The organism is Streptomyces sp. NPDC004065 (genome assembly GCF_044903565.1).
Lineage (GTDB): Bacteria > Actinomycetota > Actinomycetes > Streptomycetales > Streptomycetaceae > Streptomyces.
Genome location: NZ_JBJDQT010000024.1, coordinates 1 through 87,126 on the forward strand (window position 1 = coordinate 1; position 87,126 = coordinate 87,126).

An 87,126-nucleotide genomic window follows, 5' to 3' on the forward strand; every position below is an offset into this window, starting at 1 on the left:
TCTTCCTGCCCTGAGGCTTCGTCCGGTCCTTACGGATCTCGAAGTCCATCGCATCCCCTGAACTGGGGTGTTGCAACGACTCCTAGAACCCAAGGCCGCGGTTCAGGCCCTGGCGCGGCGGATGTCGATGTTGCCGTAGCGGGTGCGGGCGCGGACCTCGACGGTGTCCTCGCTCTGCTCGGGGGCGTCCTCGGCGGTGAGCGTGTTGCGGACCTGGCCGTGGCCGGAGCTGACGTCGAGCCAGGCGGCGGTGCCCTCGCGGACGCCGATCTCGATGGCGCCGTAGGAGGTCTCCAACTGGACGGCGCCGACCTGATGCAACGGGGGCGCCACCCTCGCCGGGCGGCGTGCGTCGGTGCGCTGGCGACCGATGAGTTTTCCCGCGCCGCGCAGTCGGACATGGTGGTCGGTGCGGCGGCCGCCGGTACGGCGGTCCGTGACCGTGCACCGGCCGGCAAGTAGGTAGGCAGGCAGCCGAACGGCACGAGGAACCGAAGGACTTCACATGCGCACTCTGATCAGCACCGCTTTCGTCTCCCTCGACGGCGTGGTGGAGGCGCCGGGCGGCGAGCCCGGTTACCGGAACTCCGGGTGGACCTTCAAGGAGGTCGAATTCCTCCCCGAGGCGTACGAGATCAAGGGCCGGGAGCAGAAGGAAGCCACGGCGATGCTGCTGGGCCGGGTCAGCTACGAGGCGTTCAGCCCGGTGTGGCCCGGCATGGAGGAGTTCGCCGACTACAAGGTGATGCCCAAGTACGTCGTGTCCACCACGCTCACCGAGGACGACCTGGTGCCGGACTGGGGCGAGACGACCATCCTGCGTTCACTGGAGGAGGTCGCCGCGCTGAAGGAGACCGAGGGCGGACCGGTCATCGTCCACGGCAGCGCCTCGCTGAACCGGTCCCTGTCGGACGCCGGCCTGATCGATCGCTACCACCTGCTCGTCTTCCCGCTCCTCCTCGGGGCGGGCAAGCGGCTGTTCAGCACCACGGACAAGGACGCCCAGAAGCTGCGGCTCGTCGAGCACGAGGTGTACGCCAACGGATTGCAGAAGCAGGTCTTCGACGTCGTCCGCTGACCCCGCCCCCGTCCTTCCCGGTCCTTCCCGGTTCTTGCGCGCCCGCCGGCCGTCCCGCGTCACGGGCCGCCCGGCGTGGGCGCGCAAGGACCGGAAGGGCCGGAAGGGCCGGAAGGGCCGGAAGGATCACCGTCGCGCCGGGCGGTGACGCGACGCGGTCACGACGGCGGCTCGGTTCCGGCCTGCTCGCTCACCATGTACCGCGCGTACCAGTCCGGCCAGTCGGGGTCCTCCGCGCCGATGCGCGCCTCGTGCTCGCCGTGCGCCGCCGAGGCCCGCCGCATGGCGCTCGCCAGGTCCTCCGCCGAGGCGAACGTGGTCGCCGACGGATCGACCCGCCCCGGCAGCCGCCTGGTGACCTCCTGGAGGTACCAGCCGTTCCCGTCCGGGTCGCGGAACGACAGGTAGGAGCCGTAGCTGCCGCGCCCCTCGTCCGGGCCGGGCACCCGCCCCTCGGCGCCGGCGTGGTGGAAGACACCGTTGACGTCGTGGAACACCTCGCTCGGGTCGGCGCCGTGCTGCTTCAGGTCCTCGTGGGCCGCCTCGATGTCGTCGACGACGAGATGCAGGCCCTGCGCCGCGCCCGGCGCCTCGTCGGTGATCGAACTGCCGAAGATGACCGAGGCCGGCGAGCCGGGCGGGGTCACCTGCACCACCCGCAGGTCCCCGTCGGAGGCGAAGTCCCCGTCGAGCCTCCAGCCCAGCCCCGTGTAGAAGTCCTTGGCCCGGTCGACGTCGGCCACCGGCACCACGACGACCTCGAGTTTCATGTCCATGGCTTTGCGCCTCCCGTCTCGGGGGGGATGGCGGCGCACGCATCGGCGGCGGGCCCGGCCCGGAGGGGCGGCACCCCGGGCGCCGGTCCGGCGCGCGTCGGGGTCCGTGTCGTCGCGCGCCCGGGGCGGCGGCGGTGGTGACGCCGGTGGGAACGAGCTGTGCCCGTCCAGCCTAGGCACGCCCGCCAGGGGCCGCACGCGGACGCCCCGGCGACGGGCCGGGCGGTGGTATCGACCAGTTCCGGACAGCCGGCCCGAGAACCCCACCTGGCGCACGGCCCGGGAGGCAGTGCGCCGCCACGCGCCGAGGTGGGCGTTCGACCCCGCACCTCTCCGCCGTCCCCTGGCTTGATTGAGGATGGTGCCACGCCGCTGATCAAGGCCAGACTTCGCACACCTTTCCACTCGCTTGGGGGAATCTTGACGAAGATCTGTTCGAGACGGCTTTCCTGCGCCGCGGGCGTCGTCGGCAGCGCCGCCGTGCTCGTCGTGGCAGCGGGCACCAGCGCCTTCGCGGCGTCGGGCTCGGCATCGGGCACGGGCGTGTCCGCCGGCGCCTCATGGTCCTGGAGCGGCTGCTGCACCATCAACAACATCAGCCAGAGCGTCAGCGACACCAAGGGGGACAGCCACGCCGTCTACACCTTCGTCCGCGTCTATACGGGTCTGAACCCCAACGGGGACGATGTCGCCACTCTGCGGGACGACCAGGGACACGGCAGTACCGTGACGCGCAGCGGGCGGTACTGGGAAGCCTCCAGCAACATCAACGGCGTCCGGGTGATCGCCTGCGTGGACGACGCGGGCAAAGACACCTGCTACAAGGGCTCGTACATCGACAACCCGAACACCTGAGCAAGGGCTGAACGCGGTTGCCCGGGCCCGGCCGGCGGGGTGAAAGCGACCTCGTCGACGAGCCCGGGCGGCCGCTCACCGCCTGCGCCCCCGCCGGCGCCCCCGCCGCGCCCCCCTCAACCGGCCGGTGGGGGCTCCTCGCCGAAGACCCAGGGGGCCAGTACGACCAGCCAGCCGTCCGGGTCCGCGAAGCAGACGGCCCCGCGGTCCGGCCAGTAGGGGTTCGCGGCGGGGACGGGGCTGTGCCCGTGAGCGGCGAGCCGCTGGGCGGCCACGGCGACGGCTTCGGGGCCGCGGAGGTAGAGCACCAGTTGGTTCTCCGGGTGCGGCTCGGGGATGCGGGGCGGGTCGCCGTGCTGGAGCAGTTCCATGTGCACCCCGGTCCCCGGCAGGCCCAGGACGATGCCGTCGTAGCCCTGGTGGCCGCGCCACCGGGCGAGGACCGGCAGGCCGAGGACGTCCCGGTAGAACTCCAGCACGTCGTCGTAGCGCGCGGTCGGCCGGGCGAAGCGGACCGCCCCCACGTCGAGATGGCTGGGCCAGGAGTGAGACATGGGTCCGATGGTGGCACGGGCCCGCCGGCCGCCGCATCGGACTCGGGATGTACGGCCGGGGACGTCCGACGTACGTCCTGGGACGTCTCCGTCGCGGCGGTGGGCAGGGACGCCTCGTCGGAGCCGGGGCCGGGCCGGCCGCGCGGCGCGCGGAAACGTCCGCGCCCGCGGGCGGGCGGGGTGCGGCGCGGCGGGACCGGTGGACGGGCGACGGACCGCGTATGGCGTTGGCGTATGGCGTATGGCGTACGCGGAATCGGCCGGGTGGCCGGGGCGCACCGGCCGGTCGGCGGGGTGGTGCCGGACGGTCGACGGATGTCACGGCCTGCGGCTTTGGCCGAACCTGGACGGATGAGTCACAAGGTGGCGTGTGCCGGAGACGGCCCCGGGGCCGCTCCGCTGCCCGTTCCGCCCGGCCGGCCGGGCGTCCGGCGCGGTCGCACGCCATCCGCGGTCGGCCCCGGGCGGGCCGAGAAGGAGGACGGTCTCATGACGATCCGCCTGACGTTCCTGTGTGCGCCCGGGGGTGCCGCCGCGTCGGCCCCCCTCGTCTGCGAGGCTCCGGGCAGGGAGCACGGCCTCCCGCTGGCGAGCATGACCCGGGCCGCGCTGCCCTCCCACGGGCCGGCGGTCCGGGCGCCCTCGATCCGCTGCGCGCAGACCGCTTCCGCGTTCGGTCTGGTGACGACGTCCGATCCCGCGCTGCGTGATCTCGACCTCGGCGCGTGGAGCTGCCGCACCATCGACGAGGTCGCCGCCTTCGACCCCGACGGGTTCACGGCGTGGCTCACGGACCCCGACGCCGCGCCGCACGGAGGCGAGTCCGTACGCGGGCTGTGCCGCCGTACGGCGGACTGGCTGCGCGGCCTGGCGCCCGGGCCGGACCACACCGTGGCCGTCACCGAGGCGGCCGTCGTACGGGCCGCGCTGATCCACGCCCTGGCCGTACCGGCGCGGGCCTTCTGGCACCTCGCCGTGCCGCCCCTGTCCACGGTGTCCCTCACCCGGCACAACGGCTGCTGGGACATCCGGGTCGGCTGCCTCACCCCGCGGCAGCGGCAGCGGTGGGTCCAGTCGCGCTCCGCGGCGCTCGCGCACCCGCGGCGGCCCGCACCGGCGACGGGCGCCGCCTCCCCGGTGCCGGCGGCCGGGGCGTACCCCTCGCAGTACCCGTGACCGCGCAGTACCCGTGACCGCGCGGTGACCGAGGCCGCCGGCGGCCCTCCGAACGGGGACCGTCCCCGGTGGGCACGGTCCCCCGGGGACCGTGCCGGGGCGCGGGCTCCCCGGACGTCAAAGGTCACTCGCGTACCTCGAAGCCGCCCCGGCCGTCGAACCGCACCTCGAGCACCCGGTCGAACCCGTCCGCCGGCGTTGGCCGGCGCAGCCGCCCGAGCGTCGCCAGGACACCGACGTCGGGGACCCGGTCCCGGCCCGGGCGGGCGGCGTTGCGCCGCAGCGAGGCCGGCACGTCCGGCGGGAACCAGTAGGCCGTCACCGCAGCGCCGTGGGCGCGGGCCGTCTCCAGCAGCGGCGCCCACTCCCGCGGGGACGGGTTGGTGTTGTCCACCGCCACCGGCCGCCCGGCCGCCAGGTGCTGCGCCACCAGCCGCATCTGCCGTCGCTGCTTGTTCCTGGCGCCTCTCGGGAACAGGTCCTTGCTCACCAGTGCGTACCGGTCCGACAGGCACCGTTCGTAGAAGGCCGTCTTGCCGGAGGCCTGCAGGCCGACGAGCACGGCCAGATCCGGTCCGGTCGCCATGGCTGCCACGATGCCACGCGGCCCGCGGCCGGGGCACCCCGGTGGTGCTCCTCGGGGAGCGGCGGGCGGGCGTACTCCTCAGCCGAGCCGGCGCCGCAGTTGCAGCGTGTACAGCAGGAACAGCGAGGGCGCGATGAGCGCCGCCGCGACACAGGAGACCACGACCAGCACCCAGAGGGTGGCCGTGGGGGCCGCCGCCTGCTGGATGGTCACATGGGTTCCGAGGATGTACGGGTACTGCGCGACGCCCCACCCGGCGAGGACGGCGGCGATGGCGGCGGCGGCCAGGGTGCGCACGACGGTGGTGCCGCCCCGGCGCAGCAGCGCGAGCGCGAGCAGGCCGCACACGCCGGACACGGCCAGCAGGGGCGCGCCCACGGTGCTCAGCCGTTCGAACAGCCGTGGCGAGTCCGCGCGCAGGACGAACACGCCCGCCAGCGCCACCACTCCGGCGACGACGGCGGCGCCGACGGCCCGGTCGCGGAAGGCCTTCTCCAGCGATTGCTCGCCGCGCAGCCGGGCCTGGCCGGCGAGGAACACGGCGGCGAGGTAGGAGCAGACCGTGACGGCGAGGACGCCGCCGAGGACGGAGGTCGGGTTCAGCCAGCTCGACAGGGGGTCGCCGTGCCCGTCCGCGGGGACGCGGCCGGAGGCGATGCCGCCCGCGACGGTGCCGAAGAAGAAGGGGGTGAGCACGGAGGAGCCGGCGAAGACCACACCGCTGAGCTGTTCCTGGCGGCCCCGCGTCAGCCCGTGGCGGAAGGCGAATCCGGCTCCCCTGGTGACGATGCCCAGGGCCGCCAGGCCCAGCGGGATGTAGAGCGTCGTGGTGAGGGCCGCGAACGCCTGGGGGAAACCGCTCCACAGGGTGACCAGACAGAAGATCAGCCAGGTGTGGTTGGCCTCCCACACCGGGCTGAGCGAGACGCTGATCAGCTCACGGAGGCGTTCCCCGCGTTCACGACCGCCGGCGGTCAGGTCCCAGAAGCCGGCGCCGTAGTCCGCGCCGCCGAAGAGGGCGTAGGCGATGACGCCGATGAAGAGGATCGCGGCGACCAGCGTGCTCATGCGTCACCGGCCTCCCCGGCGCCCTGGTGTCCCGCCGGCGCCGTGCGCGGACCGTAGGGCACTCCGACGACGTCGGCCGGGGCCTTGGACCAGCGGCGGCGCATGGCGCGCAGCACGAGGAGCGCGCCGGCGCCGACGCAGCCGTAGATGAGGAGGACGACGGCGAACAGCGGCCACAGGTTGCCCTGGGTCGCGACGGCGTCCCTGGTGAGCAGGACGCCCACGACGGTCCAGGGCTGGCGGCCGACCTCCGTCACCACCCAGCCGCTCTCCAGTGAGGCCAGCGCGACCAGTCCGGCCACCGAGGCGCCGCGCAGGAACCAGGGGTTGGTGGGCACCTCGCGCCGGCGCCACCACAGCCAGGCGAACCACAGGGCCAGCAGGAGCAGCAGCGTGGCGGTCCCCACCATCACGTCGAACGCGAGGTGCACGATGCTCACCACCGTGTCGTCGGGCCGTACGCCGGCGGGAATCTCGTTCAGGCCCTTGATGGTGGTGGAGGGGGTGAAACCGGCGAGGACGGAGGCGACGTCGGGGATGCCGATCCCGTAGCGCACCTGGCCGTCGACGAGGATGCCGCCGAGCGTCTCGGGGACATGGCTTCCGGTGTCCGGTACGAGTTCGATGGCGGCGAACTTCGCCGGTTCCCGGTCGAAGACCTGGCGGGCGATCGTGTCGCCGACCAGGAACTGCAGCGGCATGGCGATCGCCGCGACCGTGAAGGGGACGAGGAAGCCCAGCCGGTGGTAGCGGTCCCGCCGGCCCTTGAGCAGTCCCCAGGCGTACACGCCGGCGACCATGAAGCCGGCGACGATGTACGCCGCGAGGAGCATGTGGACCATCTCCCACCAGAAGGCGCCGTTGAAGAAGACCCGCGAGGGGATCACCTCGGCCACCCGTCCGTCGCGTACCGTGAAGCCGGCGGGCTGGTTCATCCAGCTGTTCGCGGCGATGACGGCCGCCGTCCCGCCGACGCCCGCCAGGGTGACCACGACCCCGGCGAAGAAGTGCGGCCACGGGGGGAGCCCCCGCCAGCCGTAGATGTAGATGGCCATGAAGATGGCCTCGAGGAAGAAGAACAGCCCCTCCACGGCGAAGGGGAAGCCGAAGGCGGCCCCGTACGGGCCCATGAGGCCGGGCCAGAGCAGGCCCAGCTCGAAGGTGAGCACGGTGCCGGAGACGGCCCCGACCGCGAACAGCACGGCGGCCACCTGCGACCACCGGCGCGCCAGCAGCAGGGCCTCGCCGTCGCCGCGCCGCAGGGCGCGGTAGTGGCAGATCAGCATCATGAAGGTGAAGGCGACGCCGAACGGCACCAGGATGATGTGGAAGCCCAGGGTGAAGGCCATCTGCTCCCGCGCCGGAAGGAGCTGCGGCGGGTCGGCGGCCGTCAGCAGGGCGGACATCGTCATACGGACGCTCGTTTCCGGCTCGGAAGGGAGCGGGCGGCTGACGCCGGCCTCACGTCACGCAGCACGGTAGTCAGCACGCGCGGAGGTGCCCGCGGTCCGGCGCCCGGCGGTCCCGTGGATCACTCCGCCGAGCCGTCCGCGAGCGCCATGTGGCCGAGCGCGGCCGAAGCGCCACCGGCGGAACGGAGCCGGCCGCGCACCACCGGGTCCCGCACCCTTCGAGCCGCTCCAGCCGTTCCAGCCGTTCCAGCCGCTGCTGTGCGACACGCGGTACGCCGTGTGCCCGGCCCCCATCGGCCTGCCGCCCCGGCCTGCCGCCGGCCGGGGCGGCGAGGCGATGGCCCGGCCCCGGGGGCGCGGCGCGTTTCAGTCCAGGGCGGCGAGCGCGGCGCGCAGCTCGTCGAACGCGTGGCGGGTCAGTGCGGTGAGCGAGTGGTGCCGCCCGGCCGGATCGGCCCACTGGCCGAAGGCCCGGTCGAAGGCGCGGACGCCGAGTTCGGCGGCGAGGCCCGCCGCCGGTTCCGCCACGCCGCGCTCGCGCAGCGCGTCCGTGAGGGCTTCGGCGAGTTTGAGGCGCTTCAGGGCCGAGCGCTCCCGCAGTTCGCTGTTGCCGGCGATGACCGGGAGGAGCCTGGCGGCGAAGGCGCGCCGGTCGTCGGTGAAGGTGTCCGTCACCGCGTCCAGGGCCGCGCGGACCGCCTCCAGCGGCGTGGCCGTCGGGGACGCGGCGGCGACGGCCTCGGCGAGGAGCCGGGTGTGCGTCTCCTGGCCCGCGAAGAGCACCTCCCGCTTGTCGGGGAAGTGCCGGAAGTACGTGGTCTTGGTCAGACCGGCCCGGTCGGCGATCTCGTGGACGGTGGTGGCGTCGTAGCCCTGTTCGGTGAACAGGTCGAGTGCGGCGCTCACCAGGCGTTCCCGCGCGTTCGGTTCCCATCGGGCCATGGCCCACAGCATAGGTGATGTGACTTGGTACCGTCACATCGGCTACGGTGACGGTACCAAGTCACATCACTGGGGGGCCGCCCTGCGGAGCGCCCCCGTTTTCGAGGAGAGACACCATGCGTGTGTTCGTCACCGGCGCGAGCGGCCACATCGGGTCGGCCGTGGTGCCCGAACTGATCGAGGCGGGCCACGAGGTCGTCGGCCTGGCACGGTCCGACGCCTCGGCCGCCGCCGTCGAGGCCATGGGCGCCGAGGTGCGCCGCGGCGGCCTGCACGACCTGGACGGCCTGTGCCGCGCCGCGTCCGGCGCGGACGCGGTCGTCCACCTCGCCTTCGACCACGACGCCATGGCCGCCGGGAGGTTCGCCGACGCGGTCGCGGCGGACCTCACCGTGGTGCGGGCCCTCGGCGACACACTGGCCGGTACCGGCAAGACCCTCATGGGCATCGGCCTGACACGCACCGGCGATCCGGCGCGGGACGCGGCGATCGACGCCAACCCCCGCTCGGCCGTGGCCCGCGAGATCGCCGGACTGGCCGAACGCGGCGTGCGCACCGTGCTCGTCGCGGTCCCGCCGGTGACCCACAGCGGCCGGGACAGGATCGGGTTCGTCCCGACCCTGATCAGGATCGCCCGTGAGACGGGCGTGTCGGCGTACGTCGGCGACGGCGCCAACCGCTGGCCCGCCGTCCACACCCTCGACCTCGGCCGCCTCTACCGGCTGGCGCTGGAGAAGGCCCCGGCCGGCTCGCTGGTGCACGGCGCGGCGGAGGAGGGCATCACGGTGCGCGAGCTGGCGCGGACCATCGGCCGGCGCCTGGACGTGCCCGCCCGGAGCATCACGGCCGAGCAGGCCGCCACGCACTTCTCGGCCTTCCCGTTCATCACGCTGGATCTGGCGATGCCCACCGCGGACGACGCCCGGCGGCTGCTGGGCTGGGAGCCCGTCCAGCCCGGCCTGCTCGCCGACCTGGAGGAGGGCCACTACTTCGCCGCCGCCTGACACGCCGGCCGCGGGGAGCGAGGGGGCCGGCTCCGTGTGGGTCCCAGGACTCGTCATGCAAGTCGCTACTTGCCTATGGTGGTCCGGTGGCGGAAGATGTCTTCAAGGCGCTGGCCGACCCCACCCGGCGGCGCATCCTCGACGAGCTGGTGGAACGGGACGGCCAGTCCCTGTTCGAGATCTGCGCCCGGCTCGCGGCCAAGCACGGTCTGGGACTGTCACGGCAGGCCGTCAGCCAGCACCTCGCCGTGCTGGAGGCCGCGGGCCTGGTCCGCACCCGGCGCGAGGGCCGCTACAAGTTCCACGACCTCCACACCGAACCGCTCGAGCGCGTCATGACCCGCTGGCTCAGGTCCGACGCGCCGGAGGGAGACTCATGAGGATCAATCTGGCCGCCGTCTTCGTCGACGATCAGGACAAAGCCCTGCGCTTCTACACCGAGGTCCTGGGTTTCGCGAAGAAGACCGAGGTCCCGCTCGGTGAGCACCGCTGGCTGACCGTGGTCTCCCCCGAGGACCCGGACGGCACCGAGCTGGTGCTGGAGCCCGACGACCATCCCGCCGTCAAGCCGTTCAGGTCCGCACTGGCCGCGGACGGCATTCCGGCCACCTCCTTCGCCGTGGACGACGTGCGCGCCGAGTACGGGCGGCTGCGCGAGCTGGGGGTGCGGTTCACGCAGGAGCCGGTGGACCTCGGCCCCGTCGTCACCGCGGTGCTGGACGACACCTGCGGCAACCTGATCCAGATCGCCCAGTACAAATAGGCGGCGCGTCCGGTGGGCGAGGCATCCGGCGCGCGCGTGCGGACCCGAGCGGCTCCGCGCGCCCCGGTCCGCACGCGCCGCTCCGCGCGGCACGGCCGGTACGCCGGCGAGCACGCCGGGCCGCGCCGGCCCACCCGCTGTGCGCGGCACGGGGCGGACGCGAGGGGACCGGACGGGTCGTCAGCGGGGTCTGCCCTCCGCGGGTCTGCCCATGCAGGGCGCGAGCAGGCGCCGGTAGCCGGTGGAGGGGGACAGGCCGGGTTCGCGGCGCGGTCGGAGCCGGTAGGCGTCGACGTGCCGCAGCGCCTCCTCGTCGTCCGCGCGTGACCGGCCTGACGGCCTCGCCCCCTGACGGGCGGGGAAGCGCCGGGGTTGCCCCGGCTCCCGCGGAGGTACTCGTAGCCGGTCGCAGACGTCGTCGTCGCAGACGTCGTCGAGGAGGCCGTGATGGATCACTCCCGGGTCCCGGTGCTGGAGGCGTTGCAGGAATTCCGGCGGCGCGGGGACGCCGTCTACGGGCCGCCCCGCCACAGACAGGGGCTGGGGGCCGATCCGCGGGTCGCCGTGCGTGGCGGCCTGGATGCTCGTCCCCGACGCCGCCGACCCGACCCTGGAGACCTTGCGGGTGACGGCTCGCTGAGGCGCGTGCCGCCGGCCCTCAGGCCGGTGGCGTGAGGGTTCCGGTGTCCCAGTCCAGGCGCAGCACGGCGAGGTCGTCGGTGTGCCGGTCGGCGTTGAGGGTGCGGGTGCGGGCGATCAGCTGGTCGAGATGGCCGCCGGGGTCGCGTTCGCCGATGTCCTCGATGATGCGCAGCAGTCCGTCCACGCCCAGCCGGGAGGCGCTGCTGCCGGCGAAGCCCTCGATCAGCCCGTCGGTGTAGGCGACGAGCGCGCCGCGGGCGGGCAGGGCGAGGGTGGTGGCGGGCCATTTGCCCAGCCCGGGGACGATGCCCAGGGCGATGCCGTGGGCCGCGGCGACCTCCCGGGCGCCGTCGGGGGTGACGAGGAGGGGCGGGTGGTGGCCCGCCAGGTGCAGGGTCACGGTGCCGGCCCGAGGGTCCAGGGTGATGAGCGTGCAGGTGGTGAACAGGTCGCTGCCGGTGCGTTCGGCGATGTGTATCCGCTCCAGCAGGTGCAGCAGGCGCTGGTCGCGGTGGCCGCCCAGGGTCAGGGCGCGCCAGGCGATGCGCAGGCAGACGCCGAGCGCGGCGGCGTCCGGGCCGTGGCCGCTGACGTCGCCGATGACGGCGTGGACCTGACCGTCGTCGGTCTGCACCACGTCGAGGAAGTCGCCGCCCAGCAGCGCCTGGGCCCGGCCGGGGTAGTAGCGGCTGGAGGCGCTGACGGCGGCGGAGGACAGCAGGGGCTCGGGCAGCAGCCCGCGTTCCAGGCGGGCGTTCTCCTGGGCGCGCAGACGGCCGATCTGCAGCGCGGCGTTGGCCCGCTCGGCCTGCTTGCGCTGGACGGCGTAGCGTACGGCGCGCTGCATCAGGTCGGGTTCGACCTTGCCCTTGATGAGGTAGTCCTGGGCGCCGGCCGCCAGGGCGTCCACGCCCGCGCGGGGTTCGTCGAGTCCGGTCAGGACGATGATGGCGGCCTCGGTGCCGGTCTGGATCGCGTGGACGGTGTCCACGCCGGACGCGTCCGGCAGATGCAGGTCCAGCAGTACGCAGTCGACGGGGTCGGCCGCCAGTGCCCGGCGTGCCTCGGCGGCCGTGCGGCAGCGCTCCAGGGTGTGCGGCAGGCCGGTGTCGTAGAGGAGTTCCTCGACGAGGAGGGCGTCCCCGTCGTCGTCCTCCACCAGAAGGAGGGTGAACCGCTCCGAGCGGGCCACGGCCTGGTCGGTCACGGCTGCGTCCTTCCCTCCGCCGCCGCGTCGGGTGTGGCGCTCGCCCGCGGGAGGGTGAAGACGACGCGGGTGCCCGGCTCGTGTCCGGGGTCGATGCCGATCGTGCCGCCGTGGAACTCCACGACCTTCTTGCACATCGCGAGGCCGATGCCCGTGCCGGGATAGGCGTCCTTGGTGTGCAGCCGCTGGAAGAGGATGAAGACCTTCTCCTGGAACTCGGGTGCGATGCCGATGCCGTTGTCGCTGACCGCGAACTCCCAGGCGTCGCCCTGGTCGGTGACGTCGACGCGGATGCGCGGCGGGCGGTCGGGACTGCGGAACTTGATGGCGTTCGACAGCAGGTTCTGCCAGAGCATGCCCAGTTGGGTGGTGTCGCCGACCACGGTGGGCAGGGTGTCGTGGGTGATCTCGGCGCCGCTCTCCTCGACGGCCACGCTGAGGTTGTCGAGGGTGCTCTCCAGCACCGTCTCCAGGTCGACGGTGCGGTGGTCGTTGTGCACGCGGCCGACCCGGGAGAAGGCGAGCAGGTCGTTGATGAGGACCTGCATGCGGTTGGCGCCGTCGACGGCGAAGGCGATGTACTGGTCCGCCCTGTCGTCCAGCCGGCCCCCGTAGCGCCGTTGCAGGAGCTGGGTGAAGCTGGAGACCTTGCGCAGGGGTTCCTGCAGGTCGTGCGAGGCGACGTAGGCGAACTGCTCCAGTTCGGTGTTGGACCGCCGCAGGTCCTCCGCCTGCTCGTCGAGCAGCCGGCGCGAGGTCTCGCTGAACTCCAGCTCCCGGACCAGCCGTTGGCGCATGGAGTCCACGTCCGAGGACAGCCGGCGCAGGTCCGCGGGTCCGGCGCCGACGAGGGAGCGGTCGAAGCGGCCCTGGGCGACGTCGCGGGCGGCGGAGCCGAGGGTGCTGAGCGGGCCGGTGATGCCGCGGCGCAGGCCCTCGAAGACGAGTGCCGCCACCAGGAGGATCACCAGGGCGATGACGGCGAACATCCAGTTGCGCAGGGTGGTGGCCTGCCGCAGGTCCCGCGTGGCCGCCGCCCGCCGGTCCTGCAGATGGGACTGCTGGCGGGTCAGGGCGCGCCGCAGCGCGTCGAACGTGGCCTTCCCCTCGGCCGCGCGCTGTGTGGCGAGCCGTCTGGCCTCCTCGACGGAGGCGCCCGAGATGGGCCCGGCTATGCGCTGCCGCCAGGCGCCGGCCAGTTCCTCCACGTCGGCGAGGTCGGCGCGGGCCCGTTCGTCGCCCGCGACCAGGGGGCGCAGGCGCCGGACGGCGGCCCGCTCGTCGGCCGCGCCCTGGGCGTAGGGCTGGAGGAACTCCGCGTTGCCGGACAGCCCGTAACCACGGATGCCGGTCTCCTCGTTGACGAGGGCCTCCTCCACGCGGATGGCGTCGATGAGGGCGGGCGAGCGCCGGTGGACCAGTTCGTCCGTGATCTGAGACGTACGCCACATCGCCCAGCCTCCGAGTGAGCCCAGCACGGCCAGGACCACCAGGGTGGAGGCGACGCCCGCGCGCAGCCAGCGCCGGGTGGTCCACCCGGCGAACACGCCCCCGGTGCCGGACGGCTTGGTCTTCATCTCGGTCTGCATCTTTCCCTCGGCGGTCGCGGCCACGGTGGCGGTGCGGCCACCACACTGTACCCAGCGGCCGACAACGCATGTTGTCCCCGTTCCGATCAACGCCGTAGGGTGGTGGCATGCCTGGTCCGCCCCCCACTCCTCGTCCGTCCGGCGAGACGACCGAGCTCGTGACCCTGATGGTGGACGAGCTCGCCCGGCGGCTGGCCCCGGAGGCCGTCCGGGCGGCCGCGGAAGTGCCCGACCCGCCCGGCGACGCCCGCCGCCGGGCCCTGGCACGGCTGCAGGTCCTCGTCGGGATCAAGCAGGCCGTGCGGCACCTGGAGGACCAGGCGGCCCGCGCGGCGGCCGCCGACGGCGCGGGTTATCCCGAGATCGGCCGGGCCGCGAGCATGAGCCGCCAGGGAGCCCGGCGCCGCTGGCCCGGGCTCATCACCAACAGCACACCACGCCCCCCTTACCGACCCACACCCCGGAGCTCGTGAATCATGGCTGCCGCCGCAACCCGCCCCTACGACGTGCTGCTGGTCGAAGACGACATGGCCGACGCGATGCTCATCCAGGACGCCCTCGCCGAGCGAGGAGCGCGCAACCTGACCCAGGTCCCCGACGGCATAGCGGCCCTGGACTATCTGCGCGACCCGGCCAACGAGCGCCCCGACCTGATCGTGCTCGACCTCAACATGCCGCGGATGAACGGGCGGGAGTTCCTCGCCGTGGTCAAGGAGGACGCCGACCTGCGCACCATCCCGGTCGTCGTGCTGACCACGTCCGCCGCCCCCGACGACGTCTCGGGCGCCTACCGCCACCACGCCAACGCCTATGTCACCAAGCCGGTGAACCTGGAGGAGTTCGAGGCGGCGGTGCGCAGCATCGACTCGTTCTACCTGGACATCGCGGTCAAGCCGCCGAAGTCGTAAGGCGCAGGAGTGGCCGGGCCGGCCCGCCGTTTCCCCGCCGCAGGCGGAGAGGGGGAGGCGGCGGGCTCACCGTCCGTCCATCGGGATGCGGGCGGTCACCCGCTTGCCGGCACCCTCCCGGCGCACCACGAGTTCGTCCGCCACGGCCCGCACGATCTCGAGGCCGTGCTGGCCGACGCGCTGCGGGTCGGCGGCTCTCGGGGCCGGCAGGACGGGGCTGCTGTCCCACACCCCGATCCTCACCGCGCCGCCCACGATGCCCAGTTCCATCAGGATGGGGCCGGGAGCGTACTTGCGGGCGTTGGTGACCAGTTCGCTCACGACGAGCTGGGTGAGGCCGACGACACGTTCGGGGGCCGGGAGCCCCTCCTCGGTCCGGATCCGGGTGAGGAAGTTCGCGGCGAGGCGACGGGCCTCGGCTATGCAGCCGCCCTCGCCGTCCAGCGTCACGGCCATGCCGGACTGGTCGGCCACGCGACCGGTTCCAGACTCACCAAGCGGCTCCGGGTTCATCAGTCGGCCTCTCCCACCCCTTCCTCGACCACCCTCTTGGCCAGCCAGGGCTCGCTGGCACGGGACACGCACCGGCACAGGGCCGTCCGTGCGCCCCTTCACCAGCCATAGCATACGGCGCGGCCCTCACCGGCCCGTGGGCGGCCGTGGGCGGCCGGTGCGGCGCGAGGAGTTCCGGAACGGTCAGCTCGTCGCCGATCAGTCCGAGCATGGCCAGGTGGAGCAGCACGACCCGGGTGCGGTCGCCGGACAGTCCGTGGCCGAGGTGGAAGCCGGCGTCGGCGTCGAGCTGGGCGGCGAGGAAGCGGCTGAGCTCGGTGTGGAGTTCGGGCCGGCGGGTGGCCTCCAGACGCACCTACGCGAGGAGATTACGGGCACGCGCGGCACCGTCGCCGCCGCGGCGACCCCAGCGACGGGGCCGGGGGTGGCCCGGGACGTCCTCCGCGCGGTGGCTTCCACCGGCGCATTGGCTCCCTTCTGACGTCAGGTTCCGTTCGCGGGATCCCCCTCCCGGGGGTCCGCCTCGGCGGCCTCAGGGGCGGAGCGGGACCGGGTGGCGTCCTCGCTCTCCAGACCCTCCAGCGGATCACCGGCCGAAGTGCCTCGCTCGGGCTGGTAGCCCTCCTTGGCGCTCGCCGTGCCCGGCACCGTGCGGTCCCGCGGCAGGCTCTCGCCCCCGGAGTGCGCTCCGGGCTCCTCCTCGCTGCGCGCCCGCTCACAGCCCTTCGCCGCGCGCTCGTCGTGATCGGTCATGCCCGTGCCTTCCCTCGCAGGTGTGTGACGCCGCCCGGGTTCCCCGGGCAGGCGGCGGAAACAGCAACAGCCTGGGGAAACACCCAGGGACCGGCGCCGCCGCGCCGTGACCACCTCCGGCTCGCCGTCACCGCCGCCGACCCGCCGTCACCGCCGCCGGCCGGCGGTCAGGAGGTCCGGCCCTTGTGTCCCGGGATGTCGACGGCGTCCCGCCTGCCGACGTTCTCCTCCAGTTCCGCCTTGGACAGTGCGGGGTGGTGCAGGTCGAAGGCGGGGGACTCGCTGCGGATCACGGGCATCGTCTCGAAGTTGTGCCGCGGCGGCGGACAGGACGTCGCCCACTCCAGGGAGCGGCCCCAGCCCCACGGGTCGTCGACCTCGACCTTCTTGCCCTGCTGCGCGGTCTTCCACACGTTGTACAGGAACGGCAGGGTGGACAGGCCCAGCAGGAAGGCGCCGATGGTGGAGACGGTGTTCAGGGCGGTGAAGCCGTCGGCGGCCAGGTAGTCCGCGTAGCGGCGGGGCATGCCCTCGGCGCCGAGCCAGTGCTGGATGAGGAAGGTGGTGTGGAAGCCGACGAACAGCGTCCAGAAGTGGATCTTCTCCAGGCGCGGGTCCAGCATGGTGCCGGTCATCTTCGGCCACCAGAAGCTGAACCCGCCGAACATCGCGAAGACGATGGTGCCGAACAGCACGTAGTGGAAGTGCGCGACGACGAAGTAGCTGTCGGTGACGTGCCAGTCCAGCGGCGGCGAGGCGAGGATGACGCCGGTCAGGCCGCCGAAGAGGAAGGTCACCAGGAAGCCGACCGCCCACAGCATCGGCGGCTCGAAACTGAGTGAGCCCCTCCACATGGTGCCGATCCAGTTGAAGAACTTCACGCCCGTGGGCACGGCGATCAGATAGGTCATGAAGGCGAAGAACGGCAGCAGGACGGCACCTGTGGCGAACATGTGGTGCGCCCACACCGTCGCCGACAGGCCCGCGATGGCGATGGTGGCGCCCACCAGGCCCATGTAGCCGAAGATCGGCTTGCGGGAGAACACCGGGATGATCTCGGTGACCACGCCGAAGAACGGCAGGGCGAGGATGTAGACCTCGGGGTGGCCGAAGAACCAGAAGAGGTGCTGCCACAGGATCGGCCCGCCGTTGGCCGCGTCGAAGATGTGGGCGCCGAACTTGCGGTCGACCTCCAGCGCGAGCAGCGCGGCCGCCAGCACGGGGAAGGCCAGCAGGACGAGCACCGAGGTCAGCAGCACGTTCCAGGTGAAGATCGGCATGCGGAACATGGTCATGCCGGGCGCGCGCATGCAGATGATCGTGGTGATGAAGTTGACCGCGCCGAGGATGGTGCCGAACCCGGACAGCGCCAGGCCCATGATCCAGTAGTCGGCGCCCACATAGCCGCTGCGGGCCTCGCCGCTGAGCGGCGTGTAGGCGGTCCAGCCGAAGTCCGCGGCGCCCTGGGGGGTGAGGAAGCTGGCGAGGACGATCAGCCCGCCCAGCAGGAACAGCCAGTAGGACAGCATGTTGAGCCGGGGGAAGGCCACGTCCGGGGAGCCGATCTGCAACGGCATGATCGCGTTGGCGAAACCGGCGAACGTCGGGGTGGCGAACAGCAGCAGCATGATCGTGCCGTGCATCGTGAACGCCTGGTTGTACTGCTCCGTGGACATGAACTGCAGTCCCGGCCGGGCCAGCTCCGCCCGGATCGCCATGGCCAGCAGCCCGCCGAGCAGGAAGTACACGAAGGACGTGATCAGGTACAGGTGCCCGATCTTCTTGTGGTCCGTGGTCGTCAGCCACGCCACGATCACCCGGCCCTTGCTCCGGCGCCCCTCCACCGGCACCAGTGGGGCCGGCTCCGTCTCCACCGTCATCACAGTCCTCGAATCCCGGGAAATGATCGAATACGTCAGATGGTGTTCAGCCTGTGTGGCCGGAGCGGCCGACGCGCGCGCATCCGGCCGAACGGTCCTCGTGTCGAGGGGGTGCGTAACCAGAAAGGGCTACTTCAGTCCCTCGTGCGACGCCTCGTCACCGAACGTCACCGGGGGACGGTTCGCCGGCGGCGGGGCGCACCGGGAGCGAGGTGGTCCCTCGCCGGACCGTGCTGACCCGCGTCGCCGTGTGGGATGCTCGACAGGTGACGCCACAGGAGCAGCCGTTCCCGCGGGGGACGGCGCCCGCCCTGTCTCCGCTGGCCAAGGTGGTCGCGCGCCAGCGGGCGGAGATCGTGGACCTCCAGCGGGTCGCGGCCCTGCTGCCCGTGCTGGAGCGGGCCAAGGGTGCGGTCATGGTCCAGGAGGGGTGTTCGGCGCAGGAGGCGTACGAACTGCTCCGGGCCCGCTGCGCCGCCGCCGAGCGCACGCTCGTCGAGGAGTGCTGGCTGACGTTGGGCGCCATCCGCCCGCTGCGCGGTCGCCGCGGCGCCGTGCGCGGCACCGCCGGCCCCGCCCGGCGCGGCCCCGTGGGCGCTGCCGCCGTCCCCGAGGACCTCGAAGTCGTCGACGAGGGCTCGGTGTTCGACTCCGCCCGTTATCTGGCCCCCGCCGGACCGGGCACGGGGTCCGGCTCCTCCGCGTCCGCGGACGACGCCGCCCCGCTGCTGGGGCGGCTGGGCCTGAGCCTGGCGACCGTCGGCGGCACGCGGGACCTGGCCCACTGCCTGCTGGACGAGCTGTCGGGCGGAGCCGGGGCCGACGCCGTGCTGATCTACGGCGCGACCGGCGACGGCCCGCGGCTGACCGGATACGCGGGCATCGACGAGGTGGAGGCCGAGCGGTGGCACCGCGGGGCCGCCGGCGCCCGGGGCACGGACGGCGATCCGCTGCGGCTGCGCGCACCGCTGTGGGTGCGACGGCGCGCGGCGGAAGAGCCGCGTGTCCTGCCCGACGGCGCCGGGCGCCGATGGCCCGTACGGGCCTGGCTGCCGGTGGACACCGGTGGGCAGGTCGAGGAGGTCGTCACCGTGCTGCGTGGTGAGGACCGGGCGTTCGCACCCGCCGAGCGGCTCCTGCTCGGCGCGGCGGTGCAGTTGTGCGCGGGGCGCATGACGACCCTCGACGCCGTCCCCACGCCGCGCGAGCGGCCCTCGGTGGACTCCGTGCAGCAGATCTTCGACGCGCTGCCGGGCTCGGTGGTCCTGCTGTCCCCCGTGCGCGCGCCCGACGGAACCCTCGAGGACCTCACCATCCAGGCCGCGGCGCCCGACTCCGAGGACATCGCCCACCGCAAGGGGCGCCGGCTCGTCGGCCAGCGGGTGCTGGAGTGCTATCCGACGATCGCCGGCACGGAGCTGTGGAGGGCCTACCAGGAGGTCCTGGCCACCGGCCGGCCGTTCGCGAGCGAGCCGTTCACGTACGAGGAAGTGGTGGCCGGCATCCCCCGCCACTCCACCTTCTCGCTGCGGGTGGCCCGGCTCGGGGAGCACCTTGTGGTCTCCTGGATACGGCACGACGTGGCGGCCCGGCAGGAACAGCGCCTCACCGCGCTGCAGCGCCTGGGCAACCTGGGCTGGGCCGACTGGAACCTGGTGACGGACTCCATCGCCTGGTCCCCCTACGCGTACGCCATCTTCGAGCGCGACCTCGGCTCGGGCCCCATGCGCCTGGAGGAACTGCCCGAGCACGTACTGCCCGAGGACCTGCCCGCCCTGACCCGGGCGGCACAGCGGCTGCTGAGCGACGGCGCCCCCATCGACCAGCCCTTCCGGATCACGGTCCGGGACGGAGTGCGCCATCTGCGGGTCGTCGCCGAGGCCGTCACGGACGCGGACGGCACCCCGCTGGAGGTGCACGGGTTCTTCCAGGACCTCTCCGGTCAGCGCGACGCGGAACTCGCCCTGCTCAGCAGCGAACGGGCCGTCTCGGCCCAGCGCGGCATGCTCCAGGCCGAGCGCAGGATCGCCGCCCGTCTGCAGCAGGCCCTGCTTCCGCTGCCGAGCGGCCCCGTCATGGTCGCCGGGCTGTGGACCAACGCCCTCTACCATCCGGCCGAACGCGGCATCAGCGTCGGCGGCGACTGGTACAGCGCCATAGAACTGCCGGACGGGGACGCGCTGTTCGTGATCGGCGACGTGATGGGGCACGGCATCAACGCGGTCGCGACCATGGCCCAGCTGCGCTTCACCGCCAAGGGCATGGTCATCACCGGGTCGGGTCTGACGGATGCCCTCGCCAGGCTGAACGCGCTGCTGATGCATCTGGACGCGCCGGCCGGCGGACACACCACGGCGACCATGATCGTGGCCCGCTACCGTCCCGCCGACCGCACACTGACCTGGGCGCAGGCCGGCCACCTGCCGCCGCTGCTGGTCCGCGACGGCAGGGCCCGCACCGTCGAGCGGCCCACGGGCATCCTCCTCGGCGCCACCGACGCCCCGGTCTTCCGGGAGGCCACCCTGCGGCTGCGGGAGGGGGACCAGCTCCTGCTGTTCACGGACGGCCTGATCGAACGCCGCGGGCAGGACCTGCGCACAGGGCTGGACACCCTGGCCGGCGCGGCGGCGGACGTCCTGGAGCACGGGCGGTCCGAGAGCCTCGCGGCCCTGCACGCCTCCCTCGCCCACGCCGAGCGTCCCGACGACGTGTGCGCCCTGCACATCAGTCTCCCGACGGCGCGCGCGGCAGCGGACCGGCCCGAGGCTCCCGCCGCACCGGCCCACGGCTGACGGCTGCCGGCGGGGGCTCAAAGGCTGGGGCCGGCTCAGGGCCTGGGGTCGGTGCGCTGCCAGCGCGGCCGGGCGTCACTGCCGCGGCGCCCGGCGACGGAGGCGCAGCGCGGACACACCCGGCGCACCCGGTCCGCCGCGCCTCCGCTCTCGGGGAACGTGTCGGTCCAGGCGACGTGGGAGAAGCGGACCAGCTGCGAGCGGCTCAGCGACAGACCGCAGACGGTCTGGTTCGTCCCGGGCTCCCAGGCGTGCACCTCCCCCGCGGGCAGCCTGCGGCGGCCGTCCTCCTCGTCGGTCCACTGTCCGGAGGCGGCTACGGCGTACTGTTTCCTGCGGGCCATCGTCACTGCACCGTCCTGCACGGGTATGCGTACAGCCTCCCGCGTGCCCGGATCCCGCTCGCCCAAGCCCCGGCAGCGCCCGGCGGACGGCCTCCGGCAGCCGCCCGTCGGCCGGTCACCGCACCGGACAGCGCGCCGCCTCCCGCAGCTGGACGGCGGGCTCCGCACGAGCACCGCACCCTCCAGGGCGGCTGAGCCGTGGCCGTCGCGGCGCGCCCGCGACCAGAGGGCCGGCCCGTGCTCCGCGCCGCCGCGCACGCGACGCCGTGCCCGTCCCCGGGCGGTTGGCCTTTGGCGCGCCTGGCTGTGAATATGGCCCAATGGATGCGGCCGTTCCAGCCGAAGTGCACGTCACACACGACGACCGGATGTCCCGGATCATCGTGCGCGGCGAGGTGGACCACGAGGACTCCGAGGACCTCCAGGACGCCTTGGCGGCCGCCGACCGCGCCGGTCTGCCGACGACGGCCGTGGACCTCTCCCAGGTCCGCTTCGCCGACAGCATGCTGCTGAACGCCCTCCTGGAGGCGCGGCGCCGGCACGACGCCGACGGCCGCAACCTCGTCCTGCTCGGCCCCCTGCCGCCCCCGGTCAGCAGGCTGCTGACCCTGAGCGGCACCGCCGACCACTTCACGGTCACCGACGCGGACCCGGGCGGGGAAACGTCACACCATGAGGGCGACGGCAGCGGGTAGGCGACGACGGATCGGCACCGACGATCACCAACCGGAAAGTGCACTCCCCTTCGTCAGAAGAGACTTCCATGGTCATCCCGCTTATGAAGCAGGCCGCGGATGAGCACCACCGGACCGTGCCCGTGCGCTACGTCGCGGTGTGGGACACCGCGGGCACGTCCATCGCCGACACCCGGCACGCGGTACGTACCCTGCTGGCCCGGGCCGGGCACCGGCCCACCGACACCGCCGGCCAGGACGCCCAGCTCGTCACCAGCGAACTCGTCACCAACGCGCTGCGCCACGCCCCCGGCCCGGGCGGGCTCGTGCTGGAGCTGTCCCCGGACGGCGCGTTCCTGCGGATCACCGTGCGGGACAGTTCCCCGCGCCCTCCCCGGCCACTGCCGCAGGACGCGCGCCGCGTCGGGGGGCACGGACTGCACCTCGTCAGCCGGCTCTGCGACCGCTTCCGCACGGTCCCCCTCCCCGACGGCAAGCAGGTCGTCGCCGAACTCAGCCTGCGCAAGAGCCCGTTGACGCCGTCACGCTGACACCGCACGCCCTCGGACGCGGTCACCCGGGTGGCCGCCGGGCGATTGGGCCGGATGCCGGACGCCCGGCCGGGTACCCGACGGCCCGGCACGGTCCGTCCGTGCCGGAGCGTCGTCGCGGTGACAGTGAGGGAGACCCAGATGAGCGGCCACCTGCCGGACTCCTCGTCAGCAACCGGATCCTCCGGGGTGGTCGGGGGCCGCTACCGGCTGGGGCCCCTGCTCGGCCGGGGAGGCGCGGCCGAGGTCCGCGAGGCCATGGACACGCGCCTCGGCCGGCGGGTGGCGGTCAAGCTGTTCGTACCGCACCTCGGGCATGGCTCCGAACAGCGGTTCGCCCAGGAGGCGCTGCTCCTGGCGCGGCTGGACCACCCCGGCCTGGTCACCGTGTACGACGTGGGCGTCCACGAGGGGCGCGCCTATCTGGTCATGCGGCTGATCGAGGGTCCGACACTGCGCCGACTGCTGTCGGCCGGCCCGCTGCCCGCGCGGCGCGTGGCCCGCATCGGGGCCGGCCTGGCCCGGGCGCTGGCCCATGTGCACGCGTCCGGCATCGTGCACCGCGACGTCAAACCCTCCAACGTCCTGCTGAGCGGCTCGGGCACGCCGTATCTGACGGACTTCGGGATAGCGCGCCCGGTGGACGCCACCCATCACACGGCGTCCGACGTGCTGCTGGGGACCGCGGCCTACGTCGCCCCGGAGCAGGCCCTCGGCAAGGAGGTCGGGGCCGCCGCCGACGTGTACGCCCTGGGTCTCGTCCTGCTGGAGTGCCTGACCGGGCGGCTGGAGTACGAGGGGACGGCCCTCGAGGCGGCGCTGGCCCGTCTCCACCGGCAGCCGGAGATCCCCGGCTGGGTCCCCGGCCCGCTGGCCCGCCTGCTCGGCGGCATGACGGCGCTTCAGGAGGCGGCGCGACCCGATGCGGCGGAATGCGCCCGCGTCCTCGCGGACATCGCGTCCGATCCTGCGGTGCACCCGGCCGGGCCGCCGGCCACGGCACCGCTCACTGCACCGCTCACGGCGCCGGCCGCCGGCGCGGGGCAGGGAGCGGAGTACGCGGCGGAGTCGGGAGCGGTCCGGTGGTCCGCCGGGACGCGGGTGTCGCGCCGCCTGGCGGTGGGCACCGCGCTGGCGGCGCTGTCGGCGGCGCTGGGGGCCGCCGTCGCCGTGGCTCCGCACGCCGGCGGCGACAGCGGAACGCGGGCCGCCGCGGGCGCGCACACCCCCGCCACCACCCCGGCACCGGCCAGGAGCGGCTCGCCCGCGGCGCGCCGCCCGCCCGCCGCTTCCTCCGCCACCACCGCGACCGGCACGCCGTCCACGTCCTCCGCGCACCCCGCCGGACCGGCCGGCGGGCGGGCCGGCGGGCGGGCCGGAAGGACCGCCCGCGTCAGGGAGGCGGCCGGCGACGTGACGCGGAGCGCGGCGGAAAGGGGCGACGGCGACCGCCGGCAGCCGCGCGCCCACGGCGGGAAGGGAGCGCGCCCGAACCCCCACGCGGCCGCCCGCGCCACTGCGCACGGCCGCGGGAAGGCGGGCGGGCCCGGGAAGGGGCCCCGGTGACAAGCGGTCCGGGACGACGCGGGGTCACCGCGCCGGGGCCGGCCCACCGGCCCGCCCGGTCGACGGGCCATCGGGCTCATCCTGGCCCGTCGCACCCGCTGCCCGGAGCGAACAGCGGCAGGGTGCCGGTGAGCCGGAGTACACGGTGCACCACGGGGCTCGCGGTCCGTACGGTCACGGTCTTGCCGTCGCGCAGCGCCCTGCGGCGCACGTCCAGCAGCACGTTCAGGGACGAGCACTCCCAGAAGGTGACCTCCTCCATGTCGAGGTCGATCCCCCGGTCGCAGGTGTCCAGGGCGTGGGTCAGCGTCCGGTCGACGGTGTCCCGGCAGTCGTAGTCGAACTCGCCCCGCAGCCGTACGCGCACGCGTCCGGCCTCGGCGGCGGCCCCGACCGTCAGGCGGCCCGCGGCGCCCGCGGTGTCCGCGACGGCCCGGACGGGCTCCTCCGCTCGCGTCACCGGCCTTCTCGTCCAGGCACGCTCGGCCACGACGGCCTCATCCCAGGGCACCCGTCCGTCCTTTCTCGCGGATCCCTCACCGGAACGTCCATACACGCGACCCCGTACACGAAATATATGTCATGTATTAGGCGTCGGCCAAGCCCTGACCTTAGGATCCCCTCATGGTTGGAGTACCTGACCCGCACAAAGGATGGACGTTCGTCACCAACCACGCCCGTGTGCTGGCGGTCGTCGCCGACGACCCCCACGTCCGCGTCCGCGACATCGCCGCCCGTTGCCGGCTCACCGAGCGGGCCGTCCAGCGGATCCTCGCCGACCTCGAACGGGACGGCTATCTGTCCCGCAGGCGCGAGGGGCGTACGAATTCCTACCGGATCGAGCCGGGAAAGGTGCTGCGGCACCCGGCCGAGGCCGGCCTCACCGTGGCCTCGCTGCTGTCGCTCCTGGTCCGGGCCGACGCGCGGCGCGGCGCACCCGAGCCCTCCGGCTCCTGAGAACCGATACCGGCCCCTCGCCCGCGCCGGCGGGCCCCTGCGCAGTCCCCGCGCCGGCCCGGCCGCCCGCGACCGTGCCGCGCGGTGCGCGTGCGCGGGCGTGCGGGTCTCTCGCACGTCCGTGTGCCCTCGCCGGACCGTCCGGGGCGGCGCCAGCATGGAGGGCGGCCGCCGCCGGGGCAGGTGACCGGTGCGCGGTGCCGCGGATGCTGTCGGGGCCCCGAGCGTGAGGGGCCGCGGGACGAGGGAGGGGACGACGCGATGGCTGTGGTGCTGTCGATGCGGTGGGCCGGGGTGACTCCGGAGCAGTACGACGCGGTGCGTGACCTGGTGGGCTGGGAGGAGAACTGGGCGGACGGCGGGGTGCTCCACGTGGCGTGGTTCGAGGAGGGCGCGCTGCGCGTGGTCGACGTGTGGGAGAGCCAGGAGGACTTCGAGCGCTTCTCGCGCGAGCGGCTGGAGGCGGGCGTGACGAAGGCGGGCCTGACCGGAACGCCGGAGGTCGCCTTCCACCCGCTGCACCGGCGCATGGTGCACCCCGGGGCGACCGGCGGGGCGTCCTGAGCGAAGGGCGGTGCCGGTCAGGCCGGGCCGGGCGGGCCGGCCGGGACCCGTCGGTCAGGCCGGGCCCGTGGCCGGAGCGCCGGTGCCCGCCGGCGCTCCGGCGGGCGGACGGCTCGTGCGGCGTCCGCCTCGCGCCGGGTCGCTCATGCGGGCGCGCCGGGGGCGGGAGCGCCCCGGGCGGGGCGGTCGCGCAGCACGGCGGCGCCCTCGCGGAGCAGCTTCACCGCGCGGGGGAAGTCGTGCAGCAGGCCCGCCAGGATCTCCAGGCCGGTCACCATGGAGTGGGCCGGGACGTGCCGGACCTCGAGGATGTCGGCGGTCCAGGTGAGGAAGGCGGTGAAGACGTCGGCGTCGTCGGCGTAGAGGGCGGTGGCCAGGAAGTCGACGATGTGGGCGACGTCCTCCGCGGTGCGCTCCCGCTGGGCGTCGTCGTAGCCGCGCATCGCGGGGAAGCGGTCCTCCAGCTCGGCCAGGGTCTCCTTGACGAGCCGGGCGCGGGACTGGACGACCATCGTGTACTCCTGGTCGGCCAGGTGCGGCAGGTCCTCGGACGCCTGGCGGATCGCCGCCGGACGCGGCCGGGGAAGCCCCTGTGCCAGCGTGGCCGCCGCGCCGCGTGCGTCGGCCGCCCACCGGTCGGCGCCCAGCGCCAGGGCGAGGCGGCCGTCGGGGCCGAAGGCGCGGCCGCCTGCCAGGACGGGCACGCCGACGGCCTGGCAGGCGGTGATGGCGGTGTGGGCGGCCGGCAGATGGGTGGGGAGCGACCCGGACAGCAGTACCGCGTCCGGACTGGTGTGGTGCAGGTGTGCGACCAGGTGCGGGGTGGGCGTCTGCGCGCCGAGGTAGTCCACCTGCCAGCCGCGCAGCCTCAGCACCTCGGCGACGAGCCGGGCGGGGAAGGCGTGCCACTCGCCGTCGATGCAGCTCACCGTCACCCTCCCCCGCTGCCCGGCGGGGCGTTCGCCGGGCGGCCGGCGGTGGGCGAGGAAGGCGACGACCCGCTCGTTGATGGCGGTGGCGGCGTGCTCCTGGGCCACGGTGATGCGGTTGGCCGCCCACTCGGCGCCGACCTTCTCCTGGACGGGGGCGATCACGTCGAGCAGCAGGGCCTCCTCGTCCAGTCCGGCGGCCAGCGCCTCGTGCACGACGTCGACGGCGGCGTACTCGTCGCCGGCGGCCACCGCCTGCCAGAGCCGGTCCCGCGGACCGGTCGTCGCGGTCCGGGCGTTCACACGTTCCTCCTGGTGCTCGTCCTGCCGCCCTGCCCGTCGATCACCGTCAGCGCGGTGGTCCTGGGTGCCCCGATGGCCACGGCGGCCATGTCGTCGTGCCGGCCGGAGCCGATCCACTCGGACGCCAGCATGTGGACCCGTTCCACGACCGCCTCCGCCGGCATGCCCGCGCACTCGCCCAGGGCGCGCCGCAGTCGGTGCTCGCCGAAGAGTTCCTCGCCCAGTGGGCCGCCGCGTGCCTCGGTGATGCCGTCGGTGTAGAGCAGGCAGGTCTCCCCGGGCGCCAGTTCGGTCGTCACCGAGTGGGCCCTGACCCGCGGGAGCGCGCCGACCAGGGTGCCGGTCGTGGGCACCTCCTCCACCGTGCCGTCGCTCCGGACGATCAGCGGGGGCAGGTGTCCCGCGCTGGTCAGCCGCAGCCGCACCCGGCTGCCGCGACGGCGCACGGAGGCGAGCACCAGGGTGGCGAAGCGGCCGTGGTGGGAGGCGAGCAGGGCGCCGTTGAGCAGGTTCAGCACCCGTTCGTGGTCCGTGGCCAGCGGCAGCAGGGCGTGCAGCGTGTTGCGGATCTTGCCGGTCAGCACCGCCGCGTCCAGGCCCTTGCCCGCGACGTCCCCGAGGACGACGAGGGTTTCCGCGGCGGGGTCGGCGCCGGGGTGGACGTCGTAGAAGTCCCCGCCCACCCGCTCCCGGTCCTTCGCGGCGCGGTAGCCGCCGGCGTACTCCACGCCGTGCACGCTGCTCAGGGCCGGCGGCAGCAGGTCCCGCATCAGCGTGGCGGTGATGGCGGCCTGCTCGCTGTACAGATGGGCGGCGGAGAGGGCGGCGCCGGCGCGGGCGGCGAACAGGCGGGCGAAGACCTCCTCGCCCTCGGTAAAGGCCTGGTCGGTACTGGAGCGCAGCAGGATCAGCGCGCCGGTGGGCAGTCCGTGACCGGGCAGCGGGGTGACGATCACGGAGCCGACCGGGCCGCTCAGGCCCTCCGGGATCACCCAGTCGGGTATGTCGTCGGGGTTGATCCAGCGGGCCGGCACGGGCGGGAAGCCCTGCAGCGCCTCGGTCAGACCCGGCACGCCGGCCGCGTCCACCGTGCGGGTGAGCCGGGTGACGGGCCCGCCCCGGAGGGCGTAGGTCAGCGGGTGGCGGCGGCCCTGGGCGGGCGCGACGAGCACGGCGGCCTCGGCGAGGTGTTCCGCGGCCATCGAGGCGGCCACCTCCATGCACCGGGGCACGTTGAGCGTGGACAGCAGGGTGCCGGAGACCTCCGCGAGGATCTCCGACCTCTTGCGCACATGGGTCAGCGCGGCCTCCGCCGTACGCCGGCCGGTGTCGTCGACCAGCCACCACACCACGTCACCGTCGGCGCGCGGGGTCGGGTGCGCCTCGAAGTGGCGCTCCGCGATCCGCCCGGTCACCGGGCCGGCGGCGGAGCCGGGTCGGTCGACCGCGTGCCGGTGCGCGTCCGCGAGCCAGGAGGGCACCCGCTCGTGCAGCCGGTCGCCGCTGCGTGCGCCGGGCAGCAGCAGCCGGGCCGCCTCGTTGACGCGGACGAGGCGGCCGTGCCGGTCCGCGACGAGCACCGGGCAGGGAGCCTCGGTCCAGGTCGCGCCGACGCCGGCGTCGGCGTCCGACGGCTGGGCGGAGGTTCCGCGAGTAGCTGTCACAACCGGAGGCACGCGGAGTGCGCCTCCCACCACCTTCCTGCTGGGGAGAACGGATGTCCTGGGCAACCGTCCCCCATCCACCCCCGCGGGTGCAAGCCGCCCGGGACCGGCCCGGCGGCCTGCCGGTGCGCCCCGGGCCGCGGTCCGGTTCAGGTGGCCGGCCACGGGCGCCCGTCCGGTGGCCGTCCCGGTGGCCGTCCCAGCGGCCGTCGGGTTCAGCCGGCGGGTGTCGTGTTCGGCCGGGCGGTGTGGTGCGGGTGCCCGTGGGTGCGCCGCTTCTCCTTCAGTTCCGCCTCGAACAAGTGGTCCTTGCCGTCGGCCAGTTCCTGGCGGGCCGCGGCCTCCACCGCCTTGAACGGTTCGTAGTAGGTGGCGTTGTAGGCCTCGACGATCTGGAAGGTCCAGTGCCCCGGAATCACGTTGCGCCCCAGGATCTCGTCCCGCACACGCTCGGCCCACCGGGGCTGGCCGGCTTCGCGCAGCAGCTCCACCGCCCGGTCCAGTTCGAAGTCGGCCCCGCCGGTGAGCTGGTGGAACGCGTACAGGTGGCCGCGGGCCCGCTCCGTCGTCTCCAGCGCCTTCGACAGGGCGCCCAGGGCCTCCACCATGGTGTCGGAGAGGCCCTCGGGCCGCTGATGGGCCCGGTCGGGGCCGTCGTGGTGGTCGTTCATGCGACTAAGAGTGTCCCCGCCGGCGAGGTGTGACACCCACCGGTTCGGGCGGCGTCGCGCGTGTCCCCGGCCGCGGGGCGAACCCACGGCCGGGGACACGTGCCCTCGCGGAGCCCGCCGCGCTCGCGCCCGCCCACGGGCCGGCGGCCGGCATGTCGCCGCGGTCGTGAAGGCGGTCGTGAAGGCGGTCGTGAAGGCGGTCGTGAAGGCGGCCCGGCCTACGGCCATTGTCGCGCCGCGGTCGTACTCTCGGCCGGGCCCGCGTCCTTCGTCGCGCCGGCCGCGGTCAGCTCGCGGCCGGGCCCGCTTCCTTCGTCCCGGACAGTTCGACCAGGAAGCGGTGGCAGCGGGCCGCGCGTTCCGAGTCCTGCTCCATGACTCCGCGGAAGAATTCGGCGATCTCCGGCTTGTCGGCGTTCTCCGCGTCGCGTACGTACTGCCCGTAGTCGTGCCCCGCCTTCAACGAGTGGTACTGGACCGAGATGAGGTCGAACGCCACGTCGCTGAATCCGGTCTCACCGGTGGCCATGGATCCTCCAGGGGTGCTCGGTGCTCGGGAACGATCGGGGTCCGGGTATCTCCCTCCCGGCGGCTGAAACGGGGGGCGTGCCGGTCATCCGGGCAGCCGCACGGCCAGCAGGGCGATGTCGTCGTAGTCGGCCGGTCTGACCCGGCGCAGCAACTGGTCGGTGAAGGACGGCAGGAAGCGGTGGGCGAGGGCGGCGGCGTGCTGGCGCAGACGGTTCAGGCCCTCGTCGAGGTTGTGGCCGGGCGCCTCGATCAGGCCGTCGGTGTAGAGCAGCAGGGTGGACCCGGGCGGCAGCACGACGGTGGCGTCCGGGCGCGGCAGGCGGGTCCCGGTGCCCAGGAGCATGCCGTGGCCCTCGGTGAGGTAGGAGGCCAGGCCGTCCCGGGTGACCAGCAGGGGCGGGGGGTGGCCGGCGTTGGTCCAGGACAGCTGCCACTTGCCGTCGTCCGCCCGGGTCAGCCGGGCGAAGATCAGGGTGGCCATGGAGACGTCGGTGATCGGCATGATGGCCTGGTCGAGGCGGTCGACGATCCGGCTGGGGGGTTCCTCCTGCGACCAGGCGTAGGCGCGGAGCATGTTGCGCAGCTGGGCCATGCCGGCGGCCGCCTCCAGGTCGTGGCCGACGACGTCCCCGATGGCGAGGGCCGTGGCGCCGTCGGGCAGGGTGAAGGCGTCGTACCAGTCCCCGCCCACCTGTGAGGCGTCGGGGGCGGGCAGGTAGCGGACGGTCATCTGGAGCCCGGGGACCTGCGGCATCTGCGGCAGCAGGTGGTTCTGCATGGTCTCGGCGACCTTGCGCTGGCGCTGGTAGAGGCGGGCGTTGTCGAGGGCCAGGCCGGCGCGGCGGGCGATGTCCTCCAGCAGGGGCAGGTCGGAGGGCGTGAAGTCTCCCGGCTGCTCGGCGCGTCCCAGGGTCAGGGCGCCCAGGACCTCCCGGGTGCTGCGGAGGGGCGCGATGACCGCGGAGTGGATGCCGGTGACGTCGAACAGGCGGCGCTGTTCCACCGCGATGCCCGAGTCCGGTGGCTGCCGGTAGGTCTGGGGGCCGGCCAGGGTGGAGGCGACCCCGCGCAGGGCGCGCGAGAGCGGCATCGGGGACTCCTGCGGGATCGGCGGCATCGGGCCCTGCAGATCCTCGCGGTGCACCAGGGTGTCGCCCTCGGCGTGGACCACGGACGTGCGCCAGACCTCGTCGCGCTCGGTGATCAGGTCGACGACGGCCCAGTCCGCCAGCCGGGGCACGACCAGCTCCACCAGCCGGCTCAGCGCCTCGTCGACGTCGAGCGTGGAGGTCAGCCGCGTGGTGGTCTCGGCCAGCAGGGCCAGCCGTTCGAGTTCGGTCAGCGACCCGGCGGGCCGTTCCGGGTCCGGCCGCGCGTCCGTGTGGGCGGCGGGCTGTCCGGTGTGGAACACGACCAGCGTGCAGGCGGTGCTGTCGCCGGTGACGTACGGGGTGATCAGCCAGGACACCGGCACGACGGAGCCGTCCGCGCGGGCGAAGTACTCCTGAGCGCCCTGCGCCGGCCGGCCGGCGTGGAACGCCTGCCGCAGGCCGCACTGGGTCCGGGACAGCGGCTCCCCCTGGGGCGAGCGGTGCAGCAGGTCGTGCGCGTCCTGGCCGACGAAGTCGGCGGCGGCCCGGTCCAGCAGTCGTTCGGCCCGGCTGTTGACGGCGAGGATACGGCCCTCGTCGTCGACGACGTAGGCGCCCGCGCCGATGTGCTCGAGCACCCCGGCCGGCGACTCGGCGGAGGATGCCGGGGACCGCCGCCTCGTGCCGTCGCCGTCCGTGCCCTCGGGCCCCGTCATGTCCTCGCCTCCTCCACGGGCGGACAGGGTGCCCGCCGCTCCGGTTCCTCACGGGACAGCCTGCTCGCCCGCGTTCTCCCCATGCCTTCGGCGGCCGGTGTCCGCCCCGTCCGCCGACGATGATCCCCCGCCCGGTGCGCCGCGCGCCAGCGGGACGGCGGGCGGGGGCCGGACCCGCGGGGCGGGGCAGGGCGGAGGAGCGGCGAGCCGCCCCGGGCACCCGCTCACCGGGGCCGGTCGGTCGGCGCCCGGCCGCGGCTCGGTCGGTCAGGGCGTCCTGAACCCCGGTGGACGGTGCAGCAGCGTCCTGAGCGCGGCGTCCGCCGCCGCCCTCGTCCTCGCGGAGTCGGTCAGGACGTTCAGGGACAGGGTGACCTGTCGGGTGTTGTCCGCCGTGGTGTAGGCGAACGTGGTGTAGCCGGGGGTGCCGCCGGTGTGGCCGTAGGCCGTGCCGAAGGAGGGACCGGTCAGACGGCTGAGTCCGAGGCCGTAGGCGGGTCCGCCGCGCAGGGGCCGGACGGCCCGCATGGCGTCCAGCTGGGACGGTGGCAGCAGCCGGCCACCGATCAGCGCCCGGAAGAACAGGTTGAGGTCGTGGGCGGTCGAGACGAGCGAACCGGCCGTCGACGCGTAGGACATGTTCTGCTCGGTGGCGTCGGCGAGCGGGGAACCGGCCGGGCCGATGGGCAGGTAGCCGTGGGCGTGCGGGCCGGCGATGCGGACCGAGCCACCGGGGAAGTATGTGTGGCGCAGTCCGAGGGGCGCGATGACCCGGTCGGTGATCTCCTTCTCCGCGCTCTGGCCGGTGACCTTCTCCAACAGCCTGCCGAGCACGACGTAGTTGGTGTTGGAGTACTGGCCGGCGCTGCCCGGGGCGAACTCGGGGGCGTGCCGGAAGGCCGCGGCCAGCAGTTCCCCGGGCGTCCAGTGCCGGAAGCGGGTGCGGTAGAGCTGTGCGAGGCCGCCGTGCCACAGCGCGTCGGTGTAGTCGTGCAGTCCGCTGCGGTGGCCGAGCAGGTCCCTGACGGTGATGTGCCGTCCGTCCGGCACCACGTGCGGGAGGTAGCGTTCGACGGGTGCGTCCAGGCGCACCCTGTGCTCCGCGACGAGTTGCAGCACCGTGGTCGCCACGAAGGTCTTGGTGACGCTTCCGGCACGGAACCGGGCGTCGGCGGGCGGGAGTCCACGGTGCCGCAGGTCGGCCCGTCCGGCAGTGCCGGTCCATGTGCCGTGGGCGTCCCGCACTTCGGCGACGACACCGGGCACGCCCGTGGCGACGACGGCGTCGAGGGCCCTCTGCCATGCGGGGTGGCCGGCACCGGGCCGGTGCGCGGGGTCCGCCACTGCCGCACGCGTGGCCAGGGTGGCGAAGGCCCCGGGCGGAGCCTTCGCGGAAGCCGGTATGGAGGTGGCGGGGCCCGGTACGGCGAGGGCGGGGGCCACCGCGGGGAGGGTGAGCGCACCGGTCACCAAGGTGACGGCGGCGAGCCTGGGCAGGCGCATGGGGGACCTTCCGGATGCTGGGGTGCTGGGGCGGTCGGGTGGTTGGGCGGTGGGATGGCCGGGCGGTCGGATGGCCGGGCGTCAAAGAGGGGGGCGGCGGGTCCGGTCCGGTCGACGGGGTGCCGGCAGGCCGGGGGCGGGTGTCAGTGTGCGCGGTGACGGCCACCGGGGATGACGACCGGGCGGCGCGCGGGGCCGCCCTGCGTGCACTGGGACAGCCGGTGGGTGTGGCTCGTCAGGGACACGACCGTGCGCAGTGCGTCACTCACCGGCGTGATGCTCAGTCGCCGTCCGCGCCGTTCGGCACGTTCCTGGGCGTGCACGAGGGCGCGCAGCCCGGCCGCGTCGACGAAGGACAGCCCCGAGGCGTCGACCGTGACGCCGGAACCCGCCTCGAGGCAGAAGTCCAGGGCGGCCTGCACCGCCGGGCCCGTGGCGAGGTCGAGTTCTCCACGCAGACGGCAGACCAGGCCGTGGTGGGGCCGGGGGCCGGGCGTGAGCGTGATGCTCAGGTGCGGTGCGCAGGGCCAGGAGTGCGGGACGGGCGGTTGCGGCTGGAGGACGAGGGGGGTGGGGCAGCTGAGCACGGGGGTGGTCATCGGGTGATTCCTGGAGGGGTCGGTGAATGGTGCCGGGTGTCGGCGTGCTGCGTCGACGTGCTTCAGCTTCCGCCGCGCCGGCCTGCACGCGCATCGGCCGCGGCGGCGACCGGCCGGGTCGTCCGTGCGGAGGACCCGGCGACGGCGCCTCCTGCCTGACGGCGGAGGGGGTGTCGGCCGCATCACCCCTGCCCCGCCGCCGGGCGCGCCGGAGGGACGGGACACCGGGCGGTGGCGAGGATGCGTCCGCGAAGGGCGCGGGGTGGGCCCAGGCAGGGCCCGGGGTGGGCTTGGGGTGGGCTTGGGGTGGGCCCGGGGAGGGCGCGGAAATGCGCGCGAAGGGCGAGGGAAGAGGGCGCGCTGGGGCGCGGAAAGGGGCGCGGCGTGCGCGGAGGCTCAGAGGGGGGCGTCGGCGGCGAGCGTGGGCACGGCGGTGGCCGCTGCCCTGGTGAGGCCGTTGGTGCCGGTCGTGCGGAACCTCGCCCGGTAGCTCCCGGGGGTGATGCCGAGTTCCCGCTGGAAGGCGCGGCGGAGGGTCTCCTCCGAGCCGAAGCCCGAGCGGCGGGCGATCACGTCCAGCGCGTCGGTGCCCGACTCGAGCAGGCCCTGGGCGGCCTCGACGCGTATCTGCTCGACGAACCGGGTCACGGTCACCCCGGCCTCCGCGCGGAACAGCCGGGTCAGCTGACGCACGCTCACTCCGGCCCGCCGGGCCACGGCCTCCAGGCTGTGGTCGGCGGCGGGGTTCGCGGTCACGTCGTCCAGTACCTGCCTGACCAGCTGGTGCCGGGGCTGCCGGGCGGCCTGGCGGACGCTGAACTGGGACTGGCCGCCGGGCCGGGCGAGGAAGACCACCAGGTACTTGGCGGCGGCCCGGGCCACCTTCGGGCCGTAGTCCTCCTCGACCAGCGACAGCGCCAGATCGATGCCGGAGGTGACCCCGGCCGAGCTGATGATCCTGCCGTCGCGCACGAAGATGGAGTCGGAGTCGACCTGCACGCGGGGGAAAGTGCGGGCCAGTTCCGGGGCCAGCATCCAGTGGGTGGCCGCCCGGTGCCCGTCGAGGAGTCCCGTGGCCGCGAGCGGGAACGCTCCGGCGCACACCGCGGCCACCCTGCGGGACAGTCCGGCCAGGCGACCGATGCCGTCGATCAGGGCGGCGTCCGAGACCGCGGCCCGCCAGTCGGCGCGGCCGGGGACGATCAGGGTGTCGACCCTGCCCGTGATGTCCTCCAGGGCCGCGTCCGGCGCCAGCCGGGCGCCGGCCGTGGTGCGGATCAGCCCGCCTCCGGGTGAGGCGGTCAGCAGCCGGTAGCAGGCGCCCCGGTCGTTGGCCGCGGCGAAGACCTCCAGCGGGCCGGTGACGTCCAGCAGTTGCACGCAGTCGAAGAGCGCCATGACCACCAGGTGGGTGCGGCACCCCTCGCCGGGCCTGTCCATGGGGAAATCCTGCTCCCGCCCCTCGTCCGCGGCAAGGCGGTCACTGCTCTTCCGCCGGGCCGTCGCCGCGGGGCGGCACGGCGCCGCTCCGTTCCCCGGGCGGTTCGGCGCCGGGCGGACGGGGGCCCTCGTCCGCCGGACGGCGCCCCGCGTCATCCGCCGGACGGCGCCCCGCGTCATCCGCCGGACGGCGCCCCGCGTCATCCGCCGGGCGGTGCCCCGTCGCGACGGGCCCCGGGGGCCGCTGGGGGCATTCCGGCCGGGTGCTGCGGAAGCGCGCCCGGTACGCGCCCGGTGTGATGCCCAGGTCGCGCTGGAAGGCTCGGCGCAGCGTCTCGGGCGAGCCGAATCCGCTTCTGCGGGCCACCGTGTCCAGGGGATCGGTGCCCGACTCCAGCAGGCTCCGCGCCGCCTCGACGCGGATCTGCTCGACGAAGCGCCCGGCCGTGGTGCCCGTCTCCCGGCGGATCAGCCGGGTCAGGTGGCGCACGCTCACACCGGCCCGTTCCGCGAGCGCCCCCAGGCTGTGGTCCGCCTCGGGGTCGGCCGTCACCGCGTCCAGCACCGCACGCACCGTGGCGCTCCCCCGGTAACGTGCCCGCAGCCGCACGCTGAACTGGGACTGCCCGCCGGGCCGGGCCATGAAGACCACCAGGTACTTCGCCACGGCCCGCGCCGCCTCCGCCCCCAGGTCCTCCTCCACCAGCGACAGCGTCAGGTCGATGCCCGCCGTGACGCCCGCGGAGGTGACGACGCGGCCGTCCCGGACGAAGATCGCGTCCTGGTCGACGCGCACCGCCGGGTAGTGGGCGGCCAGGTCGCCGGTCAACTGCCAGTGGGTGGCCACGCGCCGGCCGTCGAGCCGACCGGTGGCCGCAAGCGGGAAGGCTCCCGCGCACACGGAGGCCACGCGGGAGGCCGCGTCGGCGAGCCGCGTGAGCTGTCCGACGAGCTCGCGGTCCGACACGGCCACCCGCCAGTCGGGGCGGCCGGGGACCAGCAGGGTGCCGATCCGCCCGGTGCACTCCTCAAGGGCCGTGTCGGCGGCGAGCCGCAGCCCGGACGTGGTCCGTACGTCCTTCCCGCCCGGGGAGGCGGTCAGGACCCGGTACCGGCCGCCGTGTTCGTTGGCCGCCGCGAGGACGTCCAGCGGTCCGGTGACGTCCAGGGCCTGTACGCCCTCGTGGAGGACCATCACCACCAGGTGAGGGTGCGGGCGCGGGCCCTGGCCGGCCGGGCCGTTCGACGTGCTCATGCTGCAAGGCTCGGGCCGCCGCCCGGCAGGGGGCAAGGACGGAACACCCTCGGATCCGGCCATGGCCGGTCCGGACGGCCGCGGCGGTGAGCGGGCACGAACGAGTGACGTGCGGCGGGCCCCGGGCCCGCCGGGTTCGGGACCCGCCGGGTTCGGGACCCGCCGGGTTCGGGACCCGCTCAGGACCCGTGTCGCTCAGGACCCGTGTCGCTCGGGACCCGCGGCGCTCGGTGCCCGCCGCGCTCAGGCCCCGCCCGGCCCGTGAACCGCCCGCCTCAGCCCGGGCCAGTGGGGCCGGCCCGGCAGGCCCGGCAGGCCCGGCAGGCCCGGCAGGCCCGGCAGGTCAGGCAGGCCCGGCAGGTCAGGCAGGCCCGGCAGGTCAGGCTCGCGAGAGGGACGCGAGGACTTCCCTGGCCGTGGTGGTGCTGGACTGGGGGTTCTGGCCGGTGATCAGGTTGCCGTCGGTGACGACCGTGTCCGACCACGGCGCGCCCGTCTTCACCAGGGCGCCGCGCTCGGCGAGGCGGGTCTCCAGCAGCCACGGAGAGGCGTCGCCGAGGCCGCCCTGGTACTCCTCGTCGTTGGTGAAGCCGGTCAGGCTGCGGCCCGCGAAGAGGAAGCCGCCGTCGGCCTTCGTGGCGCTGAGCAGGCCCGCCACGCCGTGGCACAGCGCGGCGACGGTCAGCCCGCTCCGGTCGGCGTCCGCGAGGAGGGCGCCCAGGACCGGGTTGTCGGCCAGGTCGGCCATGGGGCCGTGGCCGCCGGGCAGGTACAGCGCGTCGTAGTCGGCGGCCCTGACCGTACCCAGGTCGAGCGGCGCGTCGAGGGCGGCCGCGAGGGAGTCCAGGTAAGCGCGGAACCGGGCGCCGTCGGCGGGCTGCACACCGCCGCGCTCGTCGAGCGAGATGGGGTCGACGGTGGGGCGGACGCCGCCCGGGGTGGCGATGTCCACCTGGTGGCCGGCGCCGGCCAGTACCTCGTGCGAGGCGACGACCTCCTCGGCCCAGTAGCCGGTGGGGTGCGCCGTGCCGTCGGCGAGGGTGAGGCTGTCGGCGGCCGAGATGATCATCAGGATCTTCGCCATGGAAGGTCTCTCTTCCCTTTCGGGTCTTCAGTGGTGACGCCTCCACTTTCCATCGGAATCACGGTGACGTCCCGCGCCTGCCATAAGTTTCGTTATGGCAGGCTGGTTGCGTGTACGACCTCGATCTGCTGACGAGTTTTCTCGAGATCTACCGCCGGGGTTCGCTGACCGCCGCCGCTGCCGCGCTCGGCGTGTCCCAGCCGGCCGTCAGCGGGCAGCTGGCCCGTCTCGAGGGCCGGCTGGGACAGGTGCTGTTCGAGCGGTCGCGGCGCGGAGCCGTGCCGACTGCGCGCGCGCACGAACTCGCCCGGCGCGTCGCCCCCGCGCTGGACCAGCTGCGCAACGCACTGGCCGAGGACGCCGACGCCGAGGTCCGCCAGGGCCTGGTACGGCTCGGCTCGGCGGGCGAGTTCACGGCCGCCCGGCTCATCCCGGCCCTGGCCCCGCTCACCCACGGCGGCCTGCGGCTGCACATCACCCTCGGCCTCGCCGAACCGCTGCTCACCGCCCTCGCCGAGGGGGAACTGGACCTGGTGGTGTCCGCCATCAGACCCCCGGCCGGGCTGCGCGGGCTCGCCGCCGTGCCGTTCGTCGACGAGGAGTTCGTCCTGGTGGGAACCCCCACCACGGCCCGGTCGATCGACCCCGAGTGGCTGGCCGAGGACCCCGTGGCCGCCCTGGCCCATCTGCCGCTCGTCGCCTACGGCGAGGAACTGCCCATCGTCCGGCGGTACTGGCGCAGCGAGTTCGGCCGCCGCCCGCCCAACGCGGTCTCGGTCGTCGTACCCGACCTGCGGGCGGTGCTGGCCGCCGTCACCGCCGGCGCCGGCATCTCCGTACTGCCCCGCTACCTGGCCGATCCCGCCTTGGCGGCCGGCTCCCTGGAGGTGCTGCACCACACCCGGATCCAGCCGCTGAACACCATCTACCTGGTCACGCCGTCGGGCCCCCCGCAGCCCGCCGCCGCGCTCGTCCACCGGCACCTGCTGGAGCAGGCCCGCACCTGGGGACCACTGTGACGGGGACCGCCCGCCGTGACGGGGATCGGGGATCGGCCGCTGCGACGGAACGGCCGCGTTCCGCGGAGCACGCGGCCCGCTCCGTGCCCCCCGTGCCGGTGGCCGGCTCCCGCAGGTCGTACGGGCTCCTCGGATCACCGAGGGCAGCCGGCGCCACGGCGCCCTCGGACGGCGGGACGCCGCGCGGCTCACCCCGTGCGCAGAAGGCCGGTGACCAGGTGGGCGAGCTCCTCCCAGGCGGGGGCGGGCAGGTCGCGCAGCGCCGTCCGGCGCAGTGCGCGCAGGGTGTCCTCCGCGCCGTCGGCGGGAGCGGCGGCCGGGGCGGGGCACAGGGCGCTCTCGCTGAGCACGTCGTGGCCGTCGCGGACGGCGACGCGCAGCCGGGTCCGCCCGCCGCCCTCGTCGTGGAGGGCCGCGGCGACGGCCAGGGGCACCGGCCCGCCGGCCTCGCCGGGCTGCTTGCGGTACCGGCTCGCGACGGGTTCGCTCCAGTGCAGGCTCAGCAGCAGCGGCCGTTTGGCCAGCACCTCGGCGAGGTCGGTCTCACGGACGCCGTCGCTCTCCAGCACGGTGGCCCGGGCGTCCAGGACGAGAGCGGCGGGCAGCAGGCAGCGCAGGGTGCTGCCGACCAGGTTGCCGCCGACCGTCGCCGTCCGCCGCACGGCCCCCGTGCCCACCGCGGCGGCGGCCCGGCGCAGGGCCTCCGGCACCCGGTCGTCGATACGGTGCAGCACCACCGCGGCGCCCAGCGCGCCGCGCCCGATGACGTTGGCCTCCGGCAACTCACGCAGGGACATGGCCTGTTCGGGGAAGCCGTCGCGCTGCCAGTGCGCCCAGACCAGCGTGGCCCCGCCAATGGGCACCGCACCCTGGTTCAGGCATTCCTGGGCTTCCGACAGGGACCTGGGCAGACGCAGCAGCACCGCAACCGACCTTCCTTCGCGGGGAGTTGGGCCCGCGGACGCGGGGCACATCGGCCACCGGCCCGTCGGCACGGCGCATTCTGGCCGCGGCGGCCGGGGCGCGTACAGGGCTCACACCGGCAGGGTGTGCGCCCGCGGGCCGCCGGACGCGGGCCGGGCGGCGCCCACGCGCCGGCCGGGTCGCGCGACGGCGCTCACCGGGCCGCCGGTCTCACAACAGCTGCTGTCCGCCGTCGATGTCGTAGGTTCCCCCGGTGAGAACCGGGTTGGTCATCAGGTGGACGGCGAGCGCGGCGACGTCGCCCGGTGCGACGACGCGCCCGACGGGAAGGGTGGCGCGCAGCTGTTCCCGGCGCTGTTCGAGGTCGTCGCCGAGCAGCCGGGCGGACAGCGGGGTGTCGACAAAACCGGCGGCGATGAGGTTGGCCCGGACGGGTGCGACTTCCAGGGCGAGGTTGGCGATCAGCGCCGGCAGCGCCGCGGTGAGGGCCCCGGAGACGATCATGCCGAGGCCGGGGCGCCGCTGGACGCCGCCCATGAACAGCAGCGTGCCGGCGGGACGTATCCGGCCGACGGCGGCACGGGCGAGATGCAGGGGCAGCCAGATGTGGTCCTCGACCTGGCGACGGGCCCGGTCGAAGTCCAGGTCGGCCAGCCGTGTGTAGTAGTTGCCGCCGGCGGTGACCATCACGTGGTCGACCGGCTCGGGCAGCTCGGCGAAGAACCGCCGGAGCTGTTCGGGGTCGGTGGCGTCGAAGGCGGCGGTGCCGCGGGCCCCGACCTCGGCGGCGGCGTGCCCGAGCCGGTCGGGATCGCGCCCCACCAGGAGGACGTCGGCGCCTTCGCCGCGGGCCTGGCGCGCGGTCTCCAGACCGATGCCGGCGCTGCCGCCGAGCACCACGACGGTCTGGCCGGACATCCGGGGCTCGGGCGGGGCCGTCGGGGCGGACCGGGCAGTGTTCATGGCTTCCTCCCACGCGGGCGCGCACGGAACGTCTCCGGCCGCGGCACGGGGACCGGCGGACGGCGGACCGGCGGACCGGCGGACCGAAGCGTCTCCGGCCCAGCGCGGCCGCCGGGCGGGAGCGGCCGCAGACCGGAACGGCCGCCGGACCGGGGCGGCCGCCGCGGTCACCCGGCGGCCGGGCGGGCCCGGGTCACCGGCGGGACGACCACCGCTTGGGTGTCCTGCCGTCCTGCCGCCGGTCCGGGCCGGCCGCACGCGATGGCGACGGCGCCGCACGGGCGGCCGGCACCGTACGGGGCACACCCGCCGGGGTGCGCCTCGTGCGCCGCCTTCCCTCCGTCGCCTCCGCGGAGGGAAGAAGGCGTCCCGCCGCGTCCGTAGCGGCCGACGTCCCGCCGCTTCCCTGGCGGCCGTGTGCCCTCGCTTCCGTAGCGGCCGTCCGGCCGTCCTGCGACCGCTTCCGTGACAGCCGTCGCGCCACCACCTTCGTAGCGGCCGTCCTCCTCCGCCGCGTCCGCGGCGGCCGTCGTGCCGCCCTGTCCGTAGCGCCGTCGTGCCGGTGTCGTCGCCGCGGCCTCTCCGCGGCACGGCAGGACATCATCCTCGCGCCGTCCCGGCTCCCTCGCACCAGGAGAGGGCGTCGGGACGGCGCGCGAGGCCGGCCGCGGGGCGTCAGGGCGCGGTGCTCTCCGCGAGGCGCTCGATCCTCAGCAGGCGTGGTGGCCGTACGGCGGGCTCGGGCAGACGCAGGGGCGACCGGCCGGGGGTGATGCTGCCGAGGAGCGCGGCCCGGCGGGCGCCGGTGCCCGAGGGCAGGGCGCCGGGCAGGCCGTGCACCGTGAGGAACCCCAGCACGGCGAAGGCCAGGGCCTCCTTGGCGTCGGAGGGCAGGCCCAGCTCGTCGCTGGGGCGCAGCCGTACGCCGGGCAGTTCTTCGGCGATCATGCGCATCAGGACCGGGTTGCGCAGGCCGCCGCCGGAGACGACCAGTTCGGTGACCCCGTGGGCGCGGCAGGCGCCGGCCACGGTGACGGCGGTGAGCCGGGTGAGGGTGGCCAGCACGTCCTCGGGGGCGGGGGTCGGCGCGGCGTCCAGGGCGCGCAGCAGGTAGGGCAGGTGGAAGTGCTCCTTGCCGGTGCTCTTGGGGGCGGGCCTGCGGTAGTAGGGGTCGTCCAGGAGGACCCGGAGCAGTCCGGGGCTGGTGCGGCCGGCGGCCGCCCGGCGTCCGTCCTCGTCGTAGCCGGCGGCCCCGGCGGTGAAGTGCCGTACGGCGGCGTCGAGCAGCGCGTTGGCGGGCCCGGTGTCGAAGGCGAGGGGCTCGGCGCCGGGCGCGAGGACGGTGACGTTGGCGATGCCGCCCAGGTTCAGCGCCGCCGGGGTGCCGGGCAGTCCGCGCAGCAGCAGCGCGTCGGTCATGCCGACCAGCGGCGCTCCCTGCCCGCCGGCGGCGACGTCCCTGCTGCGCAGGTCGGAGACGACCGGGAGTCCGGTGGCCTCGGCGATCCAGGCCGGCTGTCCGAGCTGGAGCGTGCCGCGCACCGTGTCGTCCTCGACCCAGTGGTGCACGGTCTGGCCGTGCGAGACGACCAGGTCGGCGGTGCCGCCGCACAACTCGCGCAGCGTGCGTTCCGCGGCGGAGGCGAAGGCCCGGCCGATGCCGGTGTCCAGCGCGCACACGGCCTGCGTGGTGGTGGCCGCCGGGGGCAGCGTGGCCGCGATCAGGTCCTTCAGGTCCTCGGGGTAGGCGGTGGAAAGGTGCCCGAGGGGCCGCAGGGTCAGGGTGTCGCCGTCCAGGGCGAGGTCCGCGGCGGCGGCCTCGATGGCGTCGTAGGAGGTGCCCGACATCAGGCCGATCACGCGCACGGCGCCTCCCTGCGGCTGCGGGTGCGGGCGCGGCTGCGGCTGCGGGTGCGGGTGCGGGTGCGGCTGAGAATGTGGCTGCGGCTGCGCATTGGCCGTGGGTGCGGCTGCGGCATGCGTGCTCCGTGGTGTGGGGGGACGGGCGCGGGGCCGCCCGGGCGGCCCCGCGCGTCGGGCGGTGTCACTCGCGGCCCGCGGTGGCGGTGACGCGGTCGGCCCCGCCCCCCTGTCCGCCGTCGCCCACGGCGATGCCGGCGGTCGTCTCGGGGGCGCGGTGGAACAGGCTCATCAGTCCGCCGACGGCCAGGGTGACCAGTACGCCGATCGGCACCAGCCACTGCGCGGCGATCGCCGTCGGCACGGTGGCACCGGCGACCGTGACGTCGATCTTCACGTCGCGGACGATGTACGTCATCACGGCGACCGTCACCAGGAACGCCACGATCGAGTCGGTCTCGTTGGCCCGCCGGACGAGGCGCCCGAGCAGGAAGGCGCCGAGCAGTGCGCCGTAGGTGTAGCCGGCGATGGTCAGGCCGGTGAGGTAGACGTTGCCGGTGCTGGTGCTGAAGGCGCAGGCGAAGACTGCCATCAGCACCGCCCATACCAGGGTCATCACCCGGGCGAGCCGGAGCAGGAACTCCTCGGAGGGCGTCCGGCGGAAGAAGCTGTGGATGATGTCGGCGACCGTCGAGTTCGACATGGAGTTCAGCGCGGAGGACAGCGAGCCCATCGCGGCGCCGAGGATGCCGGCCACCAGCAGGCCGGAGACGACCACGGGCAGCCCGTGCAGGATGAAGTCGGGGTAGAGGTTGTCGGAGCTGCTCAGGCCCAGTTCCTTGAAGCTCTTGCCCTCGTTGTACGACCACAGCAGCGCGCCGACCAGGGAGAAGGCGGCGAACTGCAGGGTGACGAAGACACCGGAGGCGATCATGGCCTTCTGCCCGTCGCGCAGGGAGCGGGTGGCCAGGATGCGCTGGACGATCAGCTGGTCGGAGCCGTGGCTGGCCATCGCGAAGATCGCGCCGCCGATGATCGCGGTGGGCAGGGCGAACGGGCTGGTGAGGATGTGCGCCGGGTCGAAGTCGGTGTCGAAGAGCTTGAACTGGCCGGCGTGCAGGGCGTTCGCGAAGCCGTCGCCGCCGACGTGTCCGGACAGCACGGCGATCGCGAGGACGGCGCCGCCCAGGTAGAGGCTCATCTGGATGGCGTCGGTCCAGATGACGGCCTTGATGCCGCCGAGGTAGGTGTAGACGACGGTGATCAGGGTCAGCACGACGATGATCAGCCGGTAGCCGGCGTGCACGCCGAACTCGTCGAGCAGCAGCTTGATCGGGATGGCGGAGGCGAACAGCCGTACGCCCTCGGCGAGCAGCCGGGTGAAGACGAAGGTCACCGAGGCGAGCCCCTGGAGTCTCAGCCCGAACCTGCCGCCGAGGTACTGGTAGGCGCTGACGAAGCCGCCGCGCTTGTACAGGGGGATCAGGACGGTGGCCACGACCACGCGGCCGATCACATAGCCGAGGGCCAGTTCGACGTTGCCGAAGCCCTGCCCGCTGTAGGCGCCGCCGGGCACGCTGATCACGGTGAGCACGCTCGTCTCGGTGGCCACCACGGAGAACGAGACGGTCCACCACGGCATGTGGCCCTCGCCGACGAAGTAGTCCTTCGCCGACTTCTGCCGGCCGGCCAGCCGCAGTCCGATCACGGCGATCGCCACCAGGTAGACGAGGACCACCACGAGGTCGAGTTGGCGCACGCTCACTCCTCAACAACGGCCGGACGGTTGACCGGCGGGACGGGGACGGTGGGGCGGGGTGCCGTCCGCCGTACGCGGACGACATGGGGTTCGTGCGGTGCGCCGGCGTCCAGCGCCAGCAGGCGTGCGCCGTCCAGCGGGTCCCCGAGCGGGGGCCGCGGGCGCAGAGGGTACGGGGAGCCGGCGAGCGCGGCGCGCAGCGGAGCGAGGAGGGGTTCGCCCAGGCCGGTGAGCCCGCCGGTGACGGCGACCGCGACGGGTTCTCCGTCATGGCGGGCATGGCCGTCACGGCCGGCGTGGCCGGCGTGGCGGGTGATGCGGCGGGCGGCGGTGAGCACGGCCTCGGCCAGCGCGGTGGCGGCGTCGGCGAGGACGGCGCGGGCGGGGGCGTCGCCGGCCTCGGCCGCCCCGGCCACGTCCGGTGCGAAGGACGCGGCGGTACGGGCGGGGTTGCCGTCCCGGCCGAGGGCCGCCGGCAGCAGGTCCGGATCACCGAAGCGCTCGACAGCGGCGGCCAGCAGTGCGGTGTCCGGCCCCCGCCCGTCGTGGGCGCGCAGCGCGGCCCGCAGTCCGGCGGCGCCGATCCACGCCCCGCTGCCCTCGTCGCCGAGCCAGGGGCCCCAGCCGCCGACCCGGGCGTACGAGCCGTCGTCGCCGATGCCGACGGCGACGGAGCCGGTGCCGATGGCCAGCACCACCCCGGTACGGCCGCCCAGCGCGCCCGCGTGCGCGGTGACGGCGTCACTGGTGACCGCCACCTCGTCGGTGGGCAGGTCGTCCAGGAGCAGCCGGGCCAGGGCGCGGGCGGCGTCCGGTGCGGCGGCCGCTCCCGCCGCGCCGACGCACACCGAGGCGGGACGCGGCGAGGGCCGCCGTTCCAGGAGCGGCCGGACGGCGGCCAGTACGGCGGCGCGGGCCAGGGTCACTCCGCCGGCGGCGGCGAGACCGGGCGCGCCGGGCACCTCGTGGACGCCGTTGACGTAGTGGGCGCCGTCGGTGCTGTCGTACAGCACGGCACGGCAGCCGGTCTTGCCCAGGTCCACCGCCGCTGCAGAGGTCATACGGCACGCCTTCGTGTCTGCGGGGATCCGGCGCGTCGGCGGTCACGGGACAGCGCGGCCCCTCGGGGCCGGCAGGCCGGTGGCCGCCGCGGATCACGGTCCAGCGAGTATCAGAACGCCGCCCTCCGGATGTCAATAAGTAACTTCATGTAACTCGGGCCGTAACTTTTTGACGGCCATGCGGGGGGTGGTTAGGGTGTCGCCCACCCCGTCAGGAGGGAACGGCCCATGTCCCGCCAGGAACCACCCCGCGCACCGGCCCGGCCGGCGCGGGACGCCTCCCCCGCCGAGACCCTGGCGCGCATCCGCGCGGCGCTGCCCTCGCTCGCCCCCTCGGAGCGCAGGGTGGCCGACGCGGTGCTGGCCGACCCGGCGCGGGCGTCGGAGCTGTCCATCGCCGCGCTGGGCCGGCGGGCCGACACCTCGGTGGCCACGGTGATGCGCTTCTGCAGGACCATCGGCGTCGCCAACTACCCCCAGCTGCGCCTGGCGCTGGCCGCCGCCGCGGCCCGTGAGCACGCCCTCGGCGGCGAGCGCCCGGCGCCGGGCACCGACATCAGCGCCACCGACACCCTGGACGAGATCGTCGGCAAGATCGTCTACAACGAGGTGCGCGCGTTGGAGGACACCGGGGCCGGGCTGGACACACAGGTGCTGGGCCGTGCCGTCGAGGCCGTGGCGGGGGCGCGGCGGATCGACATATTCGGCGTCGGCGCGAGCGCCTTCGTCGGGCAGGACCTGCACCAGAAACTGCACCGCATCGGCCACATGGCCTTCGTCTGGACCGACCGGCACGCGGCGCTGACCGCCACCGCCCTCGTCGGTCCGGGGGACGTCGCCGTGGCCGTCTCGCACTCCGGGGAGACCGAGGACACCGTCGAGCCGCTCCAGGCCGCCGCCGAGCGCGGCGCCACGACCATCGCGCTGACCAACGTGCCGCGCTCCACCCTGGCGCAGAGCGCCGACCTTGTCCTTGCGACCTGCGCCCGCGAGACACCGTTCCGCTCCGGCGCGACGGTCAGCCGTATCGCGCAACTGGCGGTCGTGGACTGTCTGTTCGTCGGCGTGGCGCAGCGCTCCTTCGACGCCACGGCGACCGCTCTGCCGGCCACCTACGGCGCGGTCCAGCGCCGCAGGCGTCCCCCCGTGCAGCGCCGCACGGCGGGCGAGGACTGACCGCCGCCGCGCTCCGTCTCCGCCGGTCAGTACGCCTCGACAGCCGGCGCCACGCCGCGCACGACGGCACGCCCGGCATACGGGCATACGGGCATACGGGCGCGGAGCCTGACGACGGCGCATCCGGTGCGACCGCCGGCCGCCGCTCGGTACGCGGCCCAGCCGCTCGGCGCGCAACTTCCTCGGCACCCCCGAAGCCCACCCGGCACGCGGCCGGGTCCGCCGGGCCGCCGGGCCGCCGGCGTCGTGCCGTTGCCGGCGGTGGTGCCGGAGGCAGCGACGGCGGGGGTCGCAGACCCGGGCGGCCGCACGGCGGGGTGCTCAGCGCCCCGGTCGCCGCCCTCGCGCCCCGTCCCGCCCGTCCGCACCGGCCGGTGATCGTGCGGCCGTCGTCGCGAGCGCGGCCGTGATCAGCGCGGCGGGCAGGGCGGGAGCCGCGACCGGCACCCACCGCGCCGCCGCGCCGGCCGCCAGCGCACCGGCCACCAGCAGCAGCAGGACCACCGTGGTACGGCGTTGCAGCCGCCTGTTGACCGTCAGATCGACGACGACGCCCGTCATGGCCCCGGTCATGTAGGCCGTCGTCACCCTGCTGCCCAGGACGACACGGACGGCGCCGCTCTGGCAGCCCATGGTCCAGGCGGCGACCGCCTGCAGGGCGGTGCGCACGGCCGTGCCCGGCGCGCCGTCCGTCGCCAGCCAGGACGCCGCGACACCCCACAGGGCCAGGCACTCCACGGTCAGTGGCCCCGTGATGCCGGCCGCCCACCGGGGGCGGCGGGCGGCGGCGAGCCCGCTCCCGGCCGCGACGCCGAGGAGGTAGGCGGCGATCGCCATGGCGGCGAGGGCCGCGAGCGCCGGCCGCTGCTGGCCCAGACCGACCCCGAGCAGCGCGGAGTTGGCCGTCATCACGCTGGTGAAGACGCCGCCCCACATCAGATAGCTGACGGCGTCGACGGCGCCGGCGGCCGCGGTCATCAGCATCTGCGCGGCCACCGGTCTCGCCGGCCGGCGGACCGCTGGGCGGGACGGTTCGCCGTGCGTCACGCCCGTGGAGCCGTCGTGCTCGGCGTGCTCGGCGTGCTCGGCGTGCTCGGCGTGCTCGGCGTGCTCGGCGTGGGCGCGCCGGGGTGGTCCTCCGGGAGGTTCCGCGGGGGCGCGGGGCGGAGCACGCCGGTGCCTTTGGCGAAGCCGGCCGGTCTGCCGGGCAACTCGGTCACCCCTTCCCTCCGTTCGGGTGCCCGCGCTCGGCCCTCGCACGGAGCCCGCACAGCGGCGGTTCGCACGCGCCGGCCGGTGTACGGGCAGTGCTCCCGCAAACTCTAGGGCGGTACGCACGGGGCCTGCCACCGCTCGGGGGGCCGCTACCAGTCGTGCACGGTGCCGTCCCGCAGCCTGTTCACCGGCAGGTAGGCGGGCTGGTAGGGGAAGCGGCGGGCCGCCCCGGTGTCGAGTTCGACGCCCAGGCCCGGTGTGTCGGACGGGTGAAGGAGGCCGTCGTCGAAACGGTAGGAGGTGCGGAAGACCTCCAGCGTGCGGTCGGAGTGGGGCATGTACTCCTGGATGCCGAAGTTGTGGACGGCCAGGTCCAGATGGAGCGCGGCGGCCATGCCCACCGGGGAGATGTCGGTCGGACCGTGCATGCCCGACCTGACGCCGTACACGGCCGCGAGGTCCAGCAGCTTCCTCATCGCGGTGACACCGCCGGCGTGGGTGACCGCGGAGCGCACGTAGTCGATCAGGCGCTCGCCGAGCAGCGTGGTGTAGTCGTGCACCGAGTTGAAGACCTCGCCGATGGCCAGGGGTGTCGTCGTGTGGTGCCGGATCAGGCGCAGCGCCGACTGGTCCTCCCCCGGTGTGGCGTCCTCCAGCCAGAACAGGTCGTACGGCTCCAGCGCCTTGCCCAGACGTGCCGCCTCGATGGGCGTCATCCGGTGGTGCCCGTCGTGCAGCAGCGGCAGCCCGGGGCCGAACTCCGCCCGTACGGCCTCGAAGACGGAGGGCAGATGGCGCAGATAGGCGCGTGTGTCCCAGGTCTCCATGGCAGGCCGGGGCGGGCCGCCGGTGGCGGCGCGGCGCGCCGGCTCGTAGTCGTAGCGGTCCCCGCCGCCCGCGCCGGAGGCGGCGACGCCGTACACGGAGTCCAGGCCGGGCACGCCCGTCTGGACGCGTATGGCCCGGTAGCCCAGCTCGAGGTGCTCGCGCACGGAGTCGAGCAGTTCCGGCACGTCACGGCCGGAGGCGTGCCCGTAGGCCAGGGCGCCGGTGCGGGAGGCGCCGCCCAGCAGCTGGTACAGCGGCATCCCGGCGTACTTGGCCTTGATGTCCCACAGGGCCGTGTCCACGGCTGCCACGGCCGCCATGGTCACCGGGCCGCGCCGCCAGTACGCGCCGCGGTACAGGTACTGCCAGGTGTCCTCGATGCGGGAGGCGTCGCGCCCGGCGAGCAGGGGCACGACGTGGGAGTCGAGGTAGGCCTGGACGGCCAGTTCACGGCCGTTGAGCGTGGCGTCGCCGAGGCCGGTGACGCCGTCCTCGGTGGTGATGCGCAGGGTGACGAAGTTCCGTCCCGGGCTGGTGACGATCACCTCGGCGGACACGATCCGCATGGTGGTTTCCCCCTCTTCTCGGTCGGTTCACTCGGTGGGCCGGCCCGGCCGCCGTTCGCCTCGGCCGCCGGCCCGCCGCTCCGCCGGTCGGCGATCCGGCGGCGACAGCGGGTCCGCGCCGGCGGGACGCGGAGCTCAGCGGGTGCGGGCGCGGCGGGCCAGCTCGGTCTGGACCTCGGCGACGATCCGCTCGGGCGGCAGGGTGCCGTCGACGCTCATCCCGGCCTCGTCCTCGTCCAGCGGCTCCAGGTCCTCGAACTGCGAGGACACCAGGGAGGCGGGCATGAAGTGCGCCGCCCGGCCCGCCACGCGGGCGTCGGCCTCCTCCCGGTCCACCACCAGGTGCACGAAGAACGTGTCGGGATCGGCCACGCGCAGCAGCTCTCGGTAGACGCGGCGCAGGGCGGAGCACGCGAGTACGAGCCCCTCCTCCGGGCCTGCCGCCCGGATGCGGCCCGCCAGGGCGGCGAGCCAGGGGCTGCGGCTGCGGTCGTCGAGCCGGATGCCGCTTCTCAGTGACGCCAGGTTCTGTGCGGGGTGGTGGTCGTCCCCCTCCTCGAAGGGCGCCCCGAGCGACTCCGCCAGGTACTCCCCCACGGTCGTCTTGCCGCATCCGCTGACGCCCATGACGACGACGGGGGCACGCCGGGCGCGCACCACCGCGGCCATGGCCTCGCGGAAGCCGTCCCGGTGCGCGGCCGGCAGGCCGTTGGCGTCGAACTGGGCCAGCCCCGCCCGCAGCTTGTCGCGCACGCCGCGGTCGTGCAGCCGTCCGCTGCGGATCTCGGCGAGGAGGGCCTCGGAGAAGGCCTCCGCGGCCATGGGCAGCCCCTGGTCGACGGCGTGCGCGAGCCCCATGTGCAGCCACATGGCGATGGGTTCGGGGCGGGTGGGGTAGCTCTGCACGGCGCCGGCGCCGACGACGGCCCGCACCGGCCTGACCGTGGCCTCCCGGTGCCGGCCCGCCCAGTCCCGGTCGATGCGGTGGTTGAGCGCCATGACGGCCGGGTCGGCCAGGTGCAGGAACAGCTCGTTGCGCGACCCCCTGAGCAGGGTGCGGTGGAAGGCGGCGTCGACGTCCCGGAAGCGCTGCCGGACGGCGGCTCCCTCCTCGGGACGCGCGAAGTGCGGGTCGCGGCTGAGGGCGAGCAGGGTGCGGGCGTGGCCGGTGAGGTCGTGGCAGATCTCCGCGGACCGGCCGAGCGCGGCCAGCCGGGCCGCCCGGGGCTCGATCACCTCGCGCAGCTCGGTCAGCGACCGCATCTGGCTGTCCGGTGCCACCTCCAGGCGCCAGGCGATCACATCGGGGTCCAGCAGGTCCCACCGCTCCAGCGGCAGCACGGTGGCCCCGACCCGGGCCTGGAGGTTGACCAGCCCCTTGAGGTGCAGCGTCTGCAGTGCCTCGCGGGCCATGGGACGGGTGATGCCGAACTCGTGCATGACGGCGTCCACCGTCAGGTGCCGGTCGCGGGGTTTGACGCCCTCCACGATCTGGCAGCCCAGTCGTTCCACCACCTGCGCGGTGGAGCCCGGTGACGCGTTCTCGGTGCCGGCCGGCGGGTCGAACTCGGGACCAGTCATGCCCTGAACGCTATGTCACGGCGTTCCTGTGGTCACCGGTCCGCGCGGCGGCGGTGGAAGCGCGGGGGGCATCGAGGGCGCGCGGCGGAGCGCGTGACCCGGCGCGTCCGCGCCCGTGCGCCCAATCGGGGGCTCATGGCGCATCAGAAGCCTTTTCTGATGCGTCTCGGATGGCTACGTTGGTCAGTCATTCGACGTCATTCGACCGATTCCGCTGGTGCCTTCCCGTTCTGACCGAGCCGCAGGAGAGCCCCATGCCCGAACCCGAACCCACCTCGCCCACCGGCGGTCCGCCGGAACGGCTGTCTCTGCGCTGGGCGCTCATCCTGCTGGCCGCGGTGGTGGCGGGGCTGCTGGCGGGCCTGCTGACGTACGCCCGGTCGGGGGACTGGCCCGCCTGTCTCCTGGCGGCCCTCGGCGCGAGCGGGGCGACCCTGGTGAGCCTGCCCCTCCTCGTGTGAGGGCCGCCGCGGCGTCCCGGTGCGCACCGCCTCACTTGGTCAGCGGGCCGAACTCCTTGCGGGTGTCGACCGGGTCGCCGAAGAGCTGCCAGCGTTCGCCCTTGAAGCGCATCAGCCGCATCGTCTCGATGGGGAAGGCGTCGCCCGGGCCCGTGGACAGGGTGACCCCGGGCAGCAGCAGGCCCACCTTCACGTCCCTCAGGTGGCGCACCGCGTCGCGGAGCCCTTCCCTGGTGGGGCACTTCATGGTGTCCAGGGCCTTGTGCAGGCTGGAGGCGACGGCCCAGCCGTAGGCGTTGAACTGGTTGTCCGGGTCGGCGGAGGGCTCGTACTTGTGCAGGGCCTCCTTGTAGGTCCTGATCTCGGGGTCGCCGGCCCACTGCCGGTCGGCGGGGTCCTTGAAGTACGTCGCGGAGACCACGCCCTGGACGTTGCGGAAGCCGACCGGCTTCAGCACCGCGGCGGACGAGGCCACGTTGTTGACGATGTGCAGCGGGTTCCAGGCGGTGTTCCGGGCGTCGGCGGCGAGGGCCTGGCTGGCGAACTTGGGCGTGGTGACGTCCAGCAGCACGTCCGCCCGGGACCGGGCGAGGCTCGTCATCTGCGCCGAGACCGAGGGGTCGGTGACCTCGTAGCTCTGCGTGGCGACCACCTCGACGCCGCTGCCGGCGACGGCCTTGCGGAACCCGCCGAGCAGGTCCTTGCCGAAGTCGTCGTTCTGGTACAGGACCGCGACCCTCGCCCTGGGCCGCGCGTCCCTGAGGTACTTGGCGTACACCCGTGCCTCGGCCACGTAGTTGGGCTGCCAGCCGATCGTCCAGGGGTGCTGGTCGTCCGTGCCCCAGACGGAGGCGCCCGTGGCGACGAAGGGCTGGGGCACCTGCCGCTTGTTCAGGTAGTCCCGCACCGCCGCGGTGGAAGGGGTGCCCAGGGTCTGGAACACGGCGAACACCTTCTCCTGCTCGACGAGTCTGCGCGCCTCCTCCACCGCCTTGGGCGGCTGGTAGCCGTCGTCACGGACGACGAACTCCACCTTGCGGCCGCGGATGCCGCCCTTGTCGTTGACGTGGTGGAAGTAGGCCGACACGCCCTGGCTGATGGTGCCGTAGGCGGAGGCCGGTCCGGACAGCGGGTAGATCCCGCCCAGCTTGATCGTGGTGCCGGTGACTCCGGTGGTCCGGCAGTCGCCGCCGGCGGCGGACGCGCCGTCGTCGTCGCCGCGCTGGCCGGCGCAGGCGGTGGCGGTGAGCAGGGCGGCGGCAGCGGCGGCGGCCGCCCGTGCGGCGGTGGACTTGCGCATGGGTTCAATCCCTTTCCGTGCGGGGCGGTACGCCCACGGGTTCGCCGGCGTCGGCGGGTCGGGGTGCCGGCGGGTCGGCGGGCCGGCGGGGGGACTCCTCCGCGGGCCGGTCGTCGGACTCGCACGCGGGCCGGTCCGCGGACGGGTCCGGGGTCCCGTCCAGGGTCCCGTCGGGGGTCCCGTCCGGGGCCTGCGGGTCCGCGGGTGCGAGCGGTGGGGCGGAGGCGGGCACGGGCTCCGGGGCAGGCTCCAGGACGGGCCCCGGCAGCGGATCCGGGACGGGCCCCGGCGCGGGATCCGGGACGGTCCCCGGCGCCGGCTCAGGCGCGGTGCGCGACGCGCGGCGGGCGGCGGCCCGCAGGCGGCCCGGCAGCCCGGCCAGTCCCGTCGGGGCCACGAACATCACCACGATGATCAGCAGGCCGAACACCACACCGGGCGCCGCGTCGCTGAGGTCCTGGGACACGCTCGGCACGTACATCACGAACGCCGCGCCCAGCAGCGGCCCGTACAGCGAGCCCAGTCCCCCGACCACCAGGCCGGCCAGCAGCGTGATGGACAGCACGAAGCCGAAGGAGTCGGGCGAGACGAACCCGATCACCCACGTGTAGAGGCAGCCGGCCACCCCCGCGAACATCGCGCTCCAGGCGAAGGCGAGCGTCTTGTGCAGGGACAGCCGCACACCCATGACCTCCGCGGCGCTCTCGTTGTCCCGCACCGCCCGCAGGGCCCGGCCGGTCCGTGAGTGCAGCAGGTTGCGGGCGAGCAGCAGGGCCACGGCGGTGACGGCGAGGACGACGAAGTACGTCCACTGGTCCTCCGCCAGCCCGCTCCAGGCGGGCGGCCGCGGTTTGTCCACCGTCAGGCCCATGGAGCCGCCGGTCAGCGACTGGAGCCGTTTGAGCAGCGGCGGCAGGAACACCGCGAACGACAGTGTGACCAGCGCCAGATACAGTCCGCGCAGCCGCAGGGCGGGCACCCCGAAGGCGAGCCCGAGGAGGAAGCAGCCCGCGGCCGCGACCGGCAGGGTGGCCAGGTGGCCGGTGCCGTACCGGTCGAGCATGACCGCCGTCGTGTACGCTCCGGCGGCCAGGAACGCACCGTGCCCCAGCGAGATCTGCCCGCCGAACCCGACGAGCAGGTTCAGCCCGGCCAGCGCCACCGCGTACAGCAGCACCATGGTCAGCTGGAACACCTGGAACGGGGCGAAGTAGAACGGCACGTATCCGGCGGCCGCCGCCGCGAGCAGCGCGCCGAGCGCCGCCCGCAGCCGCCGGGCCCGGGGGGTGCCGAGTACCGCGACGATCGTGTTCATGCGCGTTCCACCGCCGCCCGTCCGAACAGGCCCTGCGGCCTGACCAGCAGCACCCCGAGGATGATCGCCAGGGGTACGCCCACCTTCAGGTCCTCGCCGACCACGTCGACGTACGCCCCGGTCAGGGTTTCGGCGACGCCCACGAACAGTCCGCCGGCGACCGCGCCGACCGGGCTGTCGAAGCCGCCCAGGGTGGCCGCGGCGAACGCGTAGATCAGCACCCCGCCCATCATGTTGGGCTCCAGGAACAGCAGCGGCGCGACGAGCACGCCGGACACGGCGCCGACCGTGGCGGCCAGCCCCCAGCCGAGCATCAGCACCCGGTCCACGCGGATGCCCGACAGCCGTGCGGAAGCGGGGTTGCCGGCGACCGCCCGCATCACCAGCCCGGCGGAGGTGTGCTGGAACAGCAGGTAGAGCAGGCCCATCACGACGGCGACGACCCCGATGACGCCCAGCGTCGACCAGTCCACGCGCACCCCGGCCAGGTCCGGCCCGCCGTCCGGGAACGGCCGCGGGAAGTCCTTCACGGTGAACGACCAGATCAGCCCGGCCAGCGCGTTGACGAGGATGAACAGGCCGACCGTGACGATGACCAGGGTCAGCTCGGGCGCGCCCCGCACCGGACGGATGACGATCCGCTCGATCAGCATGCCGCCGGCGAAGGACACCGCGAGGGTGACCGGCAGCGCCAGCCAGAACGCCATTCCGGACGCCATCAGCTGCCAGGCGACGTACGTCGAGAGCATCGCCAGCTCGCCCTGTGCGAAGTTGACGATCCCGGTGAACCGGTGGATGAGGACCAGGGCAAGGGCGAGACTGGCGTACACCGCGCCGGCGCCCAGCCCCTCCACCACCTGCTGGAGGAGATCGGTCACCCCGCTCACCCCGCCTTCGCGGAGGCGGCGGTGATGCCGAGGTACACCTCGGCGACCTGCGCGTCCTCGCGGATCCGTGCGGCCGGCCCGGACAGCACCAGGCGGCCGGCCTCCAGTACGTGCGCCTGGTGCGCGACGTCCAGCGCGAGCCGGGCGTTCTGCTCGACGACGATCACAGTGGTGCGTTCCTCCTCGTTGACGGCACGGACGATCTCGAACAGCTCGCGGGTCACCAGCGGCGCGAGCCCGAGGGACGGCTCGTCCAGGAGCAGCAGGGCGGGCCGCGACATCAGCGCCCGGCCGATCGCGAGCATCTGCTGCTCCCCGCCGCTGAGGCTGCCGGCGGCCTGGCGCTGCCGGCGGCGCAGGACGGGGAAGTAGCCGTAGATCCGGTCCAGTTCGGCCGCCAGGGCCGCCCGGCCGGCCCGGCCCCGGCGCAGCGGGCCGGTGCGCGGGTGGGCGCCGACGCGCAGGTTCTCCTCGACGGTCAGGTCGTTGAAGGTGCCCCGGCCCTCGGGCACATGGGCCACGCCCAGCCGGGCGGCCTGTTCCGGCCGGCGTCCCAGCAGCTGGGTGCCGTCCAGGGTGACCGAGCCCCGGCCGCGGACCATGCCGCACAGCGCCCGCAGGGTCGTGGTCTTGCCCGCGCCGTTGGGTCCGAGGATCGCGCACACCTCGCCGCGGGCCACCGTGAGGTCGATCCCGTGGAGCACCCGTGCCTGGCCGTATCCGGCGTGCAGGTCACGGACGTCGAGGAAGCCGGGCTCCGCGGCCGTCCCCCGCCCGTCGCCGCCGGTGGTGGTCCCGTTCACGCCGGCACCCCCAGATACGCCTCCACGACGGCCGGGTCGCGCTGGACCAGGGCCGGCGGGCCCTCGGCGATCCGGCGGCCGAAGTCGAGGCACACGATCTTGTCGCACAGGCCCATCACGAAGCCCATGTGGTGTTCGACCACCACGAGCGTCAGGTCGAAGTCCCGGCGCACCGACCGGACCAGGTCCGCGAAGTGGGCGACCTCGCCGTGGCTGAGCCCGTTGACGGGCTCGTCCAGCAGGAGCAGCCGGGGCCGCACCGCGAGCGCCCGGGCGAGTTCGACGCGTTTGAGCGTGCCGAACGGCAGCCCGGAGGCGGGGCGGTCGGCGACGGCGTCCAGACCGAGCCGGCGCAGCAGGTCGTCGGCCTGGTCGCGCAGTTCCCGCTCCTCCCGCCGCACGCGGGGCAGCCGCAGCGCGGCGGCGAGGTGCCCGGTGCGCCCCCGGCTGTGCGCGCCGACCATCACGTTCTCCCGGACCGTGAGCCCCGGGAACAGGCCGAGGTTCTGGAAGGTGCGGGCGATCCCGCGCCCGGCCACGGCGTGCGGCGGCAGGGCGAGCAGGTCCTCGCCCTCGAACCGCACCCGTCCGCCGTCGGGGGTGCACCGCCGGGTGAGGCAGTTGAACAAGGTGGTCTTGCCGGCTCCGTTCGGCCCGATGAGCCCCACGGCGCTGCCCGGCTCGACGGTGAACCCGACACCGTCCAGTGCCGTGATCCCGCCGAAACGCACGGTGATACCGTCGACCGTGAGCATGAGTGACGCCCCTTCCGAGGTGCTGGGGGGTGGGCGAGCGTCACAGTAGGTGGCGGCGTTCCGGCCGCACATTGGGTGCGGGCACCCAACTTCCGCGCCGCGAACCTGTGCGCCGCGCACAGGCCGCCGCGAACCGCCCCCGCCGGCCCTGTTGACGGAGCACGAACCCTGCCGCGACGATCGGCGCCATGCCTCGCGGTCCCGCCCTGGGCGCCCCCCGACCCGCCGAGCCGCTGCACGAGGAGCGGCAGCGGATCCTGCGCGCCGTCCACGACCGGGTGGAGGAGGTCGCGGAGACCGCGGTGGCGGTGATGCGCGCGGAGATCCCCTCGTACGCGCTGCAGGACGAGCGGTTCTTCGCGGACGTGCGCGACCAGGTACTCGAGCACTACCGCATCCAGCTGGCGGCGCTGGCCGGCGGCCGGGACATCGCCCCCGAGGACCTGATGTTCAGCCGGGCCGCGGCGATGCGCCGGGCGCGGGCCGGGTTCGCGCTGGAGGACTGGATCAGCGCCTTCCGCATCGGCCGGCAGGTGCTGTGGGACACGCTGCTGGAGTGCGCGGGCTCCGCGCCGCGGGCGCAGCAGGCGGCGTTGTCCCTCGTCACCCCGCTGATGCGGTACGTCGACTACTCCAGCACCCACGCCGCGCAGGCGTACGTGGAGTACCAGCAGCACGTGGTGGCCGACGCCGACCGGGAGCGGCGCGACCTGCTGGACCAGTTGCTGGCCGGGGCGGCGCCGACGCAGCCCTCGCTGCTCGCGGCGGCGCAGGCGTACGGCATCGGCCCGCGCTCGCCCATGATGGCGGTGGTGGCGGTGTGCGTCGGCGACAGCCGCACCGGGGACCGCGCCCTGGCCGAGCAGGGGTACGCCGCCGGCGCGTCGATCAGCGTGGCCGGGCCCTGGGCGGGCCGGACCCTGGTCGTGGTGCGGCACGGTGAGGTGGTCGCCGTGCCGGTGGTCCGCGCCGGCATGAACGACGAGGACATCTGCACCCACTTCGCGGCGCTGCAGCGGCGGCTGGCCCGGGAGGGCACCATGCTCGCCATGGGCATCAGCACCGTCGCCCACGGCGCGTCCGAACTGCCGCGCGCCTACCGGGAGGCGCGGGCCGCCCTCGACCTGGTGCCGCGCGGGGGCGGGGTGGCGGCGCTGCCGCGGCTGTCCCCCTTCGACTACCTGGCGCTGCGCGCCGACGAACTGGCCCGCCGGCTGGTCGATCCCCGGGTGCGCGCGCTGCTGGAGGAGGACCGCAGGCGCGGGGACACCCTGGCGGCCACCATCCGGGCCTTCGCGGAGGCCGACCTGAATCTGCGGCTCGCGGCCGACCGGCTGCGGGTGCACCACAACACGGCGCACTACCGGTTGCGCCGGATCGAGGAGCGTTCCGGCCGCAATCCGCGCCGGATCGCCGACCTCCTGGAACTGCTGGTCGCCCTCGCCCTGCGCGACGGCGCCCGGGAAGGTGGGGATGATCGGTGAGCGGCAACGCGGAGCCCGCCGGGGCCGGGACGGCGCGCCGGCCCGCCGACGCGCCGGGCACCTGGGACACGCCGGAGGGGCACGCCGGGGCGGACCGTTCCGTCCGGCGCGTCCTGCTGGACGCCGCGCTGGAGGTGTTCGCCGAGCGCGGCTACACCGACGCGAGCCTCACCGAGGTCGCCGCGCGCTCCGGCATCCCGGTGGGCAGCCTCTTCCAGCACTACGGCGGGAAGCGGGGGCTCTACCTCACGCTGTGGGAGGAGTTCCGGGAGGAGCAGGAGCGCCGGACCGCGGCCACCGTGGCCGCCGCGCGCGGCCGTGGCGTGACCGACCCCATCGGTCTCTTCGTGGCCGGGGCCAGGGCGTACCTCGAGGGCGCGTGGGCGCACCGGCGGCACGCCCGGCTCTTCGCCCAGGACGACGCCCCGGCCGGATTCGACGCGCTGCGCCGGCAGTGGGACCGCGCGTGGGTGCGGCGCAACGCCCGCCTGCTGGAGGTGGACGAGCGACGGCGCGCCGGGCGGGTGCGGGTGCGGGTGCTGACCACCGTCATCGGCGGCGCGGCGCGTGAACTCGGCGACAGCGAGGACGAGAAGGAGGCCCGGGAGGTCGTGGACGAGGTGTGCGGCATCCTCGTCCATCTGTCGGCCCCGCCCGGGAACGGTGCCGGCCCGGCGGAGGGCGCCGGCGAGGGGCCGTACCCGGCCGCGGATTGAGACGAGGCCGCGCCGGCTGCGTATCGCTTCACGGGCAGGCGCGGCGGCCCGTGCCCGCCCCCGCCGCGGCGTCCTTCCCTCCCCCAGCGCCCGGCGGCGCGGGCGGGCCGCGGAGGAGTGCCGATGGAACGCGACGACACCGGTCCCGGGCGGTCCCGCACGACCCCCGAGGGCGACCCCGTCCAGGGCGTCCGGGACTCCTTCCGCCAACTCCTGGACGCGCTGGAGGCGGCCCGCGCCGACCTCCACGCCTGGCCGGCGGACCACGCACGTCCGGCGGAGCGGTCGAGCACCACGACGGCCCCGGCCCCGGCGGTGCGCTCCGGGCCGGCGGGACGCCCGGACCCCGCGGGGTACTACGGACCGGCGGGACTCTCGGACCCCGCCGGGAACTCCGGGCCGGTGGGACGCTCAGACCCGGCGGGGTACTCGGTCCCAGCGGTGCGCTCCGGACCGACGGGACACTCGGACCCCGCCGGGCACTCAGACCCAGCGGTGCGCTCCGGACCGGCGGGACTCTCGGACCCCGCCGGGAACTCCGGGCCGGTGGGACGCTCAGATCCGGCGGGGTACTACGGACCAGCGGGACGCCCCGACCCGGCGGAGCACTCGGACCCAGCGGTGCGCTCCGGACCGGCGGGACGCTCGGGCCCCGCGGGGTATTACGGACCGGCGGGACGCCCCGACCCGGCGGGACGCTCAGACCCAGCGGTGCGCTCCGGACCGGCGGGACGCCCGGACCCAGCGGTGCATTCCGGACCGGCGGGACACTCGGACCCCGCCGGGAACTCCGGGCCGGCGGTGCGCCCGGACCCCGCGGGGTACTACGGGCCGGCGGGACACTCGGACCCCGCCGGGCACTCCGGACCGGCGGGACGCTCAGACCCGGCGGGGTACTACGGACCAGCGGGACGCCCCGACCCGGCGGAGCACTCGGACCCAGCGGTGCGCTCCGGACCGGCGGGACACTCGGACCCAGCGGTGCATTCCGGACCGGCGGAACTTTCGGACCCCGCCGGGCACTCCGGGTCGGCGGGACGCTCGGACCCGGCGGGGCTCGCCGGTCCGGTGGTGGGCTCAGGGCTTCCGGCACGCGTGGAATCACCGGAGCGCTCCGGGGGCCTGGCGATGGGCTCGGGTACGACAGCGTATGCGCGTCCGGCGGGGCACTCAGGACCCGCCGCACCCTCGGGTGGGACCGGACGCTCCCGCCCGGCGACGGACTGGTCAAGTCCGGCGGAACTCCGCGCACCTGCGGCACCCTCAGGTCCGGTGGAGCACCCCCGTCCGGCAAGGGGAGCAGGCACCACGGCGTACGCGCGGCCGGCGGAGCGGCCCGGCTCGGCCGCGCGACCCGCACGGGCGGAGCCGGCCGCACCAGGGGCGCGGTCCGTGCCGCCCGTGCCCGGCCGGCGGCCCGTCGTCCCGCCCCTGCCGGTACGGGGACCGGTGACCGCGGGGCCCGAGGGCACGCCGGCCGCCGGGGCGGTGGACGACACGGGGGACGGAGCCGGCTCAGAGTTCGGCGGCGCCGGCCGGCGCCGCGCGCGGCTCGCCGGCGTCCTCGGGCTGAGCGCGCTCGGCGGGTTCGTCCTCGGCTGCGCCGTGCTCCCCGACGGACACGCCGCACCCGCGCGGCCGCCCGCCCCCGTGGAGAGCCCCGACCACCCGCCGGGCGGTCTTCCGCCGCAGGGCGGCGCCCCGCTCCCCCAGGTCACCGGGACCGGGGTGCTGCGCCCGGGCGACAGCGGCCACGGCGTGTACGAACTGCAGGTGCGTCTGCTGCAGATCCCGCATCTCTACGAGGGCGGCGCCATGACCGGCCGTTACGACGAGGCGGTCCGGCGGGCCGTGGCGCTCTTCCAGGAGCGGTACGGGATCCGCGGGGACGAAAGGGGGGTGTACGGGGACAACACCCGGTACGCGCTGATGCTGCGGACCAAGTGAGACGTCACTCGCTCCCCGTGGAGTCCAGGTGGGCGAACACGACCACGTTGGCCTCGTAGTTCCTGGTGGTGCGGTTGAAGGTGCCGCCGCACGTGATCAGCCGCAGTTCCGGGGTCGGTGTGTCGGCGTACACCGCGTCGTCGGGGAAGTCCGCCTTGCTGAAGGTGCGCACCGAGTCGACCTTGAAGTGCGCGACGACCCCGTCCGAGCGTGTGATGTCGACGGAGCTGCCCTCCTCCAGGGAGTCGAGTTCCGCGAACACCGCGGGTCCCTTCTCCGTGTCGACGTGCCCCACGACGACCGCCGCGCCGCGCTCGCCGGGAGTCACCCCGCCGCCGAACCAGCCGACGAGGTTGGCGTTGTCCACGGGGGGCGTCCCGAGCTGGCCCGAGGGCTCCAGGGACACCTTGGTGAACGGTGCGTCCACGCCGATGTCGGGGATCGAGAGACGGATGGGCGCGGACCGGGACAGCGCCTTGTCGTCGGCCTTGTCGGCCCCGTCGGTCTTGTCGGCCCCGTCGGTCTCGTCCGCCCCGTCGGCGCGGGCGGGCGTGGGCGCGGGGTGCTGGGAGACCGGCGTGTGGATGGCGGCCGGCGCCCGCGGGATCTCGGCCGGGCCGGACAGGGAGTGGTGGATGAGCAGGACCCCCAGCCCGACCGCTGCCGCCGACCACAGCAACGAGTGCCGGCGTGGCCGCGTGGCGGGCTTGGTCCCGGACTGCTCCGGCTGAGGCGGCTGGGAGGAGGCCATGCGCGATGCCTTTCAGGACGGCGGGTGTTCAGGGGAGGCGGGGAGAGGCGGGAGAGGTGGGAAGCGGTGGGAAGCGGTGGGGAGCCGCCCGCCGCGGTCCTCGTCGCCCCCGGGGGATGACGAGGACCGCGGCGAAGCGGCGGCCGGACGGGAGGAACGGACTCAGGCAGCCGTGGTGCCGGACGCCTTGCGGCGGCGCAGCACGTACGCGCCCGCTCCCAGACCGCCCAGGACCAGCGCGGCCCCGGCGCTCAGACCGTTGCCGGCGTCGGCGAGACCGCCGCCACCGGCGTGGACGCCACCGTGCGGCTTGCGCCCACGGCCCTCGTCGTCCTTGGAACCGTGGTCGTCGTCGCCCTTGGAGTAGCCGTGGTCGTCGTCGCCCTTGGACCCGTGGTCGTCGCCCTTGGAACCGTGGTCGTCCTTCGAGCCACCGCGGTCGGAGCCGCCCTCGTCGCCCTTCGAGCCACCACGGTCGGAGCCGTTGTCGTCGTTGTCGTCGCTGTCGTCGCTGTCGTCACGGCCGCCCTTGTCGCGGCCGCTGTCGTCGGTGGTCCGCAGGGCCAGCGCGCCGCCACCGGCGTGCACGCCACCGTGCGGCTTGCCGTGGCGGCGGCCCTCGTCGTCCTTCCCGCCCTTGTCACCGTGGTCGCCGCCGCGCGACGAGCCGTGGTCGGAGTCGTCCTTCTTGGAGGAGTCGTCCTTCTTGGACGAGTCGTCCTTGCCGCCGTAGCCGTTGTCGTCGGAGTCGTCGTCCCCCTTGTCGCCGTGCGAGCTTCCGCCGTCGAACGCGGCCTGCTGCGTGGAGCCCGGCACGGAGAGGAGCGTGGCACCGGCGACGGGCGCGGAGAGGGCCACGGTGGTGGCGACGGCTGCCGCCGTGAACAGAGTACGAGTGATACGCATGGGTGTTCCTTCCGCCGCCGCTGCGAGAGCCGGCACACCACCGGCTCACTCGGAATCGCAGTAGCGACGTGATCACACTCGGCAGGATTGCGGCGCGCTACCACTGGGGAGCAGCATTCGGGCTACGGCCCGTTCCTCCCTTTGCCGATTGTCCCTGCTCGGAGTCCCTGTCAGCGGCAGTCGTAGGTGAGGGGCACCCTGACGGTGCGATAGGTGGGCGACAGCAGGCGCAGCTCGGCCCTCGCCCGGTAGCGGCCGGTGCCCTGAAACGTCCACAGCAGGTGCAGCTCGGCGCGCTTCTGACCCCGGGTCACCACTTCGCGGAGCACGCCGGAGGTCGAGCCGTCGCTGCGCACCCACCGGTAGGTGAGGGTGCCGGGTCGTCCGTCCGTGGTCACGACGCCCACGACATCGGCTGTTTCACCGCACGTCAGGACGGCGTGGTCGGCACGGGCAGCCACTTGGCGGACACTCACGGAGGGGCCCAGGTGCTGCCAGGCCAGGAACGCCAGGACGGCGGCCAGCACCGCGGCGGGCAGGGCATGCCGCCGCACCCGCCCGTCCCGGGTGCCCCGGCGGGCCGGGACCGTGGGCACGGTGGGCGTGGCGGACGCGCCGGGCACGGCGGGGCCGGCCGGGCCCGTGCGCCGTTCCAGGGCGGCGGCGACGCCGGGGCCGAAACGCAGGACCGTGCCCTCGGCGCGGCCGGGCCGCGCGTCCGGTGCGGCCTGCGGCCACCCGGACGGGACCGTGGGTGTTCCGGTGTCCGGCCCGGGTCGCTGGATCCAGTGACTGGCGAGGACGGTGGCGCTGTACTCCTCGTCCGCCGGGCCGTGTTCGTGTGTGTCCGGTCCCGGTGCGGGTTCGGCCGGGAGCCTGACGGTGGCCGTGGGTGTGCGGTCGTCGGGCGCGGTCATCGTATGTCGCACCCCCGGGCGAGAAGCTGCTGCGACGCGCCGCCGTCCGCGGCCGCCGGTACGGTCGTGGCCCGCACGGTCCAGTAGCAGCCGGCGCCGAGGAAGCCGTGGTCGACGGTGAGCGTGTACGTGGTGGCGCCGCTGACGGACAAGCTCTGGGCACCGCCGTCCTCGGTCCCGGGCTCGCCCTTGGAGCTGCTCGTGTACCAGGCCACCGAGACCGTCACCGGTCCGGTGCCGTCCGTGGTGACGGTGAGGGTGGCGGTGGCCGTCGACGGGCCCGTCCGGCGGAACGACGAGATCGTGACGTCCTTGACGGCGGGGGCCGGTGGCGCTCCGGGCGTGGTGGTCGCCGGGGTGCTCGCGGTGGGGGTACCGCCGGCCGTCGGCTCCGCGGAGGACGCCGTGGCGGAGGCGGGGCCGGAGACGGGCGGCGAGGGGGTGTCCGCGGGTCCGGACGCCGGGGGGTGTGCCGTCGCCGTGCCGCTCGGGCCGGAGGTCGCGGGGTCCGGCGGCGCCGGCGTGGCCGACGTCGCCGGCGCCGTCGGCGGTCGCGCGGGCGCGGCCGGCGTGAGACCGGGGCGGGCGCTGGTGGTGGCGACGGCTCGCGCGGCGGGCTGGGCGGTGTCCGCGGGCCGGCCGGAGCCGTACGTCAGCACGAGCGCGAGGAGCAGGGCCGCACCGGCCACCAGCATCCCCGGGACGGTGGGCCGCCAGCGCGCCCAGCCGGGGTCCGGCCGGCCGGCGAGCACCGTCCGGGCGGTGTCCGTCGTGGTCCGCGGGGCGCTGCGGGCCGAGGGCAGGAGCAGCGGCAGCAGCGCCACGAGTGCGGCCAGCCCGCGGCGTCCGCGCTCCTCCCACCCGGGGCCGTACGCGGCGCCGGCCACCGCCTCCAGTTCCGCCACGAACTCCCGTGCGTGCGCGGGGCGTTGCCGCGGTGACTTGGCCAGGCCGCGCAGCACCAGGGACCGCACCCGCTCCGGCACCTCCTCGGCCGGGACGGGCGCGTCGACGTGCCGCAGCGCCAGTTCGGCCAGGTTGTCCCCGGAGTAGGGCCGGTGGCCGGTCAGGCATTCGAAGAACGTGGCCGTGGCCGCGTACACGTCGGCGGCCGGTGAGGCGGGGGCGCCGGTCCACTGCTCGGGGGCCATGTAGGAGGGGGTGCCGGCCACCCCGGAGCCCGTTCCGGCGTCGACCGCGATGCCGAAGTCGACGAGCTTGGACGTGCCGTCCGGCATGACGAGCACGTTCTCGGGCTTGTAATCGCGGTGCACCACGCCCACGTTGTGGGCGGCCGCCAGTCCCAGCAGTGAGCCCTTCAGCACCACGAGGGCGGCCTCCGGCTCCAGCGGGCCCCGCCGGCCCAGCAGGGTGCGCAGCGAGACGCCGTCGACCAGTTCCATCACGATGGCCGCCCCGCCGGGGGACTCGACGTACTCGTAGAGGCCCGCCACGTGCGGGCTGTCCAGACCGCCCAGCAGCCGCGCCTCCGTCCGGAAGCCGTCGACGAACCCCGCCCGCGTGCGCAGCGCGTCGCTGAGGTACTTCACGGCGACCGGGACGCCGGTCTCCTCGTGGACGGCCAGCACGACCCGCCCGCTCGCTCCCGAGCCGAGTTCCAGCGACTCGGTGTATCCCGGCACTGCCCAGGTGTTCATCCGTTCCCCCCGTGCCCGCGTTCCTTCTCCCCCGGCTGGTGACCGGGGGAGGTTTCGGGCCACGCGCGAAGAGACACATTTTCCGGCCGGTCCGGTTGCACGTGGGGGTGCCGGGCCGTGCGCCGGGTGACGGGTGCCTTCGGCGGAAGCCGGGCCGCGCACCGAAAACCGGGCCGCGCCGGCGGGTCGGCTCCCGGTCGGGCCGGCTCCGGGTCGGGCCGGCTCCCGGGCGGGCCGGTTCCCGGGCGCGGCCCGCTCTCAGTCGGGCCGGTCGGAGCGGGTGGCGCCGAAGTGGGTCTCGTGGGTCCAGACATGGGTGCAGGACGGGCACTGGAGGTGGAGCAGGCTGCCGGTGTTCGACAGCAGATAGCGCCAGTGCTCGGAGCAGGTGCGGCCCTGCTCGCACACGGCGCAGCCGCGGCGGTCGTCGCAGTTCGGGCAGGGCACCCAGGCGCGGCGGCCGATGTCGGCCTGCGGGTCAAGCGGCAGCATGGCCGTCCCCGCGTCGCGGGAGCACCCCGGCGGCGACGAGTTCGTCGTACAGGCGCTGCTGCTCGGGGTCGAGGCCGGAGTACAGCAGGTCGGACGCCTCCTGCTCGCCGCGCAGCGCGGCGACCGGGTCCCAGGTCTCGCCGAGGGCCGCCATGACGTGGGTGCGCCGCAGCATCTCGTGCGCGCTCAGGTCGAGGGCGAAGTCGACCGGCGCGGGCGCGCCGGGCCCGCCCAGGCCGGACGCACCACCCGCGCCGCCCGCGTCGGCGGGGTTGCTCGCGCCGCCCGCGTCGGCGGGCTGGTCCGGTTCGCCGGGCAGGGTGGGGCCATGGGAGGACATGAGTCCGAACGTAGGTACGCCCCGCCCACCAGGGCAAGAGCGGGTGGGAGATGTCACAGCAGGTGAGAGCCACGCCAGGACGCCGGGACGCCGGTGGATGCGGGGGCGTACGACCGTACGCCTCCGAGTGTACGATCGTACGCATGACGGCCGATCACTTCGCGGGCGATCCCCGCAGCAACCTGGAGCGCATGCTGGCGGGCGACCTCTACATCGCCGACGACCCGGAGATCGCCCGCCGTCAGCAGCGGGCGGTGCGGCTGGCCGCCCGCTACCAGGCCGGCTACGCCGAGGACGCGGCGGCCGCGCGGCCCCTCCTGGCGGAGCTGCTGGGCTTCCTCGGCGAGGAGGCGCACGTCCGGCCGCCGCTGTACGTCGACTACGGCGGCAACCTCACGATCGGCGCGCGCACCTTCGTGAACTACGGCCTGACGGCCCTGGACGTCGCGGCGATCACCATCGGCGAGGACTGCCGGATCGGCCCCCATGTCCAGCTGCTCACCCCCACCCACCCGCTGGAGCCCGGGCCCCGCCGGGACAAGCTGGAGGCCGCCCGCCCCATCACGGTCGGGGACAACGTGTGGCTGGGCGGAGGCGCCGTCGTGCTGCCCGGTGTCACCATCGGCGACAACTCCGTCGTCGGCGCCGGCGCCGTCGTGACGAAGGACGTACCCCCGGACACCGTCGTGGTCGGCAATCCGGCCCGGCCCGTGCGCACCCTGTGAGTCGGCCGCCATGGCCACCGGACACACCGATCCCCAGCGGCGCGAACGCATCCTCGCCGCGACGCTCGACCTCATCGCCGACGAGGGCGTCGCGGGGGTCTCCCACCGGAAGATCGCCGCGCGTGCCGGCGTGCCCCTGGGGTCGATGACCTACCACTTCGCCGGCATCGACGAGCTGCTGCACGAGGCGTTCCGCCGCTTCACCGACCACATCGTCGCCGTGTTCGAGGCGCACCTGGCCGCGCCCGCCGACCGTGAGCAGGCGAGGGCGGCGGTGGCCGACCTGGTCCACGCCCTGTCCGAGGGCAGCCACCGCGACCTGGTCCTCACCCAGGAGCTGTACACCCTCGCCGCGCGCCGCCCGGCCTACCGGGAGCTGACCCAGGAGTGGATGGCACGCAGCCGGGCCCGTCTGGAACGGCACTTCGACCCGGACACGGCCCGCCAGCTGGACGCGCTGATCGAGGGCCTGACGCTGCACCGCGCCCTGGCCCGGCACCCCCACTCCCGCGCGCTCACCGTGGAGGCCGTGGCCCGTATCACCGCCCCGCCGGGCGGAGCGCCGCGGGGCGGGCGGGACGTTCGCGACACGGCCTAGGGTGAAGGCATGGCCGGCGGCGTGGTGACGCTGTTCCTGTGCGGCGACGTGATGCTGGGGCGTGGCGTCGACCAGATCCTGGCGCACCCCGGCCGGCCGGAGCTGCGGGAGAGCTGGGTCCGGGACGCCAGGGCCTATGTGGAGCTGGCCGAGGCCGCGAACGGCCCGATTCCCGCCCCGGTCCCCGCGGCGTGGCCGTGGGGCGAGGCCCTGGAGGCGCTCGCGCGGGCCGCCCCGGACGCCCGGATCGTCAACCTGGAGACGTCCGTGACGCGCTGCGACGACTTCGCGCCGGACAAGGAGATCCACTACCGCATGCACCCGGCCAACCTCCCGGCCCTCACGGCGGCCCGGCCGGACGTGTGCGTGCTGGCCAACAACCACGTGCTGGACTTCGGCCGCCGGGGGCTGGCGGAGACGCTCGGCTCCCTGCACGGGGCGGGTCTGCGCACGGCGGGCGCCGGCCCCGACGCCGAGGCGGCGTACGCCCCCGCGGTGTGCCCGGCGGCGGGCGGCGCACGCGTCCTGGTGTTCGCGCTGGGCACGGCCTCCAGCGGCGTCCCGCCGCACTGGGCGGCCACCGCGGACCGGCCGGGCGTGGCCCACCTCCCCCAGCCGACGGCCCAGGCCGCCGCCGACGTCGTCCGGCGCGCCCGGCGGCTGCGGCGGCCCGGGGACGTGGTGGTCGTGTCCGTCCACTGGGGTTCCAACTGGGGGTACCACGTCCCCCGCGAGCACGTCCGCTTCGCCCGTCTGCTCGTCGACGGCGGAGTCGACGTGGTGCACGGTCACTCCTCGCACCACCCCCGCCCCGCCGAGGTGTACCGCGGCCGGCTGATCCTCTACGGCTGCGGCGACTTCATCGACGACTACGAGGGCATCACCGGCTACGAGGAGTACCGGGACGATCTGCGGGTGGCCTGGTTCCCCTCGGTGGAGACGGACACCGGGCGGCTCGTGGAGCTGCGCATGGTGCCGCTGGTGGCCCGCAGGATGCGGCTGGAGGAGGCGGGCGCGGCCGACGTCGCCTGGCTGCGGTCGACCCTGGAACGGCTCGTCACGGGCCTGCGCCTGACGTCCGGGACCGCTGGGCGCGGTGAGCGCGGTGAGCGGGGCGGGAACGGCGGGAGCGGCGGGGTGCTGCGCGCGGTGCCGGTGGGCGGGTGAACCGGTGGCCGGGGCAGGGTCCCGGGGCAGGGGCCCGGTGACCGGCCGGCACGGGGCCCGGACCCGGGACCGGCACGGGGCCCCGGCGGCGGACCGACACACGGCCCGGCGGCAGACCGGTCAGTTTCCGAGAAGCCCCCCGCACCCCCACGCCCCTACGCTGACCCGCACGCCCTGCGCCGGCCCGCGTGGCCGTTCCCGTGCGCCCGCGTGCCGTGCTCCACGGTGCCAAGTGGCGCGCGGCGTCCGGTGGTTGAGCGGGCGCGCGGACGGCCGGGCGGCATGACGGCGCCCTGGCCGCAACGTCCCGGGCGGTGGTGCCGGCCCGCCACCACAACCGCCCGCCGACGGCTCAACCGGACGTTACCCTCGGGGCCGGACTCGTCCGGGCCGGCCCCGCCGGTCCGGACCGCGCGGGCCACCGCGCCAGCGACCGCGCCGGCAGATCCCGACGGATGGAGACACGATGAGCATGGCCACGAGGACGGACACCCCCTCGCCCGGGCCGCACGCCGCCGACAGCCACGACCTGATCCGGGTGCACGGCGCACGGGAGAACAACCTCAAGGACGTCAGCGTCGAGATCCCCAAGCGCCGGCTGACGGTGTTCACCGGCGTCTCCGGCTCCGGCAAGAGCTCGCTCGTCTTCGACACGATCGCGGCCGAGTCGCAGCGGCTGATCAACGAGACGTACAGCGCGTTCGTGCAGGGATTCATGCCGAGCCTGGCGCGTCCCGAGGTCGACGTGCTCGACGGGCTGACCACGGCGATCATCGTCGACCAGCAGCGGATGGGCGCCGACCCGCGCTCCACCGTCGGCACCGCCACCGACGCCAACGCGATGCTGCGCATCCTCTTCAGCCGGCTGGGCACGCCGCACATCGGCTCCCCCAAGGCGTTCTCCTTCAACGTCCCGTCCATCAGCGGCGCCGGCGCGGTCACGGTGGAGCGTGGCGGGAAGACCGTGAAGGAGCGGCGCAGCTTCAGCATCACCGGGGGGATGTGCCCGCGCTGCGAGGGCCGGGGCACGGTCACGGACCTGGACCTCACCCAGTTGTACGACGACTCCAAGTCGCTCGCCGAGGGCGCGCTCACCGTCCCCGGCTACAAGCCGGGCGGCTGGAACCACCGGATGTACAGCGAGTGCGGCCTGTACGACCCCAGCCGGCCGATCCGCGACTTCACCGAGGCCGAACTGCACGCCTTCCTGCACCACGAGCCGGTCAGGATGAAGATCGCGGGCATCAACATGACCTACGAGGGTCTGGTCCCGCGGATCCGGAAGTCGATGCTGTCCAAGGACCGGGAGGCGATGCAGCCGCACATCCGGGCCTTCGTGGACCGGGCGGTCACCTTCACCGCGTGCCCCGACTGCGGCGGGACCCGGCTCAGCGAGGGGGCCCGGTCCTCGAAGATCGACGGGCTGAGCATCGCCGACGTCTGCGCGATGCAGATCAGCGACCTGGCGCAGTGGATCCGCGGTCTGAAGGCGGAGTCGGTCGCACCGCTGCTGACCGCGCTGCAGCAGACGCTCGACTCCTTCACCGGGATCGGCCTCGGCTACCTCTCCCTGGACCGGCCCTCCGGCACGCTGTCGGGCGGCGAGGCCCAGCGCACCCGGATGATCCGCCACCTCGGCTCCTCGCTCACCGACGTCACCTACGTCTTCGACGAGCCCACCACGGGGCTGCACCCGCACGACGTCCAGCGGATGAACGACGTGCTGCTGCGGCTGCGGGACAAGGGCAACACGGTGCTGGTCGTGGAGCACAAGCCCGAGGTCATCGCGATCGCCGACCACGTGGTCGACCTCGGCCCCGGGGCCGGCACGGCGGGCGGCAGCGTCTGCTTCGAGGGCACCGTCGAGGGGCTGCGGGCCAGTGGCACCGTCACCGGACGCCATCTCGACGACCGGGCCGCGCTGAAGACGTCCGTGCGGAAGCCGGCCGGAGTCCTGGAGATCCGCGGCGCGTCCACGCACAACCTGCGCGACGTCGACGTCGACATCCCGCTGGGCGTGCTGACCGTCGTCACCGGCGTGGCCGGGTCCGGCAAGAGCTCGCTCGTGCACGGGTCGATCCCGGCCGGCGCGGGGGTGGTCCGCGTCGACCAGGGCGCCATCCGCGGCTCCCGGCGCAGCAACCCGGCCACCTACACCGGGCTGCTGGAACCGATCCGCAAGGCGTTCGCCAGGGCCAACGGCGTCAAGCCGGCCCTGTTCAGCGCCAACTCCGAGGGCGCCTGCCCCAGTTGCAACGGCGCCGGCGTCGTCTACACCGACCTGGCGATGATGGCGGGGGTCGCCACCACCTGCGAGGAGTGCGAGGGCAGGCGGTTCGACGCGTCGGTGCTGGAGTACCGCCTCGGCGGCCGGGACATCAGCGAGGTGCTGGCGATGCCGGTGACCGAGGCGGACGAGTTCTTCGGCGCGGGTGAGGCGCGTACGCCGGCCGCGCACGCGATCCTGCGCCGGCTCGCCGACGTGGGGCTCGGCTACCTCACCCTCGGCCAGCCGCTGACCACGCTGTCCGGCGGCGAGCGGCAGCGGCTGAAGCTGGCCACGCACATGGCGGACAAGGGCGGCGTCTACGTCCTGGACGAGCCGACCGCCGGCCTGCACCTCGCCGACGTCCAGCAGTTGCTCGGCCTGCTCGACCGGCTGGTCGACTCCGGGAAGTCGGTCATCGTCGTCGAGCACCACCAGGCGGTCATGGCCCACGCCGACTGGATCATCGACCTCGGCCCCGGCGCGGGTCACGACGGCGGCCGGATCGTCTTCGAGGGCACCCCGGCCGACCTGGTCGCCGCCCGGTCCACCCTCACCGGCGAGCACCTCGCCGCCTACGTCGGCGCCTGACCCGCCCGGCGCCGCCGCCCGGCACGCTCCGGCGCCCGCGCCCGGCACCGGGCCGCTTGCGGGGGTGCGCACCGGGCGTGGCCGGCCGGGGGCACCCGCACGGGCGCCCCGGCCGGCGAGCCGGGGCGGCGGCGCGTACATCGACACCCGCCGGAACCCGCCGCCGGCACCCCGCGCGAGCCGTCGGCGCTTCCCAGCCGGAGCGCGCCCGGCGGCCCGTACGGCGGCACCCGGCGCGGCACTCCCCGGCGGCCCCGCGTCGACCGCGGCGCCGCGCCCGCACCGGCCGCCTGCGCTGGTCGGGGCGGCCGGGCGGCGGCCCGTACGGCGACGACGGGCACGCCCCTCCGCGGCACCCGGGCACGGCCGTCCAAGGAGACCTGGCGCATCGAGCCGGGAGACGGCGTTCACCACGGAGCCCTCCAGCCTCCCCGACCACTGCGGCACCCCGCCATCACGCACGCGGGACGACGGTCCGGGCCCGGCAGCCCGCCCAGCGCGTGGAGCCGGCCGAGGCCCCGGATCAGGTTCAGCCCAGGTAGAGGTCCTTGCGGGCGGCCACGAACGCCTCGACCGACTGGGCGGGCACGCCCGTCACGCGTTCCACGTCGCCGGACGTGCGGTCGTAGCGGTTCTCCCGGTGCAGCCGGGCCATGGTGGCGATGTGCTCCTCGGTGTGCGGCGGCAGGCCGGCCTGGGCGAGCACCTCGGTGCGCCACCGCTCCGGCGGTACGTCCGCGTAGGTCACCGGGCGTCCCAGGGCCCGTGTGTACTCCTCGGCCATCCCGGTCATGTCCAGGGTGCGCGGCCCGGTCAGCTCGTAGACCTTCCCGATGTGCGGGGCGGGGTCGTGCAGCACGGTGGCGACGACGCGGGCGACGTCCTCCACGGCGACCGGCGAGGTGCGTCCGGTGCCGAAGGGCAGCTCGATCGTGCCCCTGTCCCGGATCGACCGCGCCGCCAGCGTGGTGAACAGCGGGTTGTCGAGGAACGATGTCGGCCGGATGTGCACCACCGGCAGGCCCGACCAGTTCAGCACCTGCTCCGCCAGCCAGTGCAGCCGCTGCTGGTGCGACTCGGCCGTACTCGTGGCGGTCATCTGCGACACCGTCATCTGGGACATGTCCACCAGGCAGTCCAGTGCGCCGTACTCCCGGGCCACGCTCGCCACCACGGCGGTGGCGAGCAGATGGTCGGGCGACACCGGCATCGCGAAGTACATCCGGTCGGCGCCGTCCAGTGCGGCGGCGACGCCGTCGGGCCGGGTCAGATCGCCGACCACGACCTCGGCGCCGAGCGCGCGCAGCCCGGCCGCCCGGTCGTCGTCGCGGCGGACCAGGACGCGCAGGCGCACGTCCCGTGCGCGCAGCAGGTCGAGGACCGCGCGGCCCACGCCTCCGGCGTTGGCGATGAGAACGAGATTGCCGGCTGTCATGGATCGGACTCCTTCTGGTGCGGCCGCGCGCAAGCGGGGCCGGGTGCGGGGAAGTGGGTGGTGGTCCGGGGAACGGATGGGGGCCCGTGAGCACGGTGCGCGGGGCCGGGGCGCGGTGTGCGAAGCCGGGGGGTGGGCTGGACGCGGTGTGCGGGGCTGGGGTCCGGGGCCGGGCCCGCCCCGGGACGCGACGCGGTGTGCGGGGACGGGACCGCGGTGTGCGTCGGAGCGCGGTGCCGCGGTGCGGGTGCCGGGGGCTGCGCAGTCCCCGGGGACACGGGGCGACGGGCCGGGGAAGAGGCGGCCCGGGGCGGGAGGGCGCGGGCCGGGACTCCTCCCCCGGTGCGCCGCCTTCCCGGTGCGTCTCCCAATCTAAGGAGACCGGCCGCGTCCCGCCCGCCGGGGCGTCACGCGGGGGCCGGGGTGCGCGGCCGCCTTCGCCGGGCCCGCAGACCGAGCAGCAGCGCGGCCCCGACGGCCCACACGGCGAGGGTGGTCACGGGTCCGGCGGCGTGGGCGCCGTCGAAGTAGCTGAGATCGGTGATGGCGCGGAAGGCGGCGCCGGGCGGCAGCAGCGCCGAGACGGCGCGGGCCGCGGCGGGCAGCAGGTCGGCGCCGATGGTGGCCCCGCTGGTGGCGTTGCCGACGGTGAGCAGCAGGAGCGTGGCGACGGGGACCCCGACGGGGCCGAGATACGTGCCGAGCAGCTTCGTGGTGAAGGCGGCCGCCGCCGCGAGGAGGGTGAGCGTCAGGATCAGCGGCAGGACCGGAGCGGGCACCGCCGCCAGTACCGGACCCGCGATGACGGCGGCGACCGTGCCGATGGCCAGGGAGGCTCCGGCCAGCAGCCGGAACCGGTGACGCAGGTTCAGCACGCCGGCCAGGCCGAGCGCGTTGGAGCCGAGCACGAAGCCGGCCAGGGTGACGCCGAAGGCCATGTAGAAGCCGGCGAGTCCGCGGGCGTCGAAGCGGGTCAGCGGGACTACGTCCTCCGTGGTCAGGTGCCTGCCCGCTCCGTGGGCATAGGCGCCGACGAGGGCCTTGACCGCCGACGTGGTGGACGCGCCGTCGGCGCCGGCGACCTCCAGGCGCAGCCCGTGCCGCCCGTCCGCGCTGAGCGCGGCGACCACGTCGTGGCTCGTCACCGCCCGGTGCGCGGCGGCGGCGTCCGCGACGGGACGGACGTCGACGCTGCCACCGAGGGCCTCGCGCATGTCGTCCGGCAGGGCGGTCGCGGTGACGGCGACGGGGAGGTGGTGCGGCCGGGGATCCCGTTGGAGTCCGATGTAGCAGGTGATGAAGGCCGCCACGACGACCAGGGCGATCACGGCCGGCTGCAGCCAGGCCCTGACCGGCGGCCGGCGGACGGCTCCGCGGTGCCTGGGGCCGGACGTGGCCGCCGCCGGGAGCGTCTGCGCGGGTGCGTGAGCCGCGGCCGGCTCGGGAGCGGCGGATCGGGCGGGGGTTTCCATGGCGGGGCCTTCTGGTTCTGGGGGGCGTACGTCACGCGGAAGCCGGACCGGCTGCCCGCCACATCAAGACGTTACGAGCATATGCTCCTATTCCCCGGGAGGGCAAGCGGGGTACCCACCGGCCCCGGACGCACGCCCGCCGCACTCACCCCACGGCATCAACTCCCCCGTGTTCTCTTATCCTTGGCCGATGCCCGCACACTCTGTTGACCGCCCGGCCGATCTCGACGTCGTACGTGAGTCCTACGACCGAGTGGCCGACAACTACGCCCACATGGTCGCGACGACGGGAATCGGCGACATCCGCAGACATCCGTGGCTCAAGGCGTCGATCGACGCCTTCGCCGACAGCGTGCGCGGGCTCGGGCCCGTCCTCGACGTCGGCTGCGGGCCCGGAACGGTGACCGCCTACCTCGCCGAACGCGGACTCGACGTGTCCGGGGTGGACCTCTCCCCTCGCATGATCGAGAACGCGCGCCGGCTGCATCCGGAGTGCCGCTTCGCCGTCGCTTCCGCCACCGAGCTCGACCTCGAAGAGGCATCCCTGGGCGGCGTGCTCGGGTGGTGGTCGCTGTTCAACCTTCCCCGGGACGTGCTTCCCCAGGTCCTGGCCTTGTTCGCGCGCGCGTTGAAGCCGGGCGGGCACTTGATCACCGCGACACACGTCGGCGACGAGGACGCGGTGCGCACCGAGGCGTACGGCGGCGTGCCCGTCCGCTGGACGACGCACAAGTGGCAGCCGGAGCAGCTCGTCGCCCTGGTCGAGCAGGCCGGCCTGGACATGGTCGCCGAACTGCGACTTCCCCCGGAGGAGCACAGCGGGCCCGGCGTGGTCGTGATGGCCAAGCGCCCCGGCTGACGATCTCCGAGTCCTTCCAGTCCTTCGAGACCTCCGAGTCACCTGCACCCCTTGGAGCCCGTCGCGGGCGGCGGTCCCGCCGCCTCCGACAGCGCCTCGACGGCTTTGAGGTGCACGGCACCGCGCAGGGCCACCGGCCCGCAGCCGCCGGCCGGCCCGACTCGGTCCCGGCCCTTGTCCTGGATGACATGTACCCGCCATGCTGGGGGCGGAGTCTACTCGCATAGATCCGACGGGCTCCCCCGCTCCACCTGACAGCGCGCCACCCACACCCGCTCCCAGGAGGACCGCCCCGTGAGACCTCGCCAGCGCCGCCGGCACGGCGCCCTCGCCACTGCCGCCGCCACCCTGCTCGCCCTGTCGGCCGGACAGACCATCGCCGCGCTCCCCGCCGCGGCGGCCCCGGCCCCCTCCGCGTCACCCGTCTCCCCCGTGTCCGCGGCGCAGGACCACGCCGCTCGGACCCTGGCCCGCTCGCTGGCCGATCCGGCCTGGCGGCACCGCGTCCAGCAGGCCGCGCTCGCCTCCGACGAGGTGGCGGTGACCTCGCTGGCCGGCGGCGGCCTGAGGTCGCTGCTGGCGGCGGACGACCGCCGGATCACCGAGGCCAAGGGCCTGGACCCGGCCGTCGGCTCCCTGCTGCGGCTGCGGCTGGGGGACGCCTCGATGCGGGGCGAGGTGGCCGCCGGGGCGACGCCCTGGGTCGTAGCGGCCACCGCCGACGACGACGCCACGGAGGTCGTCGCCTACGACAGCCGCGGCGGGACCCACCGGCTCGACGCCCGCCACGCGCCCGGCCGGCCGGTGTACGTCGTCGACATCGACGGCTCCAAGGCGCTCGCCGCCGGCCTCGACGTGCTGAACCGGCAGCTCAACCGCTACGGCGTGACCTCCGCCGCACCGGCCCCGGCGCCAACCGCCGCGGCGGGGACGGCCGGGGCGGGGACGGCAGCCGCGCGTGAGACCGGCCGGGCCGCGGCCGCCGGCGGCTTCTGGACCACCCGCATCGCCGCGGTGGAGCTCTCGGACGACGAGGAGCCCTGGGTCAAGGGCGACGCCGAGATCTACACGCTCGTCACCGGCTTCGGCCAGGACGGCAAGGTGCGCGTCGACCCGGTCGACATGCCGTACCTCGACAACGACGGGACGGTGTACCGGCCCGGCCAGATCCTGGTCAACTGGTCGTACTACAAGTACAACCTGGCCGACGCCGTGATGATGGAGGAGGACGGCAGCACCAACTACCGCGACCTCGCCAAGGCCATCGCCGGCGCGCTGCTCACCATCACCGACCACGGGGCCTACATCCCGCTGGTCAACGCGGTCCTCGACGCCATCCCGGACGACTGGTGGACCGACGACCCGGACTACGTCGACTCCTGGTACACCCTGGCGCGCACCGACAACGGCACCCGGTACGGCGCCCGCGGCAACGGCTGGATGACCGTGGAGCCGTATTTCGTGCAGGAGCTGTGAGCCGCGCGCGCCGTGCCCGCGGGGGGCCGTCCGCGGGCGCGGCGCGTGTCACGGGAAGCGGGAAGCGGGGCGGGGGCGGTAGGGCGGCGGGGCGGCGGGTTTACGCCGCGGCCCGCTCCACCGGCTGCGGCGCCGCCTCTTCCGCGTTCAGGCACTCCGCCAGGCAGCGGGTGCGGGAGAGCGCGAAGACGCCGTAGGTGAGCAGGGCGAAGCCGAGCACCGAGGACACGATCCACATGCCGGTGCGGGGCTGCTCGGCGTAGAGGGCCACGCCGAGGACGACGCCCGTCACGGCGTCGGTGAGGGTGAGCGCGGGCTGGGAGGCGATGAGCGGGCCGGCCTGCATGGCGGTGCCGAGCAGGAAGAGGGACACGCCGCCGATCACGGCGAAGGCGTAGGTCTGCCAGGTCAGGAAGAAGGCCGAGACGCCCCGGTCGCCCAGGATGCCCATGGCCGACTTCATCAGCGCGGCGGTGAGCGCGTTGCCGAGGGCCGCTCCCGCGGCCAGGCAGGCGGCCCGCGCCAGGCCGAACGGCCGGCGCAGCGCCGTCACCACGAGCGCCACGCCGATGCCGCCGATGATCGCGAGCGTGGGGACCCACCACAGGCCGGGCACCCAGTCGCGTCCCCCGGACGGCTCCAGTGAGACGAGGAAGACGGCGAGCCCCACGGCGATGCAGGCCACCGCCGTCCAGGATCTGCGCGACCGGTGCACGTGGAAGACGATGCCGCCGACGATCAGGGCGAGCGGCAGCTCGAGGATGAAGACGGGCTGGACGACGGCGAGCGAACCCCAGGCCAGGGCCAGGGCCTGCAGGATCGCCGACAGGACGACGCCGATGATGCCGGCGAGCCACACCGGGGTGCGCAGCAGGTCGACGATCAGCCCGGGGCGCAGCGACGTCGAGGCGGGCACGGTCAGCGCGGCACGCCGCTGCAGCACCGTGCCGAGGGCGTTGCTGCACGCCGCCAGGGTCGCGAGTAGGACGGCGAGAGCCATGACCGGACGACTCCTTTCAGGCCTGCGGCCACCGACTGCCCCCCACACGACATGCGGCAACCGCGGGGTCCGTCGTCGCATTCCGGGTGCGGCGTTTCCACCCGTTCCCCCACCGGTGCTCCCTCGCGTTGCGGATGCCGGGTCACGGCGTCACGGCGGGTGGTCCTTGCATCGGAGGATCGCCTCCGGTTAAATGGAGGAGTACCTCCGATTCTTCCGGGGCTGCGGCACGTGCGCGTCCTTGCCGGGCCGCGGCCGGCCGGTTCGCGGCCTGTCCCGCCCCGTCTCATCACCCACTCGCCTCACCAGTCTCCCCCTCCTTCGCATCACCCGCCTGCCTCACGGCAGCGGCCGTCGCACCGGCCTCGCCGGCCCGGTCCGCGCCGGCCTCGCCCCCGGTCCGCACCGGCCTCGCCGGCCCGGTCCGCGCCGGTGTCCCCGGCCGCGGTGCCGCGGCCGGCCGGAAGCGGCCGGGTGACACTCCTGCGAAACGTCCCGAGAAGGGAAACCACCATGAAAGACCTGACCACCACCGTGGAAGACCTCACCGCGCGCCCTTGCCTGCGGCGGGTCCGTCTGCCCGGAACCGTCGGCGTCGGCGGCTGGTCCCCCGCGGGGACGGGACAGCGTTCCGGTGCCCGGCGGGACGGGCGCGCCGGCTGTGTCCGCGGCGCGCTGTCCCTCCCGTCCGCCGAGGGCACCCACGACGGACCGGGCGGAACGCCCCGGCTGCCGGACTGACCCGCCGGCGGCGCCGGCCCGCCTCCGGAGGCCGGACCGACCCGGCGCCGCCCCGCCGGAGAGGCCGGGGCCACCCCGCCGGAGAGGCCGGCGTCGCACCCCCGGGGAGGCCCCGACGCCGGCCGGTCCCACGCGGGCGGCGCCCCCCGGGGACTCACGGGACGGGCCGCAGCGTGCGCGGGGAGGGTGGCGTCGTGCGGACCGCGGCGACGTCACCCGCACCGGGCCGGCTCCGGTGTCACGTGCACGGGGTCTCCGTCACCCGCACGGGGGACGTGTGCGCCGCCGTCCGGCCGACGCGCTGAACTGCGGCTCCCCGGCTAGCCTGAGGTGAGATGTGCTCGTTGCGGCCGCGGCCGGCCGCCCACGCCCCCGCCCGCCCCGCATGTCCACGTGCCGGGGTGCCGGCGTGGCGCGGCACCGGTCCGGCCGGCGACCGAGTCCCAGGGGGGCACATGGCCGAGGTCCGGTTCGAAAGGAACGCCCCATGCCCTTCGCCACCGCCAAGGACGGAACGCAGATCTACTTCAAGGACTGGGGGTCGGGTCAGCCCGTCGTCTTCTCCCACGGCTGGCCCCTCGTCGCCGACGCCTGGGACCCGCAGGCGAAGCTGATGGCGGACCACGGCTTCCGGGCGGTCGCCCACGACCGGCGCGGCGGCGGGCGCTCCGGCCAGCCCTGGGACGGCAACGACCTGGACACCTACGCCGACGACCTGGCAGCCGTCATCGAGACCCTCGACCTCAGGGACGTCGTCCTGGTGGGCCACTCGACGGGCGGCGGCGAAGTCACGCGCTACGTGGGCCGGCACGGGACGGGCCGGGTCGCCAAGGCCGTCCTGCTCGGGGCGATTCCGCCGCTGATGCTCAAGACGGACGCGAACCCGGAGGGACAGCCCCTCGACGTGTTCGACGGGATCCGCGCAGGGGTCCTCGAGGACCGCTCGCAGTTCTACAAGGACCTCAGCGCCCCGTTCTTCGGCGCCAACCGGGACGGGGCGAACGTCTCCCAGGGCACCCGGGACCAGTTCTGGCTCTGGTCGATGTCAGTGGGCATCAAGGGCGCCCACGACTGCGTGAAGGCGTTCTCCGAGACGGACCTCACCGAGGACCTGAAGCGGATCGACGTGCCGACGCTGATCGTGCACGGCGACGACGACCAGATCGTGCCGATCGTGGCCGCCGGCGCCAAGTCCTCCAAGCTGGTCAAGGACTGCGTCTACAAGGTCTACGAGGGCGCCCCGCACGGTCTGTCGATGGTCCCGGAGTTCGCCGGGCGGTTCGACGCCGATCTGCTGGAGTTCGCCCGCGGCTGACGCGCCGACACCGCCCGGTCCGGCCCGCCCATGCCCCCTGCCGGCGCCGCGACGGCCGGTGGGAGGCGGGGCGTGTCGCCGGGCCCCGGCCCGGCGCGCCGACGCGGCGGGCCCGCACGAGGTCCCGGGCGGTCCCGGTGGGCTCCCGGCTAGCCGCGCCCGAACGGAACGGGACGGTCGGGCTCCGACGAGACCGAGGGCTCGGTCGTCGTGACCCCGCTCACGGCACTGACCCGCTCGTCGCCCCCTGCTCCGTCGCGCCGCTCCTGCGGATCGAGCGTGCAGCGGACCTGACGGTCGGCGAAAGCGTCGGAGACCGGTGCGACCACCCAGAGCGCGTCGGCGATCCCCCCGCGGTGGACGCGGGTCAGCTCACACGTCTGCTTCTGGGTCACGGGGCCGTCCGGCGGGGGCGCCGCGACGGCGGAGGAGGCGGAGGCCAGGGTCGCCGCCAGGCCGATGACGGCTGCGGCAGCCGAGTACGCGAGAGAGCTGTGCGGACGCTGCATGCGCGGAGTTTTCATGATCACACTGTGGGTGATCCCTATACCCGGTTGGAAGGACGACAGACCCTTCGGCGGCCGAATGCACCCGATCGTGTCAACCGCGGCTTCGGCGCGGAGGCGGCGGGGAGCAGGCGAGGAGCACCTCCCGCACACCGGTCCGGGAACAGCCGGAGGACGGGTGAGGGGCCGTCAGAGGGTGGGAGCCGGGGCGGGCGTCGCCAGTCGTGAGCCCGTCGGGGTGCGCCGGTAGAGGACCGCGCGACCGGCGCGGGCGCGGGCGACCAGGCCCGCCCGGTGCAGCACGCCGAGGTGGTACGAGACCGTGGCCGGGCTGAGGAAGTGGCGTTCGGCGAGCTGCGCGGTGGAGGCCGGACGGGCCAGCGCCGTGAGCAGTCCGGCCCGGGTGGGACCGAGCAGCCTGGCCAGTTCCGCGGAGGGCGGCGCCGGCGTCCCGGTCCGGTGGCGCACGGGGCAGGCCACCATCGGCGGCCGGCGTCCGCCGGGCAGCGGGTCCACGGCCACGGCCGGCCCCGCCGCCACCAGCGACGGCACCACGAGGAGCAGGGGCACGGCCATCCGCAGGGTGAACCGGCTGTCCACGCGCAACGTGCCCTCGGACCAAGTGATGTCCGGGTGCAGGGAGTTGAACAGGCCGGCCGCGCCGCGCCGCGCCAGGACGCCGGCGCACCGGTCGACCTCCGCGTCCAGCGTCGCCTTGGCGGCCTCCCAGTGCGGGGCGAAAGCGAGATCCCAGTAGCGCCGCAGTTCCTCCGCCGCCTGCCGGGCGACATGGGCGCCGCCCCGGTCCATGGCCCGCCGCACCCGCGGGGGCAGCCGGGAGGCGGCCAGGCCGTTGCGGGGGCGGCCGTCGCGCAACGCCTCCAGCTCGCCCAGCACCCGGTCCGGCGCGGTGGAGCGGACCCGTTCCAGTTCCTCCTCGACGGTGGGCGAGGGACCCGACGGGTGCGGGCTGAGGAAGTCGGGCAGATAACCGCCCCCGTCCAGGGCGAGCGCCGACAGCAGCGGCAGCTCCGCCCGGCGCAGCACCCGCCGGGCGTGCGCGACCCAGGGATCGGCCTGCGCGGCCGGGCGCAGTCCCCACGGCAGCAGCGTCGCCGCGACCTCGTGCAGCGGCGAGACCGCGAACCGGGAACGGGCCAACCCCTCGGCGTCCACGGTCAGTTGGATCATGCCCCGCCGCCTCCCCTGTCCCCCGGGTCCACCGCCCCACGGCCGTTCGAACGTACTCGAATCGTCGCACGGAGTCTCGCCTTCCAGGGCCCGATCGCGCAGCCTGGTGCGGACGCGGCCCGGGACGGCCCGGGGCGCCCGAGCAGGGGGTGCGTGAATGCGTGGCATGCCGGGTGTGCGCCGGGGTCGGACGCCGATGACGCTGGGTCCGGGGGCGCGGCGGCGCGGGCGTGCGGGGCGGGGGGCGGTCGCGCTGGCCGCCGCCGGTGTCCTGATGCTGTCGGGGACGTGCACGTCCGTGGCGCAGGACCGGGCCGCCGCGACGCCCGCCGGGAAGAGCGGGGGACTGTCCGGGGCCGCGGCCTGCCCGGGGCTGAACGGCTTCACCTGCGCCACGCTCACCGTCCCGCTGGACCACCGCGGCGCCGTACCGGGCCGGCTCGGGCTGAACGTCGCCATGGCCGACAACACCCGCGCGCCCAAGGGCGTTCTGCTCTTCCTCACCGGCGGTCCGGGACAGCCGGGAGTGCCGTTCGTCGAACGGATCAGCCAGCGGCTGGCGCCCGTCCTCCAGGACTACCGCCTCGTCATGATCGACCAGCGCGGCACGGGCGCCAACGCCCTCCAGTGCCCGCAACTGCAACGGGAGATGGGGTCGTCCGACCTCACCCCGCCCACCGCCCGCGCGGTGACGGACTGCGCCGCGGCCGTCGGCGCCGGCCGGCGGTTCCACAGCACCGCCGACACGGTCGCCGACCTCGAACTGCTGCGCAGGGCGCTGGGCGTGCGCAGGATGACGCTCGACGGCGTCTCGTACGGCACGTACACCGCCGAACGGTACGCGCTGGCCCACCCGCGGCACGTGGCGCGGCTGGTGCTGGACTCGGTGGTCCCGCAGACCGGTTACGACCCGATGGACCGTGCCGCGCTGCGGGCGGCGCCCCGGGTACTGACGGCGGCGTGCCGGGCGACGGGCTGCGCCACGGACCCGGCGGCGGACCTGGCCGCGGTGGTGGACCGCTACGGCAACGGCGTCGACGTCATCGACGCCCTGACCACCTGGGAGTTCGTGGACCCGGACTACACCGCGATGATCGACGCGCTGCACCGGGCGGCGGACGGCGATCCGGGACCGCTGAAGGGCCTGATCGCGGGGGTGCGGGAGGGCAGCGCGGCCAGTGCCGAGGAGCTCAGCCAGGGACTGCACGCCGCCACGCTGTGCGCGGACGGGCGCTATCCGTGGGGCAGGGCGGACGCGCCGGCGGCCGGACGCGAGGAGGCGCTGCGCAGGGCGGGCGACCGGCTGACCCCGGCCGACTACGGCCCCTTCGACGCCGCCACGGCGACCGGTCTCGGCTCGATGCTCAGCTGTCTGCACTGGCCGCGCACGCCGGTGGGTCCGCTGCCGCCGGCCCACCGCAGGCTGCCGGGCGTGCCGGTGCTGCTGCTCGGCGGCGACCGGGACCTGTCGACGCCGCTGGAGTGGCTGTACGACCAGAGGCGGCTGACGCCGCGCGCGCGTGTCGTGGTGGTGCCGGGGGCCGCGCACTCGGTGCAGAGCCGAGCGGCCGACGACAAGGGCCGCCGGGCGGTGTTCGACTTCCTGCTGGGGCGCTGACCGGCCCGTGCGGCGGGCCGGTCAGGCGGTGCGCTCGCGCAGGCGGTGGGGGTGGGCCGGGTAGACGCCGAGGATGCGGACCTCGGAGGAGAAGAACCGCAGTTCCTGCAGGGCGAGGGCGACGCGGGGCTCGTCGGGGTGGCCCTCGATCTCGACGTAGAAGCGGCTGGGGTTCAGGCCCGCGCCCAGCTGGTAGCTCTCGATCTTGGTGAGGTTCACGGAGCTGCTGGCGAATCCGCCGAGTGCCTTGTAGAGGGCGCTCGGGATGTTGCGGACGCAGAAGAACAGGCTCGTCATGGTCGCCTCGTCCGTGCTCGGCGGGACGGCCGCGTCGCGGGAGAGCACCACGAACCGCGTGGTGTTGTCCGGGTCGTCCTCGACGCCCGCCCGCAGGACGTCCAGGCCGTAGAGTCCGGCGGCGGCGGGCGGGGCGAGCGCCGCGTGCCGCGGGTCGCCGAGTTCCGCCACCTCGCGGGCGGCGCCCGCGGTGTCGTCGCTGACGAGCGTGCGCCAGCCGCCCTCGCGCAGGATCTTCCGGCACTGCCCCAGGGCGTGGACGTGGCTGCGCACGCACTCCACCGTCTCGGGGGTGGCGCCGGGGACGCCCATCAGGTCGAAGCGGATGGCGAGGAAGTACTCGGCGACGATGAACAGGCCCGATTCGGGGAGCAGATGGTGCACGTCCGCGACCCGGCCGGCGGCGGAGTTGTCCACCGGGATCACCGCCAGGTCGGCGGTGCCGAGCGTGACCGCGTCCAGGGCCTGTTCGAAACCCGTGCAGGGCACCTCGGCGCAGCCGGGGTACAGGTGGGCCGCGGCGGTCGCCGAGTTGGATCCGGGCTCACCCTGGTATGCGACGGTCGTCACCGTGTCCTGCCTTCCACCGTGGAGGTCGCGTCGTCGGACGACAGGAGGTCCACCGTAGACCTCGGACGGCGCGGTCCACGGCGGTGCCCACGATGCAAGACGGTGGCGGGGCCGGCGGCGGACCGCGCCGGCCCCGCCACCGGAAGGCGCCCGCCACCGGAAGGCGCCCCGCCACCGGGGCGCCCCGCCGCCGGATGCCGCCGGATCAGGCCTCGGCGCGCTTGGGCAGCCGCCAGTTGGGGCGCGGGAAGTGGCAGGTGTAGCCGTCCGGGTAGCGCTGGAGGTAGTCCTGGTGCTCCGGCTCGGCCTCCCAGAACGGCCCGGCCGGCACGACCTCGGTGACCACCGGTCCGGGCCACAGGCCCGAGGCCTCCACGTCGGCGATGGTGTCCTCGGCGACGCGGCGCTGCTCGTCGTCGAGGTAGAAGATCGCCGAACGGTAGCTGGAGCCGATGTCGTTGCCCTGCCGGTTCTTCGTGGTCGGGTCGTGGATCTGGAAGAAGTACTCCAGGATCGTGCGGTAGTCGGTCACGGCCGGGTCGAAGGTGATCTCGATCGACTCGGCGTGGCCTTCGTGCCGGCGGTAGGTCGGATGGGCCATCTCGCCGCCGCTGTAGCCGACCCGGGTGCCGGTGACTCCCGGCTGCTTGCGGATCAGCTCCTGCATGCCCCAGAAGCAGCCACCCGCCAGCAGGGCCCTGCCCTCGTTCTTGGTCATCGCGTCTCACCCTTCTCCGCAGGCCGGACCACCATTTTCCCACGAACGTCCGCAGCAGTGCGTCACCGGTTCGAATGGTGACGCAATGATGCCAAACCCCCGCTCACCAGTCAAGAAAGTGACGACCGGCGCCGCCGCCTCCGTCACTTGCTTGACCGGTGACGCTGCACCGCCCGGCAGGGACGCACCTCACACGCGTTACCACCTTGACCGGTGACGCTCCCCGTGTCAGCCTGACCGTCCCGGCGGGCGGCGGACAGGGTCCGCCACCGGCCCCAGCGGAGGGAGAACCATGGACACCCATGACGTCGTGGACAGCGCCGCGATCGCGCGCCACGCCAAGTTCGGCAAGCTGCCCGACCGCATCCCCTACACGGACATGGTCGCCGAGAAGCCGGCCGGCCCGAGGAACCCGGCGGGCGACTCCTACGACCCCGAGGGGGCCTGGATGAACTTCTCCTGCCTCGCCGTCGACCTGGGGCTGTGACCGCCCCGCGGACGGCCTGAAGGGATCAGGGGGCCGGCCGCGCGCACGCCGACGCGGCCGGCCGCCCGGTCAGACCAGCGCGTTCTTGTAGAAGATGCTGGAACGGCGGTCGCCCTCCTCGCCGGTGGCGAACCCGAGGAAGAGGCGGGACTCGCCCGCGTCCGTGCGGTAGATGGCCAGGCCCTCGGGCTCCCGGTAGGTCAGCGTGGAGCCCGCCTTGGTCAGCGTCGGACCCTGGGCGATGGCGCCCGTGTTGACGTTGATGCTGGTCAAGTACGTGTTGCCGGGCTCCGGGTTGGAGTCGGAGTAGGCGTTGCCCGTCAGGTAGTACATGTACGAGCCGTACAGGGTGTAGCCCTGGGCGGTGCCCGAGATCGCCGGCGGGGTGAACTGGGCCAGCGGGTTGCCGAAGTCGCCGCGGTCGGTGTCGGAGGCGTCGTAGACCGCGATGTGCTTGGCGCCGTCCTTGTGGTAGCGCACGATCATGCGGTCGTACACCGGGTCGATGGAGCAGGTGTACTCCGCGGCGCCGGATATCGGCTGGAACTTGGTGACGCTGCTGGAGGAGGCGTCCAGGGTGGTGCCCGCGGAGTACTTGATGCGGGACAGCTTGGTGCCGTAGCCGTTGCCGTTGGCGTCGGACTCGATCCACAGGTAGCTGGTGCCGCCGCTGGGGCGCACACCGAACGCGACGCCGTGGCCGAAGCCGTTGAGGTGCATGTAGGAGATGTAGTTGCCCTGGAAGTCCAGGTGGCTGATGCACAGGTCGCCGTCGGACTCCGCGCTTCCGGCGCGCTTGGCGGCGACGAACAGGCGCTTGTTGACCGAGTCGAAGGCGAAGCTCTGCTGGACGCGCTTGCTGTGCAGTTCCTTGCTGCGGAACAGGTCGTAGGAGGGCTGCGACAGATCGAACCGCGGACTCGTGCTCACCGACGCCGAGGCGCCCGAGGCGCCGTAGCCGAGCCCGAGGGCGGCGAGCGAGACACCGGCGCCCGCGCGCAGCAGTCCTCGACGCGAGGGGGACGTACGGGAGTTGAGATCCATGAAGGTGCTCCTGTGGGGAAGGCGAACGCAACTCCCGCACCTTATACGGGTCATGGCGACGTCCCCCGACGTCCCCCGCGACGGTCCCGGGTCCGCGCCGGGCACTGTGAGCCACCTCACCGTCCCCGGCCGCCGCTCCCGCCGCGGGCGCGAACCGCCTGGCAGACGCGCCGGGACGGAGGCCGGTGGCCGTCCGGTGGCAGGATCCGTCACCAACCTGTCATTGCAGCCGGTGCGGCAGCCGATACAGGCTGTGACCGTGCTGGAGCGACGAGTTGTTGTGGTGGTGTACGCCGGAGCGCTGGCGCTGGACATCACCGGACCGATTGAAGTGTTCGACACGGCCAACCGGCTTCTGCCGCCGTCGGGCGCCCGCTACCGGATCGACTTCGTCTCCCCCGACGCGCCGCTGGTGCGCATGAGTTCGGGTCTCAGCGTGGAGGCCTCGCCGCTCGAGGCGGCGCGGGGTCCGGTGGACACGCTGCTCGTGCCCGGCGGCTGGGGGCTGCGCGACGCACTGCGCAACCGGGAGCTGATCTCGTGGATCCGCCGGGCCGCGGCCCGCTCCCGCCGGGTCGCCTCCGTGTGCGGCGGGTCCTTCCTGCTGGCCGAGGCGGGTCTGCTCGACGGCCGGCGGGCCACCACCCACTGGGCGTACAGCGAGGCGATGGCCGGCCGCTACCCGGAGGTCACGGTGGACGCCGAGCCGATCTTCGTCGTCGACGGCCCCGTCGTGACCTCCGCGGGGGTGTCGACCGGGATCGACATGGCACTGGCCCTGGTGGAGGCGGACCACGGCGCCGCGCTGGCGCTGCGGACGGCGCGGTACCTGGTGCTGTTCCTCAAACGGCACGGCGGGCAGGCCCAGTACAGCGACGTCCTCGACGCCCAGCTGGCCGACCACCCGCCGATCCGTGCCGCGCAGGAGTGGATCCTGGACAACCTCCAGGATCCCCTGCCGGTGGCCGAGCTGGCGAGACGGGCCAACATGAGCCAGCGCAACTTCGCCCGGGTCTTCCGGCGCGAGGTGGGCACCACCCCCGGCCAGTACGTCGAGCGGACCCGCATCGCCCGCGCCCGCGAGCTCCTGGAGAACACCGATCTGGCGATCGGCCAGATCGCGCGGCGCTGCGGGTTCGGCGCTCCCGAGACCTTCTTCCGCTCCTTCGGGCGGTCCCTGGGGCTCACGCCCAAGGAGTACCGGCACCGCTTCCAGGTGATCTCGCCCTCGGGCCTCATCGACCGGCACCACACGACGGACAGGAGCCCCGCATGACCACCACGACCACCACGACCCCGGACGTGCCCGGCGCGGCGACGTCGGAGTCGGCGTCGGCTTCGGCGTCGGCGTCGGCGTCGGCGTCGGCTTCGGCTTCGGCTTCGGCGTCCGTGCGCCTCGTCGACCACCTGGCCGGGGAACTCGCCCGGGCCGGCGTCACCCACCTGTTCGGCGTCGGCGGCGCCAACATCGAGGACGTGTACGACGCCGTGCACCGCGGCGGCGTCGTGCAAGGCGTCGTCGCCAAGCACGAGTTCTCCGCGGTCACCATGGCGGACGGCTGTGCCCGCACCACCGGGCGGCTCGCGGTCGTGGCCGCCACCTCGGGCGGCGGGGCGATGAACCTCGTACCGGGACTGGCCGAGGCGTACGCGTCCCGGGTGCCGGTGCTGGCCCTGGTGGGCCAGCCGCCGACCGGCCAGGAGGGCCGCGGGGCGTTCCAGGACTCCAGCGGCCGGGCGGGCTCCTTCGACGCCCGCGAGGTCTTCGCGCCGGTGTCCCGGTTCTGCGCGCGCGTCGACACGGCGGAGGCCTTTCCCGCGCTGCTGCGCCGGGCGATGGCGGCGGCCCGGGCACGTCCGCGCGGGCCGGCCGTCCTGCTGCTGCCGAAGGACGTGCAACAGGCCCCGATCCCCGTCCGGGACCCGCACGCGACGAACGCCGCGCCGGACAGCGACGCGACGACCGCGGCGCCGGACCGCCATACGGCGGCCTCGGGCATCCCGACCGCGGGCGCCCCTAGCGCGGCGCCGGACCGTCGGGCGCCGGTCCCGGGCACCCCGACCCCGGGCACCCCGACCTCGGGGCCCGACCCTCGCGCGGCAACCACGGGCAGGCCGATCGCGGGGCCGGACCGTCGTACGGCAGTCTCAGGCGCCCCGACCGCGGCGCCCGACCGCCGTACGGCCGCCTCGGGCGCGCCGACCGCGGTACCCGACCACCACGCGCCGAACTCAGGCACGCCGACCCCGAGGCCGGACCGCCACACGCCGGCCCCGGACACCCCGACCACGGCGCCCGACCCTCGCGCGGCAACCACGGGCACGCCGACCGCGGGGCCGGACCGTCGTACGGCAGTCTCAGGCGCCCCGACCGCGGCGCCCGACCGCCGTACGGCCGCCTCGGGCGCGCCGACCGCGGTACCCGA

The 87,126-nt window shown here is 74.6% G+C and carries 83 protein-coding genes and 1 pseudogene; 32 read left to right on the forward strand and 52 right to left on the reverse strand.

The window, feature by feature from the left end; genetic code table 11:
• Nucleotides 1–102: 102 nt before the first annotated feature.
• Nucleotides 103–309: pseudogene (locus ACI2LW_RS23515) on the reverse strand (hypothetical protein); the annotation flags it as partial.
• Nucleotides 310–505: 196 nt separating this feature from the next.
• Between ACI2LW_RS23515 and ACI2LW_RS23520 the strand changes: the two are divergent.
• Nucleotides 506–1,078 carry a dihydrofolate reductase family protein gene (locus ACI2LW_RS23520; protein WP_404733188.1) on the forward strand — a complete coding sequence of 191 codons (573 nt, stop codon included), beginning with the start codon at nucleotides 506–508 and terminating at the stop codon, nucleotides 1,076–1,078.
• A gap of 158 nt (nucleotides 1,079–1,236) precedes the next feature.
• On the opposite strand, the gene ACI2LW_RS23525 is transcribed toward ACI2LW_RS23520, so the two are convergent.
• A complete protein-coding gene (locus ACI2LW_RS23525) occupies nucleotides 1,237–1,854 on the reverse strand; it encodes a VOC family protein (RefSeq protein WP_404733189.1) in 618 nt (205 codons plus the stop codon).
• A gap of 420 nt (nucleotides 1,855–2,274) precedes the next feature.
• Between ACI2LW_RS23525 and ACI2LW_RS23530 the strand changes: the two genes are divergently transcribed.
• Nucleotides 2,275–2,709, forward strand: coding sequence for a hypothetical protein (locus tag ACI2LW_RS23530; protein WP_404733190.1), 435 nt, complete (start codon nucleotides 2,275–2,277; stop codon nucleotides 2,707–2,709).
• Nucleotides 2,710–2,825: 116 nt separating this feature from the next.
• On the opposite strand, the gene ACI2LW_RS23535 is transcribed toward ACI2LW_RS23530, so the two are convergent.
• The gene (locus tag ACI2LW_RS23535) at nucleotides 2,826–3,263 is read right to left on the reverse strand and encodes a VOC family protein (protein WP_404733191.1); all 438 of its coding nucleotides are present in this window, start codon (nucleotides 3,261–3,263) and stop codon (nucleotides 2,826–2,828) included.
• Between the two features lie 489 nt (nucleotides 3,264–3,752).
• Between ACI2LW_RS23535 and ACI2LW_RS23540 the strand changes: the two genes are divergently transcribed.
• Nucleotides 3,753–4,439 (forward strand): histidine phosphatase family protein, encoded by a 687-nt coding sequence (locus ACI2LW_RS23540; protein ID WP_404733192.1) that lies wholly within the window; start codon nucleotides 3,753–3,755, stop codon nucleotides 4,437–4,439.
• Nucleotides 4,440–4,563: 124 nt separating this feature from the next.
• Here ACI2LW_RS23540 and ACI2LW_RS23545 read toward each other — a convergent pair whose 3' ends face one another.
• The 4 genes from ACI2LW_RS23545 to ACI2LW_RS23560 all read right to left on the reverse strand — a co-directional run bounded on the left by ACI2LW_RS23545 (nucleotide 4,564) and on the right by ACI2LW_RS23560 (nucleotide 8,447).
• On the reverse strand, nucleotides 4,564–5,025 hold the full coding sequence (locus ACI2LW_RS23545; protein ID WP_404733193.1) for an AAA family ATPase: 462 nt from the start codon (nucleotides 5,023–5,025) through the stop codon (nucleotides 4,564–4,566).
• A gap of 78 nt (nucleotides 5,026–5,103) precedes the next feature.
• Nucleotides 5,104–6,093, reverse strand: a complete 990-nt coding sequence (locus ACI2LW_RS23550; protein WP_404733194.1) for a cytochrome d ubiquinol oxidase subunit II — start codon at nucleotides 6,091–6,093, stop codon at nucleotides 5,104–5,106.
• Complete coding sequence (locus ACI2LW_RS23555) at nucleotides 6,090–7,505, reverse strand: cytochrome ubiquinol oxidase subunit I (protein ID WP_404733195.1); 1,416 nt, start codon at nucleotides 7,503–7,505, stop codon at nucleotides 6,090–6,092. The genes ACI2LW_RS23550 and ACI2LW_RS23555 overlap by 4 nt, the downstream gene beginning before the upstream one ends.
• A gap of 366 nt (nucleotides 7,506–7,871) precedes the next feature.
• Entirely contained in the window at nucleotides 7,872–8,447 is a 576-nt protein-coding gene (locus ACI2LW_RS23560; protein ID WP_404733196.1) for a TetR/AcrR family transcriptional regulator, read from the reverse strand.
• 116 nt (nucleotides 8,448–8,563) lie between these two features.
• On the opposite strand from ACI2LW_RS23560, the gene ACI2LW_RS23565 reads away from it, so the two are divergent.
• The 3 genes from ACI2LW_RS23565 to ACI2LW_RS23575 all read left to right on the forward strand — a co-directional run bounded on the left by ACI2LW_RS23565 (nucleotide 8,564) and on the right by ACI2LW_RS23575 (nucleotide 10,214).
• Nucleotides 8,564–9,451 (forward strand): SDR family oxidoreductase, encoded by an 888-nt coding sequence (locus ACI2LW_RS23565; protein ID WP_404733197.1) that lies wholly within the window; start codon nucleotides 8,564–8,566, stop codon nucleotides 9,449–9,451.
• An 86-nt stretch (nucleotides 9,452–9,537) separates the two neighbouring features.
• Nucleotides 9,538–9,831, forward strand: a complete 294-nt coding sequence (locus ACI2LW_RS23570; RefSeq protein ID WP_404733198.1) for an ArsR/SmtB family transcription factor — start codon at nucleotides 9,538–9,540, stop codon at nucleotides 9,829–9,831.
• On the forward strand, nucleotides 9,828–10,214 hold the full coding sequence (locus ACI2LW_RS23575; protein ID WP_404733199.1) for a VOC family protein: 387 nt from the start codon (nucleotides 9,828–9,830) through the stop codon (nucleotides 10,212–10,214). The genes ACI2LW_RS23570 and ACI2LW_RS23575 overlap by 4 nt, the downstream gene beginning before the upstream one ends.
• 658 nt (nucleotides 10,215–10,872) lie before the next feature.
• Here the strand turns inward: ACI2LW_RS23575 and ACI2LW_RS23580 are convergent.
• Together ACI2LW_RS23580 and ACI2LW_RS23585 are read right to left on the reverse strand one after the other, a co-directional pair.
• Entirely contained in the window at nucleotides 10,873–12,063 is a 1,191-nt protein-coding gene (locus tag ACI2LW_RS23580; protein WP_404733200.1) for a PP2C family protein-serine/threonine phosphatase, read from the reverse strand.
• Complete coding sequence (locus ACI2LW_RS23585; protein WP_404733313.1) at nucleotides 12,060–13,640, reverse strand: ATP-binding protein; 1,581 nt, start codon at nucleotides 13,638–13,640, stop codon at nucleotides 12,060–12,062. Before ACI2LW_RS23585 ends, ACI2LW_RS23580 begins: the two co-directional genes overlap by 4 nt.
• Before the next feature lie 119 nt (nucleotides 13,641–13,759).
• On the opposite strand from ACI2LW_RS23585, the gene ACI2LW_RS23590 reads away from it, so the two are divergent.
• Nucleotides 13,760–14,125 (forward strand): hypothetical protein, encoded by a 366-nt coding sequence (locus ACI2LW_RS23590; RefSeq protein WP_404733201.1) that lies wholly within the window; start codon nucleotides 13,760–13,762, stop codon nucleotides 14,123–14,125.
• A 3-nt stretch (nucleotides 14,126–14,128) separates the two neighbouring features.
• Nucleotides 14,129–14,560 (forward strand): response regulator, encoded by a 432-nt coding sequence (locus tag ACI2LW_RS23595; protein ID WP_404733202.1) that lies wholly within the window; start codon nucleotides 14,129–14,131, stop codon nucleotides 14,558–14,560.
• 66 nt (nucleotides 14,561–14,626) lie between these two features.
• Here the strand turns inward: ACI2LW_RS23595 and ACI2LW_RS23600 are convergent, their stop codons facing one another.
• The 4 genes from ACI2LW_RS23600 to ctaD form a co-directional block, all read right to left on the reverse strand.
• Nucleotides 14,627–15,073: an ATP-binding protein gene (locus ACI2LW_RS23600; RefSeq protein ID WP_404733203.1), complete on the reverse strand. Its 447-nt coding sequence runs from the start codon at nucleotides 15,071–15,073 to the stop codon at nucleotides 14,627–14,629.
• Nucleotides 15,051–15,428 carry a hypothetical protein gene (locus ACI2LW_RS23605; RefSeq protein WP_404733204.1) on the reverse strand — a complete coding sequence of 126 codons (378 nt, stop codon included), beginning with the start codon at nucleotides 15,426–15,428 and terminating at the stop codon, nucleotides 15,051–15,053. Before ACI2LW_RS23605 ends, ACI2LW_RS23600 begins: the two co-directional genes overlap by 23 nt.
• A gap of 128 nt (nucleotides 15,429–15,556) precedes the next feature.
• Entirely contained in the window at nucleotides 15,557–15,826 is a 270-nt protein-coding gene (locus ACI2LW_RS23610; RefSeq protein ID WP_404733205.1) for a hypothetical protein, read from the reverse strand.
• Between the two features lie 167 nt (nucleotides 15,827–15,993).
• A complete protein-coding gene (ctaD, locus tag ACI2LW_RS23615) occupies nucleotides 15,994–17,706 on the reverse strand; it encodes a cytochrome c oxidase subunit I (protein WP_404733206.1) in 1,713 nt (570 codons plus the stop codon).
• A gap of 266 nt (nucleotides 17,707–17,972) precedes the next feature.
• On the opposite strand from ctaD, the gene ACI2LW_RS23620 reads away from it, so the two are divergent.
• Entirely contained in the window at nucleotides 17,973–20,498 is a 2,526-nt protein-coding gene (locus ACI2LW_RS23620) for a SpoIIE family protein phosphatase (RefSeq protein ID WP_404733207.1), read from the forward strand.
• 35 nt (nucleotides 20,499–20,533) lie between these two features.
• Here the strand turns inward: ACI2LW_RS23620 and ACI2LW_RS23625 are convergent, their stop codons facing one another.
• Nucleotides 20,534–20,842: a hypothetical protein gene (locus tag ACI2LW_RS23625; protein ID WP_404733208.1), complete on the reverse strand. Its 309-nt coding sequence runs from the start codon at nucleotides 20,840–20,842 to the stop codon at nucleotides 20,534–20,536.
• 320 nt (nucleotides 20,843–21,162) lie between these two features.
• On the opposite strand from ACI2LW_RS23625, the gene ACI2LW_RS23630 reads away from it, so the two are divergent.
• From ACI2LW_RS23630 to ACI2LW_RS23640, 3 genes are all read left to right on the forward strand, one after another.
• The gene (locus tag ACI2LW_RS23630; protein ID WP_404733209.1) at nucleotides 21,163–21,537 is read left to right on the forward strand and encodes an STAS domain-containing protein; all 375 of its coding nucleotides are present in this window, start codon (nucleotides 21,163–21,165) and stop codon (nucleotides 21,535–21,537) included.
• 68 nt (nucleotides 21,538–21,605) lie between these two features.
• Nucleotides 21,606–22,067, forward strand: a complete 462-nt coding sequence (locus ACI2LW_RS23635) for an ATP-binding protein (RefSeq protein WP_404733210.1) — start codon at nucleotides 21,606–21,608, stop codon at nucleotides 22,065–22,067.
• A gap of 141 nt (nucleotides 22,068–22,208) precedes the next feature.
• Complete coding sequence (locus ACI2LW_RS23640) at nucleotides 22,209–23,633, forward strand: protein kinase (RefSeq protein ID WP_404733211.1); 1,425 nt, start codon at nucleotides 22,209–22,211, stop codon at nucleotides 23,631–23,633.
• Between the two features lie 76 nt (nucleotides 23,634–23,709).
• On the opposite strand, the gene ACI2LW_RS23645 is transcribed toward ACI2LW_RS23640, so the two are convergent.
• Nucleotides 23,710–24,144, reverse strand: a complete 435-nt coding sequence (locus tag ACI2LW_RS23645) for an STAS domain-containing protein (RefSeq protein WP_404733212.1) — start codon at nucleotides 24,142–24,144, stop codon at nucleotides 23,710–23,712.
• 113 nt (nucleotides 24,145–24,257) lie between these two features.
• Here ACI2LW_RS23645 and ACI2LW_RS23650 point away from each other — a divergent pair, with 113 nt between their 5' ends.
• Together ACI2LW_RS23650 and ACI2LW_RS23655 are read left to right on the forward strand one after the other, a co-directional pair.
• Nucleotides 24,258–24,590, forward strand: a complete 333-nt coding sequence (locus ACI2LW_RS23650) for a helix-turn-helix transcriptional regulator (RefSeq protein ID WP_404733213.1) — start codon at nucleotides 24,258–24,260, stop codon at nucleotides 24,588–24,590.
• A gap of 261 nt (nucleotides 24,591–24,851) precedes the next feature.
• A complete protein-coding gene (locus tag ACI2LW_RS23655; RefSeq protein WP_404733214.1) occupies nucleotides 24,852–25,154 on the forward strand; it encodes a hypothetical protein in 303 nt (100 codons plus the stop codon).
• A 143-nt stretch (nucleotides 25,155–25,297) separates the two neighbouring features.
• On the opposite strand, the gene ACI2LW_RS23660 is transcribed toward ACI2LW_RS23655, so the two are convergent.
• The 10 genes from ACI2LW_RS23660 to ACI2LW_RS23705 all read right to left on the reverse strand — a co-directional run bounded on the left by ACI2LW_RS23660 (nucleotide 25,298) and on the right by ACI2LW_RS23705 (nucleotide 36,940).
• Entirely contained in the window at nucleotides 25,298–26,386 is a 1,089-nt protein-coding gene (locus ACI2LW_RS23660; RefSeq protein ID WP_404733215.1) for a B12-binding domain-containing protein, read from the reverse strand.
• Entirely contained in the window at nucleotides 26,383–28,050 is a 1,668-nt protein-coding gene (locus ACI2LW_RS23665) for a PP2C family protein-serine/threonine phosphatase (RefSeq protein WP_404733216.1), read from the reverse strand. Before ACI2LW_RS23665 ends, ACI2LW_RS23660 begins: the two co-directional genes overlap by 4 nt.
• Before the next feature lie 215 nt (nucleotides 28,051–28,265).
• On the reverse strand, nucleotides 28,266–28,721 hold the full coding sequence (locus tag ACI2LW_RS23670; RefSeq protein ID WP_404733217.1) for a hypothetical protein: 456 nt from the start codon (nucleotides 28,719–28,721) through the stop codon (nucleotides 28,266–28,268).
• 286 nt (nucleotides 28,722–29,007) lie between these two features.
• Nucleotides 29,008–29,250, reverse strand: coding sequence for an acyl carrier protein (locus ACI2LW_RS23675; RefSeq protein ID WP_404733218.1), 243 nt, complete (start codon nucleotides 29,248–29,250; stop codon nucleotides 29,008–29,010).
• Nucleotides 29,251–29,334: 84 nt separating this feature from the next.
• Complete coding sequence (locus ACI2LW_RS23680) at nucleotides 29,335–31,059, reverse strand: SpoIIE family protein phosphatase (protein ID WP_404733219.1); 1,725 nt, start codon at nucleotides 31,057–31,059, stop codon at nucleotides 29,335–29,337.
• A gap of 267 nt (nucleotides 31,060–31,326) precedes the next feature.
• Nucleotides 31,327–32,562, reverse strand: a complete 1,236-nt coding sequence (locus tag ACI2LW_RS23685; protein WP_404733220.1) for a serine hydrolase domain-containing protein — start codon at nucleotides 32,560–32,562, stop codon at nucleotides 31,327–31,329.
• Nucleotides 32,563–32,705: 143 nt separating this feature from the next.
• Nucleotides 32,706–33,161, reverse strand: a complete 456-nt coding sequence (locus ACI2LW_RS23690; RefSeq protein WP_404733221.1) for an STAS domain-containing protein — start codon at nucleotides 33,159–33,161, stop codon at nucleotides 32,706–32,708.
• Nucleotides 33,162–33,557: 396 nt separating this feature from the next.
• Nucleotides 33,558–34,601: a GlxA family transcriptional regulator gene (locus ACI2LW_RS23695; protein WP_404733222.1), complete on the reverse strand. Its 1,044-nt coding sequence runs from the start codon at nucleotides 34,599–34,601 to the stop codon at nucleotides 33,558–33,560.
• A 40-nt stretch (nucleotides 34,602–34,641) separates the two neighbouring features.
• Entirely contained in the window at nucleotides 34,642–35,856 is a 1,215-nt protein-coding gene (locus tag ACI2LW_RS23700; RefSeq protein ID WP_404733223.1) for a GlxA family transcriptional regulator, read from the reverse strand.
• Between the two features lie 379 nt (nucleotides 35,857–36,235).
• On the reverse strand, nucleotides 36,236–36,940 hold the full coding sequence (locus ACI2LW_RS23705; RefSeq protein WP_404733224.1) for a type 1 glutamine amidotransferase domain-containing protein: 705 nt from the start codon (nucleotides 36,938–36,940) through the stop codon (nucleotides 36,236–36,238).
• A 110-nt stretch (nucleotides 36,941–37,050) separates the two neighbouring features.
• Between ACI2LW_RS23705 and ACI2LW_RS23710 the strand changes: the two genes are divergently transcribed.
• A complete protein-coding gene (locus ACI2LW_RS23710) occupies nucleotides 37,051–37,959 on the forward strand; it encodes a LysR family transcriptional regulator (protein ID WP_404733225.1) in 909 nt (302 codons plus the stop codon).
• Between the two features lie 188 nt (nucleotides 37,960–38,147).
• Here the strand turns inward: ACI2LW_RS23710 and ACI2LW_RS23715 are convergent, their stop codons facing one another.
• From ACI2LW_RS23715 to ACI2LW_RS23735, 5 genes are all read right to left on the reverse strand, one after another.
• The gene (locus ACI2LW_RS23715) at nucleotides 38,148–38,882 is read right to left on the reverse strand and encodes an FAD binding domain-containing protein (RefSeq protein ID WP_404733226.1); all 735 of its coding nucleotides are present in this window, start codon (nucleotides 38,880–38,882) and stop codon (nucleotides 38,148–38,150) included.
• 211 nt (nucleotides 38,883–39,093) lie between these two features.
• Nucleotides 39,094–39,846, reverse strand: coding sequence for an SDR family oxidoreductase (locus tag ACI2LW_RS23720; protein ID WP_404733227.1), 753 nt, complete (start codon nucleotides 39,844–39,846; stop codon nucleotides 39,094–39,096).
• A gap of 675 nt (nucleotides 39,847–40,521) precedes the next feature.
• A complete protein-coding gene (locus ACI2LW_RS23725; RefSeq protein ID WP_404733228.1) occupies nucleotides 40,522–41,712 on the reverse strand; it encodes an anhydro-N-acetylmuramic acid kinase in 1,191 nt (396 codons plus the stop codon).
• A gap of 178 nt (nucleotides 41,713–41,890) precedes the next feature.
• A complete protein-coding gene (locus tag ACI2LW_RS23730; RefSeq protein WP_404733229.1) occupies nucleotides 41,891–43,465 on the reverse strand; it encodes a sodium:solute symporter in 1,575 nt (524 codons plus the stop codon).
• A gap of 2 nt (nucleotides 43,466–43,467) precedes the next feature.
• Nucleotides 43,468–44,526: a BadF/BadG/BcrA/BcrD ATPase family protein gene (locus tag ACI2LW_RS23735; protein WP_404733230.1), complete on the reverse strand. Its 1,059-nt coding sequence runs from the start codon at nucleotides 44,524–44,526 to the stop codon at nucleotides 43,468–43,470.
• Nucleotides 44,527–44,754: 228 nt separating this feature from the next.
• On the opposite strand from ACI2LW_RS23735, the gene ACI2LW_RS23740 reads away from it, so the two are divergent.
• The gene (locus tag ACI2LW_RS23740) at nucleotides 44,755–45,702 is read left to right on the forward strand and encodes a MurR/RpiR family transcriptional regulator (protein ID WP_404733231.1); all 948 of its coding nucleotides are present in this window, start codon (nucleotides 44,755–44,757) and stop codon (nucleotides 45,700–45,702) included.
• A 321-nt stretch (nucleotides 45,703–46,023) separates the two neighbouring features.
• Here the strand turns inward: ACI2LW_RS23740 and ACI2LW_RS23745 are convergent, their stop codons facing one another.
• The 3 genes from ACI2LW_RS23745 to ACI2LW_RS23755 form a co-directional block, all read right to left on the reverse strand.
• Nucleotides 46,024–46,686: a DUF1275 family protein gene (locus ACI2LW_RS23745; protein ID WP_404733232.1), complete on the reverse strand. Its 663-nt coding sequence runs from the start codon at nucleotides 46,684–46,686 to the stop codon at nucleotides 46,024–46,026.
• 380 nt (nucleotides 46,687–47,066) lie between these two features.
• Complete coding sequence (gene manD / locus ACI2LW_RS23750; RefSeq protein ID WP_404733233.1) at nucleotides 47,067–48,311, reverse strand: D-mannonate dehydratase ManD; 1,245 nt, start codon at nucleotides 48,309–48,311, stop codon at nucleotides 47,067–47,069.
• 135 nt (nucleotides 48,312–48,446) lie between these two features.
• Nucleotides 48,447–49,892, reverse strand: coding sequence for a gluconokinase, GntK/IdnK-type (locus ACI2LW_RS23755; RefSeq protein ID WP_404733234.1), 1,446 nt, complete (start codon nucleotides 49,890–49,892; stop codon nucleotides 48,447–48,449).
• Between the two features lie 254 nt (nucleotides 49,893–50,146).
• Here ACI2LW_RS23755 and ACI2LW_RS23760 point away from each other — a divergent pair, with 254 nt between their 5' ends.
• Nucleotides 50,147–50,353 carry a hypothetical protein gene (locus ACI2LW_RS23760; protein WP_404733235.1) on the forward strand — a complete coding sequence of 69 codons (207 nt, stop codon included), beginning with the start codon at nucleotides 50,147–50,149 and terminating at the stop codon, nucleotides 50,351–50,353.
• Between the two features lie 31 nt (nucleotides 50,354–50,384).
• Here ACI2LW_RS23760 and ACI2LW_RS23765 read toward each other — a convergent pair whose 3' ends face one another.
• From ACI2LW_RS23765 to ACI2LW_RS23785, 5 genes are read right to left on the reverse strand one after another with little or no spacing between them, the layout of a single operon-like run.
• A complete protein-coding gene (locus ACI2LW_RS23765; RefSeq protein ID WP_404733236.1) occupies nucleotides 50,385–51,653 on the reverse strand; it encodes an ABC transporter substrate-binding protein in 1,269 nt (422 codons plus the stop codon).
• A 4-nt stretch (nucleotides 51,654–51,657) separates the two neighbouring features.
• Nucleotides 51,658–52,968: a branched-chain amino acid ABC transporter permease gene (locus ACI2LW_RS23770; RefSeq protein ID WP_404733237.1), complete on the reverse strand. Its 1,311-nt coding sequence runs from the start codon at nucleotides 52,966–52,968 to the stop codon at nucleotides 51,658–51,660.
• The gene (locus ACI2LW_RS23775) at nucleotides 52,965–53,846 is read right to left on the reverse strand and encodes a branched-chain amino acid ABC transporter permease (protein WP_404733238.1); all 882 of its coding nucleotides are present in this window, start codon (nucleotides 53,844–53,846) and stop codon (nucleotides 52,965–52,967) included. The genes ACI2LW_RS23770 and ACI2LW_RS23775 overlap by 4 nt, the downstream gene beginning before the upstream one ends.
• A 5-nt stretch (nucleotides 53,847–53,851) precedes the next feature.
• The gene (locus tag ACI2LW_RS23780; RefSeq protein ID WP_404733239.1) at nucleotides 53,852–54,658 is read right to left on the reverse strand and encodes an ABC transporter ATP-binding protein; all 807 of its coding nucleotides are present in this window, start codon (nucleotides 54,656–54,658) and stop codon (nucleotides 53,852–53,854) included.
• Complete coding sequence (locus tag ACI2LW_RS23785; protein WP_404733240.1) at nucleotides 54,655–55,413, reverse strand: ABC transporter ATP-binding protein; 759 nt, start codon at nucleotides 55,411–55,413, stop codon at nucleotides 54,655–54,657. The genes ACI2LW_RS23780 and ACI2LW_RS23785 overlap by 4 nt, the downstream gene beginning before the upstream one ends.
• A 188-nt stretch (nucleotides 55,414–55,601) precedes the next feature.
• On the opposite strand from ACI2LW_RS23785, the gene ACI2LW_RS23790 reads away from it, so the two are divergent.
• The 3 genes from ACI2LW_RS23790 to ACI2LW_RS23800 all read left to right on the forward strand — a co-directional run bounded on the left by ACI2LW_RS23790 (nucleotide 55,602) and on the right by ACI2LW_RS23800 (nucleotide 59,560).
• Nucleotides 55,602–56,897, forward strand: a complete 1,296-nt coding sequence (locus ACI2LW_RS23790; RefSeq protein WP_404733241.1) for a PucR family transcriptional regulator — start codon at nucleotides 55,602–55,604, stop codon at nucleotides 56,895–56,897.
• Nucleotides 56,894–57,613 carry a TetR/AcrR family transcriptional regulator gene (locus ACI2LW_RS23795; RefSeq protein ID WP_404733242.1) on the forward strand — a complete coding sequence of 240 codons (720 nt, stop codon included), beginning with the start codon at nucleotides 56,894–56,896 and terminating at the stop codon, nucleotides 57,611–57,613. The genes ACI2LW_RS23790 and ACI2LW_RS23795 overlap by 4 nt, the downstream gene beginning before the upstream one ends.
• Before the next feature lie 1,449 nt (nucleotides 57,614–59,062).
• Entirely contained in the window at nucleotides 59,063–59,560 is a 498-nt protein-coding gene (locus ACI2LW_RS23800) for a peptidoglycan-binding protein (RefSeq protein WP_404733243.1), read from the forward strand.
• Nucleotides 59,561–59,564: 4 nt separating this feature from the next.
• On the opposite strand, the gene ACI2LW_RS23805 is transcribed toward ACI2LW_RS23800, so the two are convergent.
• The 6 genes from ACI2LW_RS23805 to ACI2LW_RS23830 all read right to left on the reverse strand — a co-directional run bounded on the left by ACI2LW_RS23805 (nucleotide 59,565) and on the right by ACI2LW_RS23830 (nucleotide 64,624).
• Complete coding sequence (locus tag ACI2LW_RS23805; RefSeq protein WP_404733244.1) at nucleotides 59,565–60,311, reverse strand: class F sortase; 747 nt, start codon at nucleotides 60,309–60,311, stop codon at nucleotides 59,565–59,567.
• 162 nt (nucleotides 60,312–60,473) lie between these two features.
• Nucleotides 60,474–61,217: a hypothetical protein gene (locus tag ACI2LW_RS23810; RefSeq protein ID WP_404733245.1), complete on the reverse strand. Its 744-nt coding sequence runs from the start codon at nucleotides 61,215–61,217 to the stop codon at nucleotides 60,474–60,476.
• 170 nt (nucleotides 61,218–61,387) lie between these two features.
• Nucleotides 61,388–62,134, reverse strand: a complete 747-nt coding sequence (locus tag ACI2LW_RS23815; protein ID WP_404733246.1) for a hypothetical protein — start codon at nucleotides 62,132–62,134, stop codon at nucleotides 61,388–61,390.
• On the reverse strand, nucleotides 62,131–63,792 hold the full coding sequence (locus ACI2LW_RS23820; protein ID WP_404733247.1) for a protein kinase: 1,662 nt from the start codon (nucleotides 63,790–63,792) through the stop codon (nucleotides 62,131–62,133). The genes ACI2LW_RS23815 and ACI2LW_RS23820 overlap by 4 nt, the downstream gene beginning before the upstream one ends.
• Nucleotides 63,793–64,050: 258 nt before the next feature.
• The gene (locus ACI2LW_RS23825) at nucleotides 64,051–64,284 is read right to left on the reverse strand and encodes a hypothetical protein (protein ID WP_404733248.1); all 234 of its coding nucleotides are present in this window, start codon (nucleotides 64,282–64,284) and stop codon (nucleotides 64,051–64,053) included.
• Nucleotides 64,271–64,624: a DUF6400 family protein gene (locus ACI2LW_RS23830; RefSeq protein WP_404733249.1), complete on the reverse strand. Its 354-nt coding sequence runs from the start codon at nucleotides 64,622–64,624 to the stop codon at nucleotides 64,271–64,273. Before ACI2LW_RS23830 ends, ACI2LW_RS23825 begins: the two co-directional genes overlap by 14 nt.
• Before the next feature lie 143 nt (nucleotides 64,625–64,767).
• Between ACI2LW_RS23830 and ACI2LW_RS23835 the strand changes: the two genes are divergently transcribed.
• The 4 genes from ACI2LW_RS23835 to ACI2LW_RS23850 all read left to right on the forward strand — a co-directional run bounded on the left by ACI2LW_RS23835 (nucleotide 64,768) and on the right by ACI2LW_RS23850 (nucleotide 69,971).
• A complete protein-coding gene (locus tag ACI2LW_RS23835) occupies nucleotides 64,768–65,349 on the forward strand; it encodes a sugar O-acetyltransferase (RefSeq protein ID WP_404733250.1) in 582 nt (193 codons plus the stop codon).
• A 10-nt stretch (nucleotides 65,350–65,359) separates the two neighbouring features.
• Nucleotides 65,360–65,947, forward strand: coding sequence for a TetR/AcrR family transcriptional regulator (locus ACI2LW_RS23840; protein WP_404733251.1), 588 nt, complete (start codon nucleotides 65,360–65,362; stop codon nucleotides 65,945–65,947).
• Between the two features lie 9 nt (nucleotides 65,948–65,956).
• On the forward strand, nucleotides 65,957–67,114 hold the full coding sequence (locus ACI2LW_RS23845) for a CapA family protein (protein WP_404733252.1): 1,158 nt from the start codon (nucleotides 65,957–65,959) through the stop codon (nucleotides 67,112–67,114).
• A 466-nt stretch (nucleotides 67,115–67,580) separates the two neighbouring features.
• Nucleotides 67,581–69,971, forward strand: a complete 2,391-nt coding sequence (locus tag ACI2LW_RS23850) for an ATP-binding cassette domain-containing protein (RefSeq protein ID WP_404733253.1) — start codon at nucleotides 67,581–67,583, stop codon at nucleotides 69,969–69,971.
• 529 nt (nucleotides 69,972–70,500) lie between these two features.
• Here the strand turns inward: ACI2LW_RS23850 and ACI2LW_RS23855 are convergent.
• Together ACI2LW_RS23855 and ACI2LW_RS23860 are read right to left on the reverse strand one after the other, a co-directional pair.
• A complete protein-coding gene (locus tag ACI2LW_RS23855) occupies nucleotides 70,501–71,406 on the reverse strand; it encodes an NAD(P)H-binding protein (RefSeq protein WP_404733254.1) in 906 nt (301 codons plus the stop codon).
• Nucleotides 71,407–71,813: 407 nt separating this feature from the next.
• Nucleotides 71,814–72,878, reverse strand: a complete 1,065-nt coding sequence (locus ACI2LW_RS23860) for a hypothetical protein (RefSeq protein WP_404733255.1) — start codon at nucleotides 72,876–72,878, stop codon at nucleotides 71,814–71,816.
• 190 nt (nucleotides 72,879–73,068) lie between these two features.
• On the opposite strand from ACI2LW_RS23860, the gene ACI2LW_RS23865 reads away from it, so the two are divergent.
• Nucleotides 73,069–73,737 (forward strand): methyltransferase domain-containing protein, encoded by a 669-nt coding sequence (locus ACI2LW_RS23865; protein ID WP_404733256.1) that lies wholly within the window; start codon nucleotides 73,069–73,071, stop codon nucleotides 73,735–73,737.
• Nucleotides 73,738–74,031: 294 nt separating this feature from the next.
• Nucleotides 74,032–75,213: a DUF3103 family protein gene (locus ACI2LW_RS23870; protein ID WP_404733257.1), complete on the forward strand. Its 1,182-nt coding sequence runs from the start codon at nucleotides 74,032–74,034 to the stop codon at nucleotides 75,211–75,213.
• 100 nt (nucleotides 75,214–75,313) lie between these two features.
• On the opposite strand, the gene ACI2LW_RS23875 is transcribed toward ACI2LW_RS23870, so the two are convergent.
• Entirely contained in the window at nucleotides 75,314–76,213 is a 900-nt protein-coding gene (locus tag ACI2LW_RS23875; RefSeq protein ID WP_404733258.1) for a DMT family transporter, read from the reverse strand.
• A 513-nt stretch (nucleotides 76,214–76,726) separates the two neighbouring features.
• Between ACI2LW_RS23875 and ACI2LW_RS23880 the strand changes: the two genes are divergently transcribed.
• Both ACI2LW_RS23880 and ACI2LW_RS23885 read left to right on the forward strand, forming a co-directional pair.
• The gene (locus ACI2LW_RS23880; RefSeq protein WP_404733259.1) at nucleotides 76,727–76,954 is read left to right on the forward strand and encodes a hypothetical protein; all 228 of its coding nucleotides are present in this window, start codon (nucleotides 76,727–76,729) and stop codon (nucleotides 76,952–76,954) included.
• 487 nt (nucleotides 76,955–77,441) lie between these two features.
• Nucleotides 77,442–78,269 (forward strand): alpha/beta fold hydrolase, encoded by an 828-nt coding sequence (locus ACI2LW_RS23885; protein ID WP_404733260.1) that lies wholly within the window; start codon nucleotides 77,442–77,444, stop codon nucleotides 78,267–78,269.
• Between the two features lie 149 nt (nucleotides 78,270–78,418).
• On the opposite strand, the gene ACI2LW_RS23890 is transcribed toward ACI2LW_RS23885, so the two are convergent.
• Together ACI2LW_RS23890 and ACI2LW_RS23895 are read right to left on the reverse strand one after the other, a co-directional pair.
• A complete protein-coding gene (locus ACI2LW_RS23890) occupies nucleotides 78,419–78,793 on the reverse strand; it encodes a hypothetical protein (protein WP_404733261.1) in 375 nt (124 codons plus the stop codon).
• Between the two features lie 171 nt (nucleotides 78,794–78,964).
• Nucleotides 78,965–79,966 carry an ArsR/SmtB family transcription factor gene (locus tag ACI2LW_RS23895; RefSeq protein WP_404733262.1) on the reverse strand — a complete coding sequence of 334 codons (1,002 nt, stop codon included), beginning with the start codon at nucleotides 79,964–79,966 and terminating at the stop codon, nucleotides 78,965–78,967.
• 196 nt (nucleotides 79,967–80,162) lie between these two features.
• Between ACI2LW_RS23895 and ACI2LW_RS23900 the strand changes: the two genes are divergently transcribed.
• Complete coding sequence (locus ACI2LW_RS23900; protein ID WP_404733263.1) at nucleotides 80,163–81,584, forward strand: alpha/beta fold hydrolase; 1,422 nt, start codon at nucleotides 80,163–80,165, stop codon at nucleotides 81,582–81,584.
• A 21-nt stretch (nucleotides 81,585–81,605) separates the two neighbouring features.
• On the opposite strand, the gene ACI2LW_RS23905 is transcribed toward ACI2LW_RS23900, so the two are convergent.
• On the reverse strand, nucleotides 81,606–82,451 hold the full coding sequence (locus ACI2LW_RS23905; RefSeq protein ID WP_404733264.1) for a prephenate dehydratase: 846 nt from the start codon (nucleotides 82,449–82,451) through the stop codon (nucleotides 81,606–81,608).
• 205 nt (nucleotides 82,452–82,656) lie between these two features.
• On the reverse strand, nucleotides 82,657–83,169 hold the full coding sequence (gene msrA / locus ACI2LW_RS23910) for a peptide-methionine (S)-S-oxide reductase MsrA (protein WP_404733265.1): 513 nt from the start codon (nucleotides 83,167–83,169) through the stop codon (nucleotides 82,657–82,659).
• A gap of 292 nt (nucleotides 83,170–83,461) precedes the next feature.
• On the opposite strand from msrA, the gene ACI2LW_RS23915 reads away from it, so the two are divergent.
• On the forward strand, nucleotides 83,462–83,656 hold the full coding sequence (locus ACI2LW_RS23915) for a hypothetical protein (protein WP_404733266.1): 195 nt from the start codon (nucleotides 83,462–83,464) through the stop codon (nucleotides 83,654–83,656).
• A gap of 69 nt (nucleotides 83,657–83,725) precedes the next feature.
• Here ACI2LW_RS23915 and ACI2LW_RS23920 read toward each other — a convergent pair whose 3' ends face one another.
• Nucleotides 83,726–84,700, reverse strand: coding sequence for a teichoic acid biosynthesis protein C (locus ACI2LW_RS23920; protein WP_404733267.1), 975 nt, complete (start codon nucleotides 84,698–84,700; stop codon nucleotides 83,726–83,728).
• Between the two features lie 196 nt (nucleotides 84,701–84,896).
• Here ACI2LW_RS23920 and ACI2LW_RS23925 point away from each other — a divergent pair, with 196 nt between their 5' ends.
• Together ACI2LW_RS23925 and ACI2LW_RS23930 are read left to right on the forward strand one after the other, a co-directional pair.
• Nucleotides 84,897–85,976, forward strand: coding sequence for a GlxA family transcriptional regulator (locus ACI2LW_RS23925; RefSeq protein ID WP_404733268.1), 1,080 nt, complete (start codon nucleotides 84,897–84,899; stop codon nucleotides 85,974–85,976).
• Nucleotides 85,973–87,126, forward strand: a 1,154-nt coding sequence (locus ACI2LW_RS23930) for a thiamine pyrophosphate-binding protein (protein WP_404733269.1), incomplete at its 3' end; no start/stop codon positions are given. The genes ACI2LW_RS23925 and ACI2LW_RS23930, both read left to right, overlap by 4 nt.

Coding starts and splice junctions, on each gene's coding strand:
- ACI2LW_RS23850 (WP_404733253.1), top strand. CDS start 67,581: ATGAGCATGGCCACGAGGACGGACACCCCCTCGCCCGGGCCGCACGCC.
- ACI2LW_RS23815 (WP_404733246.1), bottom strand. CDS start 62,134: ATGACCGCGCCCGACGACCGCACACCCACGGCCACCGTCAGGCTCCCG.
- ACI2LW_RS23695 (WP_404733222.1), bottom strand. CDS start 34,601: ATGGACAGGCCCGGCGAGGGGTGCCGCACCCACCTGGTGGTCATGGCG.
- ACI2LW_RS23655 (WP_404733214.1), top strand. CDS start 24,852: ATGGCTGTGGTGCTGTCGATGCGGTGGGCCGGGGTGACTCCGGAGCAG.
- ACI2LW_RS23565 (WP_404733197.1), top strand. CDS start 8,564: ATGCGTGTGTTCGTCACCGGCGCGAGCGGCCACATCGGGTCGGCCGTG.
- ACI2LW_RS23705 (WP_404733224.1), bottom strand. CDS start 36,940: ATGGCGAAGATCCTGATGATCATCTCGGCCGCCGACAGCCTCACCCTC.
- ACI2LW_RS23840 (WP_404733251.1), top strand. CDS start 65,360: ATGGCCACCGGACACACCGATCCCCAGCGGCGCGAACGCATCCTCGCC.
- ACI2LW_RS23880 (WP_404733259.1), top strand. CDS start 76,727: ATGAAAGACCTGACCACCACCGTGGAAGACCTCACCGCGCGCCCTTGC.
- ACI2LW_RS23535 (WP_404733191.1), bottom strand. CDS start 3,263: ATGTCTCACTCCTGGCCCAGCCATCTCGACGTGGGGGCGGTCCGCTTC.
- ACI2LW_RS23585 (WP_404733313.1), bottom strand. CDS start 13,640: ATGAAGACCAAGCCGTCCGGCACCGGGGGCGTGTTCGCCGGGTGGACC.
- ACI2LW_RS23860 (WP_404733255.1), bottom strand. CDS start 72,878: ATGGAAACCCCCGCCCGATCCGCCGCTCCCGAGCCGGCCGCGGCTCAC.
- ACI2LW_RS23895 (WP_404733262.1), bottom strand. CDS start 79,966: ATGATCCAACTGACCGTGGACGCCGAGGGGTTGGCCCGTTCCCGGTTC.
- ACI2LW_RS23575 (WP_404733199.1), top strand. CDS start 9,828: ATGAGGATCAATCTGGCCGCCGTCTTCGTCGACGATCAGGACAAAGCC.
- ACI2LW_RS23825 (WP_404733248.1), bottom strand. CDS start 64,284: ATGCTGCCGCTTGACCCGCAGGCCGACATCGGCCGCCGCGCCTGGGTG.
- ACI2LW_RS23830 (WP_404733249.1), bottom strand. CDS start 64,624: ATGTCCTCCCATGGCCCCACCCTGCCCGGCGAACCGGACCAGCCCGCC.
- ACI2LW_RS23835 (WP_404733250.1), top strand. CDS start 64,768: ATGACGGCCGATCACTTCGCGGGCGATCCCCGCAGCAACCTGGAGCGC.
- ACI2LW_RS23650 (WP_404733213.1), top strand. CDS start 24,258: ATGGTTGGAGTACCTGACCCGCACAAAGGATGGACGTTCGTCACCAAC.
- ACI2LW_RS23760 (WP_404733235.1), top strand. CDS start 50,147: ATGCCCGAACCCGAACCCACCTCGCCCACCGGCGGTCCGCCGGAACGG.
- ACI2LW_RS23810 (WP_404733245.1), bottom strand. CDS start 61,217: ATGCGTATCACTCGTACTCTGTTCACGGCGGCAGCCGTCGCCACCACC.
- ACI2LW_RS23885 (WP_404733260.1), top strand. CDS start 77,442: ATGCCCTTCGCCACCGCCAAGGACGGAACGCAGATCTACTTCAAGGAC.
- manD (WP_404733233.1), bottom strand. CDS start 48,311: ATGCGGATCGTGTCCGCCGAGGTGATCGTCACCAGCCCGGGACGGAAC.
- ACI2LW_RS23685 (WP_404733220.1), bottom strand. CDS start 32,562: ATGCGCCTGCCCAGGCTCGCCGCCGTCACCTTGGTGACCGGTGCGCTC.
- ACI2LW_RS23600 (WP_404733203.1), bottom strand. CDS start 15,073: ATGAACCCGGAGCCGCTTGGTGAGTCTGGAACCGGTCGCGTGGCCGAC.
- ACI2LW_RS23820 (WP_404733247.1), bottom strand. CDS start 63,792: ATGAACACCTGGGCAGTGCCGGGATACACCGAGTCGCTGGAACTCGGC.
- ACI2LW_RS23900 (WP_404733263.1), top strand. CDS start 80,163: ATGACGCTGGGTCCGGGGGCGCGGCGGCGCGGGCGTGCGGGGCGGGGG.
- ACI2LW_RS23855 (WP_404733254.1), bottom strand. CDS start 71,406: ATGACAGCCGGCAATCTCGTTCTCATCGCCAACGCCGGAGGCGTGGGC.
- msrA (WP_404733265.1), bottom strand. CDS start 83,169: ATGACCAAGAACGAGGGCAGGGCCCTGCTGGCGGGTGGCTGCTTCTGG.
- ACI2LW_RS23765 (WP_404733236.1), bottom strand. CDS start 51,653: ATGCGCAAGTCCACCGCCGCACGGGCGGCCGCCGCCGCTGCCGCCGCC.
- ACI2LW_RS23755 (WP_404733234.1), bottom strand. CDS start 49,892: ATGACTGGTCCCGAGTTCGACCCGCCGGCCGGCACCGAGAACGCGTCA.
- ACI2LW_RS23785 (WP_404733240.1), bottom strand. CDS start 55,413: ATGCTCACGGTCGACGGTATCACCGTGCGTTTCGGCGGGATCACGGCA.
- ACI2LW_RS23595 (WP_404733202.1), top strand. CDS start 14,129: ATGGCTGCCGCCGCAACCCGCCCCTACGACGTGCTGCTGGTCGAAGAC.
- ACI2LW_RS23590 (WP_404733201.1), top strand. CDS start 13,760: ATGCCTGGTCCGCCCCCCACTCCTCGTCCGTCCGGCGAGACGACCGAG.
- ACI2LW_RS23555 (WP_404733195.1), bottom strand. CDS start 7,505: ATGACGATGTCCGCCCTGCTGACGGCCGCCGACCCGCCGCAGCTCCTT.
- ACI2LW_RS23890 (WP_404733261.1), bottom strand. CDS start 78,793: ATGAAAACTCCGCGCATGCAGCGTCCGCACAGCTCTCTCGCGTACTCG.
- ACI2LW_RS23875 (WP_404733258.1), bottom strand. CDS start 76,213: ATGGCTCTCGCCGTCCTACTCGCGACCCTGGCGGCGTGCAGCAACGCC.
- ACI2LW_RS23690 (WP_404733221.1), bottom strand. CDS start 33,161: ATGACCACCCCCGTGCTCAGCTGCCCCACCCCCCTCGTCCTCCAGCCG.
- ACI2LW_RS23610 (WP_404733205.1), bottom strand. CDS start 15,826: ATGACCGATCACGACGAGCGCGCGGCGAAGGGCTGTGAGCGGGCGCGC.
- ACI2LW_RS23540 (WP_404733192.1), top strand. CDS start 3,753: ATGACGATCCGCCTGACGTTCCTGTGTGCGCCCGGGGGTGCCGCCGCG.
- ACI2LW_RS23770 (WP_404733237.1), bottom strand. CDS start 52,968: ATGAACACGATCGTCGCGGTACTCGGCACCCCCCGGGCCCGGCGGCTG.
- ACI2LW_RS23545 (WP_404733193.1), bottom strand. CDS start 5,025: ATGGCGACCGGACCGGATCTGGCCGTGCTCGTCGGCCTGCAGGCCTCC.
- ACI2LW_RS23745 (WP_404733232.1), bottom strand. CDS start 46,686: ATGCTGATGACCGCGGCCGCCGGCGCCGTCGACGCCGTCAGCTATCTG.
- ACI2LW_RS23805 (WP_404733244.1), bottom strand. CDS start 60,311: ATGGCCTCCTCCCAGCCGCCTCAGCCGGAGCAGTCCGGGACCAAGCCC.
- ACI2LW_RS23915 (WP_404733266.1), top strand. CDS start 83,462: ATGGACACCCATGACGTCGTGGACAGCGCCGCGATCGCGCGCCACGCC.
- ACI2LW_RS23550 (WP_404733194.1), bottom strand. CDS start 6,093: ATGAGCACGCTGGTCGCCGCGATCCTCTTCATCGGCGTCATCGCCTAC.
- ACI2LW_RS23675 (WP_404733218.1), bottom strand. CDS start 29,250: ATGGCCACCGGTGAGACCGGATTCAGCGACGTGGCGTTCGACCTCATC.
- ACI2LW_RS23560 (WP_404733196.1), bottom strand. CDS start 8,447: ATGGCCCGATGGGAACCGAACGCGCGGGAACGCCTGGTGAGCGCCGCA.
- ACI2LW_RS23735 (WP_404733230.1), bottom strand. CDS start 44,526: ATGACCTCTGCAGCGGCGGTGGACCTGGGCAAGACCGGCTGCCGTGCC.
- ACI2LW_RS23920 (WP_404733267.1), bottom strand. CDS start 84,700: ATGGATCTCAACTCCCGTACGTCCCCCTCGCGTCGAGGACTGCTGCGC.
- ACI2LW_RS23520 (WP_404733188.1), top strand. CDS start 506: ATGCGCACTCTGATCAGCACCGCTTTCGTCTCCCTCGACGGCGTGGTG.
- ACI2LW_RS23670 (WP_404733217.1), bottom strand. CDS start 28,721: ATGAACGACCACCACGACGGCCCCGACCGGGCCCATCAGCGGCCCGAG.
- ACI2LW_RS23790 (WP_404733241.1), top strand. CDS start 55,602: ATGCCTCGCGGTCCCGCCCTGGGCGCCCCCCGACCCGCCGAGCCGCTG.
- ACI2LW_RS23680 (WP_404733219.1), bottom strand. CDS start 31,059: ATGACGGGGCCCGAGGGCACGGACGGCGACGGCACGAGGCGGCGGTCC.
- ACI2LW_RS23625 (WP_404733208.1), bottom strand. CDS start 20,842: ATGGCCCGCAGGAAACAGTACGCCGTAGCCGCCTCCGGACAGTGGACC.
- ACI2LW_RS23640 (WP_404733211.1), top strand. CDS start 22,209: ATGAGCGGCCACCTGCCGGACTCCTCGTCAGCAACCGGATCCTCCGGG.
- ACI2LW_RS23630 (WP_404733209.1), top strand. CDS start 21,163: ATGGATGCGGCCGTTCCAGCCGAAGTGCACGTCACACACGACGACCGG.
- ACI2LW_RS23740 (WP_404733231.1), top strand. CDS start 44,755: ATGTCCCGCCAGGAACCACCCCGCGCACCGGCCCGGCCGGCGCGGGAC.
- ACI2LW_RS23525 (WP_404733189.1), bottom strand. CDS start 1,854: ATGGACATGAAACTCGAGGTCGTCGTGGTGCCGGTGGCCGACGTCGAC.
- ctaD (WP_404733206.1), bottom strand. CDS start 17,706: ATGACGGTGGAGACGGAGCCGGCCCCACTGGTGCCGGTGGAGGGGCGC.
- ACI2LW_RS23865 (WP_404733256.1), top strand. CDS start 73,069: ATGCCCGCACACTCTGTTGACCGCCCGGCCGATCTCGACGTCGTACGT.
- ACI2LW_RS23700 (WP_404733223.1), bottom strand. CDS start 35,856: ATGAGCACGTCGAACGGCCCGGCCGGCCAGGGCCCGCGCCCGCACCCT.
- ACI2LW_RS23845 (WP_404733252.1), top strand. CDS start 65,957: ATGGCCGGCGGCGTGGTGACGCTGTTCCTGTGCGGCGACGTGATGCTG.
- ACI2LW_RS23720 (WP_404733227.1), bottom strand. CDS start 39,846: ATGAACACTGCCCGGTCCGCCCCGACGGCCCCGCCCGAGCCCCGGATG.
- ACI2LW_RS23635 (WP_404733210.1), top strand. CDS start 21,606: ATGGTCATCCCGCTTATGAAGCAGGCCGCGGATGAGCACCACCGGACC.